Origin of the sequence: Duganella phyllosphaerae, assembly GCF_001758785.1 — a bacterium.
Lineage (GTDB): Bacteria > Pseudomonadota > Gammaproteobacteria > Burkholderiales > Burkholderiaceae_D > Rugamonas > Rugamonas phyllosphaerae.
In genome coordinates, this window is the sequence record NZ_LROM01000071.1 from 57,672 (window position 1) to 172,088 (window position 114,417).

96 protein-coding genes and 1 tRNA gene (1 of these 97 cut by a window edge) are annotated in these 114,417 nt (G+C 64.7%); 41 read left to right on the plus strand and 56 right to left on the minus strand.

Going from position 1 to position 114,417, the window contains the following annotated elements:
- From DUPY_RS08555 to DUPY_RS08580, 6 genes are all read right to left on the minus strand, one after another.
- Positions 1-589, minus strand: the 5' portion of a protein-coding gene (locus DUPY_RS08555) for an alpha/beta hydrolase (RefSeq protein ID WP_141749476.1). It extends 308 nt beyond the left edge of the window; 589 of the gene's 897 nt are visible here — the first part of the coding sequence; it begins with the start codon at positions 587-589; the stop codon falls past the left edge of the window.
- A gap of 91 nt (positions 590-680) precedes the next feature.
- Entirely contained in the window at positions 681-1,718 is a 1,038-nt protein-coding gene (locus tag DUPY_RS08560; RefSeq protein WP_070247406.1) for a GGDEF domain-containing protein, read from the minus strand.
- A gap of 34 nt (positions 1,719-1,752) precedes the next feature.
- Positions 1,753-4,800 carry an efflux RND transporter permease subunit gene (locus tag DUPY_RS08565; RefSeq protein WP_070247407.1) on the minus strand — a complete coding sequence of 1,016 codons (3,048 nt, stop codon included), beginning with the start codon at positions 4,798-4,800 and terminating at the stop codon, positions 1,753-1,755.
- Between the two features lie 13 nt (positions 4,801-4,813).
- Positions 4,814-5,965, minus strand: a complete 1,152-nt coding sequence (locus DUPY_RS08570) for an efflux RND transporter periplasmic adaptor subunit (RefSeq protein WP_070247408.1) — start codon at positions 5,963-5,965, stop codon at positions 4,814-4,816.
- A gap of 27 nt (positions 5,966-5,992) precedes the next feature.
- On the minus strand, positions 5,993-7,522 hold the full coding sequence (locus DUPY_RS08575; RefSeq protein ID WP_070247409.1) for an efflux transporter outer membrane subunit: 1,530 nt from the start codon (positions 7,520-7,522) through the stop codon (positions 5,993-5,995).
- Between the two features lie 187 nt (positions 7,523-7,709).
- Positions 7,710-8,342, minus strand: a complete 633-nt coding sequence (locus tag DUPY_RS08580) for a hypothetical protein (protein ID WP_070247410.1) — start codon at positions 8,340-8,342, stop codon at positions 7,710-7,712.
- Between the two features lie 242 nt (positions 8,343-8,584).
- Between DUPY_RS08580 and DUPY_RS08585 the strand changes: the two genes are divergently transcribed.
- Positions 8,585-10,267 (plus strand): alkaline phosphatase family protein, encoded by a 1,683-nt coding sequence (locus DUPY_RS08585; protein ID WP_070247411.1) that lies wholly within the window; start codon positions 8,585-8,587, stop codon positions 10,265-10,267.
- Position 10,268: 1 nt separating this feature from the next.
- Positions 10,269-11,441, plus strand: a complete 1,173-nt coding sequence (locus tag DUPY_RS08590) for an MFS transporter (RefSeq protein WP_070247412.1) — start codon at positions 10,269-10,271, stop codon at positions 11,439-11,441.
- Here the strand turns inward: DUPY_RS08590 and DUPY_RS08595 are convergent, their stop codons facing one another.
- A complete protein-coding gene (locus DUPY_RS08595; RefSeq protein ID WP_070247413.1) occupies positions 11,442-11,810 on the minus strand; it encodes a response regulator in 369 nt (122 codons plus the stop codon).
- Positions 11,811-11,964: 154 nt separating this feature from the next.
- Between DUPY_RS08595 and DUPY_RS08600 the strand changes: the two genes are divergently transcribed.
- The 3 genes from DUPY_RS08600 to DUPY_RS08610 all read left to right on the plus strand — a co-directional run bounded on the left by DUPY_RS08600 (position 11,965) and on the right by DUPY_RS08610 (position 16,571).
- A complete protein-coding gene (locus DUPY_RS08600) occupies positions 11,965-13,536 on the plus strand; it encodes a carboxylesterase/lipase family protein (RefSeq protein WP_070247414.1) in 1,572 nt (523 codons plus the stop codon).
- Positions 13,537-13,713: 177 nt separating this feature from the next.
- The gene (locus DUPY_RS08605) at positions 13,714-16,080 is read left to right on the plus strand and encodes a M1 family metallopeptidase (RefSeq protein WP_070247415.1); all 2,367 of its coding nucleotides are present in this window, start codon (positions 13,714-13,716) and stop codon (positions 16,078-16,080) included.
- Positions 16,080-16,571 (plus strand): DUF6702 family protein, encoded by a 492-nt coding sequence (locus DUPY_RS08610; protein ID WP_070247416.1) that lies wholly within the window; start codon positions 16,080-16,082, stop codon positions 16,569-16,571. The genes DUPY_RS08605 and DUPY_RS08610 overlap by 1 nt, the downstream gene beginning before the upstream one ends.
- Positions 16,572-16,593: 22 nt before the next feature.
- Here DUPY_RS08610 and DUPY_RS08615 read toward each other — a convergent pair whose 3' ends face one another.
- Both DUPY_RS08615 and DUPY_RS08620 read right to left on the minus strand, forming a co-directional pair.
- A complete protein-coding gene (locus tag DUPY_RS08615) occupies positions 16,594-17,259 on the minus strand; it encodes a hypothetical protein (protein ID WP_070247417.1) in 666 nt (221 codons plus the stop codon).
- 200 nt (positions 17,260-17,459) lie between these two features.
- On the minus strand, positions 17,460-18,431 hold the full coding sequence (locus tag DUPY_RS08620) for a gliding motility protein GldB-related protein (protein ID WP_070247418.1): 972 nt from the start codon (positions 18,429-18,431) through the stop codon (positions 17,460-17,462).
- Positions 18,432-18,660: 229 nt separating this feature from the next.
- Between DUPY_RS08620 and DUPY_RS28620 the strand changes: the two genes are divergently transcribed.
- A complete protein-coding gene (locus DUPY_RS28620) occupies positions 18,661-18,957 on the plus strand; it encodes a helix-turn-helix domain-containing transcriptional regulator (RefSeq protein WP_071651605.1) in 297 nt (98 codons plus the stop codon).
- Here DUPY_RS28620 and DUPY_RS08625 read toward each other — a convergent pair.
- From DUPY_RS08625 to DUPY_RS08635, 3 genes are all read right to left on the minus strand, one after another.
- Positions 18,926-20,590, minus strand: a complete 1,665-nt coding sequence (locus tag DUPY_RS08625; RefSeq protein ID WP_070247419.1) for a methyl-accepting chemotaxis protein — start codon at positions 20,588-20,590, stop codon at positions 18,926-18,928. The two genes, DUPY_RS28620 and DUPY_RS08625, sit on opposite strands and share 32 nt — an antisense overlap.
- A gap of 120 nt (positions 20,591-20,710) precedes the next feature.
- On the minus strand, positions 20,711-21,523 hold the full coding sequence (locus DUPY_RS08630) for a phosphate/phosphite/phosphonate ABC transporter substrate-binding protein (RefSeq protein ID WP_070247420.1): 813 nt from the start codon (positions 21,521-21,523) through the stop codon (positions 20,711-20,713).
- A complete protein-coding gene (locus DUPY_RS08635) occupies positions 21,492-22,502 on the minus strand; it encodes a fatty acid desaturase (protein ID WP_070247421.1) in 1,011 nt (336 codons plus the stop codon). Before DUPY_RS08635 ends, DUPY_RS08630 begins: the two co-directional genes overlap by 32 nt.
- Positions 22,503-22,666: 164 nt before the next feature.
- Between DUPY_RS08635 and DUPY_RS08640 the strand changes: the two genes are divergently transcribed.
- Complete coding sequence (locus DUPY_RS08640; RefSeq protein ID WP_070247422.1) at positions 22,667-22,867, plus strand: hypothetical protein; 201 nt, start codon at positions 22,667-22,669, stop codon at positions 22,865-22,867.
- A 3-nt stretch (positions 22,868-22,870) separates the two neighbouring features.
- Here DUPY_RS08640 and DUPY_RS08645 read toward each other — a convergent pair whose 3' ends face one another.
- Both DUPY_RS08645 and DUPY_RS08650 read right to left on the minus strand, forming a co-directional pair.
- Complete coding sequence (locus DUPY_RS08645; RefSeq protein ID WP_070247423.1) at positions 22,871-23,626, minus strand: Crp/Fnr family transcriptional regulator; 756 nt, start codon at positions 23,624-23,626, stop codon at positions 22,871-22,873.
- A 187-nt stretch (positions 23,627-23,813) separates the two neighbouring features.
- Positions 23,814-24,983, minus strand: a complete 1,170-nt coding sequence (locus DUPY_RS08650; RefSeq protein WP_070247424.1) for a 4-hydroxybenzoate 3-monooxygenase — start codon at positions 24,981-24,983, stop codon at positions 23,814-23,816.
- 124 nt (positions 24,984-25,107) lie between these two features.
- Here DUPY_RS08650 and DUPY_RS08655 point away from each other — a divergent pair, with 124 nt between their 5' ends.
- Entirely contained in the window at positions 25,108-26,019 is a 912-nt protein-coding gene (locus tag DUPY_RS08655) for a helix-turn-helix domain-containing protein (protein WP_070247505.1), read from the plus strand.
- Between the two features lie 5 nt (positions 26,020-26,024).
- On the opposite strand, the gene DUPY_RS08660 is transcribed toward DUPY_RS08655, so the two are convergent.
- Complete coding sequence (locus DUPY_RS08660; RefSeq protein ID WP_070247425.1) at positions 26,025-26,810, minus strand: IclR family transcriptional regulator domain-containing protein; 786 nt, start codon at positions 26,808-26,810, stop codon at positions 26,025-26,027.
- Positions 26,811-26,940: 130 nt separating this feature from the next.
- On the opposite strand from DUPY_RS08660, the gene pcaH reads away from it, so the two are divergent.
- The 4 genes from pcaH to pcaCD are packed head-to-tail and all read left to right on the plus strand — an operon-like array spanning position 26,941 to position 30,830.
- Positions 26,941-27,633, plus strand: coding sequence for a protocatechuate 3,4-dioxygenase subunit beta (pcaH, locus tag DUPY_RS08665; RefSeq protein WP_070247506.1), 693 nt, complete (start codon positions 26,941-26,943; stop codon positions 27,631-27,633).
- 22 nt (positions 27,634-27,655) lie between these two features.
- Positions 27,656-28,171 carry a peptidase associated/transthyretin-like domain-containing protein gene (locus tag DUPY_RS08670; RefSeq protein WP_070247426.1) on the plus strand — a complete coding sequence of 172 codons (516 nt, stop codon included), beginning with the start codon at positions 27,656-27,658 and terminating at the stop codon, positions 28,169-28,171.
- A 12-nt stretch (positions 28,172-28,183) separates the two neighbouring features.
- Positions 28,184-29,560: a lyase family protein gene (locus DUPY_RS08675; protein WP_070247427.1), complete on the plus strand. Its 1,377-nt coding sequence runs from the start codon at positions 28,184-28,186 to the stop codon at positions 29,558-29,560.
- 7 nt (positions 29,561-29,567) lie between these two features.
- Entirely contained in the window at positions 29,568-30,830 is a 1,263-nt protein-coding gene (gene pcaCD / locus DUPY_RS08680) for a bifunctional 4-carboxymuconolactone decarboxylase/3-oxoadipate enol-lactonase PcaCD (RefSeq protein WP_070247428.1), read from the plus strand.
- 128 nt (positions 30,831-30,958) lie between these two features.
- On the opposite strand, the gene DUPY_RS08685 is transcribed toward pcaCD, so the two are convergent.
- The 3 genes from DUPY_RS08685 to DUPY_RS08695 are packed head-to-tail and all read right to left on the minus strand — an operon-like array spanning position 30,959 to position 34,177.
- On the minus strand, positions 30,959-32,155 hold the full coding sequence (locus tag DUPY_RS08685; protein WP_070247429.1) for an ABC transporter substrate-binding protein: 1,197 nt from the start codon (positions 32,153-32,155) through the stop codon (positions 30,959-30,961).
- A gap of 19 nt (positions 32,156-32,174) precedes the next feature.
- Positions 32,175-33,137, minus strand: a complete 963-nt coding sequence (locus tag DUPY_RS08690; RefSeq protein ID WP_070247430.1) for a PDR/VanB family oxidoreductase — start codon at positions 33,135-33,137, stop codon at positions 32,175-32,177.
- On the minus strand, positions 33,134-34,177 hold the full coding sequence (locus DUPY_RS08695; RefSeq protein WP_070247431.1) for an aromatic ring-hydroxylating dioxygenase subunit alpha: 1,044 nt from the start codon (positions 34,175-34,177) through the stop codon (positions 33,134-33,136). The genes DUPY_RS08690 and DUPY_RS08695 overlap by 4 nt, the downstream gene beginning before the upstream one ends.
- A 233-nt stretch (positions 34,178-34,410) precedes the next feature.
- Between DUPY_RS08695 and DUPY_RS08700 the strand changes: the two genes are divergently transcribed.
- The gene (locus DUPY_RS08700; protein WP_070247432.1) at positions 34,411-34,896 is read left to right on the plus strand and encodes a MarR family winged helix-turn-helix transcriptional regulator; all 486 of its coding nucleotides are present in this window, start codon (positions 34,411-34,413) and stop codon (positions 34,894-34,896) included.
- 9 nt (positions 34,897-34,905) lie between these two features.
- Here DUPY_RS08700 and DUPY_RS08705 read toward each other — a convergent pair whose 3' ends face one another.
- From DUPY_RS08705 to DUPY_RS08735, 7 genes are all read right to left on the minus strand, one after another.
- Positions 34,906-35,607, minus strand: coding sequence for an ABC transporter ATP-binding protein (locus DUPY_RS08705; protein WP_070247433.1), 702 nt, complete (start codon positions 35,605-35,607; stop codon positions 34,906-34,908).
- Positions 35,600-36,355, minus strand: coding sequence for an ABC transporter ATP-binding protein (locus tag DUPY_RS08710; RefSeq protein WP_070247434.1), 756 nt, complete (start codon positions 36,353-36,355; stop codon positions 35,600-35,602). The genes DUPY_RS08705 and DUPY_RS08710 overlap by 8 nt, the downstream gene beginning before the upstream one ends.
- Positions 36,352-37,341, minus strand: a complete 990-nt coding sequence (locus DUPY_RS08715; RefSeq protein WP_443093056.1) for a branched-chain amino acid ABC transporter permease — start codon at positions 37,339-37,341, stop codon at positions 36,352-36,354. The genes DUPY_RS08710 and DUPY_RS08715 overlap by 4 nt, the downstream gene beginning before the upstream one ends.
- A gap of 44 nt (positions 37,342-37,385) precedes the next feature.
- The gene (locus tag DUPY_RS08720) at positions 37,386-38,252 is read right to left on the minus strand and encodes a branched-chain amino acid ABC transporter permease (protein ID WP_070247507.1); all 867 of its coding nucleotides are present in this window, start codon (positions 38,250-38,252) and stop codon (positions 37,386-37,388) included.
- 116 nt (positions 38,253-38,368) lie between these two features.
- Positions 38,369-39,571 (minus strand): 3-oxoadipyl-CoA thiolase, encoded by a 1,203-nt coding sequence (gene pcaF, locus DUPY_RS08725; RefSeq protein WP_070247508.1) that lies wholly within the window; start codon positions 39,569-39,571, stop codon positions 38,369-38,371.
- A gap of 11 nt (positions 39,572-39,582) precedes the next feature.
- Positions 39,583-40,230 (minus strand): CoA transferase subunit B, encoded by a 648-nt coding sequence (locus DUPY_RS08730; RefSeq protein ID WP_070247436.1) that lies wholly within the window; start codon positions 40,228-40,230, stop codon positions 39,583-39,585.
- Positions 40,227-40,892 carry a 3-oxoacid CoA-transferase subunit A gene (locus DUPY_RS08735; RefSeq protein WP_070247437.1) on the minus strand — a complete coding sequence of 222 codons (666 nt, stop codon included), beginning with the start codon at positions 40,890-40,892 and terminating at the stop codon, positions 40,227-40,229. Before DUPY_RS08735 ends, DUPY_RS08730 begins: the two co-directional genes overlap by 4 nt.
- 144 nt (positions 40,893-41,036) lie before the next feature.
- Here DUPY_RS08735 and DUPY_RS08740 point away from each other — a divergent pair, with 144 nt between their 5' ends.
- On the plus strand, positions 41,037-41,879 hold the full coding sequence (locus DUPY_RS08740) for an IclR family transcriptional regulator domain-containing protein (protein ID WP_070247438.1): 843 nt from the start codon (positions 41,037-41,039) through the stop codon (positions 41,877-41,879).
- A gap of 63 nt (positions 41,880-41,942) precedes the next feature.
- Here the strand turns inward: DUPY_RS08740 and DUPY_RS08745 are convergent, their stop codons facing one another.
- Entirely contained in the window at positions 41,943-43,034 is a 1,092-nt protein-coding gene (locus DUPY_RS08745) for a porin (RefSeq protein ID WP_070247439.1), read from the minus strand.
- Positions 43,035-43,230: 196 nt separating this feature from the next.
- Between DUPY_RS08745 and DUPY_RS08750 the strand changes: the two genes are divergently transcribed.
- Both DUPY_RS08750 and DUPY_RS08755 read left to right on the plus strand, forming a co-directional pair.
- Complete coding sequence (locus tag DUPY_RS08750) at positions 43,231-44,418, plus strand: ABC transporter substrate-binding protein (RefSeq protein WP_070247440.1); 1,188 nt, start codon at positions 43,231-43,233, stop codon at positions 44,416-44,418.
- Between the two features lie 138 nt (positions 44,419-44,556).
- Positions 44,557-44,739, plus strand: a complete 183-nt coding sequence (locus DUPY_RS08755) for a DUF3606 domain-containing protein (RefSeq protein ID WP_070247441.1) — start codon at positions 44,557-44,559, stop codon at positions 44,737-44,739.
- Here the strand turns inward: DUPY_RS08755 and DUPY_RS08760 are convergent.
- The 3 genes from DUPY_RS08760 to DUPY_RS08770 are packed head-to-tail and all read right to left on the minus strand — an operon-like array spanning position 44,709 to position 48,709.
- The gene (locus DUPY_RS08760; RefSeq protein ID WP_070247442.1) at positions 44,709-46,238 is read right to left on the minus strand and encodes a PepSY-associated TM helix domain-containing protein; all 1,530 of its coding nucleotides are present in this window, start codon (positions 46,236-46,238) and stop codon (positions 44,709-44,711) included. The two genes, DUPY_RS08755 and DUPY_RS08760, sit on opposite strands and share 31 nt — an antisense overlap.
- Position 46,239: 1 nt before the next feature.
- Positions 46,240-46,569: a hypothetical protein gene (locus DUPY_RS08765; protein ID WP_229255293.1), complete on the minus strand. Its 330-nt coding sequence runs from the start codon at positions 46,567-46,569 to the stop codon at positions 46,240-46,242.
- A 1-nt stretch (position 46,570) separates the two neighbouring features.
- Entirely contained in the window at positions 46,571-48,709 is a 2,139-nt protein-coding gene (locus tag DUPY_RS08770; RefSeq protein WP_229255294.1) for a TonB-dependent receptor, read from the minus strand.
- Between the two features lie 159 nt (positions 48,710-48,868).
- On the opposite strand from DUPY_RS08770, the gene DUPY_RS08775 reads away from it, so the two are divergent.
- Positions 48,869-49,051, plus strand: coding sequence for a DUF3606 domain-containing protein (locus DUPY_RS08775; RefSeq protein ID WP_070247443.1), 183 nt, complete (start codon positions 48,869-48,871; stop codon positions 49,049-49,051).
- Positions 49,052-49,155: 104 nt separating this feature from the next.
- Positions 49,156-49,488: a coiled-coil domain-containing protein gene (locus DUPY_RS08780; protein WP_070247444.1), complete on the plus strand. Its 333-nt coding sequence runs from the start codon at positions 49,156-49,158 to the stop codon at positions 49,486-49,488.
- Positions 49,489-49,524: 36 nt separating this feature from the next.
- Here the strand turns inward: DUPY_RS08780 and DUPY_RS08785 are convergent, their stop codons facing one another.
- The 5 genes from DUPY_RS08785 to DUPY_RS08805 form a co-directional block, all read right to left on the minus strand.
- Entirely contained in the window at positions 49,525-50,439 is a 915-nt protein-coding gene (locus DUPY_RS08785; protein ID WP_070247445.1) for an alpha/beta hydrolase, read from the minus strand.
- Positions 50,440-50,448: 9 nt separating this feature from the next.
- Positions 50,449-53,460 carry a TonB-dependent receptor plug domain-containing protein gene (locus tag DUPY_RS08790; protein WP_229255295.1) on the minus strand — a complete coding sequence of 1,004 codons (3,012 nt, stop codon included), beginning with the start codon at positions 53,458-53,460 and terminating at the stop codon, positions 50,449-50,451.
- Positions 53,461-53,551: 91 nt separating this feature from the next.
- Positions 53,552-54,049 carry a gluconokinase gene (locus tag DUPY_RS08795; RefSeq protein WP_070247447.1) on the minus strand — a complete coding sequence of 166 codons (498 nt, stop codon included), beginning with the start codon at positions 54,047-54,049 and terminating at the stop codon, positions 53,552-53,554.
- 299 nt (positions 54,050-54,348) lie between these two features.
- Entirely contained in the window at positions 54,349-54,594 is a 246-nt protein-coding gene (locus DUPY_RS08800) for a hypothetical protein (protein ID WP_070247448.1), read from the minus strand.
- A gap of 139 nt (positions 54,595-54,733) precedes the next feature.
- Positions 54,734-55,456 (minus strand): siderophore-interacting protein, encoded by a 723-nt coding sequence (locus tag DUPY_RS08805; protein ID WP_070247449.1) that lies wholly within the window; start codon positions 55,454-55,456, stop codon positions 54,734-54,736.
- Between the two features lie 86 nt (positions 55,457-55,542).
- Between DUPY_RS08805 and DUPY_RS08810 the strand changes: the two genes are divergently transcribed.
- Positions 55,543-55,992: a MarR family winged helix-turn-helix transcriptional regulator gene (locus tag DUPY_RS08810; protein WP_070247450.1), complete on the plus strand. Its 450-nt coding sequence runs from the start codon at positions 55,543-55,545 to the stop codon at positions 55,990-55,992.
- 17 nt (positions 55,993-56,009) lie between these two features.
- On the opposite strand, the gene DUPY_RS08815 is transcribed toward DUPY_RS08810, so the two are convergent.
- Positions 56,010-56,390 (minus strand): hypothetical protein, encoded by a 381-nt coding sequence (locus DUPY_RS08815; RefSeq protein WP_070247451.1) that lies wholly within the window; start codon positions 56,388-56,390, stop codon positions 56,010-56,012.
- Positions 56,391-56,597: 207 nt separating this feature from the next.
- Here DUPY_RS08815 and DUPY_RS08820 point away from each other — a divergent pair, with 207 nt between their 5' ends.
- On the plus strand, positions 56,598-57,638 hold the full coding sequence (locus DUPY_RS08820) for an SDR family oxidoreductase (protein ID WP_070247452.1): 1,041 nt from the start codon (positions 56,598-56,600) through the stop codon (positions 57,636-57,638).
- A gap of 9 nt (positions 57,639-57,647) precedes the next feature.
- On the plus strand, positions 57,648-58,361 hold the full coding sequence (locus tag DUPY_RS08825; protein ID WP_070247453.1) for a succinate dehydrogenase iron-sulfur subunit: 714 nt from the start codon (positions 57,648-57,650) through the stop codon (positions 58,359-58,361).
- Here DUPY_RS08825 and DUPY_RS08830 read toward each other — a convergent pair.
- Positions 58,345-60,114 (minus strand): putative bifunctional diguanylate cyclase/phosphodiesterase, encoded by a 1,770-nt coding sequence (locus DUPY_RS08830; RefSeq protein ID WP_229255296.1) that lies wholly within the window; start codon positions 60,112-60,114, stop codon positions 58,345-58,347. The genes DUPY_RS08825 and DUPY_RS08830 overlap by 17 nt on opposite strands.
- Positions 60,115-60,287: 173 nt before the next feature.
- Here DUPY_RS08830 and DUPY_RS08835 point away from each other — a divergent pair, with 173 nt between their 5' ends.
- Positions 60,288-61,010: a Crp/Fnr family transcriptional regulator gene (locus tag DUPY_RS08835; protein ID WP_070247454.1), complete on the plus strand. Its 723-nt coding sequence runs from the start codon at positions 60,288-60,290 to the stop codon at positions 61,008-61,010.
- A gap of 24 nt (positions 61,011-61,034) precedes the next feature.
- Here DUPY_RS08835 and DUPY_RS08840 read toward each other — a convergent pair whose 3' ends face one another.
- A complete protein-coding gene (locus tag DUPY_RS08840) occupies positions 61,035-63,032 on the minus strand; it encodes an ATP-binding protein (protein ID WP_167359053.1) in 1,998 nt (665 codons plus the stop codon).
- A 143-nt stretch (positions 63,033-63,175) separates the two neighbouring features.
- Between DUPY_RS08840 and DUPY_RS08845 the strand changes: the two genes are divergently transcribed.
- From DUPY_RS08845 to DUPY_RS08855, 3 genes are all read left to right on the plus strand, one after another.
- A complete protein-coding gene (locus DUPY_RS08845; protein WP_070247456.1) occupies positions 63,176-64,057 on the plus strand; it encodes a ZIP family metal transporter in 882 nt (293 codons plus the stop codon).
- Positions 64,058-64,202: 145 nt separating this feature from the next.
- A complete protein-coding gene (locus DUPY_RS08850) occupies positions 64,203-66,296 on the plus strand; it encodes a methyl-accepting chemotaxis protein (protein WP_071651606.1) in 2,094 nt (697 codons plus the stop codon).
- A 1-nt stretch (position 66,297) separates the two neighbouring features.
- Positions 66,298-67,770, plus strand: a complete 1,473-nt coding sequence (locus tag DUPY_RS08855; protein ID WP_070247457.1) for a chemotaxis protein CheW — start codon at positions 66,298-66,300, stop codon at positions 67,768-67,770.
- Between the two features lie 24 nt (positions 67,771-67,794).
- On the opposite strand, the gene DUPY_RS08860 is transcribed toward DUPY_RS08855, so the two are convergent.
- A complete protein-coding gene (locus DUPY_RS08860; RefSeq protein WP_070247458.1) occupies positions 67,795-68,814 on the minus strand; it encodes a glycoside hydrolase family 53 protein in 1,020 nt (339 codons plus the stop codon).
- Positions 68,815-69,128: 314 nt separating this feature from the next.
- On the opposite strand from DUPY_RS08860, the gene DUPY_RS08865 reads away from it, so the two are divergent.
- Entirely contained in the window at positions 69,129-70,580 is a 1,452-nt protein-coding gene (locus tag DUPY_RS08865) for a pectate lyase family protein (RefSeq protein ID WP_070247459.1), read from the plus strand.
- Between the two features lie 59 nt (positions 70,581-70,639).
- On the opposite strand, the gene DUPY_RS08870 is transcribed toward DUPY_RS08865, so the two are convergent.
- Positions 70,640-71,566 carry a Gfo/Idh/MocA family protein gene (locus DUPY_RS08870; protein WP_070247460.1) on the minus strand — a complete coding sequence of 309 codons (927 nt, stop codon included), beginning with the start codon at positions 71,564-71,566 and terminating at the stop codon, positions 70,640-70,642.
- Positions 71,567-71,833: 267 nt separating this feature from the next.
- Between DUPY_RS08870 and DUPY_RS08875 the strand changes: the two genes are divergently transcribed.
- From DUPY_RS08875 to DUPY_RS08905, 7 genes are all read left to right on the plus strand, one after another.
- Positions 71,834-73,996, plus strand: coding sequence for a TonB-dependent siderophore receptor (locus DUPY_RS08875; RefSeq protein ID WP_070247461.1), 2,163 nt, complete (start codon positions 71,834-71,836; stop codon positions 73,994-73,996).
- Positions 73,997-74,044: 48 nt separating this feature from the next.
- A tRNA-Gly gene (locus DUPY_RS08880) sits at positions 74,045-74,120 on the plus strand.
- Positions 74,121-74,304: 184 nt separating this feature from the next.
- The gene (locus DUPY_RS08885; protein ID WP_070247462.1) at positions 74,305-75,528 is read left to right on the plus strand and encodes an efflux RND transporter periplasmic adaptor subunit; all 1,224 of its coding nucleotides are present in this window, start codon (positions 74,305-74,307) and stop codon (positions 75,526-75,528) included.
- Between the two features lie 14 nt (positions 75,529-75,542).
- A complete protein-coding gene (locus tag DUPY_RS08890; RefSeq protein WP_070247463.1) occupies positions 75,543-78,698 on the plus strand; it encodes an efflux RND transporter permease subunit in 3,156 nt (1,051 codons plus the stop codon).
- Position 78,699: 1 nt separating this feature from the next.
- Positions 78,700-80,163 carry an efflux transporter outer membrane subunit gene (locus tag DUPY_RS08895; protein WP_070247464.1) on the plus strand — a complete coding sequence of 488 codons (1,464 nt, stop codon included), beginning with the start codon at positions 78,700-78,702 and terminating at the stop codon, positions 80,161-80,163.
- A 16-nt stretch (positions 80,164-80,179) separates the two neighbouring features.
- Entirely contained in the window at positions 80,180-80,860 is a 681-nt protein-coding gene (locus DUPY_RS08900; protein ID WP_070247465.1) for a response regulator transcription factor, read from the plus strand.
- A gap of 9 nt (positions 80,861-80,869) precedes the next feature.
- Positions 80,870-82,246, plus strand: coding sequence for a sensor histidine kinase (locus DUPY_RS08905; RefSeq protein ID WP_070247466.1), 1,377 nt, complete (start codon positions 80,870-80,872; stop codon positions 82,244-82,246).
- 128 nt (positions 82,247-82,374) lie between these two features.
- Here the strand turns inward: DUPY_RS08905 and DUPY_RS08910 are convergent, their stop codons facing one another.
- Positions 82,375-83,058: a TetR/AcrR family transcriptional regulator gene (locus DUPY_RS08910; protein ID WP_070247467.1), complete on the minus strand. Its 684-nt coding sequence runs from the start codon at positions 83,056-83,058 to the stop codon at positions 82,375-82,377.
- A gap of 64 nt (positions 83,059-83,122) precedes the next feature.
- Between DUPY_RS08910 and DUPY_RS08915 the strand changes: the two genes are divergently transcribed.
- Positions 83,123-84,277 (plus strand): FAD-dependent oxidoreductase, encoded by a 1,155-nt coding sequence (locus DUPY_RS08915; protein WP_070247468.1) that lies wholly within the window; start codon positions 83,123-83,125, stop codon positions 84,275-84,277.
- A 21-nt stretch (positions 84,278-84,298) separates the two neighbouring features.
- On the opposite strand, the gene DUPY_RS08920 is transcribed toward DUPY_RS08915, so the two are convergent.
- The 3 genes from DUPY_RS08920 to DUPY_RS08930 form a co-directional block, all read right to left on the minus strand.
- Positions 84,299-85,822, minus strand: coding sequence for a dienelactone hydrolase family protein (locus tag DUPY_RS08920; RefSeq protein ID WP_084640623.1), 1,524 nt, complete (start codon positions 85,820-85,822; stop codon positions 84,299-84,301).
- Between the two features lie 121 nt (positions 85,823-85,943).
- Positions 85,944-87,503: a hypothetical protein gene (locus DUPY_RS08925; RefSeq protein ID WP_084640624.1), complete on the minus strand. Its 1,560-nt coding sequence runs from the start codon at positions 87,501-87,503 to the stop codon at positions 85,944-85,946.
- Positions 87,500-88,240, minus strand: a complete 741-nt coding sequence (locus tag DUPY_RS08930) for an ABC transporter ATP-binding protein (protein ID WP_070247469.1) — start codon at positions 88,238-88,240, stop codon at positions 87,500-87,502. The genes DUPY_RS08925 and DUPY_RS08930 overlap by 4 nt, the downstream gene beginning before the upstream one ends.
- 280 nt (positions 88,241-88,520) lie before the next feature.
- Here DUPY_RS08930 and DUPY_RS08935 point away from each other — a divergent pair, with 280 nt between their 5' ends.
- The gene (locus DUPY_RS08935; protein ID WP_070247470.1) at positions 88,521-90,752 is read left to right on the plus strand and encodes an NADP-dependent isocitrate dehydrogenase; all 2,232 of its coding nucleotides are present in this window, start codon (positions 88,521-88,523) and stop codon (positions 90,750-90,752) included.
- 172 nt (positions 90,753-90,924) lie between these two features.
- Here DUPY_RS08935 and DUPY_RS08940 read toward each other — a convergent pair whose 3' ends face one another.
- The 8 genes from DUPY_RS08940 to DUPY_RS08975 form a co-directional block, all read right to left on the minus strand.
- Complete coding sequence (locus DUPY_RS08940; RefSeq protein WP_070247471.1) at positions 90,925-91,869, minus strand: AEC family transporter; 945 nt, start codon at positions 91,867-91,869, stop codon at positions 90,925-90,927.
- A 69-nt stretch (positions 91,870-91,938) separates the two neighbouring features.
- Positions 91,939-92,592 (minus strand): VTT domain-containing protein, encoded by a 654-nt coding sequence (locus tag DUPY_RS08945; protein WP_070247472.1) that lies wholly within the window; start codon positions 92,590-92,592, stop codon positions 91,939-91,941.
- A 101-nt stretch (positions 92,593-92,693) separates the two neighbouring features.
- Positions 92,694-94,184, minus strand: coding sequence for an alanine/glycine:cation symporter family protein (locus DUPY_RS08950; protein WP_070247473.1), 1,491 nt, complete (start codon positions 94,182-94,184; stop codon positions 92,694-92,696).
- A gap of 233 nt (positions 94,185-94,417) precedes the next feature.
- Positions 94,418-96,025, minus strand: a complete 1,608-nt coding sequence (gene treA, locus DUPY_RS08955; RefSeq protein WP_071651607.1) for an alpha,alpha-trehalase TreA — start codon at positions 96,023-96,025, stop codon at positions 94,418-94,420.
- A 102-nt stretch (positions 96,026-96,127) separates the two neighbouring features.
- Positions 96,128-97,861, minus strand: coding sequence for a glycoside hydrolase family 9 protein (locus tag DUPY_RS08960; protein ID WP_070247474.1), 1,734 nt, complete (start codon positions 97,859-97,861; stop codon positions 96,128-96,130).
- A gap of 20 nt (positions 97,862-97,881) precedes the next feature.
- A complete protein-coding gene (locus tag DUPY_RS08965) occupies positions 97,882-99,309 on the minus strand; it encodes a S41 family peptidase (RefSeq protein ID WP_167359054.1) in 1,428 nt (475 codons plus the stop codon).
- Between the two features lie 137 nt (positions 99,310-99,446).
- Positions 99,447-100,166 (minus strand): anti-sigma factor, encoded by a 720-nt coding sequence (locus DUPY_RS08970; protein ID WP_070247476.1) that lies wholly within the window; start codon positions 100,164-100,166, stop codon positions 99,447-99,449.
- Entirely contained in the window at positions 100,163-100,756 is a 594-nt protein-coding gene (locus DUPY_RS08975; protein ID WP_070247477.1) for a sigma-70 family RNA polymerase sigma factor, read from the minus strand. Before DUPY_RS08975 ends, DUPY_RS08970 begins: the two co-directional genes overlap by 4 nt.
- Before the next feature lie 177 nt (positions 100,757-100,933).
- Here DUPY_RS08975 and DUPY_RS08980 point away from each other — a divergent pair, with 177 nt between their 5' ends.
- From DUPY_RS08980 to DUPY_RS09005, 6 genes are all read left to right on the plus strand, one after another.
- A complete protein-coding gene (locus DUPY_RS08980) occupies positions 100,934-102,961 on the plus strand; it encodes a TonB-dependent receptor (RefSeq protein ID WP_070247478.1) in 2,028 nt (675 codons plus the stop codon).
- Positions 102,962-103,100: 139 nt separating this feature from the next.
- A complete protein-coding gene (locus DUPY_RS08985; protein ID WP_070247479.1) occupies positions 103,101-104,615 on the plus strand; it encodes a DUF4331 domain-containing protein in 1,515 nt (504 codons plus the stop codon).
- Positions 104,612-104,872: a hypothetical protein gene (locus DUPY_RS08990; protein ID WP_229255297.1), complete on the plus strand. Its 261-nt coding sequence runs from the start codon at positions 104,612-104,614 to the stop codon at positions 104,870-104,872. The genes DUPY_RS08985 and DUPY_RS08990 overlap by 4 nt, the downstream gene beginning before the upstream one ends.
- A 66-nt stretch (positions 104,873-104,938) precedes the next feature.
- Entirely contained in the window at positions 104,939-106,117 is a 1,179-nt protein-coding gene (locus tag DUPY_RS08995) for a tetratricopeptide repeat protein (RefSeq protein WP_070247480.1), read from the plus strand.
- On the plus strand, positions 106,114-107,244 hold the full coding sequence (locus tag DUPY_RS09000) for a HupE/UreJ family protein (RefSeq protein ID WP_070247481.1): 1,131 nt from the start codon (positions 106,114-106,116) through the stop codon (positions 107,242-107,244). Before DUPY_RS08995 ends, DUPY_RS09000 begins: the two co-directional genes overlap by 4 nt.
- 37 nt (positions 107,245-107,281) lie before the next feature.
- A complete protein-coding gene (locus DUPY_RS09005; RefSeq protein WP_070247482.1) occupies positions 107,282-108,040 on the plus strand; it encodes a YoaK family protein in 759 nt (252 codons plus the stop codon).
- Between the two features lie 15 nt (positions 108,041-108,055).
- Here the strand turns inward: DUPY_RS09005 and DUPY_RS09010 are convergent, their stop codons facing one another.
- The 5 genes from DUPY_RS09010 to DUPY_RS09030 all read right to left on the minus strand — a co-directional run bounded on the left by DUPY_RS09010 (position 108,056) and on the right by DUPY_RS09030 (position 114,328).
- Positions 108,056-110,044, minus strand: coding sequence for a rhamnogalacturonan lyase (locus tag DUPY_RS09010; protein WP_229255298.1), 1,989 nt, complete (start codon positions 110,042-110,044; stop codon positions 108,056-108,058).
- Positions 110,044-111,465 (minus strand): glycoside hydrolase family 88/105 protein, encoded by a 1,422-nt coding sequence (locus tag DUPY_RS09015; RefSeq protein WP_229255302.1) that lies wholly within the window; start codon positions 111,463-111,465, stop codon positions 110,044-110,046. Before DUPY_RS09015 ends, DUPY_RS09010 begins: the two co-directional genes overlap by 1 nt.
- 196 nt (positions 111,466-111,661) lie before the next feature.
- A complete protein-coding gene (locus tag DUPY_RS09020) occupies positions 111,662-112,366 on the minus strand; it encodes a TIGR00266 family protein (RefSeq protein WP_070247484.1) in 705 nt (234 codons plus the stop codon).
- A gap of 20 nt (positions 112,367-112,386) precedes the next feature.
- Complete coding sequence (locus tag DUPY_RS09025) at positions 112,387-113,718, minus strand: VWA domain-containing protein (protein WP_070247485.1); 1,332 nt, start codon at positions 113,716-113,718, stop codon at positions 112,387-112,389.
- 34 nt (positions 113,719-113,752) lie between these two features.
- On the minus strand, positions 113,753-114,328 hold the full coding sequence (locus tag DUPY_RS09030; protein WP_070247486.1) for a TerD family protein: 576 nt from the start codon (positions 114,326-114,328) through the stop codon (positions 113,753-113,755).
- Positions 114,329-114,417: the final 89 nt, after the last annotated feature.

Sequence of the window (114,417 nt, forward strand, 5' to 3'; positions counted from 1 at the left end):
ATTTGCTGAACATGCTCGGGCTGGTCAATACGATATGCGCGCCGAGCAAACCACCATACGAATGGCCGACGAACGTCGTGCGCGTCATGTCGGCCCGATAGCGTGCGGCGATCAGCGGCAAGACGTCGCTGGCAAGAAACCGCCGATAAGCTTCGGCTTCACCGAACAATACCGGTCGTCCCGGCATATCGGAACTCAAGCCATCAGTTGGCCGCAGCGTCGGCGTGTAGTCACGGCGGCGGCTGTATTCCGGCGTATCGCCCACTGCATACGACAATCCCACCAGGATGAACGGGGCGATCGATTTTTTGTCGCTGCCCACGCGGGCGGCGATGGCGCGCACCAGCGGGAAGGCGTAATCGGCATCGGTCACGAACACCACCGGCAAGGGCGGGCCGGTGTCGGCGTAACCGGCGGGCAGGCTGACGAACACCTGGTAATCGCGGTTCAACGACTTGGCGCGGATGGTGGTGACCGAGGTATTGCCCAGTTGGTAGGGTTGGCCGTCCCGCTGAACGACAGGCGCCGCCATCGATGACATCATGAGCGGTGCGAGAATGGCAACAATGGCGAAACGAAAAGTGGACACGCGGACTCCGGTTTGCGACAGGAAGAGTCATTATGCGACGTCTGTCGCATAAGAGCAAGTCACACCAGCAGCGTCAATATGGCCAGACGCCTCACTGACGCTCCTCCATCGCCCCCGCCAGGCGCACCATATTACGTCCGCCCTCCTTGGCAGCGTACAGCATCTTGTCCGCCTGCTCCAGCCATTCCGACGCCAGGCCGCCACGCGGCATCGGCGCCACGCCGATCGAGGCGGTGATCGGGTGGCCGTCGAGCAAGGGCGCGGTGGCCACCGCACTGCGCAGCGTTTCGGCCAGTTTGCCGGCGGCGCGCAGGCTGGCGCCGTTGGCGATGATGGCGAATTCCTCGCCGCCGTAGCGGAAAATTTCGTCGGTCACGCGGGTGTGGTGGCGCAGCACGTCGCACAGGCGGCGCAGCACCTGGTCGCCAGCCGGGTGGCCATGCTGGTCGTTGACCTGCTTGAAGTGGTCGAGGTCGAGCAGCAGCAGGCAGGCTTCCGGTTGCGGACGGCGCTCGGCCGCGTAGCTGATCAGCTTGCTGTCGAAGGCGCGGCGGTTGCCCGCGCCGGTGAGGAAGTCGCGCTCCGCCTCGATATGCAGCTCGCGGTTCTGCAGGCCGGTGCGGTACGAGAAAATGTAGGCGAACAGGTTGACCAGCGAAATGGTGACCACCACCGTAAGCAGGTTGAGCAATTCCATCTGCGGCAGCAGCATGGCCACCAGCACCAGCAGCGAGACACTGTTGATCCCCAGCGCCACCCTGGGCCGCAGCATGAAGAACGCGGCGATCATGGTGGGATAAGCCCAGTACACCAGCGGCATGCCGCGCAGGTAGATGGTCGCCAACATGCCGGCCGAGTAGAACAGCGTGACGCCCAGGCTGGCCAGCTTGTAGCGGCCCGTGTGCCACACGTGCACGATCACCAGCGACATGGCCAGCACCAGCGCCAGGTCCACCACCGCCGACAGCCAGGCGCCCTGCCATAGCCGGTACAGGCCGAACGGCAAAATACTGGGGATGCTCAGCGCGCACATGATCATCAGGATGATCTCTTCCTTGCTGCGCTGGCGGCGGTCCGACAGCCACGCAAACGGGCTGTCCTTGCTGTTTCTTGACTCTGGTATCGGCACTGCTTGTCTCTTTATTCTATTTACGGTCGCCGTGTTATGCCGGTGCGTGTTCAACGGTGCCTGCCGCCTTGTGCTCCCCGGCCAGGAACATATACATCGCCGGCACCACGAACAAGGTAAACAAGGTGCCGATCGACAGGCCGGTAAAGATCACCAGTCCCATCGCATGGCGCCCCGCCGCGCCGGCGCCGGAGGCGATCACCAAAGGCACCACGCCGAACACCATGGCCGCGGTGGTCATCAAAATAGGCCGCAACCTGGTGGCGGCGGCTTCCTCGATCGCCTCGCGCTTGGTCTTGCCGGCCTCGCGCAGGTGGTTAGCCACCTCCACGATCAGGATGCCGTGCTTGGAGATCAGTCCCATCAAGGTCACCAGCCCCACCTGGGTATAGATGTTGATCGAGGCGAAGCCGAGGAAGATGAACATCATCGCGCCGAACAGCGCCATCGGCACCGAGAACAATATCACGATCGGGTCGCGGAAGCTTTCGAACTGTGCGGCCAACGCCAGGAACACGATGATCACGGCAAAGCCCATGGTCAGACCGAAGCCGCCCGACTCGTTCATGAACTGGCGCGACGAACCGGCATAGTCGATGGTGTAGCCAGACGGCGCCACCTCGGCCACGGCATTGCGCAGGTACTCGAGGATCTCGCCCTGCGAGGCGCCGGACACGCCGGAAATGGTCGCGGAGTTCAGCTGCTGGAAGCGCGTGACAGATTCCGGCTGCACGCTGTAAGAGATGCTGGCCACGGTGCTGGCCGGGATCATCGCGCCCGATGGCGTCTTGATGTGGAAGTTGAGCACATCGGAAGGATTCAGGCGGTCCACCTGGCGCACCTGCGGAATCACCTTGTACGAGCGCCCGGCAATCGAAAAGTAGTTGACGTAGCCGCCGCCCAGCGCCGCCGCCATGGCGTTGCCGAAGTCCTGTTGCGTGAGGCCCAGCGTGGCCAGCTTGTCGCGGTCCACGTCCACCTTGGCCTGCGGCGAATCGATTTTCAGATCGACGTCGGCAAAATAGAATTTGCCTTCCTTGGTGGCCTTGTCGAGCACCGCCTGCGCCACCGTGTTGAGGTTCTCGAACGGCTCCGTGGTGGTGATCACGAACTGCACCGGCAGGCCCGAGCTGCCCGGCAGCGCCGGGAACTGGAACGCCGCCACCCGGCCGCCTGCGACGTTGCCCCAGCGCTGTTGCAGCTCCTGCTGGATCTCCTGCGCCGAGCGACTGCGCTTGTCCCACGGCTTGAACAGCACGCCGCCGATGCCGGCATTGGTGGTGGGCACACCGGTAATCTGGAACATCTGGTCGTACTCGGGCAGCGATTTGGAGATCTCGAAAATCTCTTTCGCATACGCCTGCATCTGGTCCGACGTGGCGGTGGGCGCCCCCACCACCTGCGCCAGCACGATGCCCTGGTCTTCCTCGGGCGCCAGTTCGGACTGCGACATGGCGAACATCACGCCCAGCAGGCCGGTGAGAATTACGCCCAGCACGATCAGCACCGCCCAGGTTTCCAGCAGGCGATGCAGCACGCGCAGGTAGCCGTCGTGTACCCTGGCGAAGGTGCGGTCGATGAACTTGACGAACTTGCCCTCGTCCTGGTGCTCGTTGAAGAACTTGGCGCACATCATGGGCGAGAGCGTGAGCGCGACGATGCCCGACACCGCCACCGCGCCGGCCAGGGTGAAGGCGAACTCGGTAAACAGCGCCCCGGTCAAGCCGCCCTGGAAGCCGATCGGCACGTACACCGCAATGAGCACCACGGTCATGGCCAGGATCGGGCTGCCGAGTTCGCGCGCGGCCTGGATCGCAGCGTCGTACGGCTTCATGCCCTCCTTCATGTGGCGGTCGACGTTTTCCACCACGATGATGGCGTCATCGACCACCAGTCCGATCGCCAGCACGATCGCCAGCAGCGTGAGCAGGTTGATCGAATAGCCGAACATCAGCATCACGAAGAAGGTGCCGATCAGGGACAGCGGCATGGCGATCACCGGCACGATCACCGCGCGCAGGCTGCCCAGGAACAGGTAAATCACCACCGTGACGATGATCAGCGCTTCGACCAGCGTATGGACCACCTCGACGATGGACGTGTTGATGAACTCGGTGGAGTCGTAGACGATTTCACCGGTAAGCCCGGCCGGCAGCTGCTCGCGGACGGACGGGAATACCTTGCGCACCCGCTCGGCCACGTCGAGGATGTTGGCGTCGGGCGCCACCTTGATGCCGACAAAGACCGAGCGCACGCCGCTGAAGGCGACATTGAAATCGTAGTTCTCGGACCCCAGCGTGACGTTGGCGATGTCTTCCAGGCGCACGATGGCGCCGCCGCTCTGGCGCACGGCCAGCGCCTTGAATTCCTCCACCGTGTGCAGGTCGGTGCCAGCGGTGAGCGGCACCGTCACCATCTGGCCCTTGGACGCGCCCAGCCCGGCCAGGTAGTTATTGGCCGCCAGCGCGGCACTGACCTCGGCGGCGGTGACGCCGTGGGCTGCCATCTTGTCGGCGTCGAGCCAGGCGCGCAGGGCGAACTGGCGCGCGCCCAGCAGCTCTGCGGTTTGCACGCCGTCGATCGAATCGAGCTTGGGTTTGACTACCCGCGCCAGGTAGTCGGTGACGTTATTGGTGGGCAGCGTGTCGCTGTAAAAGCCCATGTACATGGCGTCGGTGGTCTGCCCCATCTGCACGCTCATCACCGGCTGCTGCGCCTGCGCGGGCAGCTGGTTGCGCACCGAGTTGACCTGCGTGGTGATCTCGGTCAGCGCCCTGTTCGAGTCGTAGTTCAGCTGCAGCGTGGCCGTGATGGTCGAGACGCCGCTGTTGGACGACGACGACAGGTAGTCGATCCCCTGCGCCTGGGCGATGGCCGCTTCCAGCGGCTGGGTGATGAAGCCGGCGACCGTGGCCGCGTCCGCCCCGTAGTAGGTGGTGGAGATGGTGACCACCGCGTTCTGGGTTTTCGGATACTGGTTGACCGGGAGGCTGAACAACGAGCGCAGGCCCAGCACCACGATCAGCAGGCTGACCACGGTGGCCAGCACCGGCCGTTTGATGAAGATGTCGGTAAAGTTCATGGCGCGCGCGTCCTCACTGTTCCTGCGGCGTGGGGTTCGGGCTATTGGCCGGCTGCACGCGGTTGTTGATCACCGCCGGGGTGCCGTTCTTCAGTTTCAGCTGGCCGCTGGTGACCACGGTCTGGCCTTCCTTCACGCCCGTCAATACCGCCACCTGGTCGCCGCGCGTGGGACCGGTGGTCACGAACACCTGCTGGGCGATCAGCTGCGCATTGCCCTTGTCATCCCTGGGTGCGTCCTTGCCCGGGTCTTTAACAACCGCAGGCGCGAGCACGAACACCGTGGAGCCGTAAGGGTTGTAGGTAATTGCCGTCTGCGGCAGGGTCAGATATTTTTTCAGCGCGCCCTGCTCCAGGCTGACGTTGGCGAACATGCCCGGCAACAGCTGGCGTTTCTGGTTCGGCACCGTGGCCTGCACCTGCACGTTGCGCGTGGCTGCATCCACCTTCGGGCTGATGGCGGTCACCTTGGCGTCAAACGACACGCCCGGATAACCGTCGCTGGTGAGCTTGAGCTTCTGGCCCACCGACAGTTCGGCCACCTGCTTTTGCGGGACGTAGAAATCGACATAAACCGTATCGATGGTTTGCAGCGTGACCAGCGTGTCGCCGGGATTGAGGTACTGGCCTGGATTGACGGCGGTGATGCCGAGCTTGCCGGCAAACGGCGCGCGGATGGTTTTCTTGTTGACCAGCGCCTGCTGCTGGGCAGCCAGAGCCTGCCGGCTTTTCAGCTCGGCCTCGTCGTTGTCCACCTGCGCCTGGCTGATGGCCTGCGCCGCCAGCTGCAGCTTGTCGCGCTTGAGCGTGGTGGCGGCCAGGTCGGCCGCCGCCTGCAGCGAGCGCAGCTGCGCCAAGTCCGATTCGGCGTTGAGTTCGAACAGCACCTGGCCGGCCTTCACCTCGTCGCCGGACTTGAAGTTGACCTTGCGTACCAGGCCGGCGATCTCGGTGGTGACATCCACGCCGCGCACCGGCGCCAGCGTGCCCACCGCGCTGATCTGTGGCTGCCATTCTGACGCCGTGACCTTGATCGCGGTGACCGTTTGCGCACCGGGCTTGGGCGCGCTGGCGATCAGTTTTTGTATCTGCAGATATTTACCGAACGCCAGCGCGGCGACCAGCAAGATCACGCAGCCAACCATGATGAGCATACGCTTGGTCATGAAACTCTCTCCTGCAATAGAGGTGTACTAGGGATTCCGACTGATGGACTGCATGGTGGAGACAGGCGTGGCGGCCGGCACGCCATCGGCGCGGTTCCACCAGCCGCCGCCCAGCGCCTGGAACAGCGCCGCCGTATCGGCATAGCGGGCCGCCTGCGCCTGCACCAGGCTGATATGCGCCTGCTGGAACACGCGCTGGGCGTCGAGCAGCGACAGGTAGCTGATGGCGCCGAGCTTGTACTGCTCTTCGGACAGCGCCAGGGTTTCCGCCGCCAGCGCCTCGGACTCGGCTTGCGCGGTGAGCGCGGCGGCATCCGATTCAAGCGCGCGCAGGGTATCGGCCACGTTCTGGAACGCCGTGAGCAAGGTGGCGCGGTACTGCGCCGCCGCCACATCGTAGGCCGCTTCGGACGCGCGCTTGCGGGCGCGCAGCGCGCCGCCGTTGAAGATGGGCGCGGTAAGGCCGGCAGTGAGACTCCAGATGGCGTTGTCGCCCTCGAACAGCTTGCTGAAGGTGGGCGAGGCCGAACCATAACTGCCGTTCAGGGTGAACTGCGGGTACAGCGCGGCGGTGGCCACGCCGATGTCGGCGCTGGCCTGGCGCAGCAGCTCTTCGCTGGCGCGGATGTCGGGCCGCTGGCGCACCAGCGCCGATGGCAGCGACACCGGCAGTTGTTCCGGCAGCGTGAGCGACGCCAGCGTAAATTCGGGCATGCCGGTCTCCCCCGGCAGCCTGCCGGCCAGGGTGGACAGCAAATGCCGGGTTTGCGCCAGCGCTTTTTCCAGCGGCGCCACGGTGGCAGCCGTTTGCGCCACCAGGTTGCGCTGGCTGAGCACCTGGGTGCGCGCGATGGCGCCGTACTCGAACTGCTTTTCGATCACGCTCTGCTGGCGGGTGAGCGCCTCGAGCACGTCGCGCGTGGCCTGCAACTGCGCGCGCAGCGAGGCTTCCTGGATGGCGGCCGTGACCACGTTGGCCGACAGCGCCAGGTAGGTCGCTTCCACCTGGTAGCGCTGGTAGTCCACCGCTGCCCGCGCGCCTTCCAGCGTGCGCCGCGTAGTGCCGAACACGTCGGGCGTGTACGAGACGTTGACCGAGGCGTTGTACAGATTGAGCACGGTCGCCTGGCTGCCGGCGGGCGTGGCCACCTGGGTTTTCTGGCGCCCGGCGCCAAGCGCGCCGTTGACGGCCGGGTACACCAGCTGGCCCGCCTGGGCGTTGTAGTTTTCGCGCACCTGGCGCAGCGCCGCCTCGGCTGCGGCCATGTCGGGATTTTGCGCCAGCGCATTGCGCAGCAGCTGGTCGAGCGCGGGCGAGCGGAACACCGACCACCACTGCGCCGGAATATCCATGCCGGTGACAAAGCGCTGGGCGCCACCGGCAGCCCCGGGGCTCGATGCTGTCTGCGCCGGCAAGGGGTCGGGGGTATAAGTGGCGCTGTCCGCTGCCGGCGCGGCCGGGGTGTTGAAGTCGGGGCCGACCGCGCAACCGCCGAGGCCGGCAACCACGGCAAGCAGCGCAGCCTGCAGGCGCCAACGCACATACTTTGTATCCATTAACCGGCTCCCGTATTGCAGGGAACGGGAGAGGTCATGCTCCGCAGCCTGCTGTCTCGAAAAAGGTGAACATCAGATAACATATTCGCATTTTTTTCGTCGCCGGTGTTCAATTGTCACGACGGTCGGCGAAAAAAAAACGGGCTTTGCCGCGCAGGCAAAACCCGTTTTCACGAAACCAGGCCGATCAGGCGGCGGCAGCAGCGGCGGACACCACGCCATACGCGCGGTTGGCTTCCACCAGCGAGAACGCCGATGGGCCATCGGCCAGTGCATCGAGGCGGCCGGCGCCGGCAGCGATACGGTAAGTCAGCGGTTCCTGGTAGCGGCGCAGCTCTTCCTCGCTGACCTTGCCATCGTGGTCGGCGTCGGCCGACATGCTGTCGCGGCCCGGCATCCGCAGCAAGCCGTTCTCGTCCATTCCAGGCAGCGGCGCCGGTGGCGGCAGGCTGTCTTCAGCGAGCGGCTCGCTGCCGAACCTGGCGCGAAACACCTGGGTTTCGGGACGCTGCGACAGGCTTTTGAGGGCGTCGTCGAAATCCTTGAGCGCCTGTTTCAGACCATCGTCAGCCGAGTCCGATACGGCTTGCAGCGCGGCGGCCTGGCCGCCATCGGCTTGCGCGTCGGTGGAGGTGTCGTTGCTGGTCTCGACAGCACTGGCGGCATTAAACCCTGGCAGTGACAGGTAGGCAGCCATCGAGGCGCCGCCGTCATCATCCGAACGCGCCTGCGCCGGCGCGACCTGCTGGGTGCCCTGCGACTTCTCCACGGCCACTGCCGCCGACAAGGTACCGCCACCAATACTGTTTACCGTAATCATTTTTCCCGCTCCCGAAGAGAGATTCCTCACGACATCATTCTAGCAATAATTTTTCCAAGAGGCACGTAATTTAGCGGCTTTCAAGAGAGATTAGTGTACTTTTCCCAACGGTAACCTTGCCAATATGCCTAGCCTTCATGTCACGAGGCCGTCACATGAATCCCTTAATCTGTCGCCCGGCCCATGGTACGCTATCAGCCGTTGCACTTCGTTACCACCTTATCCACTTGAAAACCACCTCCATGCCGAAATCACTGTCCCTGTCCGCCCTCGTGATCGCCGCGTCCAGCTTCGCGCTGCACGCTTGCGCCCTCGCCGCTCCCGCCACTACCAACACCGCTGCGCCGCAACCGAAGCTGGTCGTCGTGCTGGTGGTGGACGGCTTGCCGAACGAGCAGGTGCAGCGCTACCGCGACCAGTTCGGCAAGGGCAAAACAGGTGGACTCGGACGCATGCTGGCCGAAGGCGCCGCCTTCAGCAACGCCCACCAGGCCCACGGCGTGACGGTGACCGCCATCGGCCACACGGCGGTGCTCACCGGCGCCTACCCGTACGTGCACGGCATCATCGGCAACAACTGGATCGATCCCGTCACCAAAAAATCGGTGTACTGCACTGAAGACACCAACTACACCTATATCGGCGAGCACACCGACCCGAGCGACGGCACCGCGCCGACCAAGCTGCGGGTGGACACGCTGGGCGACCAGTTGCGCTACGCCTCGGGCAACCGCAGCAAGGTGATCACGGTATCGGGCAAGGACCGGGGCGCGATTCTGCTGGCCGGTAAAACCGGTACGCCCTATATGTACATGGAAAAAACCGGCAACTTCGCCAGCAGCACCTTTTATATGCAGGCCCATCCGGCCTGGGTCATCCAGTACCTGGCCGGCAAGCCGCAAGACCGCTACTACGGCAAAACCTGGAGCGCGCTGCTGCCCGACGCTGCCTACGCCGGCGACGCCCGCGACGACCTCACCCCGGCCAAACCGGGCGGCCATAACCGCCTGCCGTACACCTATTACAGCGAGAGCGGCCAGATCGACGCGGCCTATTACAACAGCCTGAAAACCGGCCCGTACCTCGACCAGCTGACGCTCGACTTCGCGCGCGCGGCGGTGGAAGGCGAAAACCTGGGCCGCAACGACAGCGGCGTGCCGGACCTGCTGGGCGTGAGCCTGTCGGCGCACGACTACGTCAACCACGCCTATGGCCCGGAGAGCAAACTGTCGCACGACCACCTGCAGCGCGTGGACCGCATGCTCGGTGAATTCTTCAACTACCTCGACCAGCGCATCGGCATGGACAACGTGCTGGTCGTGCTCACCGCCGACCATGGCTTTGCCAACACCGCCGAGTTCTCGAACCAGCAGCGCAGCGAATCGAAGCGTATCAACGGCGACCAGCTGATGGAAGAGCTGGGTCAGCACCTGTCCGACAAATTCGGCGGCGCCAAGCTGCTCGCCGCCTGGTCGCTGCCGAACATCCACCTCGACTACGCAGCCGCCGACAAGGCCGGCCTGCGCCACGCCGACGTGGAAGACGCCGCTGCCCAGTTCCTGCTGCACCAGCCGGGCATCAGCGACACCTTCACCCGCACCCAGTTCGAAAGCGGCGCCGTCACCGGCACCCGCATCGCCACCCTGATGCGCCGCGCCTGGAACCGCGAAGCCTCGGGCGACCTGATGGTGATCACGCGCCCCTACTGGTACTTCGCCAGCGGATCCACCGGCACCACCCACGGCTCGCCGTATGCCTACGACACCAATGTGCCGTTGATGATCATGGGTAAGCGCTGGATCAAGCCGGGCTACTACGGCCAGTACGCTGAGGTGGTGGACATCGCGCCCACGCTGGCCAACATCCTGCGCGTGCGTCCGCCGGCAGGCTCAGAAGGCCGCGTGCTGGTGGAGACGCTGAAATAATATGGCCAATACCAGTCCCACCTGGCCGCTGCTGGCGCTGGCCGTCGGCGCCTTCGGCATCGGCACCACGGAGTTCGCTCCCATGGGCCTGCTGCCAGTGATCGCCGACGGCGTCCACGTCTCCATCCCCAGCGCCGGACTGCTCATCAGCGCCTACGCATTGGGCGTGATGATCGGCGCGCCGATCATGACCCTGCTGCTTGCGCGCCTGCGCGCCAAGCACGCGCTCCTCACGCTGATCTCGATTTTCGTCGTCGGTAACCTGCTCTCGGCCATGGCGCCCGGTTACTGGACGCTGCTCGCCTCGCGCCTGGTCACCAGCCTCAATCACGGCGCGTTCTTCGGCATCGGCTCGGTCGTCGCGGCCAACCTGGTGGCGCCCGAAAAGCGCGCAAGCGCGGTGGCCACCATGTTCATGGGCCTGACGATCGCCAATATCGGCGGGGTGCCGGCCGCTACCTGGATCGGCCAGCAAATCGGCTGGCGCATGGCCTTTGCCGGCACCGCCGGCCTGGGACTGCTGGCGATGGTGGCGCTGGTGCTGGCCCTGCCGCGCGGCGAAAAAGGCGCGATGCCAAACATCGGCAAGGAACTGCGGGTGCTGGCGCGCCCGGTGGTGTTGATGGCGATGGCCACCACCGTCATGGGTTCGGCGGCGATGTTTACGATGTACACCTACGTGGCGCCGGTGCTCACCACGCTCACGGGTGCTTCGCAGCTGTTCATCACGCTGGCGCTGGTGCTGATCGGCGTAGGTTTCACCATCGGTAACGGCATCGGCGGCAAGCTGGCAGACTGGTCGCTCGACGGCGCCACCAAGATTTTCCTGGCGTCGCTGGCCGCGATCATGCTGGCGCTGCCGCTGCTGCTGGGCAGCCACTGGGGGGCTTTGATCGGGTTGACATTATGGGGCGCGGCGGCGTTCGCGCTGGTGCCGCCGGTGCAGATCCGCGTGATGCACGCGGCAGCCGAGGCGCCGGGGCTGGCGTCGTCGGTCAACGTGGGAGCGTTCAACCTGGGCAACGCGCTGGGCGCGGCAGTGGGCAGCGCTGTGATTTCGGCAGGATTCGGTTATGCGGCGATTCCCGTGGCGGGCGCCGTGCTGGCGGCAGCCGGCCTGCTGCTGGTATTCGCAGGCACGGCCGGCAAGCGCCAGGCCGCGCCGCAGGTGTGATCAGTTGAGGGTATTGAGGTAGTGGTTCAGGTGGTCGAAGTTGAGCGGCTTCGAGAAGTGCTGGGTAAAGCCGGCAGCCACCGCTTTCTTGGCCGAGTCGCTGTCGGCCGAACCGGTAAGCGCAATGATCGGCAGCGCTTCGGCGCCCGGCATGCGGCGAATTGCGCGCACCGCGCCAAAGCCGTCCATCCAGGGCATGCCCAGGTCCATGATGATCGCGCGCGGCATCCCTTCGCGCACCCAGTCGCAGGCCTCGTAGCCGTTGTGGGCGGACGCGGTTTCGTAACCGTGGTGCTGCAGCATGGCCGACAGCATTTCCACCATTTCGACATTGTCGTCTACGACCAGGACTTGTTTTGCGCTTGCCATGATGGACCTCGTTATGATTGTTGTTGAATGATGTTGTTGATGAGCTGATCGTAGCAACCGGTGAGTGCCCTGTATGTTCGCCAGCGCACCCTGCCGCCACGCACCTGAAAGCGGGCAGGAGTATAGTTGTCGTTTTCCTCATCCACGATACGACATGAACCGACCCGCCCACCTCCTGTTCGCCGCCAGCGCCCTGGCGCTGGCGTCCCTGCCTGCCGCCGCCCAGACCTCACCTGCCAAGGCCCCGCGCGCCATCACCGCCAGCGGCGTGGTCGAAGGCGCGATGGAACCCAGTGGCGTGACCTCGTACAAGGGCATTCCGTACGCAGCGCCGCCGGTGGGCGACTTGCGCTGGAGGGCGCCGCAGCCGGCAGCAAAATGGCGCGGCGTACGCGCGGCCACGCAGTTCGGGCCGCGCCCGATGCAGTTGCCGCTGTTTGCCGACATGGTATTCCGCTCCGATACCAGCAGCGAAGACTCGCTGTATTTGAACGTGTGGACGCCGGTGCCGCCGCCCAAGGTGAAGGCATCGAAACTGCCGGTGCTCGTATATTTCTACGGCGGCGGCTTTGCCGCCGGCGACAGCTCGGAGCCGCGCTACGACGGCGCCGCCATGGCCGCCAAGGGCATCGTTACCGTCACCGTCAACTACCGCCTCAACGTGTTCGGCTTCCTGGCGCACCCGGAGCTGACAGCCGAATCGCCGCACAAGGCGTCGGGCAATTACGGCCTGATGGACCAGGCGGCAGCGCTGCAATGGGTGAACAAGAATATCGCGGCATTCGGCGGCGACCCGGCGCGCGTAACCATCGCCGGCGAATCGGCCGGTTCGTTCTCGGTCAGCGCGCAAATGATCTCGCCACTGGCCAAGGGGCTGATCGCCGGCGCCATCGGCGAGAGCGGTTCGCTGCTAGGCCTGTTCGCGCCACAGAAGCTGGCCGATGGCGAACGGGCCGGCGCCGCGTTTGCGGCAAAAATCGGTGCGCCCAACCTGGCGGCGCTGCGCGCCATGCCCGCCCAACAACTGCTCGATGCCATGTCCAACGCTCGCACCGGTTTCTTCGTGATCGAAGATGGCTACGTGCTGCCACGCGCGCCGGACCTGCTGTACGCAGCCGGGCAGCAAGCCAGGGTGCCGCTGCTGGCCGGCTGGAACTCGCACGAAGGGTCGGCCAAACAGGTGCTGGGCGAGAACGAGCCAACCGTCGAGAACTTCACGTCCGCGCTGCAAAAACTCTACGGCGACCAGGCCGACACCGCACGTCAGGCTTACCTGGGCGATGGCGCGTCGGCCAACGACGTGACTGCGGCCGCCGTCAACCTGGCCAGCGACCGCTTCATCTCGTACGGCACCTGGAACTGGATTGACAGCCACGCGCGCAACAGCGGCAAACCGGTCTGGCGCTACCTCTACACGCGCGCGCGGCCGGGCGACCCGGGCGCGTCCCATTCGGCGGAAATCGAATACGCGCTCGGCAACCTCGACGGCAACAAGACCTATGCGTGGACGCTCGACGACCGGGTGCTGTCGCAGCAGATGCAGGGCTACTTCGCCAACTTCATCAAGACCGGCAATCCGAATGGCGCCGGCCTGCCGAACTGGCAAAAGGCGCAGCCGGGCGCTGGCTCGCCGGTGATGCTGCTGGACGTGGCGCCGCATACCATCGCCGCGCCGGACGACGCCCGGTTCCAGTTCCAGGACGCGGTGGCAGGCAAAAAACGCTGATCGGGCCTGGGCAAAAATGGTGCGTCCCGAGCCAGGATGCGCCATTTTTGCACCGCACAGGTGCCTAACCAGGTAAACCGTATGTTGGTTTGTATATTATTGTATCTGCGGGAAATAGTTCAGATGGTTGCGATACACTAGCTCCTTTTCTTCGGGCAAAGAGCAGGAATCCAAACTATGCGTACAACCTTCGGCCTGATGGCCTTATGCCTGACCGTGTCCGCCTTTGCGGCCGAACCTTTCGACGACAAGTTCCGTCAACTGGATGAAGTTCTCCCTACCGCCAATACCTATCGCACGGCCTCCGGCGCCCCCGGCGCGGCCTACTGGCAGCAGCGCGCCGACTACACCATCCGCGCCACGCTGGACGAGTCGAAGCGCGCCATCACCGGCACGGAGCAGATCCGCTATCACAACAATTCGCCCGACACCCTCACCTACCTGTGGGTGCAGCTCGACCAGAACATCTACAAGAAGGATTCCGACGCCCGCATGATGCTCACGCAGCCATCGCGTGAAGCGTGGACCAAGCCGCGCGGCGCCGAAGACGGCTTCAAGTTCGAAGGCCTGCGCGGCGTGCTGGCCGGCCGCGACTTCGACGGCGGCTTCAAGATCAGCGCCGTCACCGCCGGCGGCCAGCCGCTCAGGCACGTCATCAACCGCACCATGATGCGCATCGACCTGCCAGCGCCATTGAAGCCGGGCCAGACCTACAGCTTCAATATCGACTGGTCGTACAACATCAACGAGCAGCTGGTGCTGGGCGGCCGCTCCGGCTACGAGCATTTTGAAGCGGACAAGAACGACCTGTTCGAGATCGCCCAGTGGTTCCCGCGCATGGCCGCCTACTACGACGTCACGGGCTGGCAGCACAAGCAGTTCCTGGGCGCTGGCGAATTCACGCTGGAATTCGGCGACTATGATGTGAAACTGACGGTGCCGGCCGACCACGTGGTCGCTTCCACCGGCGAACTGCAAAACCCCGGCGACGTCTTGACCGCAGCGCAGCGCGACCGCCTGGCCAAGGCCAAGACGTCGGACAAGCCGGTGGTCATCGTCACCCAGGCCGAAGCCGAGCAGGCCGAAAAATCGGTGAGCACCGCCGCGAAAACCTGGCACTTCAAGGCCGCCAACGTGCGCGACTTCGCCTGGGCGTCGAGCCGCAAGTTCGTCTGGGATGCACAGGGCTACAAGAAGGGCGGCACCAATGTGCTGGCCATGTCCTACTATCCGAAGGAAGGCAACCCGCTGTGGGAGAAGTACAGCACCCAGGCGATCATCCACACCATCGAGCAGTACAACAAGTTCAGCTTCGACTACCCGTATCCGACCGCGATCTCGGTCAACGGCCCGGTGGGCGGCATGGAGTATCCGATGATCTCGTTCAACGGTCCGCGTCCGACCAAGGACAAGAAGACCGGCGAAATCTCGTACTCGCAGCAGACCAAGTATGGCCTGATCGGCGTGATCATCCACGAAGTGGGCCACAACTACTACCCGATGATCGTCAACTCCGACGAGCGCCAGTGGACCTGGATGGATGAAGGCCTCAACACCTTCGTGCAGTACCTGGCAGAACAGGCCTGGGAAGACAATTATCCGTCACGGCGTGGCGAGCCGCGCAACATCGTCGACTACATGCGCAGCCAGAACCAGGTGCCGATCATGACCAACTCGGAGTCGTTGCTGCAGTTCGGGAACAACGCCTACGCCAAGCCGGCCACCGCACTGAACATCCTGCGCGAGACCATCCTGGGCCGCGAGCTGTTCGACTACGCGTTCAAGGAATACGCCCAGCGCTGGAAGTTCAAGCGCCCCACCCCGGCCGATTTCTTCCGCACCATGGAAGACGCATCGGGCACGGACCTCGACTGGTTCTGGCGTGGCTGGTTCTACACCACCGACCCGGTCGACATCAGCGTCGATGGCATCAGCGAGTACGGCGTCAACACGCAAGACCCGGAAAAGGAAAAGGCATGGCGCCGCGCGCAGAAGGAAGCGCAGCCAGTGTCGATTTCGCAGCAGTTGAACAAGTCGATTCCGAAGCGCACCGACGCCCACCCGGAACTGAAGGACTTCTACAACGAGCATGACGAGTTCACGGTGACCAACAAGGACCGCAACACGTATGCCGAATCGGTGGGCAAACTCGAACCGTGGGAAAAGCAGCTGCTCGACCAGGGCAAGCACCTGTATTTGGTGGACTTCTCCAACGTGGGCGGGCTGGTGATGCCGCTCATCCTCGAGATTGAACTCAAGAGCGGCAAGAAATACATTGAGCGCGTGCCTGCCGAAGTATGGCGCTACTCGCCGAAGAAGATCACCAAGCTGATCGTCACCGACGAGCCGATGGTGGGCCTGACCCAGGACCCGTACTGGGAAACCGCCGATATCGACACCAGCAACAACGCCTGGCCGCGCAAACCGACCCAGTCGCGCCTGGAGCTGTTCAAGACCGAGCGTGACAAGGTCAACCTGATGCGCGACTACAATACCCCCCTGAAAGCCAAGGACGACAAGTCCAAGGCCGAAGCGGGCAACTGATGCTGCGCAGCGTTATCCGCTGCGCCGCCGCCGTGCTGGCGTTCTCCAGCGCGGCGGCAAGCGCCCATAACTACCACATGGGCATCGCCGACATCAGCTACAACGAGCGCACCGGCAGCACCGAGATCGTCCATACCTACACTGCGCACGACGTGGCCACGCTGCTCACCAGGCAGGCCGGCCGCGTGGTGGACCTCGGCCAGCCGGGCAGCGAAGCGCTGCTGCGCAAGTACGCCGAACAGCAGTTCACCGTGTCGGGCCGCAAGGGCGAACGCCTGCCGCTCACCTGGATCGGCATGAAGGCCGATGCGGACAGCGTGGTGATCTTCCAGGAGATTGCCCGCACACGTTTGGCTGCCGGATCGCGTATCCATAACGCGGTGCTGACGGACCTGATTCCAACGCAGAAGAACACCGTCAATGTGCAGGTGGACGGGCCGGTCAAGACCCTGATCTTCGACCAGGGCAATCTGGATCAGCTCATTCCTTAGTCACTTCCTGGTCACTTCCTGGTCACTTCTTGATGACCGTGCCAAGCGCCACTGGCTGCCCGGCTGGCAGCGTTTCCACGTAATCCCTGCCACGGAACACATGCCAGCCTTGGACATCGGTGTTCGGGTCGATTTCTTTTGCGGCCGGCGCGTAACCGAGGCGCCCTTGCCAGCTTTCCTTGCCATCGGCTTCCATCGAATAGGTGATGTTCAGACCTTCGCGCTTGATGGTGCCTGTTACTGTCGGTCCATCCTCGCCCTTTGCGTGTTCCAGACCCGGGATATCGGTTTCGTCGAAGTCGATGCCGGCGCCATCGGCCAATGCGCACGGGCTTTTCATCCTGGGCCAGTCTCCGCGCGTCATGGGAGGCGCAAGCAGCATGGAGATTTCGGAAAACACGGCGGGATTGGGTTTGTCCGGGCCGGAAGTCAGGCGGATGGTATCGCTTGAATTGCTGGGCAATATGGTGATGATCGCCGCTTGTTTGCCGTCGACATCCAGATGTGCCACCGAGGCATTCGTGTAGTTCTCGACCTTGGCTTTCCACACGCGGCCCTTTTTTGCGGTGGTGCGCTCGACGTCAGTGGCGTCTGTCCATTTCAGCGTGGCGGGACAGGTAGCCTGGGCGTACGAGAACGACGGCGACGAGATTGCCAGGGCAAGCAGCAGTGATGGGCCAAGCTTCATGGTTTTCCTGATGGATGAGAGACGTGTCATTGCGCAGTGTGGGCAAAGGTTGCAATTAAAGCAAATCACTCTTCTCAACATAACGCTTGTTCCTGGTTCGCGCCAAGGTGGCTAACTCCGGCCATGTCGACACCGCCTCGGCAAGGCTGTGCAGCGCCCACCTGAACCATTCCGAATCGCGTGCGATCGCCTCTCGTTGTTCACGGTGCATAGCCGCTGGCTTTCAGGATGGCCGCCGGATCACGCAACGCGAGCAGCTCGCCGATGGCGGCGCGCGGATCCGGCGAGTGTGCCACGTAGGCTTCCGCGATGCGCATGCCGATCCAGTAGCCGGCTTCGTGAGGCCACCCTGCTGGCGCCGATCCGTAATTGGTGAACCAGCGCCGGAAGCGACTGTCAGCCATCGGGTTGGCCAGGCTGGCGCTGTCTTTTTGCATGGCCAGGCGATCGCGCTGGAACTCCTGCCACAGCCATGGCTCACGCTCTCGGGCCCACCCATCGCGCTGCCGATCCGGCACTTCGCCCGTGACCAGGCTCGCCAGGTAATCGGCGACACCCTCGAGCAACGCCTGGTTCAGCAGGGGATCGGCTGCGGCTTGCGGCGTGTCGTCACGCTGCCAGGTGTGCACCGTCTCGTGGGCGAAGAACGCGCGCATCCTGGTGCGGAACTGTTCGGGAGTGGTGCCCGGCAAGCAGGTCACTTCCAGGCCGATCACTTGCGCGTCCCGGCTGGCAGTGCCGCCCGAGTTACCAGCGCCGAAGACCACGTGAATCGCCGGCAACGGACGTTCCGGCAGCAAACCGGCGAAAGCGAGGTAGATCGCCCGCAGGTCGCTGCGCAGTGCTGGCAACTGCGGCAGGCACTCCCTGATCGCGTAGCGATAATTGTCGGTCCTGGCGGCCACCGCGCGCGCCAGGCGCCTGGCGTCGACGATGCGCATGGGCGTGAAGATGCCGACGCCAGCTCCAGCGCCGTCAAGGTAGTCGCGCTGCAGCATCTCTGCGGTGGGTACGGCGCCGTCCTTCAGCAAGAGGGCGAAGCGCTGCGCATCGCGCGCGTCGATGTCGGCTGCCAACGGATCGACGCCGCCGCGCGGGTGGGCAACTGGTTGCGCCAGGGCCTGGCTTGCGACCACGGTGAAGACCAACAGTGCTGCAAGCTTTTTTATCATTGTGGTGGGGTCATCGTTTGGGGCCTGGTTAGGCGAACTAATCGAACTTTAACCCATCCAATAACTTGGGCGACAGTTAAATGGGAACAATCAGGCTGTGAATGTAAAGTCTGGCTGATCGACAGGCCCGCGCGCGGATACTGGTCAGACTGCAACGCATGATTGCCGGAAGTTTTGGCGACTGCAAACCGTTGACCGACTGGAAAGACTGGAACAGGAGAAATGCAATATGAGTAATTCGTCCCGCCCGCACGACGATGCAGTCGTGGAACTGCTGCGAGAGGATCCAGCACTGGTCGATGAATACCTCGCAGCAGCCCTGGAAGATGCAGACAAAGAAGGCGGTCGTCAGGGACTGCTGGCGGCGTTACGCCATGTTGCCGAAGCGCAGGGCATGGCGAACGTTGCCGAGCGCTGCTGGCGGTACTCGATGCGGCCGGACCCAAGCTTGGCGTGCATCGCGCACTGCCAGCCTGATAGTCCAAAGCCGACGGTTAAAACGCTTCCCACTCATCGGCAGCGGTAGCCGGCGCTTTCAGCTTCGGTTGCGCCTTGGCCGCAACGCGCGCGACCGGTTTCACCGGCGCCGGCTTCATCACCGTCTTGGCGCCCTGCCCGGCCGCGATGGTAAACGCAGCCACCGTCTGCTCCAGCATGTCGGCCTGCTCGCGCAAGGTCTCGGCGGCGGCAGCGGTTTCTTCCACCAGCGCGGAGTTCTGTTGCGTGGTGCCGTCCATCTCGGTGATGGCCTTGTGGATCTGGGCGATGCCGTCGTTCTGCTCTTGCGTGGCGGCGCTGATTTCGCCCACGATGTCGGTCACCTGGCGGATGCTCGAGACCACGTCATGCATGGTGGTGCCGGCCTGCTCCACCAGCCTGGTGCCCGAGCCTACCTTTTCCACCGAGTCGTCGATCAGGGTCTTGATCTCTTTCGCGGCGGCCGCCGAGCGCTGCGCCAGGTTGCGCACTTCGCTCGCTACCACGGCAAAGCCACGGCCCTGCTCACCGGCGCGCGCCGCTTCCACGGCCGCGTTCAGGGCCAGGATATTGGTCTGGAAAGCGATGCCGTCGATGACCGAGATGATGTCCACGATCTTGCGCGACGATTCGTTGATCGACCCCATGGTCACCACCACCTGCTCCACCACCGCGCCGCCCTCGGAGGCCACCTGCGAGGCCGAAAGCGCCAGCTGGTTGGCCTGGCGCGCATTGTCGGCGTTCTGGCCGACGGTGGACGTCAGCTGGTGCATGCTGGCGGACGTCTGTTCCAGCGCTGCCGCCTGGGTGGCGGTGCGCTGCGCCAGGTCGCCGGTGCCGGCTGCGATCTGGTTCGAGGCCGAACCGACCGCGCTGGTGGATGCGCGCACGGTGTCGATCACGCGGCCGATCTGCGTCAGCAGCTGGTTGAAAGCCACCGCGGTCTGGCCGATTTCGTCCATGCGCGCGACCGGGATCTTGCGCGTCAGGTCCAGCGTTTCGCTCACGTGCACCAGCGTGCTGCGGATCGATTCCAGGCTGCCCTTGATCAGCTTATACAGCTGCCAGGCCAGCGCGCCAGTCACCAGCAGCGCCAGCGCCACCACGCTTACCAAGAGCGTAAACGCAAAATCGTAGGCGGCCACGCTCTCGTCGCGCACATTGGCAATGAGCTTGTTGTTATAGGCGATGTGGTCATCGAAACCCTTGGTCAGCGCAGCGGCGGTGAGCGCCAGCGGCGTGCCGGGCATCAGCGTGGCGCGCACGGCGTCCATGTCGCCGGCGTGGGCGCCCGCGATGAATGGCACCAACGCCTGGCGGTAGGCTGCCATGTTCTGCTTGTCCTGCTCCAGCATCTTGCGGTCGGTGTCGTCGAAGATGCGGTTTTTCTCGTAGTTGGCCAGCACCTCGTCGAACCTGGCGTGGGCGTCGTTGTAGGCCTTGTCCAGGTCCGTCTTGTCTGCCAGGTTGGAGAAGACCGACAGGCGATAACCGGCCAGGCGGGTGGCGGCGGCAAAGCTCTTGGCGGAATTGAGTCCTTCGATGCTCGGGATCAAACGGGTTTGCACCATGTCGAGGCGATGGTGGGCGTTGGACAGCTGGGACAGGCCAGTGACGCCAACGAAAATCAGGGCCAGCAAGGCCACCGACAAGGTCAAGATCAAGCGCTTGGTGATACTCATAGACTTTTCCATGGAAAGTGAGGGGTGGCGGTCATCTTGACGCGACCTGCCGGCACTATACTCTAAATGTTTCCGATGGGCAATTATACTAACGTATTATCTACACAGTTGTTGCCTGAATCACGTGACAACCGGGGATGCCGTCGCGGATGGGCCAGTTACCATCGTTCTGGCAGGGACGGCGGCCATGACGTTGATGCAGTCGTACGCCGCATCGTCGAGATAATCGAACGACTCGATGCGCAGCGCATCCATGGCCGTGCGCAGCCGCGCACCGGGCCACAGCAACGCTTGCCGTAAGCGCTCCACCAGCACCAGGGGCACCTGCCCGCCCGCGATGAACGGCAAACCCGGAGCGGTCGCCGAATAGTCCAGCACCGAGATGTCGCGCAGCCGCTCCGGGTACTCCAGCGCGATATAACCATACGTGACGCAGTCGATGGCGGCGATGTCCGCCACGCCGGCAGCCACCAGCGCCAGGCTGGCCGCATGGCTGCCCGACCATTTCACGTCCCGGAAGAACTCTGCGCCGTTAGAAAACGGCGCCACTGCATGGCGCAACGCGTTCATGCCGCTATTGGAGTGGGCGTCGTTGATTGCAGCGACGCGACCACGCGCCTGTGCCAGGCCGGCAATGCCGCTGCCGGTGCGGGTGACGATCACGCTCGAATAGTCGCAGTGGTCGCAGCCGGGGAAATCGTAGGCGGGCGTGGCCAGCAGCTGCACCTGGCCGCGCAACTGCGTGACATACGGGTGGCCGCAGGTCTGGCTCACCAGCAGGTCGGGCTGGCGCCAGAAGTCGATCAGCGTGCCAGGCTGCTCCAGCGTGGCGTGCACCCCCACCTGCTCGATCAGCTCCGCGAGCAGGGTTTCGTAACCCTGCGTCAAGCGGGGCGAGACGTTATACATGGGCAGCGCGGTTTTCCAGTGCATGATCGTTCGAAGGGTGCTGGGGCATGAGGGGATGGACCGGCGCGTCGATGGCGGTAAAGCCGTAACGGCGCACCAACTCACCGTAACCGTCCACGTGGAAGCCGCCACTGCGCGCGTTATAGGTCTCGCGCCGGGCGCGGTACACGCGCGGCAGCAGATACCACGGCAGCGACGGCAGGTCGTGGTGCACCAGGTGCAGATTGTTATTCAAAAACAGCAGGCGGAAAAACCAGCCGGCCTCGTTGAGCACGATGCGCTGCTTGTGGTCCTGGGCCGGGCGGTGCTCGTGGTAGGAGCGTACCATGGCCAGCGACTGCGCCGGATACGCTATCGCCAGCAGGTACCACCACGCCTGCACGCTCAACGCCGACGAGATCCACCACAGCAGCGCCGCCACCATGGCGATGTGCGCAAGCCACATCGGCACGTAGCGCCAGTCGCCGCGCAGCGGCTGGCGCACCGCCTCGAACAGCGTGCTGCCGATCGCCAGCGCGGGCCCCACCAGCACCCGGCCCCAGAACGTCTTGTTGAACCAGTACACCAGGCGCACCGGCCGGCTCATGCCCGCCCACTCCTGCGGACAGAGGTACTGGCTCTCGGTATCGAGCGCCGGCATGGTCAGGTGGGAATCGACGTGGTGCGCCAGGTGGCCGTCGCGGTACAGGCGGTACGGGTACCAGATCGCCAGCGGCGCATAGCCGAACAGCCGGTTCACCGATGGCCACCGCGTGGGATGGCCATGTATCAGCTCGTGCTGGAGCGACATATACCAGGCGCTCCACCAGATCATCAGCAAAGTGGCCGGAACTGCGCCCAGCACGCGCCAGTTGGCCAATGTGAGCAGCCAGCCGCCGTAGATCGCCACGATCAGCAGCCAGGTCGGCCACTCGGCGCGCCACAGTGGGCGGGCGCGCTCGAACGCCACTTCCGCGTGCTGGTGCGCATCGATGTATTCCGACCCTGTGTAGTGTTGACCCATGTTTGATCCCCGCCGAATGGCACGTGGATCAAGTATAGGGAGGGTCGTTAGATGGTAAAACGAATGAAAACACGCATCGTTATGTGTTTTTCGATGGGTCGTGAAGGCGGCACTAGGTGTGGCAACGTACAGCCGCGAGCGCGGCGGGGAGGCAGAATGAAGCCATGGATACCTCGCTCAACATCGCCAAAAAACCACCACCTGCGGCCTACGCTCTGCATCGGCAGATGATGGCCGTGCAGCGGACCATGTCCGCTGCTACGGTGGAAGAATCGGTGAGGGCTTCGCGTTGGGCCAACGCCTGGTACCAGCTGGTGCAGCGCAAGCTGGACCAGCTCCAGCAAGCGCCGCGCTATTTACATTGAGGATTATGCAGGGGTGTAGCAACCACCGGCGCGGCGTTCCATGCCGGCGCGGTCGATCACGGTCACGGTGCCGCGACGATAAACGATCAGGCCTTCTTCCTGCAGCTTGCCCGCCGAGCAGGTGATGCTCTCGCGGCGCACGCCCAGCATGTTGGCGATCATTTCCTGGGTCACTTTGAGTTCGTTCGACAGCGAGCGGTCCAGGCGTTCGAGCAACCAGCGGCACAGGCGTTGCTCGATGCTGCCGTGACGCACACCGGCGACGGTTTGCGCCAGTTGCGCGAACAAGGCGCTGGTGTGGCGCATCAGTTGCTGGGCCAGGGCGCCGCCGCTGAAGAAGGCGTTGCGCAGTACCGCAGCGCGCACGCGGTAGCCGTAACCGGAGGTTTGCACCACGGCCGAGCAATTGGCGCGTTCGGTTTCGTACATCGACACACCGACTACACCTTCGCGGCCGACCACGGCGATCTCGGTGGCGCCGCCCTCTTCGGTCACGTATTGCAGCGAGACGATGGCGTTGGTCGGAAAGAAGGCATATTCCATTTTGTCGCCGATATCGAACAGGTGCTTGCCAGCTTCCAGCGGCACCAGTTCCAGGTCGGCGAACATGGCCACCAGTTCGTCACGCGACAGGGCGCGCAGCAGTTCGTTCTGTTGGGCGCCGGTCAGGCTCACAGTCGGTGAGGCATCCGCCGCGATGGTGCGACCTACGTTGCCGATGGTGTTGGCGGAGACGGAAGTTGGAGTAGCGTGGAACATGGCGGGCCTCTTCGAATAGTGTTGTTGTCTGCTGCCGGCGCCTATTTACAAGTGCCGGCTGATGAACAACACTATATCCCCGCTATGTTCGCTACCTTATAGGACCACCTACACGGCTAATGTAGGTTAGGAACATAACACAGCGTAAGACCAGTCCTACTCAAACCACGCCGCTTGAAATGCGCGACTAGAAGTCACCAACATAGTTCTCGGCCAGCGCGGTGGCCATCGCCCGCGACGACACGATATTGGCCAGTTCCGCGCGTTGCATCTCGCGTTCGAACGGCGTGGCGCCTTCGAAGGTATGCAGCAGCCGCGTCATGGTCCACGAGAAGTACTCGGCGCGCCAGATGCGCTTGAGCGCATGTTCGGTATAACCGGCCAGCAGCCCGTCCTTGCCCTGCTTGTAGTACTGCTCGAAGCCGCGCGCCAGCAGCTTGACGTCGCCCACGGCCAGGTTCATACCCTTGGCGCCGGTCGGCGGCACGATGTGCGCCGAATCGCCCGCCAGGAACAGCCGCCCCGCCTGCATCGGCGTGGAGACGAAGCTGCGCATGGCGATAATCCCCTTCTGGAAGATGCGGCCTTCGTTGACCTTCCAGCCATCGTTGTTTTCCAGGCGCGCGTGCAGCTCCGACCAGATGCGGTCGTCGGACCAGTTATCGACATGGTCTTTCGGGTCGCACTGGAAGTATAGCCGTTGTACGGTAGGCGACCGTGTGCTGACCAACGCAAAACCGCGATCGTGCTGCGCATAGATCAATTCGTCGGACGACGGGCTCGACTCGACCAGGATGCCGAACCAGCCGAACGGATAGATGCGCTGGAAGTCGCGGCGCTGGTCCTGCCCCGGCATCGACGCGCGCGACACGCCATGGTAGCCGTCCGCACCAATAATGAAATCGGCGTCGATCCGCGCTTCTTCGCCGCGATGGGTGAACGTGACCGAGGGCTGGTCGGTCTCCACGCCGTGCAGCGCCACATCGGACACCTCGACCAGGATCTGGCCCTGTGCCGCCAGCCGCGCGGCCACCAGGTCCTTGATCACCTCGTGCTGCGGATAGACGGTAATCGCCTTGCCGGTCAGATCCAGCAGGTCGATGCGGTGGCGCTTGCCGTCGAACGACAGCTCCACGCCGTGGTGCAGCGCGCCGATGGTGCGCATGCGCTCACCGACGCCCGATTCGTTGAGGATGTCCATCGTGCCCTGCTCCAGCACGCCGGCGCGGATGGTCGCCTCGATGTCGGCGCGTGAGCGGGTTTCGATGACGACCGATTCGATGCCCTGCAGGTGCAGCAGGTGGGATAACAGCAGGCCGGCAGGGCCGGCGCCGACGATGGCTACCTGGGTTTTCATGATGTGTCTCCGGTTTGTTGTGGCAGATGTTATGGCTGCATCGTAGCGCCGCGCGGGCAGAAAAAACATGGAGGAAAGCGCATAAAACTTGTACTATTTCGACAGACCTTCCACCTCGCCCATCATGCCCAAGACTGCGACCTTGCTAGATAACGCCAACGCCGGCATTCCCCGCTTCGCCCTGTACGGCGAGCAAACAAGGGCGGAAAACGCTGAATTCGTCCACATCGAACTGATCGAAACCCGCAGCCGCGTGTACGACTGGCATATCGACCGGCATACGCACCCGGGCATGTTTCAGGTACTTTTTCTGTTCGGTGGCGATGTGCGCGCGGGGGTGGAAGACCAGTTATGGAAGTGCCGGGGACCGACTGTCATCACCATCAATCCCGCCGTGGCGCACGGCTTCGACTTCGCGCCCGGGGCGCATGGCTACGTGCTGACGGTGGACCAGAACGTGGTGTATTCGGCCGCCGAAAACCAGGCCGACCTGTACGCCTCGCTGTTCATGGCGCCGCTGGCGATCGACCTGGCGGCGCTGCCCGAGATGTGCACGCGCCTCGAAGCCCTGCTGCAGCAGCTGCTGGCCGAGGCCACCTGGCCGCAGCACGGCCATACACTGATGCTCGACTGGCTGGCGCGCTGCGTGTTGCTGCTGCTGGTGCGCGTACACGCCGAACACCGCATCGCCGACCAGTCGGGCCGCAGCGACTTCGAGCTGTTTTCGCGCTTTCGCGCCGAGGTGGAGCAGCACTACAAGGACCAGTGGCAGGTGGCCGACTACGCCGGCGCGCTGCGCGCCACGCCCACCCGCCTCAATCGCCTGTGCCTCAAGCTGGCTGGCAAATCGGCGTTCGACATCGCCCAGGACCGGCTGATGCTCGAAGCGTGTCGCAAGCTCACTTACGTCCCGGCCAGCATCGCCAGCATCGCCTACGAGCTGGGGTTCCAGGACCCGGCGTACTTCAGCCGCCTGTTCAAGAAGCGCGTGGGCGCGACGCCCAAGGCGTTCCGGCTCAAGGTAACGTCACAGTAGGGTGCTCACAGCAAGGCGTTCAGTTCCACCTGGATCTTGATCAGCGCCGGCAGGCAGCGCTCCACCATCTCGCCTGGCGGCATGCGCCCGGCATGGACGCTGATGTTCATCGCCGCCACCACCTCGTTGCGGAAGTTTCGCAGCGGGACCGAGAGCGTACGCAAGCCCAGCTCCAGTTCCTGGTCCACCAGCGCATAACCATGGGCACGGGCGCGGGTGATCTCCAGGGCCAGGCGCTCCTTGCCGGTGATGGTGTGCTCGGTGATCGGCTCCGGTTGCAACCGCTCGAGGTATGCATCCAGCTGCGCCGGCGGCAGGCTGGCGAGCAGCATGCGGCCGTTGGCGGTACACCAGGCAGGCACGCGGGTACCCGGTTGCAGCGTGCTTGACACCATCTGGCCCGCGCTCACCGCCGCCACGCACACCAGCTGATCGTGATCGAGGATGCCCACCGACGCCGCCTCGCCCAGCGAGTAGGCGAGCCGGTACAACAGCGGCTGCGCCAGCCGTGGCAAGCGCGCCGAATGCAGGTACGACTGCCCCAGTCGCAGCACCATCGGCGTCAACGAAAACAGCTTGTTCTCGTGGCGCATATAGCCGAGGTGCGTGAGCGTGATCAGGTAGCGCCGCGCCGCCGCACGCGTCAGTCCCGTGTGCGCGGCGACCTCCGCGATACTGAGGCGACTGCGTTCCTGGTCGAAGGCCTGTATGACTTGCAGCCCTTTTTCCAGGCCGCCCACGAAGTCGCGCGGGCTGGGAATGTCGTCGGTATCGGTGGTATCGGTGATCATGGAAGATAAATCGAGATTTGGGCGCTATGCGCACAAAACGTGCGCATAGCGAATATAGCATGCACTGCCCGGCTTGTGGCCTGGCTGCGCTTTGCCTACTATCGACCGCACCAACAACAAGGAGACCGCTGTGAAATTCGACACCATCGCCGCCGGCGTCTACCCGGAACTCGTCTATCCGCCGTATAAATCCACGCTCAAGCGCGGCCCGTTGCAGCCCTTGCTGCGCATCGCCGCACCGGTGCCGGTGAGCGACAATATCGCGCCCTCCCCGCGCATCCTGCTGCCCCACGACACCGACCTGACTGCGCAAGGCGACGGCGCGCCGCTGGGCGAGAAAATCGTCGTCACCGGCCGCGTGCTCGACGAGGACGGCAAGCCGGTGCGCAACTCGCTGGTCGAAGTCTGGCAATGCAACGCGGCCGGCCGCTACCGCCACAAGAAGGACCAGCACGACGCACCGCTCGACCCCAACTTCAATGGCTGGGGCAAAATGATGACCGACGACGAAGGTCGCTACCGCTTCGTTACCATCAAGCCCGGCCCTTACCCGTGGGGCAACCACCACAAGGCCTGGCGCCCGGCCCATATCCATTTTTCCCTGTTCGGCAACGTGTATGCGCAGCGCCTGGTCACGCAAATGTACTTCCCCAGCGACCCGCTGTTCGATTACGACCCGATCTTCCAGAGTATTCCCGACCTGGCGGCGCGCCAGCGCCTGGTCTCGCGCTTTTCACTCGACGAGACCGTGAGCGACCAGATGCTCGGCTATGAATTCGACATCGTCCTGCGCGGACGCGACGCCACGCCCATGGGTATTTGAGAGCACAACCGGAGCACCAGACATGACAACAGCTATCACCACATCGCAAACCATCGGCCCGTTCTCGCACGAGGCCTGGCAATGGGCCATGGACCTGGGCACTGCCGCCAGCGCGGCCGCCGCCGGCATCACGTTTGACGGCACCATTTATGACGGCGACGGTACCCCGATCAACGACGCCCAGATCGAGGTATGGCAACCGGGCGCTGAACACGCGGAGGCCGCGCTCGATGTTCCCGCCTTCCGCCGCATTCCCAGCGACGACCAGGGCGGCTTTACCTTTACGCTGGCCGATATTGGCGCGCAGCCGGGCCAGCCGGTGGCCTATGTGACCGTGTTCGCGCGTGGCCTGGTCAAGCACCAGTTCACCGCCGTGTTCCTGGCCGACGACCCGGCGCTGGCAACATCTGCGATACTGGAACAGGTGCCCGCCGCGCGCCGCCCCACCCTGCTCGCCGCAAAAACCTCGGACGGCAAGTATCGCTGGGACATCCGCATGCAAGGCGACATGGAAACCGCCTTCTTCGACTACGTTTAGCCTGGAGCCGCAGTGAGTGTATCGATCTTCGACAGTTTTTTGACCACCACCGACATGATCGCCGTGTTCGACGACGCGGCCATCGTGCAAGGCATGTTCCGCTTCGAGCAGGCGCTGTCGCAGGCGCAGGCCGAGGAAGGCCTGCTGCCGCAGTCGGCCGCACGGGCAATTGCCGGCGTGTGCAACGCCCAGCTGTACGACATCCCCGCCCTGATCACGGCCGGCCGCCGCGCCGGCAGCCTGGCCATTCCGCTGGTAAAGGAACTGACCAGGACCGTGGCCCTGTACGACCAGGAAGCAGCGAGCAAGGTCCACTGGGGCAGCACCAGCCAGGACGTGATCGACACCGCGATGGTGCTGGCCACGCGCGACGCCCTGCAACTGCTCGACGACGGCCTGCACGACCTCACCGGCCGCCTGTTGCTGCTGGCCGGCGAACACCTGGCCACGCCGGTGCTGGCGCGCACCCTGATGCAGCCGGCCCAGGTGACCAGCTTCGGCTTCAAGCTGGCCGGCTGGCTGGCGCCGCTGGTGCGGTCGCGCGCGCGCCTGCGCGAGTGCGCCGAACGCGCCTTGCAGCTGCAACTGGGCGGCGCGGTGGGCACGCTGGCGGTGATGGGCGAACAAGGCCCGGCGGTGGCCACCCGCATGGCCAGCGCGCTCGAGCTGCGCGTGGCCGATGCGGCATGGCACACGCAGCGCGACGAGTGGGTGCGCCTGGGCCTGGAAGTGGCGGTGCTCACGGGCAGCCTGGGCAAGCTGGCCACGGACCTGAGCCTGATGGCGCAGGGAGAAATCGCCGAACTGGCCGAACCGTTCGGCAACGGCCGCGGCGGCTCGTCGGCCATGCCGCACAAGCGCAACCCGGTGTCGGCGATGATCGCGCTGGCCGCCGCCACCCGCACGCCGCAACATGCGGCCGCGCTATTGGCCGCCATGGGCCAGCAGCACGAACGTGGCCTGGGCAACTGGCAGGCCGAACTGGCCGAGTGGCCCGGCCTGTTCCTCAGTGCGCACGGCGCCTTGCAGGCGCTGGACGAAGCATTCGCCGGACTGCACGTGGACACCGCCCGCATGCGCCGCAATATCGACGCCTTGCAGGGGCTGGTGTTCGCGGAAGCGGCGGCTAGCTACCTGGCAGCGACCATCGGCAAATCGGCCGCCCACGCGCTGCTGGAAAAAATGACCGGCGAAGCCCTGTCCACTGGCGGCCACCTCGCCGACGTGCTGGCAGCGGCGATTGCGCTTGATCCGCCATTGCAGGCCGCCGTTGACCTGGCGCACCTGCGCACGCTGTTCGATCCGGTGGCCGCCACCGCGCCGGCGCAGCGACTGGCGCAGGAACAATTGCGCCGCCTGCGCGACGACATCAACCAATTCCCCAAGTGAGCACCGCATGAGTTTCGATCCGATCGACCACGACTTCGAGCGTGGACTGGGCAACCGCCGCACCATCCTCGGCGACGCGTGGGTCGAGCGTTCGCTCGGCAACGCCAACAATTTCAATGCCGACTTCCAGAACCTGATCACGCGCTTTGCCTGGAACGAGATCTGGGGCCGGCCCGGCCTGGAACAAAGGACCCGCCGCGCCATCGTCCTGTCGATCACCATTGCGCTGGGCCGCTGGGAAGAATTCGACCTGCACGTGCGCGCCGCCCTGCTGGGCGACGACAACAACCGCCTCACGCCTGACGAACTGAAGGAAGTACTGATCCAGTCGGCCATCTATGCCGGCGTTCCGGCCGCGAATACCGCTTTCACCCACGCCATGGTCATCCTGCGCGAAGTGGGCCCGCAGATCGGCTACGAGCTCGAACCTTCGGCGCCGCTGGCCGCCAGCCACCCGGGCGTGGGCCGCGAGGGACGCAGCAGCGGCAGGCCCGCCCTGCACTACACGGTGCGTGAACCGCGCAGCGGCAAGGCGCCGCGCCACACGGTGGTGCTCAGTCATGCGCTGGGCTGCGACCTGACCATGTGGGACCGGCTGGCCAACGAACTGGCTTTGGACAGCCGCGTCATTTGCTACGACCATCGCGGCCACGGCAGCTCGGAGTCGCCGCCTGGCGCCTACGCCATGGCCGAACTGGCCGACGACGCAGCCGCGCTGCTGCGCGAACTCGATACCGGGCCAGTGGTGTGGATAGGCTTGTCGATGGGCGGCATGGTCGGTCAGGAACTGGCGCTGCGCCACCCGTCGCTGGTGCGCGCACTGGTACTGGCCAACACCACGTCGGGCTACCCGGCGCCGGTGCAGGAAGTCTGGCGCCAGCGCATCGCCACGGTGCAGGCCCAGGGCATCGAACCGATCGCCGACGCCGTAATGGCCCGCTACTTCCACGACGCCTTCCGCTCCACCCATCCGGGCACGGTGGCGCGCTTCCGGCGCCGGGTGGTGGCAACCGATAACGTCGGCTATGCGGGCTGCTGCCACGCGGTGGGCACGGTCGAGACCACGGCGCGACTGGGACAGATCAAGGCGCGGACCCTGGTGATTGCGGGGGAACTGGACCAGGGCACGCCAGTGGCGATGGCGCAGGTGCTGGCCGACGGCATCGACGGTGCGCGGCTGGAGGTGTTGCAGGAGGCTTCGCATTTGAGCTATATCGAACAACCGGAGATGTTCAGCAGCGCGGTGCACAGCTTCATTGGGACTCTTTAAGCTGCCGTTAAATCCGTCATCCCCGCGCAGGCGGAGATCCATACCGAGCGTGAAATATACCGCGGCACAAACGCTCCATGGATCCCCGCATTCGCGAGGATGACGATTTTTAAGGTTGGCGGCTACCGTTAAACACCGGGATCGCGCACTTTATCCACCTGGTCGAACTCCACGTTGTAGTACCCCCCACCCACCTGCTCCGCCTTGCGGATATAAACCGTCTGCACGATATCGCGCGTGGCCGCATCGATGCTGACCGGGCCACGCACGCTGGTCCATGCCATGCCCTTCATGGCCGCCAGCAGCTTGTCGCCATTGCTGTCGCCACCGGTCTTTTTCAGGGCCTGGTACAGCAAATGCATGCCATCGTGCGCGCCCACCGAGTGGAAGTTCGGGCGCATTCCCTTGTTCGCTTTCTGGAACGCGTCCACGTAGGCCTTGTTCTCGGCCGACGGATGCGCCGCCGAGTAGTGGTGGCTGCTCACCACGCCGGCTGCCGCAGGGCCAATGCTCGCCATCAAATCGTCGTCGAGCACATCGCCGGTGCAGATCAGGCGCACGCCGGCTGCCGCCAGTCCGCGCTCGGTGAACTGCTTGAGCACCGCCGCGCCTTCGCCCGATGGCACGAACACGAACAAGGCGTCCGGTTTCAGGTCGCGCACCTTGGCCAGGAAAGGCGCGTAGTCGGGGTTGCGCAGCGGCGCACGGATGGTTTCCACGACCTTGCCGCCGCCTTCCGTAAAGCCCTTGACGAACACTTTTTCGGCATCCAGCCCGGGACCGTAATCGCTCACCAGCGTCACCACCGTGCGAATCTTGTTCTTGGCCGCCCACTGGGCCATGGGCGCTGTCACCTGCGCCAAGGTGAAGCCGGTGCGCACGATGTAAGGCGAGCGTTGCGGAATCACGGACGTGGCGGCCGCCATCACGATCATCGGCACCTTGGCCTGCGTGGCCACCGGCGCCGCCGCAAACGCCAGCGGTGTAAGGCCGAAGCCGGCCAGCACCTGCACCTTGTCGCGTGAGACCAGCTCCTGCGCCAGGCGCTTGGTCACATCGGGCGAGACGCCGCCGTCGTCCTTGACGATGATTTGCACCGGCCTTCCCGCGACCGTGGCGCCGTTCTGGGCGATATACAGTTTGACGGCCGCTTCGATCTGCTTGCCGGTGGAGGCGAACGGCCCGGACATCGGCAGGATCAGGCCCACCTTGAGCGGGTCGGCGGCAAACGCGGACAGCGGCAGCAGGCCGGTAGTGAGCGCGGCAGACAATGAAGCTGTAACCCGCAGGATGCGGCGGCGGGGCTGATTGGCAGGGTTGGTCATGGTGTCTCCTTGGGTATTTTTATAGGTCGAGCAGCAGCGTGGGGGTCTTGGAACGGGAACAGCACGGCGTGAACTGGTCGTTGGCGGCCTGCTCCTCCTCGGTCAGGTACTGGTCGCGGTGATCGGGCACGCCTTCCAGTACGCGCGTGAGGCACGTGCCGCATACGCCCTGCTCGCACGATGCCGGCACGAATACGCCGGCGTCCTGCAGCACTTTCATGACGGTCACGCCGACCGGGATGGTGTAGGCGGCGCCGGTCGATTTGAGTTGCACCTCGAACGGCTGGTCGCCTGCTGCTTCCTCGACGACAGCGCCGAAGTACTCGAGGTGCAGCTGGGCGGCCGGCCATTGCTGTTGCGCGGCGCATGTCTTCACATGCTCGATGAAGCCGACGGGTCCGCAAAAATAGATATGGGTGCTGCGGTCCAGGCCCGCCAGCAGTGCCGGCAAGTCCAGCTTTCGGGCGCGGTCGCCAGTGTCGAAGTACAGGTGCGAGACGGCGGCAAAACTCGATGCTGCGATGCGGTCGCGGAACGCCATGCGCTCGGGCGAGCGCGCACAGTAGTGGAGCTCGAACTGCGCACCCTGTGCGGACAATGCCTCGGCCATCGCCAGGATCGGCGTGACGCCGATGCCGCCGGCCAGCAGCAGGCTGCGCGGCGCGTCGGTCAGCGCGAACAGGTTGCGCGGAGCGCTGATGTGCAGCGTGGCGCCGGCCGCGATGGCATCATGCATGGCCTGCGAGCCGCCGCGCGAGGCCGGATCCCGCAACACGCCGATCAGGTAGCGATGGCGCTCGTGCGGCGGATTACACAGCGAGTACTGGCGCACCAGGCCGGGCGCCACGTGGACGTCGATATGCGCACCGGCAGCAAACGGCGGCAGGTCGCTGCCGTCTGCGCTCACCAGTTCATAGCTGCATATATCGTCCGCCTCGCTGGTCCGGCGCTCCACCCGGACGCTCAGCAGGCCGGCGCTCATGCCGGCTGCTCCGGCGTATTTTCCTTGACCATCCATTGTTCCAGCACGCGGCGCGACTGCATGCCGCCGGCGTCGATGTTCAGCGCCAGCAGCTTGCGCTCGGGATGGCGCAGCAGGTTGGCCTGCTGCAGTTCCAGCATCTCGCGGTCTTCGTTGAATATCTTGCCCTGCCCTTCGCGGATGGTGGCGGTCAGTTCCTTGTCCTCGGGCTTGAAGTTGCGCGCCATGCCCCAGAAGTACCAGTGCGAGGTTTCGGTTTCCGGCGTGATGAAGTCCACCACGATGCTCGATGCCTTGTACTGCGGCGCGGCGTCGTAACCGCCGTTGCCGGCGTGGGCCACACCGACTTCGATCATCACGTGGCTCGGCGGCGTGAAGCGGCATACCTGCCAGCGGTCGACCGGCACGTCGTCGGCCAGGCCGTTGCCGCGCAGGGCCGCGCGCCAGAACGGCGGCGCCATGATGTTTTCCATGTAGCGGCTGGTGATCACTTCCTCGCCATTGACGCGCGTGGTCACCGGCGCCTCGTCGATCTCCTTCTGGCCGATGCTCGACGCGTGGACGTACGTCTCGTGGGTGAGGTCCATCAGGTTGTCGATCATCAGGCGGTATTCACAGTTGATGTGATAGAGGCCGCCGCCGTACGCCCATTCCGGGCTCTCGGCCCATTCCAGGTAAGGGATCTGCGCGGGGTCGGCCAGCGCCTGGTCGCCGGGCCACACCCAGATGAAGCCGTGGCGCTCTTCCACCGCGTAGCTGCCGATGCACGGGAAGCCGCGCGTGCGCTGGCCCGGCATGCTGACCACCTTGCCGTCGCAGCCCATTTCCAGGCCGTGATAGCCGCAGACCAGGTTGCCGTCGCGGACAAAGCCGAGCGACAGCGGCGCGCCGCGATGCGGACAGAAATCCTCCACCGCCGCCACCTTGCCCCCGGCGCCGCGGTAGAAAACGATCTTTTCGCCGCAGATCTGGCGTCCAAGCGGCTTGCCATCGATCTCGTCGGGTGTACAAGCCACGTACCAGGTATTTTTTGGGTACATCTTTGTCTCCTAAGTGAATTGAGCGCCGACCAAAGCCTCCAGAACGGCGTTGCAGTTCCTCGCCGTACATTCGTACTGTCTGCGTCGCTGCGCCTTGTTCTGACGGTTTTGTCAGGCGCTCATAAATATTCAGTACACTGAATGTCGTAAAGTATAGTCCTGAAAACGCGGAAGTAAACCTCCGCCTCCAACTCTTTTCATATTGCGCCGCACCAGCGACGCCGGGAAACGCCATGCCAGAAACCGAGAGCACCTTGAACGACCTGTACGAACACCCGGGCCACTTGCTGCGGCGCGCGCAGCAGATCTCGGTGTCGATTTTTTACGATGAAATGGGCAGCGAACTGACGCCGATCCAGTACGCGGTGCTGCGCAACCTGGCCGCCCATCCGGGCACCGACCAGGTGTCGCTGGCGGCGCTGACCGGCATCGACACCTCGACCGGCGCCACCGTGTGTGCGCGGCTCGAGGAAAAGGGACTGCTCGAGCGCAAGGTGATCCCGACCAACCGCCGCCAGCGCGCGCTCACCATCACCGGCGCCGGTGAGCAGCAGCTTGAAGACATGATCCCCGGCGCCCAGCGCCTGCGGCGCCGCTTGCTGGCGCCGCTGACAGGGCCGGAGCAGTTGCAGTTCATGGCGCTGCTGACCAAGCTGGTGCAGGAAAACAATGAACAGAGCCGGGCGCCGCTCACGCCCTCACCGAACAGCAGCAGGTAAAACAGGAGGTCAGGCCACTGCCACCAGCCGATCGAGCTTGTCGCCATCTGCCAGCAAGCTGGCGCTGTCCGAATCGTGCACGATGCGGCCGCGATCGAGCACGATGGCGCGCCTGGTCAGCGACAGCGCCAGGCGCGCGTGCTGCTCCACCACGATCACCGACATGCCCTCCTCTTCCACCAGCTTGCGGATCACCCGCACCAGGTCCTGCACGATGATCGGCGCCAGGCCTTCCATCGGTTCGTCCAGCAGCAGGATGCGCGGATTGGTCATCAAAGCGCGGGCGATCGCCACCATCTGCTGCTCGCCGCCCGAGAGCTGGTTGCCCATGTTGGTGCGGCGCTCGAACAGGCGCGGGAAGATCTGGTAGATCTTTTGCAGGTTCCACGGCCCCGGGCGCGCCACCACGGTCAGGTGTTCCTCGACCGTGAGCGACGGGAACATATGGCGCTCTTGCGGCACCCAGCCCAGGCCGGCGCGGGCGCGCTTGTGGGTGGTCATGCGGCCGATATCGGCGCCATCCCAGTGGATACAGCCGCCGTGCAGGCGCGTGAGTCCCATCAAGGTCACCAGCAGGCTGGTTTTGCCGACGCCATTGCGGCCCAGCAGCGCCAGACTGTCGCCTTCGTTCATGGTAAACGAGACGTCTTCCAGGACGATCGATTCGCCGTAGCCGGCCGTGACTCTATCAAGCTTGAGTAGTTCACGCATGTTCCGCCTCCCCCAGGTACACTTCCTTGACGCGCGGATCGGCCGCGATTTCTTCCGGCGTGCCTTCGGTCAGCACCTTGCCGCCCACCATGACCGTGATGCGGTCAGCGAAGCGGAACACCAGTCCCATATCGTGTTCGATGAACAGCACCGTGACGTCGCGCGGCAGGTTGGCCAGCACTTCGAACAATTCGCGGCTCTCGGCCGACGGAATACCGGCGGCAGGTTCATCGAGCAGCAGGATGCGCGGCTTGGTGGCCAGCGCCAGCGCAATCTCCACCAGCCGCTGTTTACCGTAAGCCATGCTGCGCGTGATGCTGTTGGCCTGGTCGGTCAGTTTCAAAGTGGCCAGCAGTTCCATCGACTCGGCGATCACGTCCGGGTGGTTGGCCACGGTCTTGTACCACACCGACTGCAGGCCGCGCCGCTCGGAGATCGCCAGCGCTACCGACTCCAATACCGTCATGCCGGCAAACAGGGTGTTGAGCTGGAACGTGCGCGTCATGCCGCGATGGACGCGTTCATGCTGCGGCAGCTGGGTGATGTCTTCGCCGCCGAAAAACACCTTGCCGCTGCTGGGCATGAAGCTGCCCGTCAGCAGGTTGATGAACGTGGTCTTGCCGGCGCCATTGGGGCCGATCAGCGCATGGCGCGCGCCGGGCTGGAAGGTCAGGCTCACATCGCTGTTGGCCAGGAACGCGCCCCAGCGCTTGGACAGCCCTTCGGTACGCAAGGTGATATCGCTCATGCCGCCCCCTTCTTCGATTTGAAACCGCCAGCCAGTTTTTCCAGGCCACCGAGGATGCCGCCGCGCGCGAACAGCACGATCAGCACCAGCAGCAGGCCGATATAGAACTGCCAGTACGCGGGATTGAGACCCGAGATGTAATCCTGCGCCACCATGAACACGGCCGCGCCAATGAGCGCACCGTACAGGCGGCCGGTGCCGCCCAGCACCAGCATGATCAGCAGTTCGGCCGAACGCGGGAAACCGAGCGAATCGAGGCCGACGAACTGCGTGGTCTGCGCCAGCAGCCCGCCAGCGATACCGGCAATCACGGCCGACACAGTGTAGATGGCGATCAGGCGGCGGTTGACGTTGACGCCGAGCGAGGGCATGCGGCGCACGCCTTCGCGGATGCCGATCAGGCTCAGGCCGAACGGCGATTTGACCAGCCGGCGCAGCACCACGAACAGGATGAACAGCACCGCAAAGCTGTACCAGTAAGCCACCGTGCCATTGAGGTCGAATTCGAACTTGCCGAACAGGTTACCGACCATCATGCCCGACAGGCCATCGACGCCGCCGGTCAGCCACGATGCCTTGTTGGCCGCTTCGTGCAGCATCAGGCAGATGCCCAGCGTGACCATCAGACGGGTCAGATCCTGGCCGCGCACTACCAGGAAAGAGACGATGAAGCCGAAAATGCCGGCCACCACGGCGGCGGCCAGCAAGCCGCTGATCGGCTCACCCCACCCATGCACGGCCAGCAGGCCGGCGGTGTAAGCGCCGAGGCCGAAGAAGGCGGCATGCCCGAGCGAGACGATGCCGGCGTAACCGAGGATCAGGTCGAGCGACAGCGCGAACAGGCCGACGATCATGATCTGGCTGATCAGGACCAGGTAGCCTGGGAAGGCAAAGTAGGCGGCAATCGGCAGCAGCCAGAACACGATTTCCAGCGGCTTCCAGCGGTCGTTGGGCAGGTTCAGGTGCGCGGTCGGGATAGGCGTCATGGCGGTCTTCGCAACGTCAGGTTTCAAGGTGTCGGTCATGGCGTTCATGCCTTCCTCCGGATCAGGCCAGCGGGGAACACGATCAGCAGCACTACCATCAGCGCGTAGATCACGAAGGCGCCAATTTCCGGCACATAGTATTTACCGGCCACGTCGAACACGCCGAGAATGAGCGCCGCCACCAGCGGGCCCTTGATGGTGCCGGCGCCACCCACGGCCACCACCAGCAGGAAGTAAACCATGTACTTGACCGGGAAGCTGGGGTCGAGCCCCAGCACGTCGATACCGAGGCCGCCACCGAGGCCGGCCAGGCCGGAACCGAGCGCAAAGGTCAGGCTGAACACCAGGCTCACATTGATACCGAGGCCGGCCGATGCGGTCTGGTTATCGACGGACGCGCGGATCTGCGCGCCGAAGCGGGTACGCTCGATCAGCAGACCCAGGGCAATCGTCACCAGCACCACCACGCCGATCAGGAACACGCGGTAGGCGCCCACGTCCAGGCCGAGGATATGCACCTGGCCGCGCAGCCATTCCGGCAGCGTGACCGGCTGCTGGGTAGGTCCGAAGAAGTAGGTGGCGGCTGCCACCGACATGAAGGTGAGGCCAATCGAAAACAGCACCTGGTCGAGGTGGCTGGCCTTGTACAGGCGCCGGTACAGCAACCGTTCGAGCACCAGGCCCACCACCGCCGAGGCGATGAACGCCAGCGGCAGCGTGGCCAGGAACGGCACGCCCAACGCGGACAATAAAGTCACGCTGACGTACCCGCCCAGCATGGCAAAGGCGCCGTGAGCCAGGTTAATGAAGTTCATCATGCCCATCGTGACCGACAGGCCCACGCTGATCAGGAACAGCAGGCTGCCATAAGCGATGCCGTCGAACAGCACGCCAGCGAAATTGCCTAGCATGGCTGCCCCCATTTCATTTCCAGGCGCTCTGCGGCGCTGTATTGGTAGTGTTGGTTCATTTTGTCTCCTGCCATTCTCAGTCTTACATTCTCGGTCTTACATCAGATCACATCGTTTCAGACCTTTTCGATGATGATCGCGATGCCCTGCCCCACGCCGATGCACATGGTGCACAGCGCGTAACGCCCGCTGTGGTTCTGCAACTGCCAGGTGGCCGTGGTCACCAGGCGTGCGCCGCTCATGCCCAGCGGGTGGCCAAGCGCGATGGCGCCGCCGTTGGGATTGACGCGTGGGTCAAGGTCGGACAGTCCCAGCTCGCGCAGCACGGCCAGGCCCTGCGACGCGAACGCCTCGTTCAACTCGATCCAGTCCATCTGCTCGAGCGTGAGGCCGGTTTGGCGCAGCAGCTTGCGTACCGCCGGTACCGGACCGACACCCATCACGCGCGGCGCCACGCCAGCGGTGGCCATGCCGACGATGCGCGCCAGCGGTGTCAAACCGTGTTGCTGCGCGGCTTCGGCGCTGGCGATCAACAGCGCGCAGGCGCCGTCGTTGATGCCGGACGCATTGCCGGCGGTGACGCTGCCGTCGGTCCGCACCACGCCCTTGAGTTTTGCCAGCGCCTCGATGGTCGTGGCGCGCGGGTGTTCATCCTGGGCGAAGACCACCGGGTCGCCCTTCTTCTGCGGGATGGTCACTGGCACGATCTCGCGCGCAAATACGCCTGCGGCAATCGCGGCGGCGGCCTTGTTCTGGCTGGCCAGCGCGAAGGCATCCTGATCGACACGGCTCACATTGAAATCCGTGGCGACGTTCTCCGCCGTCTCGGGCATGGTATCCACGCCATAGGCATCTTTTAACGCCTTGTTGATGAAGCGCCAGCCCATGGTGGTGTCCTGCAGCGAGGCATTGCGCGAGAAGGCGCTGTCGGCCTTGCCCATCACGAACGGCGCGCGCGTCATCGACTCCACGCCGCCGGCGATGATCAGGCTGGCGTCGCCGGCCTGGATGGCGCGCGCCGCCGTGCCCACGGCATCCATGCCGGAGCCACACAGGCGGTTGATGGTGGTGCCAGGCACTTCGACCGGCAGGCCGGCCAGTAATGACGACATGCGCGCCACGTTGCGGTTGTCTTCGCCGGCCTGGTTGGCGCAGCCGTAGAACACGTCGTCCACCTGGTCCCACTGCACGCCGGGATTGCGTTCGATAAGGGCGCGCAGCGGCACCGCGCCCAGGTCGTCGGCACGAACATCTTTCAGGGCGCCGCCGTAGCGGCCGATCGGGGTGCGGATCGCATCGCAGATATAAGCATCGGTCATCATCAATCCTTTCATGGCAAGAGCGTGGCGCCGGTGGCCGCCTGCAGTTCTTCAAACGTCAGGCCCGGCGCCATTTCCAGCACCGTCAAGCCCTTCGGGGTGACATCGAGTACCGCCATGTCGGTGTAGATGCGATTGACGCAGGCAACGCCGGTGAGCGGATAGGTACACGCCTCGACGATCTTGCTGTCACCCGTCTTGGTCACGTGGTCCATCATCACGAACACCTGCTTGGCGCCGATGGCCAGGTCCATGGCGCCGCCCACGGCGGGAATCGCATCGGGCGCGCCGGTGTGCCAGTTGGCCAGGTCGCCATGTTCGGAGACCTGGAACGCGCCCAGCACGCACACGTCGAGGTGGCCGCCACGCATCATCGCGAACGAATCGGCATGGTGGAAGTACGCGCCGCCGGTGAGCAGCGTGACCGGCTGCTTGCCGGCGTTGATCAGGTCTTCGTCCTCGTCTTCCGGCGCCGGCGCGGGGCCCATGCCCAGCAGGCCGTTCTCGCTGTGCAGGAACACTTCGCGTTCGGCCGGCAGGTAGTTGGCCACCTTGGTCGGCAGGCCGATGCCGAGGTTGACGTAAGCGCCTTCAGGAATGTCCTGCGCCACGCGCGCGGCGATCTGGTCGCGGGTGAAACGTTTATTGGAATCGGTCATGCTGCCTCCTTGACTACCCGCTGTACAAATATACCAGGCGTGACGATCGCTTCGGGATCGAGTTCGCCCAGCGCCACCACGTCGCGCACCTGGGCGATGGCCACCTTGGCCGCCATCGCCATGATCGGGCCGAAGTTACGGGCGGTCTTGCGGTACACCAGGTTGCCCCAGCGGTCGCCGCGCAGCGCCTTGATCAGCGCGAAGTCGGCGTGGATCGGCGACTCGAGCACGTAGTGGCGGCCGTCGATCAAACGCGTCTCCTTGCCTTCGGCCAGCAGCGTGCCGTAGCCGGTGGGGGTAAAGAAGCCGCCGATGCCGGCGCCGGCAGCGCGGATGCGCTCGGCCAGGTTGCCTTGCGGCGTGAGTTCGAGTTCGATTTCGCCGGCGCGGTACAGCGCATCGAAATGCTGCGAGTCGGCCTGGCGCGGAAACGAGCAGATGATCTTGCGCACCCGCTTGGCCTTCAACAGCGCGGCCAGGCCGGTATCGCCATTGCCGGCGTTGTTGTTGACGATGGTGAGTTCGCGCGCGCCCTGCGCGATCAGCGCGTCGATCAGCGCCGACGGCATGCCGGCGTTGCCGAAGCCCCCGATCATGACGGTGGCGCCGTCGTGAATGTCGGCCACCGCGCGCTCCAGTGATTCAAAAGTTTTGTCAATCATCGTGTGCTTTCGTGATTCTTCTTGTGTCGGTTTGTGCGATAATCGAACTAATGATTGATTACCGCACAAACAGTGTATGACTTGCTCCGGCGGTGGTCAAGAAAAACCGTCTATCGAATCGATCGCCTGGATTAAAATCACGCCATGTCAAAAGCCAAACCAACCGAAACCGCCGCTGCCGTTGCCATTGACGAGGACCGCGAGCCCACCATCGCCGAGCAGATCGACGCCATGACCGATCCCAGCTTCATGACGTCGCTCGCGCGCGGCCTGGCCGTGGTGCAGGCGTTCAGCGATTCGCGCAAGCCGCAAACGATTGCCAACATCAGCCAGAAGACCGGCATCCCGCGCGCCGCCGTGCGCCGCTGCCTGCACACGCTGCGCGAGCTCGGTTACGTGGACGCGGAGCTCAACAACTTCTCGCTGCGGCCCAAGGTACTCACGCTCGGCTACTCGTACCTGTCCTCGACGCCGCTCACGGTCTCGGCCCAGCCTTACCTGAACAACATCAGCCGCACGCTCAACGAATCGAGCTCGCTGGCGGTGCTCGATGATGGCGAGGTGCTGTACGTGGCCCGCGCCGCCACGTCGCGCGTGATGTCGGTGGCGCTGAACACCGGCAGCCGCCTGCCCGCCTACTGCACCTCGCTGGGCCGGGTGATGCTGGCCCATCTGCCGCCCGCAGAACTGGACCAGTACCTGGCCAGCACCAAGCTGCGCGCCATGACCAAGAACACGGTCGTCAGCCAGAAAGGCCTGCGCGAGATCTTGGCCGGCGTGCGCGAGCAGGGTTATGCGATCAACGACGAGGAACTGGAACTGGGCTTGCGGTCGATCGCGGTGCCGGTTCGCGGCGCCTCGGGCACGGTGCTGGCCGCCCTCAACGTGGGCGCCCAGGCAGCCCGCGTGAGTGTCAGGCAGCTCGAGAAAGAGTTCCTGCCGGTGCTGCTGAAAGGGGCGCAGGAACTCTCCATCTTGCTGCCGTAGGCCATTTAACCGGGGCCATCGCGTCGTTGCAGCTCCTCGCCCTGCCCCCGCTTAAATGACCTTTTAGAATGAATGGCGCAGGCCGGCCATAACGCCATTCTGGGTTTTACCCACGCCGACGCTGCCGCCGGCGTCGAGCGCAATCGCCGACAGGCCGCTGTTCTTCATGCGGCCGATGCCGACGTAGCTGGCGGTGCGCTTGGAGAGGTAGTAGGTCAGGCGGGCCACCAGCATGGTGGCGTCGGCATTGCTGTTCTTCAGGTCGCGCCGCGCCACCTGGGTGTCGAGCGTGGTCAGCGGCGTAACCGGATAGCTCAGGCCCAGGTAATACAGGTCCGATTCCGACAGCCCGGTCACCGCGCGCGTGGTGCGGTCGACGACTCCGGCGCCGATCTTGCCCTCGCCCACCTTGACATAGCCGTTGACGGTCACGCGCTTGTCGCTGTTGTCGCTGCTGGTCAAACCGCCGGCCGCGCCGACGTTGCCGTACATGATGTCGTAGGACGTGTTCAGTCCCCAGGCCGGCGTCTCGTAGCCGAACAGGCCGGTGATCTGGCGGCAGGCCTTGGCGTTACCGGCCACTTCGCCGGGGCATCCAGTCGCTGCCGGGCCGCCGGCGGCCGATACATCGCGCCCGGTGCTGTAGGTGGCGCCGATCACGACGTTGTTGAAGTTGCCCAGGTAGCCGATGGCGTTGTCGCTGCGGGCGTTCGGCAGGTAGGGGTCGATGCTGCCGATGGCGAACAGGTTGGGGCCCATCACGTCCGACTTCATGCCGGCGATATAGGTCATGTTGATTTGCCGGCCGAGGGTAACAGTGCCAAAGGCGCCTTTCAGTCCTACCGACGCCTGGCGGCCGAACAGGCGGTTGCCCTGCCCCATCGCGCCGCTGTCCATGGTCAGTCCCGCTTCGAGCGTGAACACCAGTTGCAGGCCGTCGCCGAGGTCCTCGGCGCCGCGGAAACCGATCCGCGACGGGAAGGAGCCGGTCAGCGATGGCATCTTGGTGACCGAGTCGCCGGCGGCGTTGGCGTTGGTGGTATGGACCACGCCGGTGTCGAGCAGTCCATACACCGTTACGCTCGATTGGGCCATCGCTGCGGACGCACCTACGCATGCCATCAGCGCCACCGCGCCACGGATACTGTTTTTCATTGCTGTCTCCTGTTGGTTTTATTGTCTCTTTATGAGCATGTGCGATTATCGAACAACTGGTTGTTAATCGCACATAAATTCGATACTATGATTGTCGCGCGATGATGTCAAGCTGCCTGATATCATGACCGGGCGACGATGCAACGTTATGAACCGCGCCACGCCACGTATTTCATAGACAAAAACAGGAGACGGCATGAACAGGAAAAATTTTGTAAAGACTGGCCTGACCACGATCGCGCTGGCCGCGCTGACGCTGACCATCGGCCCCAACGCCTATGCGCAGGACACCATCAAGATCGGCGTGATCGCGGCGTTCTCCGGTCCCTTTGCCGACTACGGCAAGCAGATCGAGGGTGGCATCAAGGCCTATATGGCACAGCACGGGGCCATCGTGGCCGGTAAAAAAATCGAGATCATCGTCAAGGACACCACCGGCCCGGCGCCGGAAATCGCCAAGCGCCTGGCGCAGGAGCTGGTGGTGCGCGACAAGGTCGATTTCCTGGCCGGCTTCGGTTTGACGCCCGAGGCGCTGGCGGTGGCGCCGATCGCCCAGCAGGCCAAAAAGCCGATGATCATCATGAACGCGGCCACGTCGTCGATCACCACCAAATCCGACTACATCGCACGGTTTTCGATGACACTGCCGCAGGTCTCGGCGCCGATGGCCACGTGGGCTGCCAAAAACAATATCAGGAAAGTGGTGACCCTGGTGGCCGACTACGGTCCCGGCATCGATGCGGAAGCCGCCTTCAAGGCGGAACTGGTCAAAGGCGGCGGCACCGTCACCGAGGCTATCCGCGTGCCGCTGCGTAACCCGGAGTTTGCGCCGTACATCCAGCGCATCAAGGACGCCAAGCCCGACGCCGTGTTCATCTTCGTGCCGGCCGGCGAACAAAGCATCGCCTTCATGAAGGGCTACCGCGAGCGCGGCCTGGCCGCAGCCGGCATCAAGGTCATTGCCACCGGCGACCTGACCGACGACCACGTGCTGCCGGCCATGGGCGACGCCACGCTGGGCGTGATCACCACGTTCCACTATTCCGCCGCCCACAAGTCGGCGGAAAACGCCGCCTTCCTGAAAAGCTTTGCGGCCACCAATCCGGGCGGCGGCCGGCCCAACTTCATGGCGGTGGCCGCCTACGACGGCATGGCCGCGATTTACGAGGTGGCACGCAAATTGAACGGCAAAATTGATGGCGACCAGGCCATGGCAGTGCTCAAGACGATCAAGCTGGCCAGCCCGCGCGGCCCGATCGCGATCGACCCGGCCACCCGCGACATCGTCCAGACGGTTTACGTGCGCAAAGTGGAAAAGGTTGGCAACGAGGTCTACAACATCGAGTTCGACCAGTTCCCGAACATGAAGGATCCGGGCAAATAAGCAACACTTGTCTGATGGCTCTGCCGGTGTCAACCGCCGGCGCACTTCGTGCGTTAAGGGTATGTCTCGACACCGAATGCCAGCAGTGGCACAGTAGTACGGCTGAGACACCCTTACGCAGAATGGAGCTGGACGATCATGCAAGCATATTCAAATACCAATGCCACCGTAGCGACCCGCCAGGGTTTCATCAATCCCAACCACGTGCAGGAAGTGCGCTACTGGGCCGAGGAATTTCATATTCCGCCCGCGCGCCTGATCGCAGTCGTGCGCGAAGTGGGCCGCAACCTCTACGAAGTGCGCAAACGCCTGGCAATGTAAGCGGCGCCCAGCGCCACGCACAGCAACATAGTATCGACTCCCGCGACGCCCACGACCCCGGCGCCGCCAGGCTGGCCCTGCACCAGGGCTGTCAACAAATGACCGCCGGTCGTGGCCCAATTGAGCGCCACCGACAGTACCGCCAGCACCCCGATGACCATCGCCTGTTCGCGCCAAGCGGCGCGGCCGCGCCACCACGCGTGCGCGAACGTGACGACCCACGCGCCGTAGAACGCCTGCACTTCGTGCAGGGCGCTGGCCGCCGCATTGTCACCCAATATCGGCAGTAATCGGTTGACCACCATGAACACCAGCGTGGCCAGCACGATGCCGGCGACGCTGCCGATGGCCAGTCCCTCCACCACGCGCACGCCGGCCAGTCCCTTCTTCGCGTGCTGCGCGCGCCGCCCTTCGATCCAGAACAGGAAGCCGGTGCAGATCAATACGCACCCGGCCAGGCCGCCAGCAAAGTACAGCCAGCGCAGCAGCGCGTGGTCGAAGCGGATGAAGTGCATGCCGGAGATGAAGCGCTGCGCCGTCATCACCGGCCCCGCCTCGAAGCGCGCCAGCACGCGGCCCGTTTGCGCGTCGAAGTAAATCTGGTCCAGGTTCATGGTGACGTCGCCGGCGTACGACCGGCGCAGCTCGACGTAGCTGTTGGCGTCTCCCGGATGAAACACGCGCACGAAGTACGGCGCACCGCCGCCCCAGGTTTTTTCCGCGGTCGCGCGCATGGCGTCGATGGAGCCCAGCTGGCCCGGCGCCCTGGCCGGCTTGCGCGTGTACTTGCCGTAGGCCTCGGCCATGAACGTGGCCTTGGCCTTGGCGCCCTCGCCGTAGGCGCCCGCGTGCAGTTGCGGGAAGTAGATGGTGATGAAGATGATCAGGCCCGTGAGCGTGATCATGAAGTGAAACGGCAGCGCCACCACCCCGGTCAGATTGTGCAAATCGAGCGCGCTGCGCTGCAGGCGCTTGTGCGGCCGGAACGTGAAAAACTGTTTGAAGATTTTCTTGTGGATCACCACCCCGGAGACCAGCAGCGCCAGCATGCTCATGGCGGCCAGGCCAACCAGCCATTTACCCAGGTCCAGCCACTTGATGTGCAGCGAATAGTGGAACGGCACCAGGAAACCGGTGGCCGCATCGGACTGCTGCGGCGCCAGCAAGGTGTGGCGATTCGGGTCGATCAAGCGGCCATGCTCGGCGCCGTCGCCACCGCGCCAGGTCAGCTCGGCCACCGGGCTGCGGCTGGTGGGCAGGTCGATACGCCATTGTTTGGCGCCGGCCGGGATTTCGGCCGCTGCCGTTGCCGCCAGCCGGTCCAGCGACAGCGGCGCGGTCGCAACTGCGATGCGGGTTTGCGGCAGCATCCAGCGATCGATCTCGCTGCCGAACACGCTGAGGGTGCCGAACCAGAAGATGGCGAACAGCAGGCTGCCGATGATCACGCCCGCCCACGTGTGCAGCAGCGCCATCGACTTGGTAAACGTGCCGCCCATGTCAGGCCACCGCCCACCAGAGCAACGCCAGCAGCGCCGCGCCAGCGGCCAGCGCCAGCCACAGGCGGACCACGCTGCGCACCGCAAAAGCCCACAGCGCCAGTACTAGGTACACCACGAAGCCCAGCATGGCGCACAAGGCTACCGCCTCGGACCGCGCCATGCCGGCGTGCGCGAGCGCGGCGCTGCACGCCGCTACGGCCAGGGCAGTCACTGCATAGCCGCCGGCAATGGCGCCGACAATACGCAATGCCATGGACGGCCATGCCGGCAATTGCGTCGCGCCAGGCGAGCCGGCGCGGGCGGCGGGGTTGGCGCCGGGCTGCGTCACGTCAGAACCGCAGCGCGTAGCCGAGGCTCAGCGTGCGGCCACGGCCCGCAAAATAGCGCTTCGGTTCGATCAGCGCGCTTTGCGAGTAATAGGTGATGTAGTCCTTGTCGAACAGGTTGGCCACCGACAGGCGCAGTTCACCGTTGCCTTTACCAAGCTTGTAGCTGGTGGTGGCATCGACCAGCGAATAGCCGCTGAACTCCTTGGCGGCCTCGTCGAACGACTGGCTGAACGCGTGCTGCGCCTGCACGAAGGTGGACCAGCGGTCGTTCCAGTCGGCGTTCCAGGTGGCGATCACGCGGTTGGGCGCCACGTTGAGGCCATCGAGCTTGCCGTCGAGCGATCCATCGGCGTTGGTGTCGTAGCGGCCCTTGGTGTACGCGTACGACACCTTGGCCCGGTGCGCGGCGTTGATGCGGTAGGCCGCGCCCAGGTCCAGGCCCTCGGTACGGGTTTTCTCGCGCGCCATCATGAAGGCGCCGTTGACGGCGATCACGCGGGTGCCGAAGTCGGAGTTGGCGCGGAAGTAAGCGGCGTCCAGGTCCCACGCGCCCTTGTGGTAACGCCCGCCCAGTTCCACGTTGCGGGTCAGGATAGGCGCTAGGTCGCGCATGTTCGCGACGCTCTGCCCTGGCGTGTTAATCGAGCGCAGCACGCGGCCGATGTCGGGCATGCCGAAGCCTTCCGAGTAGCTGGTAAACAGCGTCAGGCCCGCAGCCGGATTCCATACCAGGCCGGCGTTGTACAGTTCTTCGCTGAAATCGAGCTTGCCGCCCTGGACCAGCACGCGGCGGTACTGGGCCAGGGTGCGGTAGGTGTCCACCGTGAGGTCGGCCTTTTCCTTGCGCGCGCCGGCGTGCATGGTCAGGTTGTCGAGCAGCTTGTACTCGCCCTGGGCGAACAGCGAGTAATTGCGGTATTCGGAGTTGGGCACGTAGGTGCGTCCGGTCAGGTACAGGTCCTGCTTGCCCTTGTCGAACAGGGTGTCGAAACCGACGGTGAGCTTCAGGCGGCCATTCAGCAAATCATCACGGCCCAGGCCCACCTTGCTGCCGTATTTCGACGCCACCGAGCGCGACTGGTCGTACAGGGTGCCGGTGGGCGCGATCAGCGGGTCCTGGAAGGTGGCCGAGATGTCGGCGCCGAACAGGCCTTCGAACTCCTGGTTGAAGATCATCGCGGTCAGTTCCATGCCGGCCAGGTTGGCGTGGCGGTAGCTCAGGCTCGACGTCCACACGTCGTTCCACGGCGGCGTGCCTTCCGGCGTGATCTTGACCGAGGTGCTGGGGATGCCCAGCGTGCGGTCGCCCGCCACCACCTGGTAGTTGGCCTTGGACTTGATCTTGTAGCGGTTGACCGACAGCTGCAGGCGCTGGTTGTCGTCGAACCAGTAGCCCAGTTTGACCAGCGCGTCGTAGCTGCGCGAGTCCATCAGGTCGCCCTGGGTGGTGTCGGCGCCGATCGAGCGGCCACGGCCGTCGAGGTACAGTCCCTGGTCCTCATAGCTGAGGCCGAACAGGTATTCGAACTTGTCGTTGCGGCCGCTGACGTTGTACGAGGTCTTGTAGTTGGCGGTATCACTGCCGACGTCGGTGGTGGGCAGCGTGGTCTGCACCTCGAACGACTGGTTGACGGTACCCTTTTGCGGGCGCTTGGTGATGATGTTGATGGTGCCGCCGGTGGCGCCCAGGCCGTTGATGGCGTTGGCGCCCTGGACGATCTCGATCCGCTCGACCATCGAAAAATCGATGGTGTGCGCTTCGCGGCCGGTGGGACGCATCGGGTTCGATTGCGGCACGCCGTCCACCAGGATCAGCGGCGTGCGGCCGCGCAGCGTCTCGCCCGAGCCGTTCATCTTGCCCCGGCTGGGCGTATACGACGGCAGGATACTCGACAACACGTCGGATGAATTGCCGGAAATGGCCAATTGCTTCTCGATGTCTTCCTGCTTGATGATGACCACCGTTTGCGGCGCCTGGTTGGCAGCGATGTTGGAGCGCGAAGCGGCGACGATCACGGTGTTGGCGTCGCTTGCATCCTGGGCCTGGGCTTGGGCGGCAGGCGCAGCCCAGGCGGTCAGTGCGGTAGCAACGAGCACGGCAAACGCGCGGGGGTTGGGCGCGGAAAACGTAGATTTCACAGCAAGGCCTGATGGTAATTGAGAATGATTGCTATTATCGTGATAGCTTGGCCTTGCGTCAAGAAAACATCCGCTATATTCAGTTATGTGAGCAACTGCACGGAGTGCTGCATAATAAACTGACATCATGATCGCCCCAGGAATTATCGGACAGACATCATGAACACCCAACAACACAACAATACCGGAGACTTCCGCCACCAGGCCTACATCAACCCGAACCTTGCCCAGGCGGTGGCATATTGGGCGCAGGAATTTCGCGTCACGCCATCGAAGCTGATCGCCGTGGTGCGCGAAGTGGGACGCAATGTCGGCGAGGTGCGGCGCCAGTTGTCGCGATAAGGTGTCGCGCCGGGAAGGCGCAGACACCAGTTTTAAGCGGTGATATGATTGGGGTCAAGGCATATGCGATGCAGCCAGGTCAGCATTGTCGATTGGAGGATCCCATGACCACGATACCGTTCGACACCCTGAAAATGATGGAGCGCCTGGAAAGCGCCGGTTTTACCAGTGCGCAGGCCAAAGTCCAGGCTGAAGTTCTTGCCGAAGTCATCGGCAAGGAATGCGCCAATGTGGCCGAGCGCTATTCGAGCAAGCAGGACGTTGCGCAGGAACTGAGTGGCGTCAAGGCCTCGATTGAGTCGCTGGGTACGACCCTCAACCTGAAAATCGACCGCAGTGCTGCCGAGGTCAAGAGCGAGTTAATCCGCTGGGTGGTCTCGGTGGGCGTGCTGCAAATGGCACTGATCGCCGCCTTGATACTCAAGCTCACACGCTAAATACCTGCCATCCCGCACTTGCCGGGATGGCCGCCGTTACTTCACCACCGCCGGCGACGGCACGCCCGCCTTGCCCCCACCCGGCACCAGCCAGCCCCCATCAGCGAGCCAGTCGGCCAAGCGGTCCGGCCAATGCACATCGGACAACCGTTCCGAACGCTGCCCCATATTGAATGCATGGTCGGTATCGGCATACAGGTGCAACTCGGCCGACACGCCGGCCGCGATCAGCTGTTGATACAGCGCGATCGACGGCGGCGCGCAGCACTTGTCGTTGGAGCCAGCCACGATGAATGCCGGCGGCGCGGCGGTGGCGGCCGTCGCCGGCACGCCCAACGGCCCCGGATACACGAGCACCTGGAAGTCCGGTCGGGCGCTATACCGATCCACCGCATCGGGCTTGCCGGCAGGCGCCGGTGCGGCGTGGTCGGCCACCAGCGTGGCCAGTTCGCCGCCGGCCGAAAAGCCCATCACGCCCACCCGCTGCGGATCGATCTTGTATTCTGCCGCATGCGCCCTCACCCAGCGCACCGCGCGCCGCATATCGGCTGCCGCGTCGCGCTCGATCGAATACGTGGAACCTTCGTCGCGCGCCAAACGGTACTTCAGCACGAAGGCGGTCACGCCCACCCGGTTCAGGGCCCGCGCCGCCACCATGCCCTCGTTCATCCACACCAGCATGCGATGGCCGCCGCCGGGAGCGATGACCACTGCCGCGCCGTTGGCGTGACGCGGATCGGCCGCCACCACCGTGACCGACGGATCGTGGATGTTGGAGACGTAGGTATCGCGCACGGTCTCCGGTTCGCCGTGGCGGCGCTCGGCGCCAGGCGCGCCGTCGGGCCACAACAGGTGCACGGGACCGGCAGCCGGCTGGGCAGCGGCCACCGCGCACCACGTCGCGCACCACAGCGACGCCGCCAGCCAACCGAGCTTCAATGCGAGCCGCATGCCGTCCCCTTAGAAGTTGTAGCGCATACCGGCGCGGTACACGCGGCCCAGCACATCGTACAGCTGCGGGTTGATGCCGAAGCTCAGGTTGGTCTGTGGCGCCGGCGCCGGATTGACATCGCCGATATTGTCGATCTTGAAGAAGCCGGTCAGCTTGTCGCTGAACTTGTAGCTGCCGCCCAGGTCCACGTAGAACGCGCCCTTCATCTTGTTGTCGGCAATGGTCGGGTGGATAATGGTGGAAACCGGGCAATCGGTCTGGCACTCGATGTACTCGTTGCTGTACACACCCTTGCTGATCCAGCGCTGGGACAACGTCAGGCTGTACTTGTCGGTATCCCACGACTGCGAGGCCAGGCCCTTCCAGCGTGGCGTGGTGCCGAGGTTGGCGCCAGCGCCTTCCGATGGAATGGTGCCCACCACGCCCGGATCGGTCAGGAAACTGATGTTGCGGGTGACCAGTGCACGCAGCGTCAGGCGGCCCGGCAGGCCCCAGTCCTTCAGGTTCATGCGGTAAGAGCCTTCCAGGTCGTAGCCCTTGCTGCGCAGCGAAGCGAGGTTGAATGCCTGCACCGTGACGAAGTTATTGGTGGCTACCGGATTGTTCAGCGAGACGGCGCCGCAGATTTCCTGGTTGCCGGCCGCGCACAGATCGACTTCCTGCTGCGCGGTCAGGGCCGAGATCACGCCATCGACCTTGATGTCGAAGTAATCGATCGAGGCCGAGAAGCCCGGCGCCCACGACGGCTGCGACAGCACGATGCCGACGATGGTGTTGCGGGCGATTTCCGGACGCAGGCGGGTGTTGCCCACAGTGCGCTGCTGGATCGCCACCGTGTTGCCCTGGCTCTGCACGATGTTGTTGACGACCACCTGCGCCGCATACAGCTCGCTCAGGTTGGGCGCGCGCACGTCCTTGGACGTGACCGCGCGCAGGCGCCAGCCGTCGAGGCCGGTTTTCCAGCTGGCGCCCAGCTTCCAGCTCTCCACGTTGCCCGAGGTGCTGTACTTGGTGTGGCGGTCGGCCAGGTTGACGTTGGCCTCACCCCAGGTGGCCGATTTGAGCACCGGCACATTCAGCTCCACGTACGCTTCCTTGACGTTATACGTGCCCTGGGCGTTGTGGTAGTTGCCGGCGTACCAGTTGTTGCCCACAGTGTTATTGAGCAGCGGGTCGGCCGGGTAGTCGGCGGTGTTGGGGCTGTCGGCAAAGATGCCGTTGCCGTAAGGGTCGCCGGTCACCTTGTAGTGCTCGCGACGGTACTCGGCGCCGGTGGCGATCGCGATCGGGCCGGCCCACGACGAAAACGCTTCGCCGTTGAAGTTGATGCTGGCCACGTCCTGGGTCTGGCGGGTGTGCTGCTGCGGGCCGTTTTCCGGCGCGATGTAGCGCCAGGCGGCCTGGTCCACCGGCACGTCGCCGATGATGTTGAACGGCCGGCAGCCGGCAGCGGCGGCCACCGCATTGCGGCAGACGATGCTGCCGTCCGGCGCGCGCACGGCGTCGATGGCGGCGTTATAGCGCGCATTGAGCGTCATGTCGTGGACGATGATGTCGGTGCGGTTGACGCCGTGTTCGGCATACGTGTCGTACGACCATTCCTTGCCGCCCAGCTGGAACTTGCCGTTGGCGCCCACCACCACCCGCTTCATTTCACGCGTCGGATGGACGTTGATGTTTTGCGGGAACACAGCGTTGGCGGTGCCGTACTGGAAGCTGGTGATGTTGTTGGCAGCGCAGGCGGCAGCGATGGATGCCGGCAAATAGGGGTTGTCGCACTGGATAGTCAGGTTGGCGTTCTTGGCCGCGCCGGGATTGGGCGAAAACTCCGATTTCACCTTGCCGTAATTGGCAGTGAAATAGATTTCGTGGTCGGGGCTGAGATCGAAGCCCACGCGGGTGTAAGCCACCTGGCGCGTGAGGTCCATGGCCAGGTTGGTGCCGGCGCCCACGCTGCCGCTCAGGTCACCGCCCACGCAGAACGGGTTGACGCAGTTGGTGACCGCACCAGTGCCGGTCGGCACGCCATTGGAACCGTAATTGAACTTGTACGGCTGGCCATTGGCGCCGAACGCCGTGCCTTGCAGCGGGCCGCTGGTGATCAGGCCGAATTTCGAATACTGGTATTGCTGCGCGTGTTCGATCGCCGTGTACTGCGGCTTGCCGTCGTTGGTCTGGCTCAATGGCCGCACCTGGAAGGCCGGGTTCTTGTACCAGTTGCGGCCGTTCGGACCCACTTCACCGAAGCCCGGCGATTCGATGCCCTTCTCGCGGCCGTATTCCGCGCTGGCCGTCACGTGCAGGCGATCGTCCAGGAAGGCCTTGCCCCAGGCCGCTTGCAGCGAACCGTTCTTGTCGTCGTGGTACTTGGTCATGCCGCCTTCGACATTGGCCTTGAAGCCCTCGAATTTTTTGTCGGTGATGAAGTTGACCACGCCGCCGATGGCGTCCGAACCGTACGAGGCCGAGGCGCCGCCGGTCACCACGTCCACCCGCTTGATCAGCAGTTGCGGGAACTGGCTGACGTCGGTCACGCCGGTGACGTTGGCGCCCACCACGCGCTGGCCGTCGAGCAGGGTCAGGGTGCGGATCGCACCGAGGCCGCGCAGGCTCAGCGAACTCAAACCCTGCACGCCGCTGCTGGTGCTGTTGGTGCTGGTGGTGCGGCCGGTGCTGCCTTGCAGGGCCGGCAATTCGGCAATCGCATTGAACAAATTGGGCTTGGCGGTCTTGGCCAGGTCGTCGGCGCCGAGCGACGTGGTGGGCGTCGGTTGCGTGAAGCCGCGTGCGGCGATGCGCGAACCGGAGACGGTCACCACGTTTTCCTGCGCCACTTCGGCAGCCGGTCCCGGGGCCGGGGCCGGGGTCGGAGTTGGGACCGGTGTCGCTTCGGCAGGTGCTGCTTGCGGCTCGGCGGCGGCTTGCTGCGCCTGGGCCGACAGGGCGAAACAGGCACAGGCGCTGGCCACGGCCAGGCGCATGATGGTTTGACGGGTTGGGGTTGGGGTTGGATGTTGCATGGTGTCTCCGATCTTCTTTTGTTTGTGTGCGTTGTCCGCGCGGTACTATTGACGGTCCGCTGCTGTGGTTATGTTTTGATGCCTGTTACAGTTATTCGTCGCCCAGGATGCGCGCCACCAGCTGCTCCGGCGCCACCGTGATCGAGAGCGTCACTCCCGCCTCGTCGGCCTGCAGCGGCTCCAGGTCGCGGAACTGGCTGTCGAGCAGCGACGGCGGCATATAGTGGTCATGGCGCGCCTGCATGCGGGCCGCGATCAATTCGCGCGGGCCGTCGAGGTGGGCGAAACGCAGCGCCGGGTCGCCAGCACGCAGCAGGTCGCGGTAGCGGCGCTTGAGCGACGAGCACGACACGACCAGCCCCACGCCCTCTTCGGCCGCCCGCCGCAATTCCGCCTGCAGGGCCAGCAGCCAGCCGGCGCGGTCGTCGTCGTCCAGCGGCAGGCCCGCCGACATCTTGGCCACGTTGGCCGGCGGGTGAAACTGGTCACCTTCGACAAACGCTACTTGCAGGCGCGTCGCCAGCGCCTGGCCCACGGTGCTCTTGCCGCAACCACTCACGCCCATCACCACCCAGCGCACCACGCTCATACTCGCCACCAAGTTAGCGCTAACATTTCCATTCTCAAAACCGATGATTGCATGTGCTTGACTCTGTTCATTATTGGGAAAGATGGTAGATGACGCCGGTAGATCAAAAGTTAGCGTTATCATTGCTGACTGAACTTTAACGGAATGGCGGATTTTGTAAAGATTTATCCGTATTGCGTCGCAACATACGAGGGATCAGAAAATGCCGGGAACCATGGCCGCCACCCGCGCAGGATGGGGAAACGCCACGGCGCCGTCCACCTGCCTGGGTGGCCGCCGTCCGTGGCAAAGCAACAACATCACAACATGAATTTATAACGCGACGCTTCTTCGGCCAGCGCGTGTTCATCCTTGCCACGCAGGCGCCCCATGTTGCGGCGCTGCGCCGGCTCCGACAGCACGCGGTTGATGACCGGTTCCAGCACGCCGCGCCCGCTCAGATAGGCGGCGGCACTGGCCGGTCCGTTCTTGTCCGCCAGCTCGATGCCGGTCTGGACGATTTCCGACGATACCAGGTCGGGACGATAGGTATGGCTGCTCGACATCGTGAATCTCCTTGAAGAAGGCCTCGATTGTCGCACTACCCACACCGCGCACAAGCGCGCAATCTAACGTTTCGGCAATAATGCAACGACTTTATTTTGCTCCTTGTTATTGCCCGGTTTTTGGACGTGTCCGCCTGTTCTACTCCAGATTCTCGTGGTGGCCCAGGGCGCCTTCTTTCCAGTACGCCGAAATGCGCGCCGCCTGGCGCGGAAAGGCTTTCTCCACGAACACAATGTCGCGCACCTGCTTGGCAACTGCCGCTTCGCCGGCAAACCAGACGAAGCCGTCACCCTCAGGCAAGGACAGGTCGCGCAGGGCTCGCACCAGTGCTGCGGCATCGGCCACGATGCGCAATTCCACCGTGGCGGCGCTGGTAAAATCGAGCTGCTCGGCCGCTTGCCCCGTCACCAGCACCTGCACTTTGACGCCGGCCGGCAATTCTTCCAGGCGGCGGCGAATCGCCGGCAAGGCGGTGTCGTCGCCGGCCAGTAATTGCCATTCGTAATCCATCGGGATGATCATCGAGCCGCGCGGGCCGGCGATGATGGCCGGCTGGCCCACGGCCACGCCGCGGGCCCAGTCGGAAGCGGCGCCCTGCGCATGCAGCGCGAACTCGATGGTCAGCTGGCGCGCGGCGCGGTGGTAGCGGCGCGGCGTGTAGTCGCGCATCACGCGTTCGCCAGCCACTTCCTGCACGAACTTGACATGGTCGTCATAGGAGGACGAGACGAAATCGGCCAGGCTCTCGCCCTCGAATGTTACGCTAACGAAATCCGGCGCCAGTTGCTCCACCTTCGCCACCGTCACCTCGCGCATCCGGGTTTCGTGACGCACGCGTTGTATGCGATTATTCTCACTCATGATGTTCACCTTAGTTGACAATGTCCCCCAATTTACCTAAAACAGTTGATCTTGTCAACCAATCGCAAGACAAGCCAGCGGATGCCGTGTTCGACGCCGTCCACAATGTGATGCACCTGTACCGGTCGATGCAGTTGCGCGGACTGCGCGACACGCAGTGCAACGCTGCACACGAGTTGACCCACATGGAATACAAGGTGCTGGGATTTTTTGCCCGCCATCAGGGCGCCAGCCAGCGCGAGCTGGTGGCCCATTCGGGGCGCGACAAGGCGCAACTGGCACGCTTGATCAAGGGCCTGCGCGACCGCCATTTGCTCGACGCCCAGGTGGATGAAAGCGACCGCCGCAGCACGCGCCTGCGCCTCTCGCCGCTCGGCCACCAAGTGATTGACAGCCTGCAAGGCATGGGTGCGCAGGTGTCGAACCTGGCGGTGCAAGGCATGAGCGCCGCAGAATGCACGCAGCTGCTGGCGCTGCTCATGCGCATCAAGGGCAACCTGGAAGCCGAGGCGGGAGCCGCCCCGGCTGCCGATTGATACTTAGGTATTGATACTTAGCCTTTGGCTGCCTTGGCAGGCTGGTCCGACTTGCCCTTGCCGGTGCACGAGGTATTGTGCTTGCCGGTGGCGGTCAGGTTTTCGCCGCCGCTGGCATCGACGCCGCCCTGCGAACGCTGGCAGTCTTCCTTGGCGCCCTTGGGTGGCTTGTTGTCGAAGCCGGGCTTGGCCGGCTGCTGCATGCCCGCGTTACCAGCCTGGTCGGTAGTGGACGTGGTATTGGCGTTGGCCTCAGCCTTGCCCTGCCCGGCAGGATGGAAGGCGGTCGCGCCGGTGGTGCCGGTCGGTTGCACCGGCGTTGTGTTCTGGGCATGCGACAGTGCTGCCAGGCACAAGGCAGCGACGCCGAAGACGGTGGCGAAAGTACATTTGGACATGATGACTCCTTGCTAGCGCTAAAACGCTTATTGTTCCACTGATGGGCGGGTTCGCTTGTAGGACCATGACCAGTGTGGAGGTCGGATTCGCGCTGGAAAGATTTTGATTTATACGCCGGCAATCCGACTCGCCTCTGCGGCCTCGTCCTACACATGACGACTGCCTGCCTTGCAACAATCATCGCTAACTCACTATGGGAGCAAGCGATGAAAGTGTCATTAAAAAAACTACGGAAACAAGTGATGGTGATCACCGGCGCCACCAGCGGCATCGGCCTGACCACCGCGCGCATGGCGGCTGCCGAAGGTGTCGCGCTGGTACTGGCTGCGCGTGACGGCGATGCCCTGGCGCAACTGGCCACCGAGCTGGAAGCGGGCGGCGCGCAGGTACTCACCGTGCCTACCGACGTGGGCGTGCGCGCCGAGGTCGAGCAGCTGGGCCAGGCTGCCATCGGCCGCTTTGGCTGCATCGATACCTGGGTCAACAATGCCGGCGTGTCGATTTTCGGGCGCCACGAACAGGTGGCCGAAGAAGACTGGCACCGCCTGTTCCAGACCAATTTCTGGGGCGTGGTGCATGGCTCGCTCGAGGCGCTCAAACACCTGCGCGCCGGTGGCGGCGCGCTGATCAACCTGGGCAGCGAACTGTCCGACTGCACGGTGCCGCTGCAGGGCATGTATGCGGCGTCCAAGCACGCGGTAAAAGGGTTTACCGATTCGCTGCGCATGGAGATCGAAAAGGACAAGGTGCCCATGTCCGTCACCCTGATCAAGCCGGCCGCGATCGACACCATGTTTACCGTGCACGCAAAAAACTACCTGCCGCACGAGCCGCAACTGCCGCCGCCGCTGTACGCGCCGGAGTTGGTGGCGCAGGCGATCCTGCACGCGGCGTGCCATCCGCAGCGCGACATCTACGTAGGCGGCGCGTCGAAGCTGATGTCGGTTGGCAGCTTCCACATGCCGCGCCTGTTCGACCGCTATGCGGAGGCCACCATGTTCCGCCAGCAGCAGTCCGACCGCCCTGCCCCAGCCGACCGCCAGGATGCGCTGTACGCACCGCATCACGCCCCCAACGGCAGCGCCTTGCAGCAGCGCAGCTGCCTGCAACCGTATCCGGTGTGGGAAAGTTCGCCGTACACGGCTTTATCTCTGCGCGTCGGGTCGGCCAAAAAGGCGCTGCTGTGGGGCGGCGCCGCATACGCCATGTACAAGTTGCTGGCGCGGCCCGCGTCGGCGCGGAACTAGGAGCGCACCATGCCCGCCAACGCACCGGTCAAACTCTCGATCTACCGCTACGATCCCGACACCGACAGCCGCCCCGCCATGCGCGACTACGTGGTGGAAGGCTATCGCGGCACCATGGTGCTCGACCTGATCAACCATATCAAGGACCATCTCGACGACAGCCTGTCGTTTCGCCGCTCGTGCCGCGAAGGCGTGTGCGGGTCCGACGCGATGAACATCAACGGCAAGAACCGGCTGGCCTGCGTGACCACCATCGCCGAGCTGGCGCAGCCCATCGTGCTGCGTCCGCTGCCGGGCGTGCCGGTGGTGCGCGACCTGATCGTCGACCTCAGCGAATTCTGGCTGCAGTACCACTCGATCAAGCCCTACCTGGTCAACGACGACCCGCCGCCCGAGCGCGAGCGCCTGCAAAGCCCGGAGCAACGCGACCAGCTCAATGGCCTGTACGAGTGCATCCTGTGCGCGTGCTGCTCCACCGCCTGCCCCACGTTCTGGTGGAACCCGGACCGCTTCGTGGGCCCGGCCGGCCTGTTGCAGGCCTACCGTTTCATCACCGACTCGCGCGACCTGGACACCAACAAGCGGCTCGACGATCTCAACGACGCCTACCGGCTGTTCCGCTGCCGTACCATCATGAACTGCGCCGATGTCTGCCCCAAGGGCCTCAACCCGGCCCTGGCGATCAGCGAAATCCGCAACCTGCTGGTCAAGCGCGCGGTGTAGCCGACGGTGGACCCAACACCAGCTGCTCGAAGTCGGCCACCGCCACCGGCCGGCCGTACAGGTAGCCCTGGTAGTGGAAGCAGCCGAGCTTTTGCAGCAGTGCGCGCTGCTCGGGCGTTTCCACTCCTTCGGCAATCACGTCCAGTCCCAGGCTGCGCGCCATGGCGATGATGGTGGTGACGATGGCCTGGTCGCTGCGGTCGTTGACCAGGTCGCGGATAAAGGACTGGTCGATTTTCAATTGGCTCAGCGGCAGGCGCTTCAGGTATTGCAGCGACGAATAGCCGGTGCCGAAATCGTCGAGCGAAATACGCACGCCCATGGCGCGCAGCGCGGCCATGCTCTGCACCGCGACTTCCACGTTTTTCAGCACGATGCCCTCGGTCAGCTCCAGCTTGAGCAGGCGCGGATCGATCGCATGGCGCGCCACGGCACCGCGCACCTGCTCGCAAAACCCGGGCTGGTGGAATTGTGCTGCGCTCACGTTCACTGCCAGGGTCAAGGCGCGCAGGCCGGGATCTTCCTGCCAGGCGCGCAGGCGCGCACACGCTTCCTCCAGCACCCAGCTACCCAGTTGCAGGATCAGGCCGGTCTCCTCGGCCAGCGGCACGAACTGCGCCGGCGACATCATCTTGCCATCGGCGCGCCAGCGCACCAGCGCCTCGGCGCCGCGCGCGCGGCCGTGCTGGTCCACCTGGATCTGGTAGTGCAATTCGAATTGGTGCAGGTCGATGGCGATGCGCAGCGCACGTTCCATGTCGGCGCGCGCGTTGATATGGTCCTGCATGCCCTGGTCGAAGAAACGCATGCCGTTGCGCCCGCCCTGCTTGGCCTGGTACATGGCGATATCGGCCTGCATCAACAGTTCGTCGGGCTGCGGCGGATGGCCGTTGTGGAACAGGGTCACGCCGATCGACGGCGTGCTGTGGCAGGTGTGGCTACCCAGCAGATAAGGCAGGTTGAGCGCGTTGCGAATGGCCGTGGCCAGCATCTCTGTGTGGGCGGCCGCCTCGTCCTGGTCGCTGCTCAAGCCTTCGAGCAGCACCACGAACTCGTCGCCGCCCAGGCGCGCCACCGTGTCGCCGTGGCGCAGCGCCGCCTGCAGGCGCCCGGCCACCTGCTGCAGCAACAGGTCGCCCACGTTGTGCCCGAGCGTGTCGTTGAGGGTCTTGAAATTATCGAGATCGATGAACATCAGCGCGCCGTAGCGGTCGTGCAGGCGGCTGGCGTTGAGTATCTGGCGTAGCCGCTCGAGCAGCAGGCGGCGGTTGGGCAGGCGCGTGAGCGGATCGTAAAAGGCCAGCATCTCGATCTCCTCGCTGGCCGCCTTGCGCTGGGTGATGTCGGTAAGCACCGCCACGTAATTGGTCAGATCACCGCCCTGGTCACGCACGGCGGTAATGCTCAGGTGCTGCGGATAGTGCTGGCCGTCCTTGCGGCGGTTCCAGATTTCGCCTTCCCAGCGGTCGTCGCGGCGGATCGTGTCCCACATCTTGCGGTAGAAAGCGGCATCGTGTTTGCCCGAGCTGAGCATGGCAGGCCGCTGGCCCACCGCTTCCCGGGCGGCGTAGCCGGTGATGCGGCTAAAGCCCTGGTTCACGCGCAGGATGATGCCGTGGGCATCGGTCACGAGCATGCCTTCCGCTGTCTCGAACGCGGCGGTGGCCACGCGCAGTTCCGCTTCGAGCGCGGCAATGCGTCGGTTCAGGGCGTCGATGGCGCCCGTGCTGACGACAGGCAGCGCAGTTCTCATTAATTTTCCTCGGCGATAAATCGGAAAGGCAAAGGATAATGATTTTCATCAACATTAAAATTGATCCAAGTCAAATTTGACTGTTACCGCTGACCTTGAAAAACTTGACGTGGATCAAATATTTTTCGGTTAAGAGTTGATAGTCTCGGCCCATCGTGACTTGGGCCACAGCCATGCAATCAACTTCAACCCACCGGCCGCCCCGCTGCCTCGACTGCGACACGCGCCGCCACTGCCTGGCCGCCGGCCTCGACGCCACCGGGCTGGACGCCTTCGAGCACCAGGTGGTGCTGCGGCGCCACGTGCTCAAGCGCCACCAGCGCCTGGTCGCGCGCGGCGCGCCGTTCGACACCTTGTACTCGGTCCAGCAGGGTCAGCTGAAAACCGAGCGCGCCATGCCGGACGGCAGCCGCCGCCAGGTGATCGGCTTCCATCAACCGGGCCGCTTGCTCGGCCTGGAATCGCTGGGCGCCAACAGCCATCGCTGCGACGCCCTGGCCCTGTGCGACAGCACCGTCTGCGCTATCTCGTACCCGAGCCTGACGCGCATGATGAAGCAATACACGGCGCTGACGCGGCGTTTTCACCAGCTGGTCGGCACCGAACTCGACCGCCAACAAACCAGCATGCTGATGCTGGGCACGGCCAAGACGCCACAGCGGCTGGCGGCCCTGCTGCTCGACCTGGCCGATGGTGGCGGGGACGATGGCTGCCCGGCCGACACGGTGACACTGCGCATGTCGCGCGACGACATCGCCTCGTACCTGGGCCTGGCGCTGGAAAGCGTGAGCCGGCAACTGTCGCAGTTTCGTGTGGCCGGCTTGCTGGCGGTGCACAACCGGCGTATCGACTTGCTGGACCGGGAACGGTTGCGGGGGATTGCCATGGCCGGGTAGATCGTCCGCGCCGGCACCTGGGCGCTAATCGAGCAGGCGCGCCAGCGCCGAGAAATCGACCGGCTTGACCAGGTAGCGGTCAAACGGCGAGTCGGCTTCCTCCGGGTTGGCGTAGCCGGTGACGGCAATCAGGCGCGCGCCGGCCGTATGCGCCTGCGCACGCAGGCGGCGCGCCAGTTCGCGCCCGTCCATCTCGGGCATGCCGATATCGAGCAGGAACACGTCGGGCGTGTGTTCGGGCGCCAGCGCCAACGCGGCCTTGGGGTTGTTGATCTCGATAACGTCGTGGCCGATGGCGCGCAGGCAGGTGGCCAGGGTCCAGGCGGCATCGACATTGTCGTCCACCACCACGATCTTCAACGGCTGCGTGGCGTCGTAGCGGTGGCCGCCGGCAGGAGCTGCTGCCAGCGGCGCGGCCATGTGGCGCGGCAGCCACACCATAAACGTGGCGCCCATGCCCTCGCCCGGACTGGTGGCGGCCACCCGGCCACCATGCAGCTCGACCATGCTGCGCACCAGCGCCAGCCCCAGTCCCAGGCCGCCCTGGGCGCGGTCGGGCGTGCGCGCGCCTTGCACGAACAAATCGAAGATGCGCGGCACCAGCTCCTGGTCCAGTCCCACCCCGTTGTCCGCCACCGACACCACTACGTCGTCGCCGTCCACCCGCAGCGCCACGTCGATGCTGCCGTTGACCGGCGTGTAGCGCGCGGCGTTGCCCAGCAGGTTGGCCAGCACCTGCACCAGGCGCTTCTCGTCGCCGTGCACCAGCGCGCCCTCGTGGGTAATCTGCGTGCGCACGCGGTGGCCGCGCTGCGCAATCAGCGGCGCCACCTGCTCCAGCGCGGCCGCCACCACTTGCTTGCTGTCGACCACCGTGCGCTCGAGCTCCACCATGCCGCGCGTGACGCGCGAAACATCGAGCAGGTCGTCGAGCATTCCCGACATGTGGCGCGCCTGGCGCGACAGCACCTCGCTCATGCGGGCGATGCGGGCCGGTTCGAGCGGCGCCAGCGCCAGCAGGTCGGCAGCAGCGCTGATCGGCGCCAGCGGGTTGCGCAGCTCGTGCGCCAGCATGGCGAGAAAATCGTCCTTCTGGCGGTTGCTGCGCGAGAGCTCGGCCTCCACCTGCTTTTGCCGGCTGATGTCGAGCGTGATGCCGTCGAAACGGGTGGGCGCGCCGCTGGCGTCGAAATAAGTGCGGCCCTTGGCGCGCAGCCAGCGTTCACGCCCATCGGGCGCCAGGGCGCGGTACTCGACGTCGTACATTTGCTTGTCGCGCACGCTCGCCTCCACGGCGGCCCGGGTGTGGGCGCGGTCGTCAGGATGGATCAGCTGGTAGAACAGGTCGAACGTGACCTCGGTATCGAGCGGCACGAAAAAATGTTCCTTGCACTTGTCATTCCAGTAGATTTTACCCATTGGCATCGGGCAGTAGAAGGTACCGAGCTCCCCGGCCTGCACCGCCAGGTCGAGCCGCTCGCCGGCCTCGGTGGCGCGGGCCTCGGCCGCGCTGCGGCGCCGTTCGCCTTCCTTGACGACCTCGATCACGCGCTTGAGGTCGTCGAACGAACGCTTGACGTACTCCGACGGATCGCCGGCCGGCAAGGCGTTCTCGCCATTCGAACCCTGCACCAGCGACGTCATGTCGTACACGCGGTGGACGATGGCCTTGACCTGGCCGTCCGCACCCAGCACCGGCAAATTGGTGGGCAGCCAGTATTTGACGATGAAGCCATCGCCCTTGCGGTTGGGCACGTCGTAGCGTTGCAAGTCCATGGTGTGCATGCGCCCGGTGCGCAGCACTTCGTTCAGCGAGACGCGCAGGCGGTCAGGACCGTCCGCTTCGCCGGATGAGGCCGGAAAGGCGTCGAACAGCGGCCGGCCGATGACGTCGGCGCGGGACGTCATGGTGGCGGCCAGGTATTCGTCGGAGCCATGCAGGATGAAAAACTCGGGCGACGCATCGAGCACGAGGATGGCGAACGGCAAGGCCTGGACTACGAGGGAGGTTTCAACGGTCATCGCGCTCTGTGGAAATGGTTTTTGCAATTTTAACATCCGTGCGGTAGCGCACGATTGTCAGACAGTTGGTCGATGAAAGCGATGCGCCGTGCACACCATGGAGCATGTACACTGTGTGTACCAACGAACAACTTTAATCTTTCATGCCCAGATCCATTTCCTTCACGCCGGGCCGCTTGCTGACCGCCGCCCTGATCGCCGGCCTGTGCGCGCTGGTGGCCATGCGCAGCCCGGACCTGTTGGCTGCCATGCCGCCGCCGGTGTACCACGCGCTGATCGGCGGCCTGTGGGCCGCTGCCGCCACGGCGGTCGGCACCTTGCCGGTCTTGCTGTCGCAAAGTTTTTCGCCCCGCACCTATGATGCCGCGCTGGGCCTCGGCGGCGGCATCATGCTGGCCGCCACCTCGTTCTCGCTGGTGCTGCCGGCGATTGCCGCCAGCAAGGGCGCCGGCAACACGCCGATGGCCGCCAGCCTGATGGTGGGTGGCGGCATCCTGCTCGGCATGCTGGTGGTGATGCTGCTCGAACGCCTGGTCCGCTCCGACAATGTGCTCGACAACAGCAAGTCCGACCAAGCCAATACCCTGGTGCGGGCCTGGCTGTTCGTCGGCGCAGTCGCCATCCACAATATTCCCGAAGGCATGGCCATCGGCGTCGGCTACGCCGGGGTGGACCTGAGCAAGGCCAACGCCCTCACCACCGGCATCGCCATCCAGGACATTCCCGAAGGCATGGTGGTGGCGATGGCGCTGCGCGTGGCCGGTTACGGGCGCTTGTTTTCGGCCGCGCTGGGCACCCTGTCCGGCGTGGTGGAGCCGATCGGCGCGGTCATCGGCGCGTTGCTGATCGAGGCCTCGGCCGCCCTGCTGCCATGGGGCCTGGCGGGTGCGGCAGGCGCCATGTTGTACGTGATCTGCCACGACGTGGTGCCAGAGGCCCAGCGTCGCGGCAATTACGGCACGGCGTCATTTTCGCTGGTGGTCGGCTTCATCATCATGATGGTGCTCGATACGGCGATGGGCTAATGACTTCGAGTTGGGTAGTTAATGCTCTGATGCAATAACACAACGGGCGCAGCAGATTTCTGTTGTTGCCCTGTCAGCTTTGTTCTCACAGGTGAAGGCGCGGCGCTACACTGGTTGCGCCCGTTTTACCTATGAGAGACTTGCGATGAAGAATTCGACTGAAGAGCTGACCTGCCTGGACCAGGAAACCCGGCTGGCTACCGCCATGTCGGTGCTGGACGCGATCAACCGCGTGCAGGCGGTGATCGAATTCCAGCTCGACGGCACCATCCTGCACGCCAACGCCAACTTCCTGGCCGCGGTCGGCTACACGCTCGAGGAAATCGTAGGCAAGCACCACCGCATCTTTTGCGAAGCCGACTACGCCGCCTCGGCCGAATACCAGGAATTCTGGCAGCACCTCGGCGACGGCGAATTTCACTCCGGCGAATTCAAGCGCCGCGCCAAGGGCGGCAAGGATATCTGGATTGCCGCCTCGTACAACCCGGTGCTGGGACCGGACGGCAAGCCGGTCAAGGTGATCAAGTTTGCCACCGACATCACCGCGCAGAAGTTCGCGGCTGCCGAATTCCAGGGCAAGCGCGACGCCGTCAACCGCGCCCAGGCCGTGATCGAATTCGACCTGACCGGCAAGATCCTCCACGCCAACAACAATTTTTTGAACGCGCTCGGCTACACGCTCGATGAAGTGGTTGGCCAGCAGCACGCCATGTTCTGCGAGCCGGCCTTCAGCCGCTCGGCCGAATACCGCGCCTTCTGGCAGCACCTGGCTTCGGGCGAACTGCACGCCGGCGAATTCAAGCGCATGTCCAAGACCGGCCGCACGGTATGGATACAGGCCACCTACAACCCGATTTTCGACGCCAACGGCAAGCCTTTCAAGGTCGTCAAGTTTGCCACCGACATTACCGACGCAAAAACCCGCAACGCCGACTTCGAAGGCAAGAACCTGGCTGTGAACCGGGTGCAGGCCGTGATCGAATTCGACTTGCAGGGCAAGGTCCTCACCGCCAACGATAACTTCCTCAACATCATGGGCTACGGCCTCGACGAAGTGCGTGGCCAGCACCATCGCATGTTCTGCGACACCGCCTTCGTGCACTCGCCCGAGTACCTGGCGTTCTGGGAGCGCCTGGGACGCGGCGAGTTCAACGCCGGCGAATACCGGCGCGTGACCAAGAGCGGCAAGGACGTGTGGATACTGGCCTCGTACAACCCGATTTTCGACGCCGAGGGCAAGCCGATGAAGGTGGTCAAATTTGCCACCGACATCACCGAGCAGAAGAAACTCAGTGGCGAGTCGCGCGGCAAGCTCGAAGCGCTGGGCCGCTCGCAGGCCGTGATCGAATTCGACATGCGCGGCCACGTGCTGTCGGTCAACCACAACTTCCTGCGCACCATGGGTTACACCGAGGACGAAGTGGTGGGCGCGCACCACAGCCTGTTCTGCGACGAGGACCTGGTCAAGAGCGCCGAGTACCGCAATTTCTGGGCGGCGCTGGGCCAGGGAGAATTCCAGTCCGGGCTGTTCAAGCGGCGCGGCAAGCACAACGCCGACATCTGGATCCTCGCCACCTACAACCCCATCCTCGACATCAACGGCAAGGCCTACAAGGTGGTCAAGTTCGCCATGGACGTGACCGACCAGGTGCAGCGCGAAATGCTGGTCAGCGAAAAGGTGCAGGCCATCTCCAGCGTGCTGTCCAAGCTCACCCAGTCGATCGGCGAGATTGCCGACGGCTCGCAGCAGACCGCCGGCATGGCCGGCCAGACCCAGGTGGAAGCGGCCGACGGCAGCGAGCTGCTGACGCGCTCGAAGGAGGCCATCGTGGCGATCCAGAAGTCGTCGGGCGATGTGCACGAGATCATCGACACCATCAGCGACATCGCCAGCCAGACCCACCTGCTGGCCTTCAACGCCGCCATCGAGGCGGCGCGCGCCGGCGAACATGGTTACGGTTTTTCGGTGGTGGCCAACGAGGTGCGCAAGCTGGCCGAAAAGTCGGCCGTGGCCACCCGCGAAATCGCCAAGCTGATCAACGAAACCGTCAACCGCGTGGACGAAGGCACGCGCCTGTCGGGCGAGGTGGAGGCGGCGTTCGAGCGCATCGTGCGGTCGGTGGCCCGCACCAGCGAGTCGATCGGCCAGATCCATGCATCGACCTCGGCGCAGGCCAGCGCCACGCACGATGCCTCGGCGCTGCTGACCGAGCTTGAAACCATCACGCCCAAGCACTGACATGGCAGCCGTACGCGAAACGGCGATTGCCACGGTCCGGCTGGCGATCGCCACGGTCGGAACGGTGACGGTGGGGGTGCCGGTGGCGGCAGTGCTGCAGGCGCTGCCGCTGGCCGGCGCCCTGCACCCGCTGCCGCGCCGCCAGGGCGCGCTGTGCGGTGTGGCCGAACACGCGGGGGCGCTGGTGCCGGTGGTGGACCTGGCGCGCTGGGTCGATGTTGGCGAGGTTCTCAATAGTGCGCCAGCGCGTGACAAGACCGCGCGCATCCTGGTGCTCGGCGATGGCCGGCGCAGCATCGGCCTGCGGGTGGACGCCGTGGTGGGCATGACCGACGTGCCGGCACCCACCCGGGTGCTGCACGACCAGGATCCCGACGAAGTCTTCGACAGCGTGGTCAAATCGGACGAACTGGGGCGCGTGGTCAGCGTGCTCGATGTGGCACGGATGATTGCGCTGGCGGGGGCGTGGCATGGCGGTGACGACAGTGACAGCACTGCTGGCGGTGCAGACGATGCCGGACGTCAGGGCGGTGGCGACAGCGGTGCCGATGGCGCCGCCGCGCTGCTGGCGCAAGGCGCGGGTGTCACGGCGAACACCGCCACCCTCTACGCACTGCTGGCGGTCGGCGACACCCGTGTTGCGATCCGTGCGACAGAACTGGCGCAGGTGGTCAGGATGCCGGCGCTGCGGCCCATCGGTCCCGCCGGCGGCAGCAGCAGCTATTGCAGCTGGGGCGAGCGCAACGTGGCCGTGATCGATACTGCCAGGTTGCTGGGCCTGCCCGCCGCGCCGCCGCCTGCCCTGCTGGCCATCGTCGAGCACGGCGATCTGGCGCTGGGCCTGATGGTGCGCGCGGCGCTCGAGTTGCGCATGCTGGCGGCGCCAGTCACCCCTGCAGGCGCGGCGGTCGCCACCACCGTGATCGGCGAAGATGGCGCCGCCATCGAGGTGATCGACACGGCAGCGCTGCTGGTGCGGGTACCGGAAGCGAGCATCAGCCGCGCCGCCGCACCCGCAGGTGGTGCGGCCACCGCGCAGCGCCTCAACAGCCACGCCTACATCGTGTTCCAGACCGACCAGCACCACGCCACGGCGATCGACGCGATCGAGGAAATCCTGGCGCTGGCAGCGGTCCACGTGGACGCCCACGAGCAGCTGCTGCCCACCATTGCCTGGCGCGGCCAGCCCTTGCCGCTGACAGACCTGCGCCCGCCGGGCACGCCTACCCCGCCCGGCTGCGGCGCACGCATCATCGTCGCGCGCAGCCCCGATGGCGCTGACGCTGGCTGCACCGGTTACGTGGTCAAACAGGTGGTGCTGCTGATTCCGCCCAATACCGGCAAGCTGTACCGCATGGCGCTGGCCGGCGTGGGACTGGTGGAATTCATCACCACCGGCGCGGCCACCGAGCAGGCCAGCTACCGCACCATGGACCTGGCGCGGCGCACCACGACCGCACGACTGTCGGGGTAACGCACGCCACCGGCATGGTGTGCTTTATTTTTCCATGAACGCGTCAAGCATCGGCGTCGGCTTGCCCTGGTGGTCGAACGCGCCCATCGGGTAGCCCTTCCAGTCGTAGGCTTGCGGTTCCCAGTAGAACGCGCCCACGCCCATGCCGTTGTTGACTGCACGCACCTTGGCCAGCAGGTCGGCGATGATGGCCTTGCCGTCCGGGTGGTCCCACGGCGCGCCCACTTCGGCCAGCATCACCGGCTTGTGGTAGCGGGCGGTGACGTCGTTCATGGTGTTCAGGCAGGCGGCGGTGGCCGCTTGCCAGCTGATGTTCTTGGCCGTGGTCGGATACGACGAAGCGCCGATGATGTCGAACTTGCCGCCGTTCTCGACCAGGCCGTCGAAGTTCCAGCGGAACTGCGCGCCATCGTGGCAGTTATCGACGTGGACGATCACCAGCGCCTGCGGGAACACCTGCTTGACGGCGTCGTAGCCGGCGGTGACAAAGCGCGCATAGTTCTTCATGTTCTTGCTGGCCTCCCCTTCGGGCCACAGCATGCCGTTGGTGGTCTCGTTACCGACCTGCACCCACTCTGGCGTGATGCCGGCCTCGCGCAGCGCGGTGAGCGTGCTGCGGGTGTGGTCGGCCACGGCGGTGGCCAGTTGATCGACGCTGTAGTCCTTCCAGGCGACCGGCTTGAACTGCTTGGCCGGATCGGCCCAGTCGTCGCTGTAATGAAAGTCGATCATCAGGCGCATGCCGGCAGCCTTGACGCGCCTGGCTTTCACCAGCGTATCGCGCAGGTTGTTGTAGCCGTCCACCGGATTGACCCACACGCGCAGGCGCACCGCATCCATGCCCTGCTCCTGCAACGTGGTGAGCAGGTTCTGGCGCTTGCCGTCGCGGTTGCGCATGATGCGGCGCGCGTCTTCCATCTCGGTGATCCAGCTGATGTCGGCGCCTTTGGCAAAGGCGCCCGGCGTGGCGGCGCTGGCGGGCTGCATGCCGGCCAGCAGTGCGCTGGCCAGGGTGGCGATGGCGGCGCCAAGGATGTTTTTCATATTGTCTCTCGTGATGGTGGTCTGTTAAAAACTAGCGATATGCTACTGACGAGCACGTCGGCGGACCAATCATTTTTCCGTGAAAAAGTATACATAAATCGCATGACGCCGATCCAACATTGTCGGTTGCGTATTTTATTTCCGAGGACTACTATTCATCGGTCGTCGCCACCTGACCGACCTCGGCTTCCCCCAAGCCCTCGTCGTAAAGGCCGCAGGTACGCAAGGTGCCTGCTTCAGTACCCGTGTTCCCCCGTCAGCATCGCGGTCCCGGAAACGGTCCATATCATTTATAAAAAATAGTGGAGACAACCATGAAATTCGCTTTGACGATCCTTGCTGCCGCAGGGTGGCTTGCTGCCGCCAACGCCAACGCCGTCATCGACGCCGCCACCCTCACCGGCGCCAGCACGCCGCTGCAAACCGCCCAGTACGGGGTGCGCAACTACTCTGCGCCGGTGACCATCGACGGCCTGCATTCGCCCGCCAACTACATGGCCGCGCCGGCGCTGCCGGTGTGGCGCTTCGCGCAGGCCGATCCGACCGGCGGCGTGCTCACCTTCGAGCGCCAGCCGGCGCCCCCGAACGGCTGGCATGCCTGGTCGCGCAAGGGCGCGGTGCTGGTGACCGGTGGCGGCAATGCGCGCGCCGACCGCGTGTACACCGTGTACAACGGCCAGCAGCTGATCGCCGCCATCAACCAGGCCGGCAACGAGCCGAAAATCATCCGCGTGATCGGCCACATCGACCTGCGCTGGAGCCAGAACAACACCGTGTTCCGCGAATACACGAGCTACCGCGACCAGAAATTCGGCGGCTCGATCAGCCTGCCGTCGAACACCACGCTGGTCGGCATCAACGACGCCCAGGGCCGTCCGGCGCGGATGACCGGCACCTCGATCCTGATCGGCGGCGAACTGGCCTTGAGCGCCACCGGCGACGAGCAGTCCGACTTCAAGAAGTGGATCGCCGATGGCAAGGATGGCGACGACTACCCGACCTGGACCCGCAACGTCATCGTGCGCAATATCGCCTTCGATACGCCGTGGGATGTCAATCCCGAAGACTCGGCCAATGCGTACGCGGATGGCATCACGCTCTCGCGCGCGCAGAACGTCTACATCTCGCACCTGTCGATCAGTGACGGCGACACGCCCGATTCGCTGGCCGGCTCCACCAACAAGACCCGCCACGACGGCGCGCTCGACGTGGTGCGCGGCAGCGACTACGTGACCATCGCCAGCAACGTCTTCAACAAGCACGCCAAGACCACGCTGGTGGGCAATGGCGACGCCGGCCGCGCCTGGAGCGACGAAGGCCGCATGCACGTGACCTTCTCGGGCAACTGGTACGACGGCGCCAACACGCGCCTGCCGCTCAACCGGTACGGCCAGGTCCACATGTTCAACAACCTGATTGCCGGCAGCACCAGCACCAAGGTCGCCGACGTCAAGTTCGAGGGCGGCACCGATGCCCGCTACCGCTCCAACATGCTGCTGGAAAATCACTACTACAACTTCACGGGCCTGAAAGTGACGGAAGTGTGCGGCAAGGCAATCAAGGGCAAGGACTTCATCGGCTTCCGCTCGTCGGGCCACATCTTCACCAGCGACAAGTCTGGTACCAGCGCCATCGACGGCCAGTGCGGCTACGCGCCCCCGACCGGCAACAACGTGTGGACGCCGCCGTATGCGTACGCGCTGCAAACGGCAGCGGCCGTGCTGACCGCGGTGCCGGCCAGTGCGGGGGCGGGCAAGCTGCCTTGATGTAAAAACGGCCCGCGTGATGAGCGCGGGCCGTTTTTTATTGATGGCGAAAGTACTACTTAATCGTGGAAGGCATCTACTACTTTGCGCTTACCGAGCATGAACGCATCGGCCACGTGGCGCAGTGGCGCTACATCGACATCCGACTTGCCGGCCTTGACCAGGTCTGCGAACACGCGGTACAGCGACGGGTATTCGGCTTCTTTTTCCAGCGGCTGTTCGACGCCGTCGATCCACAGGCGCGAGCCGCCGTCGGACAGCTTGACTTGCCCCTTGGCCGTTTCCACCAGCACGTCCCAGCTTTGCTTGCCGGTCTGGCGCCAGTCGAATTCGGCGTGCACGCGCAGTGCGCCCGCGCTCTGGAAGTGCAGGTCGGCGGCGATCGGCGCTTCGCGGTTGTCGGGGAACTCCAGGCTGGCGCCGGACAGGAAAATGCGCTCGGGCAGGATCTCGGTGACGATCGACAGCGCATTGATGCCAGGATCGAACACGCCGAGACCACCGGCTTGCCAGATCCAGTCCTGATTCGGGTGCCAGTGGCGCACGTCCTCTTTCCAGATCACGTGCATGCTCGCCGGCGCGTTGGCGGCCAGGAAGGCCTTGGCAGGCTGCACGCCCGGCGCGTAGCGCGAATGCCAGCTGGTAAACAGGGTCAAGCCTTTGGACGCGGCCAGCGCTTCGAGGTCGGCCACTTCCGACAAGGTGGCGCCGGGCGGCTTCTCAAGGAACACGTGCTTGCCGGCGGTGAGCGCGGCGTGGGCGGCGCTGTAGCGGTATTGCGGCGGCATGCACAGCGAGACAGCTTCGATTTCCGGCATCTGCGCCAGCATCTCTTCGATCGATTTGAAGCCAGGGATGCCGTCCACGGTGTGGTTGCGGCTGGCCGAGGCGATCAACTGGTAATCTGGATTGGCGGCGATCGCAGGCAGGTGCTGGTCGTGCACGATCTTGCCGACGCCGACGATGGCGAGTTTGATAGCGGACATGGTGTCTCTTTCTTGATGTGAGTGAGGCGCAGTAATGCAAGCTACCGCTATGCTAAGGGACGCCGCGATGCCGGACCAATGACTTTTGCACAGTTATACATAACCAAATCGATATGCCTGCATGACTGTTGAACATTTGATATGGAAGCTGCTATTATATTCGTCCGAACCCAGTCTCGCCCAGCACGGCGCCCCTCCCAGCCCCGCATGACTTCGGTGAAATGCTCGCAGCACACGCTGCCCTACCGAACCTGACCTGACAACATCATGCACAATTATCGTCACCTGCCGCGCAGCGGCTTGCGCGCGGGCGTACTCGCCCTGCTGGGCGCCCTCTCCGCTCTTACCACCTTGGCTGGCGCACAAACCGTCGCCGCCGACCAGCCCATTGCCACGCTGCCGCAAATTTCCGCCACCGCCCAACAAGAGGAAGCCGCCGGGCCGGTGATAGGCTACGTGGCCAGCCGCAGCGCCACCGGCACCAAGACCGACACCGCACTGCTGGAAACGCCGCAGTCGGTTACCGTGATCGGCGCGGAGCAGATCGAAATCCTGCGCGCGCAAAGCATCACCGACGCTGTCGCCTATTCGATCGGCGCGCTGCGTCCGCCCTACACCGAACGCACCGGCGACGAAATACTGCTGCGCGGTTTTTCCATCCCCACCACCCTGCGCGACGGCATGCGCTACCAGGCCAACCGCTTCGACGGCCAGCAGGAGCCATATGGCCTCGAACGCATCGAAGTGCTCAAGGGTGCATCGTCGATCCTGTACGGTTCGGCCGAACCGGGCGGCGTGCTCAATACCGTGAGCAAGCGGCCCAGCGTGGACACCATGCGCGAACTGAACGTGGAACTCGGTTCGTTCGACCGCAAGCAGGTCTCGGGCGACTTCACCGGTGCGCTCACCGACGACGGCCAATGGTCGTACCGGCTCACGGGACTGAAACGCGACAGCGACACCTCTATCGACTACGTCACCGACAACCGCCTGTTCATCGCCCCGGCGCTGACCTGGCGGCCCAATGCCCGCACCAGCCTCACGCTGCTGACCGAATACCAGCGCGACCGCAGCATGTACGGCAGCGATGGCCTGCCGCTGTCCGGCACGGCCTCCCCCAACCCGAACGGCCGCATTGCGCGCGAGCGCTTCGTCGGCGAGCCTGGCTACGACCGTTACCACGTCAACCGCTACTCGGCAGGCTACCTGTTCGAGCAGGCGCTGTCGGACCAGCTGACGCTGCGCCACGGCCTGCGCCGCTACCGGTCGGACCAGCAGTGGTCGGCCATCAACGTGGGCCTCGAACTGGCAGCGGACGGTCGCACCACGCTCGACCGCTCCGGCCAGGACCGGCTGGAAGACAACTCCCAGCTCACCTCCGACACGTCGCTGCAATATCAGTGGCGCAGCGGCGCGGTCAGCCACACCACGCTGGCCGGCTTCGACTATGTGCGCGAAAAAGTGAACACCGGCCGCTACGACCGCGAGGTGAGCCAGCTGGACCTGTATGCGCCGGTCTATGGCAGCGCCATCGGTCCGGCCACGCCGGGCGGTGGCTGGCGCGGCGACAGCCGCCGGCGGGGCCTGTACCTGCAAGACCAGATGAAACTGGCCGAGCGCTGGGTGCTGCTGCTGGGCGGGCGCCAGGACTGGGTGCGGCAATCGCTGTGCAGCTATCACAACCCGGCGCTGTGCAGTGCGCGCAACGAAGCGACCAAGGCCTTCAGCGGCCGCGCGGGCGTGGTGTACCTGGCGCCGAACGGCCTGGCGCCATTCGCCAGCTTCAGCCAGTCGTTCACGCCGACCAACGGCGCGGACTTCGGCAACAACCGCTTCAAGCCCACGCGCGGGGAACAGATCGAAGCGGGAGTGCGCTACCAGCCGACCGGCAGGCAGCTGATGCTGGCGGCCGCCGTGTACCAGCTCACCCAGAGCAATGTGCTGAGCGACGACCCGCGCAACCGTGGCTTCCAGTCGCAACAGGGTGAAGTGCGCTCGCGCGGCGTGGAGCTCGAAGCACGCGGCAAGCTGGGACGCAACACCCAGGTACTGGGCGCCTACACCTACACCGACGCCCGCACCACGGCAGCCAGCCCGCTTTACCCGGAGCTGGTGGGCAAACGCACCGCCGGCATCCCGTACAACCAGTTCTCGCTATGGTTCGATCACACCCTGAACGACTTGGGCGCGCCGGGCCTGAAAGCTGGCGCCGGCCTGCGCTACGTGGGTGAAACCGCCAGCCAGTGGCACGACGTGCCGGCGCCCGACTACACGGTGTTCGACGCCATGGCCAGCTACAGCGCAGGCCCCTGGCGCCTGTCGGTCAACATCAGCAACCTGGCCGACAAGAACTACATCGCCGCCTGCCCGTACCGCTGCTTCTTCGGCGAGCCGCGCAAGGTGATCGGGGCGGTGACGTATCGCTGGTAAAATTTGCTCTGGCAACTTTTAAAAAACGTTGTTACAATAGCGCCCCATGCGGGAGTAGCTCAGTTGGTAGAGCGCAACCTTGCCAAGGTTGAGGTCGAGAGTTCGAGACTCTTCTCCCGCTCCAGTCTCCCCCCCCACTCGTTTTAAGTGTCATCTGTCGCCATTGGGTGATGTGTTTTTGCGACTGTCGCAGGTACATTAACGATATTTAATGAATCGCACACGCCCATTTAAGCCGCCACCCGGCATAGTACGGTGCGACCAGAAATACTTCGACCGCCACGACCCAATTCCAACTGGACCGACCAATGCCCCTGACCACCCTTGCGCGCCGCTGCGTGCTCGCTGCCGCCGTTACCACCGTCACGCTCACCCTCGCCGCCTGCGGTGAAGACAAAAAACCCGCGCCGCCGCCCGTTCCCGAAGTGACGGTCATGGCGGTCAGGCACGACAGCGTACCGCTCAAGGTGGAACTGCCCGGCCGCACCGCGCCGTTCCTGCTGGCCGAGGTGCGCGCGCGCGTCGATGGCATCGTCCAGGAGCGCCGCTTCGTGGAAGGCGCCGACGTCAAACAGGGACAACCGCTGTACATGATCGACCCCGCGCCGTACCGCGCTGCCGTCGCCAGCGCCGAAGCGACCTTGCAGCGCGCCCAGGCCAACCTGGCCTCGAGCAGCGCGCAACTGGACCGCTACAAGGTGCTGGTCGGCGGCAATGCCGTCAGCAAGCAGGCGTTCGACAATGCCGAAGCGACGCAGTTGCAGGCCGCCGCCGACGTGGCAGCGGCCAAAGCCACGCTCACCACCGCCAAGATCAACCTCGGCTACACCAGCGTGACGGCGCCCATCAGTGGCCGCAGCAGCGTCTCGCAAGTGACGCAAGGCGCCTACGTGCAGGGCGGCTCGGCCACCCTGCTCACCACCATCGTGCAGATCGACCCGATGTACGTCGATTTGCAGCAGTCGAGCGTGGAAGGATTGGCGCTGCGCCGCGATATCGCCGCCGGCGCGCTCAAGCTCGATGGCGCCAACCACGCCACCGTCACCCTCAAGCTCGAAGACGGCACCACTTATAAGAGCACTGGCTCGCTGGAATTCTCGGGTGTGAGCGTCGATCCGGCCACCGGCTCGGTGACGTTGCGCGCCAAGTTCCCCAATCCCGACCACCTGCTGTTGCCCGGCATGTACGTGCGCGCATCGGTCAGCCAGGGCGTGCGGCCGGACGTGATGCGCGTGCCGGCGCCGGCGGTCACCCGCAACGCCCAGGGCGAAGCGACCGTGATGCTGGTCGGCGCCGACAACAAGCTGGTGGTACGCACCATCGAGACCGGCGCGCTGGTCGATGGCCACTGGCTGGTCGAAAAAGGCTTGCAGGATAACGAGCGGATCGTCACCAGCGGCATCCAGAAACTGCGTCCCGGCGCCGTGGTCAAGGTGAAGGCTGCCGCACCTGCTACCACGGCTGCCCCGGCTGCCACTGCCGTCGCCGGCGCCGGCGCCACCGGCACTGCCGCCCCTGCCGCTGCGCGCTGAGGGACGAACCGACAATGCCAAAATTTTTCATCCAGCGTCCGATCTTCGCGATCGTCATCGCCCTCCTGATCATGCTCGTCGGCGTCATCTCGCTGATGAAGCTGCCGGTCGAGCAGTACCCGCCGGTCTCGCCGCCCACCGTGCAGATCCAGGCCACCTATTCCGGCGCCTCCGCCGAGACCATGCAGAACACCGTGGTGCAGGTGATCGAACAGCAAATGACCGCGATCGACAACCTGCTCTACATGACGTCCACCAGCGACGACACCGGCCAGTCCACCACCACCATGACGTTCGCTGCCGGCACCGATCCCGACATCGCCCAGGTGCAGGTGCAGAACAAGCTGCAATCGGCCGTGCCGCGCCTGCCCAACGATGTCCAGCAATCGGGCCTGCGGGTATCGAAATCGACGTCGGACTTCCTGATGGTGGCGGCGTTCGTCTCCGACGACAACAGCATGACCAAGTTCGACATCGCCAACTACGTGGCCTCGAACATCCAGGATCCGCTCTCGCGCATTCCCGGTGTGGGCAGCATGAACTTGTTCGGCACCCAGTACGCGATGCGTATCTGGCTCGACCCGGTGAAACTGCGCAGCTATGCGCTCACGCCGCTCGACGTCAACGCGGCCATCGTCGCGCAAAACGTGCAAATTTCCGGCGGCCAGCTGGGCGGCTCGCCCGCCGTGCCGGGCCAGACCCTGAGCGCGACCATCAGCGAAGCGAGCCTGATGCGCACGCCGGAACAGTTCAAGCGCATCCTGCTCAAGGTGCAGCCCGACGGCGCGGCCGTGCGCATCGGCGACGTGGCGCGCGTGGCGCTCGGTCCAGAAAATTACAACGTCGACGTGCGCATCAGCGGCAAGCCCGCTTCGGGTCTGGGTATTTCGCTGGCGCCCGGCTCCAACGCGCTGTCTACGGCGGAAGCCGTGCGCGCACGCCTGGAAGACTTGAAAGCCTATTTCCCGCACGGCCTGCGCGTGGTATACCCGAACGACATCACGCCGTTCATCAAGGTGTCGATCCACGAAGTGGTGAAAACCCTGATCGAAGGCATCGTGCTGGTGTTCCTGGTGATGTACCTGTTCCTGCAAAATATCCGCGCCACCCTGATCCCGTCGATCACGGTGCCGGTGGTACTGCTGGGGACCTTCGGCATCATGTCGGCGCTCGGCTTTACCGTCAACACGCTGTCGATGTTCGGCCTGGTGCTGGCCATTGGCCTCTTGGTCGATGACGCCATCGTGGTGGTGGAAAACGTCGAACGGGTCATGCACGAGGATGGCCTGGGGCCCTACGAAGCTACCGAAAAGGCCATGGGCCAGATCACCAGCGCGCTGATCGGCGTGGCGCTGGTACTGTCCGCCGTGTTCGTGCCGGTGGCGTTTTCCAGCGGCACGGTCGGCGCGATCTACCGCGAGTTCTCGCTGACGGTGGTGGCGTCGATGCTGCTGTCCGTGTTCGTGGCGTTGACCCTGACGCCGGCGCTGTGCGCGATGCTGCTCAAGCGCCCCGACCCCGACCACCACGAGAAGAAAGGCTTCTTCGGCTGGTTCAACCGCAGCTTCGACAAAACCCGCGACCGCTACCTGGGCAGCGTGGGCGCCATCATCCGCCGCCGTGGCCTGTGGATGACCTTGTACGTGGTGATGATCGCCGCAGTACTGTTCCTGTTCCTGCGCCTGCCAGGCGGCTTCCTGCCCAAGGAAGACCAGGGCTATATGTTCGTGCAGGTGCAAACTCCCGCCGGCAGCACGCTGGAAACCACCGGCAAGGTGCTCGACGAGATCAGCAACTACCTGCTCACCGACGAAAAGGCCATGGTCGAATCGACCTTCCTGACCAACGGCGCCAGCCAGCCGCAGCGTGGCCAGAACCAGGGCCGCCTGTTCGTGCGCCTCAAACCGTGGGACGAGCGTGAAGACGACAAGCTCAGTGTGACCGCGCTGAGTGAACGCATCTCGGCGCGCTACGCCAGCTTCCAGGGCGCCCAGATCACGGCGGTGGAGCCGCCGGCGATTCGCGGCCTGGGCTCGGCTTCCGGCTTCTCTCTGCAGTTGCAGGATCGCGGCAATGCCGGCCACGAAGCTTTGGCCCGCGCCCGCGACCAGCTGCTGGAACTGACCAAAAAAGAACCTTCGCTGGGCCGCGTGCGCTACACGGGCCAGGCCGACAACGCGACCTATAAAATCAATATCGACCGCGAAAAGGCGGCGGCGCTGGGCGTCAGTCTCACCGACGTCGATCAGACCTTCTCCACCGCCTGGGGTTCGCGTTACGTCAACAATTTTTTTGACACCGACAACCGCATCAAGCGCGTGTACGTGCAGGCCGACGCCCAGTTCCGCATGAACCCGGACGACATCAAGCTGCTTTACGTGCGCAACAAGGCGGGCGACATGGTGCCGTTCTCCGCGTTCGCCAGCGCCCAGTGGTCGTGGGGGGCGCCGGCCATGGCGCGCTACAACGGCATCGAGTCGGCCGAGATCCTGGGCCAGCCGGCGCCGGGCCACAGTACCGGCGAGGCGATGAAGATCATGGAGCGCCTGGTCGCCCAGCTGCCCGAAGGTTTCGGCTACGAGTGGAGCGGCATCTCGCTGCAGGAGTCGCAGGCCGGTGCGCAGGCGCCGCTGCTGTACGCGCTGTCGATCCTTGTGGTATTCCTGAGCCTGGCCGCGCTGTATGAAAGCTGGTCGATCCCGGTTTCGGTGATCATGGTGGTGCCGGTGGGCGTGCTGGGTGCGCTCGGTGCGGCCACCATGTTCGGGCTGGAAAACGACGTGTTCTTCCAGGTGGGCTTGCTGACCACGATCGGTCTCTCGGCCAAGAATGCCATCCTGATCGTGGAGTTCGCGCGTGAGCTGCAAATCCAGGGCTACACCATTCTCGATGCAGCGATGGAATCGGCCAAGCTGCGCCTGCGCCCGATCATCATGACGTCGATGGCGTTCGTGCTGGGCGTGCTGCCGCTGGCGATTGCCAGTGGCGCCGGCGCGGCCAGCCAGAACGCGCTCGGTATCGGCGTGATCGGCGGCATGCTGACCGCCACCTTCCTGGCGACCTTCCTGATCCCGCTGTTCTTCGTGCTCATCGCCGGCAAGATCAAGCAGCGCAAGCCGTCGGGCGATGGTCCGCCAACTGCCGTCGCCGCCACACCGGAGGCGCACTGACATGAATAAAATTTTTATACTCGCTCTCGGTGCGGCGCTGGTTTCCGGCTGCTCGCTGCAGCCCACTTACCAGCAGCCCGCGACCAACGCCACGACCGCCACGCCGGCCTACCCTGCCGGCCCGGCGTACACCGCGCCGACCACGACGAACGCGACCGCCGCCGCCGACACCGGCTGGCAGAACTTCCTGGTCGACGAGCGCCTGCACACGCTGGTGCGCATCGCGCTCGAGAACAACCAGGACTTGCGCGTGGCCCTGCTGCGCGTGAGCCAGGCCCAGGCCGCGTTGCAGTTGCAGCGCGCAGCTGCCTTGCCGACCCTGAACGCGGAAGCTTCAGGTGGACGCTCCTCGACCACCAGCAATGCCGCCAACACCCGCAACACCACGCAAACCAATTCGGTCATGCTGAACACCGCGTGGGAGATCGACGTCTTCGGGCGCCTGCAAAGCCTGAGCGACTCCGCGCGCGAGCAGTACCTGGCCAGCGCCTACGGGCGCCAGGCCGCGCACATCCTGCTGGTGTCGCAGGTGGCCGAGCAGTATCTGACCATGCTGGCGTACGACGAGCAGCTCAAGGTGACCGACGAAACGCTGGCCGCCGCGCGCGAGTCGTACCGTATCGTCAAGCTGCAATACGACACCGGCACCACGTCGGAACTGGACGAATCGCTGGCGCAGGTGACCTTGCAGCAGGCCGAGGCCAACCACGCGGCGCAGGTGCGCCTGCGCGCGCAAGCCGAGAATGCGCTGGTGCTGCTGCTGGGCCAACCGCTGCCTGACAACCTGCCGGCGGCGGTGCCGCTGGCGCAGCAAAGCATGCTGGCCGATATCCCGGCCGGACTGCCGTCGGACCTGCTGCTGCGCCGTCCCGACGTGCAGCAAGCCGAGGCGCTGCTGCGCGCCGAATACGCCAACATCGGCGCGGCCCGCGCGGCGTTCTTCCCGCGCATCAGTCTCACCGCCGCTGCCGGCACGGCCAGCAATTCGCTGGGCGGCCTGTTCAAGGCCGGCTCCGGCGCCTGGTCATTCGCGCCCGAACTGCTGCTGCCGATTTTTGATGGCGGCGCGCGCCAGGCCAACCTCGACACCGCCCGCATCAGCCGCGACATCGGCGTGGCCGAATATCGCAAGAGCGTGCAGACGGCGTTCCGCGAAGTGGCCGACGGCCTGGCCGCGCGCGGCACCTATGACACCGAGCTCGCTGCACGCCAGCGCAACGTCGATGCCCAGCAGCGCCGCGTGACCCTGGCCGAGATGTTGTACAACAACGGCATCAACGACTACCTGAGCGTACTGACCGCCAAGACCGACCTGTATAACGCCCAGATCAACCTGATCACGGCGCGCCAAAATCGGCTTAGTGCGTTAGTCGGCCTGTACCGCGCATTGGGCGGCGGCTGGATCGAGCACACCGGCGACGCTCCCGCAGCGGCCGACAGCGGCGCCGCGATTCCTTCATCGTGACGGGCGGAGAACAGCAGTGAAGCTCTTACTTGTCGAAGACAATGAACGCGTGGGCCGCTTCGTCAAGAAGGGCCTCACCGAGGCCGGGCACACGGTGGACCACGCCGACAATGGCAAGGATGGCATGTACCACGCGGTCAGCGCGTCGTACGACGCCATCATCATGGACCGCATGCTGCCGGGAGGGATCGACGGTCTGTCGATCATCGAAGCGCTGCGCATGCATGGCAACCAGGTGCCGATCCTGATCCTGTCCGCGCTCGACGGCGTGGACGACCGCATTCGCGGGCTGAAAAGCGGCGGCGACGATTACCTGATCAAGCCCTTCGCCTTTGGCGAGCTGCTGGCCCGCCTGGACGCGCTGATGCGGCGCTCGCAAAGCGTGTCGGTGGAGACCACGCTGACACTGGGCGATTTGTCGATGGACCTGCTGGCGCACAAGGTGGTCCGGGCCGGCAAGCCGGTAGCTTTGCAGCCGCGCGAATTCAAGCTGCTCGAGTACCTGCTGCGCCACGCCAACCAGGTGGTCACGCGCACCATGTTGCTGGAAAACGTGTGGGACTACCACTTCGATCCGCAGACCAATGTGATCGATGTCCACATCAGCAAGCTGCGCCAGAAAATCGACGCCGGCTTTCCGACGCCGTTGCTGCGCACCGTGCGCAACGCCGGCTACATGCTGACCGACCGCGAGTAACCAGGCCCCATGCTGAAACTGCCCGGCTTTTCCGCCCGCACCATCGCCATCGGCTACGCCGTCATCAGCCTGCTGGTGCTGGCCATGTTTGCCGGGCCGCTGTGGTGGGCGTGGAATACCAATATCGAGCAGGTGCGCACCGACCTGCTGCAAGCCGATTCGCGCCGCATGTGCAACCTGTTTGCCCGCAACGGCCCGTTCGCGCTGGCCGCCGCCATCGACAGCCAGGTCATGGGCACCAACGACGGCGTGCGCAAGATCATCCTGTTTACAGCGCCGAACGGCGTCAAGCTGGCCGGCAACCTGCCCGGCTGGCCGGCCGACCTGCCCCACGTGGACGGCAGCAGTTCGGCCACCATCGACGTCGATGGCATGCCGCGCCGGATCGAGATGGTGCAGGTCACCATGGCCAAGGGCTACCGGCTGCTGGTAGCCAGCAACCTCAATCGCTTCGACGTGCTCGAACGCCTGTTCATCTACGGCTTGCTGGGCTGCGCCGTCGCGGTACTGCTCGTGGCCGCACTGGGTGGCGTGATGATACGGCGCGCCCTGCTCGCGCGCGTGCAGAACATCAGCCAGACCACGTCGGCCATCATCGAAGGCCAGCTCTCGCGCCGCCTGGCAGAACCGGGCGACGGCGACGAGCTGCAGCTGCTCACGCAAACCGTCAACCGCATGCTCGACCAGATCGAGCACCTGGTGACCGGCGTGCAGGACGTCTCCAACGCCATCGCCCACGACCTGCGCACGCCGCTCTCCGAGCTGCGCGCGCGGCTGGAGGAACTGTCGGTGGCCCGCCCGTCCGACGAGGAAACCTATGCCGAAATCGACGCTGCCATCAACGACGTCGACCGCGTGATGAGTATCTTCAACGCCCTGCTGCGGCTGGCCGAAATCGACAGCGGCAGCCGCCGCGGCGGTTTCGTGGACGTGGACCTGGCGCGCCTGGGCGCCGAGGTGGCCGAGTTTTATCTACCGGTGGCGGAACTGAAGGACATCGCGCTCAGCTTCGTCCCTACCGGTAATTTGACGACCGTGGGCGACCCGGTATTGCTGGCGCAGGCGCTGGGCAACCTGGTGGAAAACGCCCTGAAGTACGCGCCCGAGCATGGCGTGATCGCGATCACCGCTTGCCGTCTGGCCGGCGCCCCCAACAATACGCTCGAACTGGTGGTGGCCGACAACGGGCCTGGCGTGGCGGAAAATGAACGGCCAAAAGTTGTGGAACGCTTTTACCGCGGAGACGCCAGCCGCGGTACGCCGGGCGTGGGGCTGGGGCTGTCGGTGGTGTCGGCCGTGGCGCGGCTGCATGGCGGCGGCCTCACGCTGGCGGACAATGCGCCGGGGTTGCGGGCGACGTTGCAGGTGGCGGTTCAGCGGGCGTGATGCCACGCGTGGCCGAGCGGTAGCGTCTGCTCCCGCTCGACGGCACGTGGACCCGAAACGCCAGCGACGCGGCGCGCCTGCCAAGCTCGAAAGTGAAGTGGAAGTTGAATCCCATGCCAGCGCGCCAGTTACGAAATCTGCGCCTGCGAGACCAGGCCAGCGAGCAGCAAGTCCACCCCTGCCAGAAAATCCTCGCGGTCATCGTGCCCCCGTAACTGCCCCGCCACGCTGCGTGTAAACGGGTACTGCGCCGGATCGAGCCGGCTCCACGCAATCGCTACTTCCGCTAAAAATGTATCCCGGTCGGCCTTCTGCGAGCGCGCGAGTTGTGCATTGGCGGCGTTTTGTCCGCTCACGCCGAGGATGTAGTTGACCACCGCGCTGGCGCCGGCCCAATGCGCCGCCTGCGGCACGCCCAGGGCGCTGATCTGCTGCCCCACGCGTTCGAGGATGCGCACCACCGGCATTTGTCCGCCTGCCTGGATCAGGGTGGCGCCCGCCCAGGGGTGATCGTCCATGGCGTCGAAGAGCGCCAGCGCCAGCGCCCGGATCGCTGCCTGCGGCGTGGCGTCGTCGCTCGGCGAGGCGACGGCGCGCGCCACGATGGCGTCGCAGGCGGCGGTCAGCAAGTCGGCCTTGTTGGCGATGTGGCCGTAAATCGCGCCGGGGCCGGTGGCCAGTTGCGCCGACAGCGCCTGGAAGGTCAGCCCGCGCTCGCCTTCACGGTCGAGCAGGTCGATGGCGGCGTCGATGATGCGTTCGCGCGAGAGCATGTCGTCGCGCCGCGCCCTGGGTGCGGTTTTCTTGTTCATGCCGCATCTTGACACAGATGGAATAACATTCCAATATAATGGAATGTCATTCCAAAGGATTTTTATGCAACCACGGATCACCATCATCGGCGCCGGCCTGGGCGGGTTGATGCTCGCACGCGTGCTGCACGTGCACGGCATCGCCGCCACCATCTATGAAGCGGAAGCTGGTCCCGACGCCCGGGTGCAAGGCGGCCTGCTCGACATCCACGAATACAACGGCCAGGTCGCGCTCAAGGCTGCCGGGCTGCATGCGCACTTCCTCGGCATCGTGATTGCCGGCGCGGACGCCAAGCGGCTGGTGGACAAGAACGGGAGCATCCTGCTCGACCGGCCCGACCTGGCCCACGGCGACCGGCCCGAGGTGGACCGGGGCGCGCTGCGGCGCCTGCTGCTCGATGCGTTGCCGCCGGCGAGCATCCGCTGGGGCCACAGGGTCGTCACTTTACGCGCCACCGGTGAAGGTCGCCACGAGGTGACGTTCGCCAACGGCGCCACTGTCGTCAGCACGCTGCTGGTCGGCGCCGACGGCGCCTGGTCGCGCGTGCGGCCGCTGGTGTCTGCGGACGTGCCCACCTACAGCGGCACGTCGTTCGTCGAGATCACGATGGCAGACGCCGAACACCGCCATCGGGCCAGCGCCAGCCTGGCCGGCAACGGCACCATGATTGCCACCGCACCGGGCCAGGGCATCTTCACGCACCGGCACGGCGACGGCAGTTTGCATTCCTATGTCGCCCTCAATCGTTCGCAGGAGTGGCTGGCCGCCATCGATTTTTCCAACCCGGCGCAGGCAACCGCCCTGCTCGCGCGCGAGTTCGAAGGCTGGGCGCCGGCACTCACCGCCTTGATCACCGGCGGCGACAGCCCGCCGCTGCTACGCCCCATCCACGCGTTGCCGGTCGGACACCGCTGGCAGCGCGTACCGGGCGTCACGCTGCTCGGTGACGCCGCCCACCTGATGTCGCCGTTCGCCGGCGAAGGCGCCAACCTGGCGCTGCTCGATGGCGCCGAGCTGGGGCTGGCAATCGCAGCGTGGCCCCAGGACCTTGAGGCGGCGCTGGCCAGCTACGAGACAGCGATGTTTGCTCGCAGCGAACCGTGCGCGCGCGAATCGGCGCAGAATATGGCGATGTTTTTTGATGCGCAGGCCCCGCGCGGGGTGCTGGAGTTGTTTGGCAGCTTTGCGCAGGACGATGTGCATGAGTTGTCTACATAGCCGCCTGACCACGGAATCGAGCTACTTCCTTTCACCAGCCCGCAGTGCGTTGATTCGCGTCAGCGCATTGACCTGCCCCTTATCCACCGCCACCGCCTTTTCATAAGCCACAATCGCCGCCGCAGTGTCCCCCAGCGCTTCGTACGCCTCGCCCTCGCTGTCGAAAGCATTGCCGAAAGCCGGATCGATGTAGGTCGCCAGTTTGAACAACTGCACCGCGCCGCGCGCGTTGTCGGCGCGCAGCAGCTGGTAGCCGAGATTGTTCAAGTTGAGGGGGCTGAGCTTGAAGTCGGGTGCGCGGGTGCGCATGTCGGCGTAGAGCACCTGGGCATTGAAATACCCGCCCTTGGCAAACGCACGCAGGAAGTCGCCCTCGCCCAGCAGCACGGCGCTGGCTGGCCGGCTTTCCAGCGTCAGCACTTGCGGCCCGATGCCGTGGCGTGCCGGCGATTGCTGCAGAAAGGCCAGCGCTGACGCATCCTGTTTCAGATAAGCGTCCAGGAAGCGCCGCGCGTAGAGCGCCACGCTGCGATACGCTTGCAGCACCTCGGTGCGCTGGTAGTCGCCGAAGTCGCTGTCCGGTACAAACCGCAGGTGCAAGCCGCTGAAGTCGCCGTGGTGCATCGGTGGCGCCGTGGTCACGTACACGTCCGAATATTTCATGGTGTTGAGGTAGCTCGCGCCCAGCTTGTCATCGCGCTCCATGGATTCGGCCGTCGGCATGCGTGCGCCCAGGAAAAGCATCGGCACCGCAGTGTTTTGCGCACGCACGGACGTGGCCGCTCCCCAGATCTTCGGATGGTAGCGGATCGAACCATCGAGACTCACCAGCGCCTTGATGCGGTTTGACCGCGCAGCCGCGAATACGTTGGCCATGCCGCCCCAACTGAATCCTGCCGCAGCGATCTTGGTGATATCGGCCTGCGGCAGCGTTTGCGCGTAGTTGACCAGGAAGGAGATATCGGCTGCCTGCGCTTCCACCCCCGCCACATCTTCGGTCATCATGACCTCACGCGCACCCAGGCTGCGGCTGGCGATCACCACGTAGCCATGGCTGGCCAGGTATTCGCACAGGTCGAAGTTTTCGGTGGCCGGAGCGGCGAAGCTGGGGGCGTAGATCACCACCGGGAAGCGGCCTGCTACCGGCGCGGCGTCGCGCACGGCCAAGGTGACGGCGCCATATTGCGCTTTTCTTGGCCCGGCCAGCCAGGCGCCGCGCTGTTTGGCGGCATCTTGCGCAGGCAAAGAAAAATCGACGTCGGCCAGGTCGGCCTGAAGATAGTCCGCCACCATCATGGGCGCGGCGCGAGTGGCCTTGGCCGGATACCATACCAGGGTCTGGATCGGCCGCCCGGGGCCTACCGCACCGGCCTTGCCAAACGCGTCGACCGGCGCTTCCAGCTGACGGCTGTAATCGTATTGCTGGACGATGCGCAGCCCCACCGCGTGCTGGCCGAATTCAGGCGCCATGTCGGCGGGGCCGGTTGCCGCCGATGCGGCCTGGCTGGTGATGATAAGTAAAACCAGCAACGAACGACGGATCATGATATTTATTCCGGGATTAAAAACTCAACCATAATCGTTTGGCTCGGCCATGTTCGCGGCTGTGCGACAAACGGTCGCAAAACCGGGATCAACCGCATGATCCTTGCCTTGGTCCACTTCGTCAGACGGCCTTGGCCCGGACGGCCAGCGGCACCTGCTTCCACCGCCCCACCCGCTTGCCGTGAATAACCCACGCGACCAGCAACGCCGCCAGCGCCACGCCCAGCGCCAGGGCAAACCATTTAAGCCCGGTGCCGTACTCCAGGCCGATGAGCAGCATCCAGGCCGCGCCGGCCCAGGCGATACCGCTCACGCCTTGCAGGGTGGCGCTCACACCGCTGGCGCTGCGCTGGAAATCGGCGCGGGCGCCGGGGCGGCCGCTCCACATGACGATGACGGCGCTGGCCAGCGACGACGACACCAGCGCGATCACGGTGACCACGCCCATCAAGGGCCGGTGCACTGCCAGCCACAGCGCCGGCAACAGCACCAGGGCCAGCGGCGGCGTCACCGCTGCCGCCAGCTTGGCGCGGCGCATCAGGCTGGCGCTGCGCGGCGCGCTGGCCAGCAGGTCCGGCGCATCTTCGGCCGCCATGATGATCCACGCCAGCGAACCGGCCAGCGAGGCGCAGACGAACACCAGCGAGGCGCCGGCCGCCAGGTTGACGGTTTCCGAGTTCTTGAAGATCAGGAAGCCGAGCGGCACCATGTACAGCAGGCGCAGCAGCACTTGCGTGAGCAGGCGCGTATCGCGTGCGATCAGGCGCCATTCCTTGACCATGGTGGCCCACACCAGGCCGCGCCGGAAATTGAAGCGCGGCCCACCCGGAGGGGCCGCAGCCGCCCTGCCCGATCCGGCCGCCTGCTGCACGCCGCTGACGAAAAAGCTGCGCGTGGTGCGGGTGGTGAAAAAGAATAGCGCCACGCCGGCGACCAGCAAACCGGCCAGCGGCGCCGGCTGGCCCAGCGCGGCGCGGCCAAGCCACAGCACGCCGGACCAGTCGCCATGCAGCGCTCCCTGCAGCCAGGCGCCCATTTCGCTGCGGCTATTGGCTGCTTGCGAAAGCAGGAATACCAGCGCGCCGGCCACGGCGCTGAGCACCTGCACCAGCACCTTGGTGCGGCGCGCACCGATCAGGCGCACCAGCGCCAACGTGAGCAGCATCGAGCAGGACGACACCAGCAGCGCCAGCGCAACCACCACCACGTACAGCGCCAGCCACTCCGGGTGGCCGGTCAGCAGCCCCATATTGGCCAGCGGCGCCAGGAAGAACAGGAACATGGCGGCCACGCTGACCACGATGCCCAGCAGGCGCGCGAAGAAAATGCTGTGGGCCGGCAACGGCGACGACAGCAGCAAGTCCAGGTCACCCCGCTCGAACAGGGCGTCCACGCTGCCGCGCAAGGCCGCTGCCAGCATCAAGGTCACACCCACCAGCAGCACGCCGGTCGCAAGCGTTGCGGCCAGCGCCGGCGTCGGGCCATGCTGATGGATGACAGGAATGACCAGGTACGCACCCCAGTGCAAGGCCAACTGCAACACCACGCTCAGGCCCGGACCGAGCCAGTTGGCCCTGATCTTGCCGTTGGCGCGCAGCTTGCGCATGGTGGTGAAATACATGCGCACTTCGTGGCGCAGCAGCCACCAGGTGCCGCCCGGTGCGCCTTTCAAATCGATCATGCCGGCACTCCGGTCAGCTGCAGGAACACGTCTTCCAGCGTGCCGTCGGCACCCAGGCCAGCCAGCGCGCGCAGTTCATCGAGCGTGCCTTCGGCGATCAGGCGGCCGGCGCGGATCACGCCGATGCGTTCGGCCAGCCGCTCGGCCACTTCCAGGATGTGGGTGGTCAGCACCACGGTGCCGCCATCGGCCACGTGCTGTTGCAGCAGATCTTTCACCTGGCGCGCGGCGGCGGCATCCAGGCCTGTGAGCGGTTCGTCGAGGATCAGCAACTGCGGCGCGTGGATCAGGGCGCCGGCCAGCGCCAGCTTTTGCTTCATGCCGCGCGAAAAACCCTCGGTCAGCTCGTTAGCGTGCTGGCTCAGGTCGAGCCAGTCGAGCAACTGGCGCGCGCGCGGCTCCGCTTCCTCGGCACTGATACCCCACAGGCCGGCGACGAATTCCAGGTACTCGGTCGGCTTGAGCTTGGCATAGACCATCGGCTCGTCCGGCAGGTAGGCCAGGTGGCGCTTGGCGGCGGCCGGGTCTTGCAGCATGTCCACGCCCAGCACTTCCACGCTGCCGCTGTCGGGCGCCAGCAGGCCGGTGGCCATGCGCAAGGTGGTGGTCTTGCCGGCGCCGTTGGGGCCCAGCAGGGCGTAAAACTCGCCGCGGCGCACCGCCAGGTCGAGCTGGTCGACAGCCGGGCGGCCGAACGACTTGGACAGGGACTGCAAGCGAAGGGCGTGGTCGCGCATGGGAACATCCGGTACCGAATTGATAACGAGCGATCTTGACCCACGCCGCAAATGATGTCCAGTGGAAAATTAGTCAATCTGCAAGTTGACCGTGTTTACATGGCGGCCCGATCCGGGTTTTTACTTACAGGATGATTAATTTGGCATCATTAGCCCCCTGATGAGTACGGAATTTGCACAAACCGCGCGCGGACAGTCTAAAATATTCGTTTGGGTTAGTTGACCGCTAACACTCCTGCCGTCTGGCACCGATCCAACTGGTAAAACCGAGGGAATCAACATGGCAACAGAAAAATCTAAAATCATTTATACCCTGACCGACGAAGCGCCGCTGCTGGCGACTTATTCCCTGCTCCCGATCATCCAGAAGTTCACCGCGCCGGCCGGCGTCGACGTTGTCGCCAGCGACATTTCCGTTGCCGCCCGCGTGATCGCCGAATTCCCCGAGTTCCTGACCGAAGCGCAGCGCCTGCCTAACACGCTGGCCGAACTGGGCGCACTGACCCAGAACCCCGACACCAACATCATCAAGCTGCCGAACATCAGCGCGTCCGTCTCGCAGCTGCAAGCGGCCATCCGCGAACTGCAAGGCAAGGGCTACGCCCTCCCGGACTACCCGGAAGATGCAAAAACCGACGAAGAAAAAGCCCTGAAAGCACGCTACGGCAAGTGCATCGGCTCGGCCGTCAACCCGGTCCTGCGCGAAGGTAACTCCGATCGCCGCGCACCGAAAGCGGTAAAAGAATACGCGCGCAAGCACCCGCACTCGATGGGCGAATGGAGCCAGGCTTCGCGCACCCACGTGTCGCACATGCACGCCGGCGACTTCTACCACGGCGAAAAATCAATGACCATCGACAAGCCGCGCGACGTCAAGATGGAACTGATCACCGCTTCGGGCAAAACCATCGTGCTCAAACCGAAAGTCTCGCTGCAAGCCGGTGAAATCATCGACAGCATGTTCATGAGCAAAAAAGCGCTGCTGGACTTCTACGAGAAGGAAATCGACGACGCGTACAAGACCGGCGTGATGTTCTCGCTGCACGTCAAGGCCACCATGATGAAGGTGTCGCACCCGATCGTGTTCGGTCACTGCGTGCGCATCTTCTACAAGGAAGCGTTCGAAAAGCACGCCAAGGTCTTCGATGAACTGGGCGTCAACGTCAACAACGGCATGTCCAACCTGCTGGAAAAAATCGAAAAACTGCCAGCGTCGCAGAAAGACGAAATCCTCAAGGACCTGCACGCGTGCCTGGAGCACCGTCCGAAGCTGGCCATGGTCGATTCGGCCAAGGGCATCACCAACTTCCATTCGCCGAACGACGTGATCGTCGATGCGTCGATGCCGGCCATGATCCGCATCGGCGGCAAAATGTGGGGCGCCGATGGCCGCACTGCCGACGTCAAGGCCGTGATGCCGGAGTCGACCTTTGCCCGTATTTACCAGGAGATGATCAACTTCTGCAAATGGCACGGCAACTTCGACCCGACCACCATGGGCACCGTGCCGAACGTGGGCCTGATGGCGCAACAAGCCGAAGAATACGGCTCGCACGACAAGACGTTTGAGGTGACCGAAGGCGGCATCGCCAACATCACCGACCTGGCCACCGGCGAAGTGCTGCTGACCCAGACCGTGGAAGAAGGCGATATCTGGCGCATGTGCCAGGTCAAGGACGCACCGATCCGCGACTGGGTCAAGCTGGCTGTTACCCGCGCGCGCAACTCGGGCATGCCTGCCATCTTCTGGCTCGACCCGTATCGCCCGCACGAAAACGAAGTGATCAAGAAGGTCCAGCTGTACCTGAAAGACCACGACACCAGCGGCCTGCACATCGAGATCATGTCGCAAGTGCGCGCCATGCGCTATACGCTGGAACGCGTTTCGCGCGGCCTGGACACCATCTCGGTGACCGGCAACATCCTGCGCGACTACCTGACCGACCTGTTCCCGATCCTGGAACTGGGCACCTCGGCCAAGATGCTGTCGATCGTGCCATTGATGGCCGGTGGCGGCATGTACGAGACCGGCGCCGGCGGTTCGGCACCGAAACACGTGAAACAACTGGTGGAAGAAAACCACCTGCGCTGGGATTCGCTGGGCGAGTTCCTGGCGCTGGCCGTGTCGCTGGAAGAACTGGGCATCAAGCAAGGCAACAACAAGGCCAAGATCCTGGCCAAGACGCTCGATGCAGCCACCGGCAAACTGCTGGACAACAGCAAGTCGCCATCGACCCGCACCGGCGAGCTCGACAACCGTGGCAGCCACTTCTACCTGTCGCTGTACTGGGCGCAAGCCCTGGCCGCGCAGACCGAAGACGCGGAACTGCAAGCCCACTTCGCGCCGCTGGCCAAGGCCCTGTCGGAAAACGAAACCAAGGTCGTCGATGAACTGGCCAAGGTGCAGGGACAGGCAGTCGATATCGGCGGCTACTACCAGCCTGATCCGGTGAAAACGGCAGCTGCGATGCGCCCTAGCGCCAGCTTCAACGCTGCGCTCGATACCATCTAAGATGTGAAAAGGGGCGAACGCCCCTTCTGGATCGATGTAATAAAGCCCTGCCAACCTCACGGTGCGCAGGGCTTTTTTTAACCCGCACAGCCACGGCCGGGGTCGGACCCCGTACGGGGTCCGACCCCAAACGCAAACGGTCAGGCAGCCGTATCGCACCGGCTTTGCGGGGTTAGCGCAGCATCCACATCCATGCACTGAGCGTGAAGAACGACGCCACCATGCACAGCAACAAAGTCGTCGCGCTACGGTCGGCCTCGCCGTACGCCTGCCCCAAAATCGGATAGATGCTGAGCATCGGCATGGCAGCCATCAGCAGCGCCGCTGCCCGCAGTTGCGGCTCCATCGGCGCCACGCCCAAAGCCGTGACCACCGTGAGCACCAGCAGCACCGCCAGCGGATGCCCCACCAGCTTGCCCAGCACCACCGGCACCACCCTCTGCCAGCCCGCGCGCAACGGCAGCCCCACCAGCATGCCGCCGATGGCAAACAGCGACAGGCCGCCACTGGCTTGCGCAAACAGGTTCACCGTGCGCAGCACCGGTTGCGGCAAGTCCACCTGCGCCAGGCTGATGGCGAGACCCGCAGACACCGCCAGCACCAGCGGATTGCGCGCCAGCCGCAGCAGCGATTGGCGCAGTACTTGCTGCCAGGTGCCACCATTGCCGCGCGCGCTCTCGGCCAGCGCGAGCAGCAGCGGCAACATGAGCAGGTTTTCGATGAGGACATTGAGTGCCAGCGCCACGCCGGCCACGGGGGCTACCATCAGCAACAGGATCGGGTAGCCGATGAAGCTGCTGTTCGAGCACGACACCCCCATGCCGAGAAAGGTGCTGCGAGTACGGTCCCAGCCGCACAGGCGGCGCCCGACCAGGTAGGCGGTGGTCATGGCCAGCAAGGAGCCGCCCAGGTAGGCCAGCAGGTAGGTGGGGTGCAACACGTCGGAGATGTGGCGCTGCGCCAGCGCATTGAAGATCAGCGCCGGCAGCGCCAGGTTCAGCACGAACTTGCCGAAAATGGCCATGTCGGCGCGAAGGAACACGCCGGACCGCGTGGCCAGGTAACCAGCCAGCACCACTAAATAGATGGGGCTGGTGATTGCCAGGATCTCTAGCATGAGGGAACCTCAAAAAACCTACTGCGCGACCCGCTACGGTTTTTCGAGGTCCCCATAAATCAACCAGTATCAGGCCTTGCTGGACCGGTTGCCCAGCGAACGCAACCAGGCGATGATGCCCGGCAGGATGGACAGGAACACGATGCCCAGCACGACGATGGTGAGGTTGTTGCTCACCCACGGGATGTTACCGAACAGGTAGCCCGCCAACAGCAAACTGCCTACCCACACCAGGCCGCCGACGACGTTGTACATGAAGAACACGCGGGCCGGCATCGAACCGAGGGCCGCGACGAACGGCGCGAGCGTGCGCACGATCGGCACGAAGCGGGCCAGGATGATGGTCTTGCCGCCATGACGCTCGAAGAACTGTTGCGTCAGCGCGATGTGCTCGGCTTTCAGGAACGGGATGCGCGATGTATCGACTGCCTTGCGCCGCACGTAGGTGCCGATGGCGAAGTTGAGCGCATCGCCGGTGATGGCGGCAGTCAGCAGCAGGAAGAACAGTATCCACGGATCGAACAAGCCCTTGGCGGCCAGTGCGCCGGCAATGAACAGCAGCGAATCGCCGGGCAGGAAAGGCATGATGACCACGCCGGTTTCGATGAAGATCACAGCGAACAGCAACAGGTAAATCCAGTGGCCGTATGATGCGACCAGTTCGGCCAGATGCACGTCGAGGTGCAGGAACCAGGCGCTCAGCAGGGTCAGAAATTCATGCATTGGTTGTTTCTTTCAGGGCAAGATAAATGGGCAGCCGCCATTCTAATATAGCCCGGGCAATGATAGGGTTTTGTTAAGCCCGGGCATACTTTGTTATCTCCCTATTTGCGCTTGGCCGCGCGCTGCTCCCAGAAAGTGGCGTTCTTGATGCCCAGCTTGACCGGATCGAAGGTGATCGGGCCGCCAGCCTTGAGCTGCTTCTCGTAATCACGCAGGCAGACGATGGTCGGGCGCGAGATGAAAAAGATGATCAGGATGCCGATGATGTTGATCCACGCCATCATGCCCACGCCGATATCGCCGAGGTTCCAGATATAGCCGGCGCTGTTGATGGTGCCAAACACCACCATCGCCATGATCAGCAGCTTGACCACCACCAGCGGCACGCTGCGCTTGAAGTACTGGTTCAGGTAAGCGACATTGGTCTCGGCGATGTAGTAGTACGCAACGATAGTGGTAAAGGCGAAGAAGAACAGCGCCAGCGCCACGAACACCGGGCCGAAACTGCCGAACGTGCTTTGCAGCGCCATTTGCGTGAACGCCGCCGAACCGATCTCGGTATTGGCCGGCAGGTGCTGGACCAGGAACTGGCCGTCGGGCAGCGTGCCCTGGACGTTGTACTGGTTAGTGATCAAGATCATCAGCGCGGTGGCGGTGCAGACCAGCAAGGTATCGACATAGATCGAGAATGCCTGCACCAGGCCCTGTTGCGACGGGTGCTCGGTTTCGGCAGCAGCTGCCGCGTGGGTGCCGGTACCCTGCCCCGCTTCGTTCGAGTACACGCCGCGCTTGACGCCCCAGCCAATTGCTGCGCCCATGCCGGCCTGGGCCGAGAATGCATCCGAGAAGATCAGCTGGAAAATGCCTGGCAGCTTGTCGATATTCATGCCGATGACAATCAGCGCCAGCACGATGTAACCGAAGGCCATGAACGGCACCACGTACTCGGCAAACTGGGCAATGCGCTTGATGCCGCCGAAAATGATCACGCCCAGCACCAGCAGGATCACCGCCAGGCCGGCCAGCTTGTGGGTGCCAACGCTGCCCATGAAGGTGTTGACCATGGTGCCGTCGCCGAAGATCTGGGTGACCGCGTTACCGACCGCGTTGGCTTGCACGCCGGGCAGGAAGATGCCGCAGGAAATCACGGCCGAGACGGCAAACAGCGCACCGAGCCACGGCCAGCCGAGGCAGCGCGTGAAGAAGTAGGCGGAGCCGCCACGGTACTGGCCGTTTTCTTCGACCTTGTAGAGCTGGCCCAGCGTCGATTCGGCATAGGCCGTGCTGGCGCCGAGGAAGGCGACCGCCCACATCCAGAACACCGCGCCAGGACCGCCGAAACCGATGGCGGCGGCCACGCCGGCGATATTGCCCACGCCTACCCGGCCGGACAACGACACGGCCAGGGCCTGGAACGACGAGATGCCGGAATCGTTGTCACGCTTCTTGAACAGCAGGCGCAGCATTTCGGTAAACAGGCGCACCTGCACGAAACGGGTCTGGATCGAATAGAACAGGCCGGCGCCAAGGCACAGGTAAATCAGCGCGGGACTCCAGATCACGCCATTCAAACTACTGATAAAAGCTTCCATCGATTTTTTCCTTGCATCGGTACGGGGTCTGGATAAGTGCGCGCGTCCTGGGTAAGGATGCGGCTACAAGCCGGGGCATTGTGCGGCAGGCAGCACCAGATTGCAACGTTGACGGGCTAATAAATCGGCAGGATAAATCCGGAAACAACAGTGCTCACCAGCAAGGTGCGGCGATGCGCGCCCACGGTGCGGCGCCGTGTGCGCCGCACCATTTTTGACAGCGCCGGCGCCGGTCAGTGCGCCAGGTCCGGGTAGCGCTCGAGCAGCGCGCTGGTCACGCCGTTGGTCCAGCCGAAGCCGTCCTGGGTCGGATACTCGCCCCCGCCGCCGCTCTTGCGTTCCTCGACGTCGTACTTTTCCAGCAGCTTGCCGGTCTGCACCCAGGTGCGGTGCACGGTGGCCACCCAGCGCTTGGCGATTTCGCGCGCCAGCGGTTCATGGCCGTAGCGCGCCAGGCCATCGATGGCAATCCATTGCAGCGGCGCCCAGCCGTTGGGGGCATCCCACTGCTGGCCGGTGCGCAGCAAGGTGGTACGCAGGCCGCCTTCGGCCAGCAGTTGCTGCTGCGTGGTCTCGGCTACCGCTGCTGCTTGCGCCGGCGTGGCGATGCCGACCCACAGCGGATAATAGGTGGCCGCGCTCAATACCCTGGTGGGCCGCTGCTGGCGCAGGTCGTAGTCGGCATAGCGTTTTTCGGCGGCCACCCAGAACAGCTTCTGGATGGCTGCTGCGCGCGTGGCCTTGACCTGGTTGAACTGTTTGGCGCAGGCCAAATCACGCGCAGCTTCGCAGCGGCGCGCCACTTCGCCTTCCAGCTGGTACAGCAGGCTGTTGAGGTCCACCGGCGCAATCGACGTGGTGTGCACGGTGGCCAGGCGCTGCGGATCGTCCTGCCAGCGCGACGAAAAGTCCCAGCCGCTTTCGGCCGCCGCGCGCAGGTCGCGGAACAGCGCCGGCTTGGCACGATCAGTATCGCGGGCGGTGTCGAGATCGGGCTGGGTGGCCTCGTCGCGCGGCGTGTCTTTCGCATCCCAATAGCGGTTGAGGATGGTGCCGTCGGCCAGGCGCACCACGTGTTCGCAGGCGCCCTGCCCGGCTTTGGGCAGGCACGCCGCGCCGCGCATCCAGTAATCGTGTTCGCGCTTGAGCGCGGCCAGCAGGCGCGCATCGGCCTTGGCGTCAGACTTGCTCACCCCGAGCGGTTTCAATTGCGCCATCGCCGCAAAAAACGGCGGCTGCGAGCGGCTCAGGTAATAGCTGCGGGTGCCGTTGGGGATGTGGCCGTAACGTTCGACCAGGCTCTGAAAACCGACGATCATCGAATCGACCAGGTCGCTGCGATGGTCGGCTTGCAGGCCCAGCATGGTGAAGTACGAGTCCCAATAATAAATCTCGCGGAAGCGCCCTCCCGGCACCACGTAGTTGGCCGGCAGCGGCAAGGCCGACGACCACTTGGGTGGGTCGAGCGGCGGCCGCGTGAGCACCGGCCACAGCGAGGCGATGTGCTGGCGCAGCGTGATCGTCGCTGGCGCCGGCAGGTCGAAATGACGTTCGACGAACGCTTGCAGCGCGGCCTTGTCCTGCGGCTGCTCTTTCTGATATTGCGCCAGGATCTGTTGCGGATCGGACTTGGGCACGGCGTCGGCAAAGGTCTTGGCATCCGGGTAGATATGGGCGGTTTGCACGGCCTGGTACAGGGGGCCGAACAGCTGCTGCGGGGTGGGCACATCCTGCGCCGCGGTGGGCGCCGGCTGCAGCTGCGCCGTGGCGGGGGTGGCGGCCGCCAGCATCAATATGCCGGCCAACAGCAGTGCGCCATTTGGTCGCTCGATTGCTCTCATCGTGTCTCCTGTCGTGGCGCGCAACAGGTGGCGCGCTTGCGGACTCGATAGTACCGCAAGCGGAAAATCCGCCTTGCACCAATGGCGGCGACGAGGCAGCGACTACTGCCCCGGCGCCGGCGTCAACGCCTGCAACGCCGCCGACACGTACACCAGCGGCGCGTTCCAGTTGATGGCGACTTCGTTGCTGGCGTAGGAGCATTCGTCGTCGAGGTAGGCGCGGGCCGGCAGTGCCGATGGATATTGCGCTTTGCAGTTTTTTTGATCTTCGCGGCCCGGCTGCGGGCCGCCCACCACGAAGCCCGGCACTGGTGCGGCAATGCCGTCCGCTTCCGACGGCCGGTGGTGCGGGTGCTGCGCCGAGCGGGCGCCGAAGCCGGTGACGAACGAGATATCGACCGCGTTGCGGCCCATGATGGCATCGAAGTTGGCCTGCGCCACGTCGAGGTAGGCACGCTTGCCGGTGAGGCGATAGGCGCTGGCCAGCACCATGGCCTGGTTCAGCACCACCGCGTTGCTGCCCCAGACGTAGTCGGAAGTCTGCATGGCATAGCCATACGCGGAGCGCTGCCGGGCGGCGGCCAGCTGACCAGCCAGGGTGTCTATGCGGCTGGCGATCAGGGCCTGGTCGGCCACCGCATTCAAGTGCTGGCGGTGGCGCGCCAGCGACAGCCAGGCCAGGCCACCGACCTCGCCCCACGAAGGCACGGTGGCGTTCAGGGAAGGCGCCTGCATGGCCTGGTAATAGGCGGGGTCGCCGGTGGTGATGAACAGTTCGGCGGCGGCCCAGCCGAATTCGTCACGCAGATCCTTGTCGCCATACTCGCCGGTCTTGATGTCGTCCGGCTGCTGGTAGTACGCGGCGGGGTTGGCATTGGCCCAGCGCCACGCCTGTTCGGCAGCGGTGCGCATGCGCGCGGCCATGCCGGGCAGCTGCTTGTCGAACGGCGCCAGCACCCGGCTGGCGGTGGCCATCGTGGCGGCAAAGTCGAGCGCGGCGGCGGTGGTCTTTTGCACCACGTAGCGCTGCTGGCGGGCGTCGGCCGGCATCACGGCGCCGTCGAATTTTTTATCGGTGAGCTTGTGATACACGCCGCCGTCATTGGGGTCCTGCATGGTGAGCATCCAGGCCAGGTTCCACAGCGTTTCGTTGAGGATGTCGGGAATGCCGTTGCCGCTCTCGGGAATGTTCAGCGCCTGCGACTGGAAGAACGCCGGGAAGTCTTCCCACGCCGCCAGCAAGGTGGAGGTGGCGATGCCCGAGTTGACGATGTACTTGTTGTAGTCGCCGGCATCGTACCAGCCCTTCGGGCTGGCGATGATGGTGCCGGCCGGGCGCGCGGTGGACGCGGCCGAGGCATGCACCATCACGTTGGTATCGGGATGGCCGGCCGCGCGCGCGTAGGCGCCCGCGTGCTTTGCATCGAGCGCGATGCCGGCGCGATTGTAGTAATAGGCGCGCAGCGCGCCCACGTTCAGCGCCTGGTACGCGCCGCGGGCAATCTCGAACGGCAGCGAATCGGGCAAGCCCGCCACGCGCAGCTGGTAGCGGCCCGGCGTGGTCAAGCTAGAAAAGTCGGCCAGCCGCACCGTGTCGCCGGAGTCGGGCGACGCCTTGGCCGCACCGAGCGCGCCTTGCTGCACCACGGCGCCGCTGCCAGCGCGGATCACGCTAAAGGCGGTGGCGCCTGCCGTTGTCCCTGCTGCGGGCACCACGGCCACCTTGGCTGCGCCGGGCAGAAAACCCATTTGATTAAGCTTGATGTCGGCGGCTAGCACGCTGCCAGCGCCCAGGCAGGCGATGGCCGCGGCGAGGTATTTGAGGGAATTTGGCATGAAGTGTCTCCTTGTCGCTGTTATTGTGATGGTAGTGTCTGATGCAGCCAGTCCCGCGCTGCGGCCAGTGCCTGGTCAGGAGCGCTGGCGCCGGCAGGCGCCTGGTCGACGGTCACGTCGGGCAGCACCCTGGGGGCAATGCGCTGGCCTCGGCGGTCCGCCGAGTAGCCGGACGCGATGCCGAGGAAATTGCCGTAGCGGTCGCGCCGGCCGCTGACGATGGTGGTGAAGCCGCCGGACGGCAGGCCGAAACTGCGGGTGCGCGGGCGCCCGTGGAAGGCGATGGCCAGCATTTCGCCGGTGCTCATCGTGCCGGGTCCGAACAGGACCGCCACTGCTTGCCCGGCGCCGTCGAACCACGGCGACTGCGCCGTGAAATAGGTATCCGTCACGCTGGCCGGCAGGTTGATGTCGCCCCACATCCAGCCATCTTGGCGCTGGCCGGCCGCGTCGACAACGTAACCGACCGGGCCCTGGCCCAGCAAGGGACGCAGTGCCGCCACCGCCGGCGCAAGCGTGCCACCCAAGTGGCTGCGCAGGTCGATGATCCACTGGCGAGCGCCCTGCCCGTGCAGCATCACGATGGCGGCGCGCAGGCCGGTCGCATGAGCGGTGCCGGCCGCCATGTCGGCCTCCAGGAAAGTGCGCAGGCGGACCAGGCCTACCTGGCCGTCCAGCAGCGCTGTCTCGAACGGCGGTGGGCCAGCTTGCGCAGTTGCCGGATCGGCCGCTGCCGCCACGGCGGCGTATTCGGCGCTGGTCTGGTACTGCCCGTGCGCCATCACGCCTGCAGCCATGCTGGCCTCCGCCAGCCGGCGCGCCAGCTCTTTCATGGTGCCATCCATGTCACCGACGGCGGCTGCGCCGGTGGCGGCAGTACGCAGCGCGTTCTCCATCTCGCCGAGTTGCAGGCGGTCGGCAAACAGGAACTGGTGGCGCACGCGATCCAGCGCCTCGTCCAGATAGGTCCGGCACTGCTCGCACATCTGGCCCGGTTCAAAGGCGCTATCGCTCACGCGCGCCTGGACGTCGCGGATGGTGACCGACCGCTGCCCTTGCGGCAAATGCGGACTTGAGACGATCAGGTAGGCGCTGGCCGCCTCGCGCGGCACGTACACGCTTGTCTCGAGCCGCTGCTGACCAACCTGGAACGAGGCACCGATGTGCGAGACCGGCTGGCCGCTGGCGGTGAAAGTCGACAGCGTGAACGGGAATGGCATCCCGCCTTCCTGCCCAGGCACGAGCTCGAAGCTCACGTACAACCGCCGGCCGGCCAATGCCGAGGTGTCGGTAAACGCTGCCATCAAGCGAGTGCCGGGGCACCAGGACAGCGAGCGCTGGCTGTAGTCTGACAGCGCCTCATTCTTGCGCGCGCCGCATTCGGTCTCAAGTACCAGGTTGATCGGCACGGACCTGGAGGCCGGCTGGGCAAGGGCAGTTATCGGCATTAGCGCCACAGAAATGAGTGCTACCAACAAGCAATGACGCGACCTAGCAAGCATGGCGACCGATAATGAAAACGATTTCACGATCATCGCTTATTTGCCGGACACAGTCAACAAACTCCCTGGGCGGCAGCTGGACCTCACATGGAACGCACCCAGTTACCCTTGTACAGTATCGGACCGGTAGGCCCGTTCGGATCGCGCGAACCGCCTTTCGGCTCGAGCGACACGGCCAGCAGCGCCACGTCGTCACCGAGTGCGCGTCCCGGCGCGCCCAGCGCCAGCGTGACCTGGCCGGCCGGATCGACCAGACCGAGCGAGCGTGGGTTGCCGGCCTTGGGCACGGCCCACAGTTGCAGCGATTTGTCGCTTGGCACCGGCGCCGCATGCACCACGCGCACCGTCAGTTGCTGCTTGCGGTTGTCGGCGGCCAGCACCAGCACCGGTTGCGCGTGCTCGTCGATCAGCGTGGCCATGTAGTCTACTTGCGGCGCCTGCAGGCTCTGGGTGGCCAGCAGCGCCGCCAGCACCAGCGCCACTGCCGTGGAGGCCAGCGCCAGCGGGCGCCAATTGTAGGCGTGACTCCATGCATCGCTGCGCCAGAACTGCCATGCAGGCGCCGCCGGGCGCAGGCCCAGGCGGCGCTCGATGCCGGTCCAGACCTGCTTGCGCGGCGCCTGGGCGCCGGCAAATTCGGCCAGCGGCGCCAACCGGTCCTGCCACTCGGCAGTGGTGCGGCGCAGCGCGGCGTCGTTGTGCAGATAGCCTTCGAAGCGGCGGCGCGCCCCGCCCTTCAAGGTGCCGAGCGCATATTCGGCAGCGAGTTTTTCGCGCAGCGGCAGGTTGTCGCGCAGGTTCATGTGCGCTCCCCGTTCTCTCTGGCCAGGCAGGCCCTGAGTTTTTCCAGGCTGCGGCGGATCCAGGTCTTGACGGTGCCGATCGGCAGCGCCATCTGCGCCGCCACCTCGCTGTGCGACAGGTCGTGGAAGAATGCCAGCCCCACCACCTGCCGGTGCAGGCCCTCCAGCGCCGACATGCAATAGGCCAGCGCGCGGGCGTCGCGGCTCAGTTGCAACGCTTCGATCGGCGTGGCGCCGGGGTCGTGAAGCGCAGCCATGACATCGGCGGCAAACGGGTCGCCATCGATTTCGGTGTCGTGGTCGGCGCGGCGCAGCAGGTCGAACGCCTTGTTGCGCACGATGGTGGTCATCCACGTCATCGGCGCGGCCAGGTGGCTTTGATAGTGTCCTGCATTATTCCAGATCGCCACAAAGCTCTCCTGTAAGACATCCTCGGCCAGTTCCCGCTTGTTCAATATACGCAGCGCGAAGCCGAACAGTTTCGGCGCCGTGGCGTCGTACAAGGCGCGGAATGCATCGGCATCGCGGCGGGCGGCGCCGGCGAGCCAGAGCCGCAGTTGCTGGGGGTCGGAATGAATGGTGTCTGGCACGATGGGCTTGTCTGTGTGGTGGGGACGAAGTGGATTGAATGTTTGAAGCGACATGAAAATACCACACTGTCCAAAAATACCGCACGAAAGATGAATCCGCTTTCACGAGTGCTGCGTAGAATCGTTTGCACAAAGCAAATAAAGCAGCCGACTTCAGGGGACAGGATGAGATTCAACATGGTAGTGGGTTGGCTGGGTGGGCTGCTGGCCGCGGTGTTTGCGCCGGCCGCCGTCGCCAGCAATGCGGCTGCGACGATTGCGGAAGAGGAACCAGCGCCGCCGCGCGTGACCGTGATGGGCAATTACGACAACGCCGTCGGTACGTCCGATGCGGCCAGCGAAGGCACGGTCACCGCCAGCCTGATCGCCAACCGCCCCGCCCTGCGCACCGGCGAACTGCTCGAATTCGTGCCCGGCATGATCGTCACCCAGCACAGCGGCGACGGCAAGGCCAACCAGTATTTCCTGCGCGGTTTCAACCTCGATCACGGCACCGACTTCGCCACCTATGTCGATGCCATGCCGGTCAATATGCGCAGCAACGCCCACGGCCAGGGCTACTCCGATCTCAACTTCATCATTCCGGAACTGGTGCAGCGCATCGACTACCGCAAGGGTCCCTACTTTGCCGACGAAGGCGACTTCTCGTCGGCCGGTGCGGCGCGACTGGGCCTGGTCGATACGCTGCCGCAGGGCCTGGCCAGCGTCACCCTGGGCAGCTACGGCTACCAGCGCGCGGTGCTGGCCGATTCCTTCAACACCGGCAGCGGCAGGCTGCTGTACGGGGTCGATGCCGGCCGCAACGACGGCCCGTGGGACACGCCGGAAAACGTGCGCAAGGCCAGCGCCCTGCTGCGCTACAGCAGCGGCGACGCCCAGCAGGGCTACAACGTCACGGCCATGGCCTACCGCAACCGCTGGAACGCGACCGACCAGGTGCCGCAGCGCGCGGTGGCGCAAGGCCTGATCGACCGCTATGGCGTAATCGACGCCAGCGACGGCGGCAAGACCGACCGCGCCAGCCTGTCCTGGAATATGCACAGCAAGAGCGCCGATCGCGTGACCGAAGCGGCCGCGTACATCGTCCGTTCGCGCCTGGACCTGTTCAGCAACTTCACCTATTTTTTGAACGATCCGGTCAACGGCGACCAGTTCCAGCAAAGCGAGCGGCGCACCATGACCGGCGCCAACGCCAGCACCGCGTGGCTGGCCAACTGGGGCGGCATCGATGTGCGCAACAAGGTCGGCGTGCAGACGCGCTACGACCATATCTCGCCACTGGGCCTGTACGCCACGGTGGCGCGCGCACGCATAGCCACCGTGCGCGAAGACCGTGTAAACGAAGGCAGCGCCGGCTTCTATGTCGAGAACACCGCCTATTGGCAGCCTACGCTGCGCACCGTGCTCGGTGTACGCCACGATGTCTACCGCTTCGATGTGAACAGCGATAAAGTCACGGCGCACCGCACCTCGCCCAAGCTGGCGGTGATCCTGGGCCCGTGGGCCAGCACCGAGTATTTCATCAACTACGGCGGCGGCTTTCACAGCAACGACGCGCGCGGCGTGGTGCAGGCGGTCGATCCGGCCACGCCGCTGGTGGCCACGCGCGGCGCGGAACTCGGGGTGCGCAGCGAATGGCTGCCCGGCCTGCAAACCTCGCTCTCGCTATGGACCCTGGACATTGACTCGGAACTGGTATTTGCCGGCGACAGCGGGCAGACCGAAGCGAGCCGCCCGAGCCGGCGCCGTGGCGTGGAATGGACCAGCCATTACATCGCCGCGCCATGGCTGCTGTTCGATCTCGACCTGTCGGCCTCGCGTGCGCGCTACCGCCAGGACGACCCGGCCGGCAATTACGTGCCCGAGTCGATCAACAAGGTGGCCTCGTTCGGCGTCACGGTAAAAGACCTGGGCCGCTGGCAGGGCGCGCTGGAAGTGCGCTACTTCGGCCAGCGTCCGCTCTTGGAGGACAACAGCGTGCGCTCGCGCTCCACCACGCTGATGTACGGCCGCATCGGCTACCAGCTCACACCAAGCACCCGCGTCACGCTCGACGGCTTCAATCTTTTGAACCGCAAGGCCAGCGACATCGATTACTACTACGCCTCGCGTCTGCCGGGCGAGCCTGCCGACGGCGTGGACGATAGCCACTTTCACCCGGTGGAGCAGCGCACCGCGCGCCTCACCCTGAACCACCGTTTTTAAAACTATGCAAAAAATAATCATTGAATCTGAATCCGGCGTCTATCGTGCGCCGTATAGGTGTGGGCAGCAACCGCAGTTGTGCAGTTGGTGATGCAGGTAAGCGAAGTTAAATCAAAGGGGATATACAATGCAAACGTTTATGAAACATGCGCTCGGCATGGCAGTACTGGGTACCCTGGCTGGCGCGCTGGCGCCGGCGGCGTTGGCCTCGAGCCACCGCGAAGCACCGTTCGTCACGCAAATGCCGAAAGTGGACGGCGCCGACTTTTACATGTTCCGCAGCTACGAGACGGGCCGCGCCGGCTTCGTCACCCTGATCGCCGACTACGTGCCGCTGCAGGACGCCTATGGCGGCCCGAACTACTTCGCCATGGACCCGAACGCGCTGTACGAAATCCATATCGATAACAACGGCGACGCCAAGGAAGACCTCACCTTCCAGTTCCGCTTCACCAATACCAACAAGGACACCAAGCTGACCATCGGCGGCAAGTCGGTCTCGATCCCGCTGGTGGTCAACGGCGGCGCGATCGCCGGGGCCAACGCTCCCGGCGCCAACGTGCGCGAAACCTACAGCATCAATGTGGTGCGCGGCGACCGCCGCACCGGCACCAAGGCTGCGGTGACCAACACCGCCGGCGCCACCAGCTTCGACAAACCGCTCGACAATATCGGCAACAAGTCGATTCCCGACTACGCCGCGTACGCCGCCGCCCACGTCTACAGCGTCAACATCCCCGGCTGCGCCACCCCGGCGCGCGTGTTCGTCGGCCAGCGCAAGGATCCGTTCGTGGTCAACCTGGGCGAGACCTTCGACCTGGTCAACATCAAGGCCCCGGCAGTGGAATTTGCCGCCAACGCCGAACGCGCCGCCAAGGACGACCTGGCGCAAAAGAACGTGACCTCGATCGAGATGGAAGTGGCCAGCAGCTGCCTGACCGCCGCCAACAGCACCGATCCCGTGATCGGCGGCTGGACCACGGCCAGCGTGCGCCAGGCGCGCGTGCTGAATCCGACCCCGAACAGTGGCACCCCGTCGAAGGAAGGCGGCGCCTGGACCCAGGTGTCGCGCCTGGGCGCACCGCTGGTCAACGAAGTGGTGATCGGCCTGAAGGACAAGGACACCTTCAACGCCAGCAAGCCATCGGGCGACGGCCAGTTTGCCGACTACGTCACCAACCCGACCTTGCCGGCGCTGATCGAAATCCTGTACGGAAGCGCCGGCGCCAAGGCGCCGACCAACTTCCCGCGTAACGACCTGGTGGCCGCTTTCCTCACCGGCGTCAAGGGCCTGAACCAGCCAGCCACCGTCACCGCGTCCGAGATGCTGCGCCTGAACACCTCCACGCCCGCCGTGGCGATGGGCGCGCAGAACCGCCTGGGCGTGATTGGCGGCGACAATGCCGGCTTCCCGAACGGCCGCCGTCCCGGCGACGACGTGGTCGATATCGCCCTGCGTGTTGTGATGGGCAAGCTGTGCACCATCAACCTCGGTTGTCCGCCAGCCGATGCCCCGGCCGGCGCGCTGCGCTTCACCGATGGCGCTTACATCGATGACAGCTTCTTCAACGCCAGCTTCCCGTACCTGAAAACCCCGATCGCCGGTTCGCCACAATCTGCAGCGACCACCACGGCTGCCAGGAGCGCACCATGAAAAAATTGATGGCAGTAATTGGCGCCGCTGCGCTGCTGGCACTGGCCGGCTGCGGCAGCAGCGATGACCGGGCGATCAGCAACACCGGCGGCGGTACCGGGGGCGGCACCACCCCGCCGGTGAGCATGGTCGACAGCTTCTATGCTGCCGTGCTGGCACTGATCGGCGACGGCGCCGAGACCACGACCGAGCCGGTGGCTACCGCCAGCATCGTGGCTACCGCGCCGGAAGACACCGAACCGGTCGCAGTCAAATAAACCGTCGTACTCCAACCGGCGCCAGTCCTGACAGACTGGCGCCGGTTGTCATTGCAGGATGCATCGATGACCCGAATTCAGAATCTGCTGTCTCTCATTGCGCTGCTGGGCGCGGCCCTGTGCGCGCAGGCTGCGCCCTACCTGCCCGCCAGCGGCGCCCAGGTGATCGAAACCCTGCCGCGCCGGGGCGACCCGGTGCAGCAGGAACTGCGCCGCCTGCGCGCCCAGTTGAACGCGCAACCGAACGACGTGGCGCTGGCCGCCACGCTGGCGCGCCGCTATATCGCACTGGGCCGCAGCGAGACCGATCCGCGCTACCTCGGCTACGCCCAGGCCGCGCTGGCGCCGTGGTGGCGGCAGCCCGCGCCCCCGCCCGAGGTGCGCCTGCTGCGCGCCACCCTGCTGCAAAGCACCCACCAGTTTCCCGCCGCGCTGGCCGACCTGCAAGGCGTGCTGGCGCAGGAACCGAAAAATGCCCAGGCCTGGCTCACGCTGGCCACCGTGCAAACCGTGCAGGGCGACTACGCCAGCGCCACCAGCAGCTGCGCGCGGCTGTCGGCGCTGGCCAATGAACTCATTACCGTCACCTGCGTGGCCCAGGTGGGCGCAGTGACCGGCCGCGCGGCGCCCAGCGAAAAGCTGCTGGCACTGACGCTCGAGCGCAGCGGAGCCACCAAGCCGGAATTGCAGGTATGGGTATTGACGCTGCTGGCCGAGATGGCGCAGCGGCGCGACGCCGCCACCGTGGCCGAAGCCCGCTTCCAGCGCGCGCTGGCGCTCGATCCGCACGACAGCTACCTGCTCGGCGCTTACAGCGACTTCCTGCTCGAACAAAAGCGGCCATCGCGGGTGGAAGCACTGCTGGCCGACCAGACCCGCATCGACGCGCTGCTGCTGCGCCGCGCGCTGGCGCTGCAGCAGCAAGGCAAGACCGCGCCGCTGGCGGCCGACGTGGCCGAACTGGCCGCGCGCTTCGACGCCGCCATGCTGCGCGGCGACACCGTGCACCAACGCGAACAGGCCCGCTTCGAGCTGCTGCGGCGCGACGCCACCAAGGCGCTCGCGCTGGCGCGCAAGAACTGGGCGATTCAGAAGGAGCCGGCCGACATGCGCATCTACCTGGAAGCGGCCGTGCAGGCGCGCGACCGTGAGGCCGCGCAACCGGTGCTCGACTGGATCGCCAAACACAAGACCGAGGACGCAGCCGCCGCCAGGCTGGTGCGCCAGCTCGGAGAATCGGCATGATGGGCTTTTGGTTGGTTCGGCTGGTTCGGCTGCTTTGCCTGCTGTGTTTGAGCGGCGTGGCGCTGCCGGCGCTGGCCCACAAGCCCAGCGACAGCTACCTGGCGCTCGACGTCAAGGGCGCGCAGGTCAGCGGCCAGTGGGACATCGCGCTGCGCGACCTCGATTTCGCCATTGGCCTCGACCAGGACGGCGACGGCAAGCTGACCTGGGATGAAATCCGCGCGCGCCATGCGGCCATTGCCGCCTACGCGCTCGAGCGGCTGGCGCTATCGACCGAGCAAGGCCCGTGCGTAGCCAAGGCCAATGAACAACTGATCGACAACCACACCGACGGCGCCTACAGCGTGCTGCGGTTCACCGCCACCTGCGCGGCGCCCGTCAAGTCGCTCGATGTCCATTACAGCCTGTTCGCCGACGTCGATCCGCAGCACAAAGGCTTGCTGCGCCTGACCCACGATGGCGAAACCTCGACCGCCATCTTCGATCCGCAGCATGCGCACCAGGCGCTGGCCGTGGCCGCACCCGACCGCTGGCGCCAGTTCGCCACCTACGTCAAGGAAGGCGTGTGGCATATCTGGATCGGCTACGACCACATCCTGTTCCTGCTGTCGCTGCTGCTGCCGGCGGTGCTGCTGGCGCCACCGGCCAACAACCTGCGCGGCGCCTTCATCGACGTGCTCAAAGTGGTCACCGCCTTTACGCTGGCGCATTCGATCACGCTCACCCTGGCCAGCCTGTCGCTGATCTCGTTACCGTCGCGGCTGGTGGAGTCGGCGATTGCTGCCTCGGTGGTGCTGGCGGCGGTGAACAATATCTACCCGCTGTTCCGCACGCGGCGGCCGGTGGCGGCGTTCGCGTTCGGGCTGCTGCACGGCTTCGGTTTTGCCAGTGTGCTGGGCGACCTGGGACTGCCGCAAGGCGCGCTGGTCACCAGCCTGCTCGGTTTTAACGTGGGCGTGGAGATCGGCCAGCTGTGTATCGTGGCGGTGTTCCTGCCGTTGGCCTGGCTGCTGCGCGACACGCGCTTCTACCGCCTGCTGCTGACCGGCGGCTCGGCGCTGATCGCCTTGCTGGCGCTGGTGTGGTTCGTCGAGCGGGCTTTCGACATGCCGTTGCTCGGCAGTTGATCTATACTCGGGCATGGTCTTTTGCAGGCGGTGCCCGATGCCACTCAATTATTCGCTCAACTACTCGCGGCGGCTCACTGGCCGCACCCGCACCCAGCCGGCCAACCGCCAGCTGGGCTGCATGCTGGCCTTTATCGCCGGTGCGGTCAACGCGGGGGGCTTTCTGGCGGTGCAGCACTACACGTCGCACATGACCGGCATTGTCTCGGCCATGGCCGACCAGCTGGCGCTGGGCATGTACAGCCTGGTGGCAGTGGGTTTGAGTGCACTGGTGTCGTTCCTGCTGGGCGCGACCCTGTCGACCATGATGGTGCGCCACTCGCGCCAGCGCAACCTGCACAGCGAGTACGCGCTGCCGCTGCTGGTGGAAGCGGGCCTGCTGCTGTGCTTTGGCCTGCTGGGCAGCCAGATCAGCGGTTTCAACGGCTACTATGTATCGGCCACGGTGATGCTGCTCAGCTTTATCATGGGCCTGCAAAACGCCGTCATCACCAAGCTGTCCAACGCTGAAATCCGCACCACTCACATTACCGGCGTGATCACCGACATCGGCATCGAAATGGGCAAGCTGCTGTGCCCCGGTACAGGCGCCAAAGCGCCGGACCGCTCCCGCCTGCGCCTGCTGGCCATGCTGGCGCTGTGCTTTTTCATCGGCGGCGTGAGCGGCGCGCTCGGCTTCAAGCATCTCGGCTACGCGGCCACGGTGCCGCTGGCCGTCACCCTGATGGCGCTGTCGATCATTCCGATCGCCGACGACCTGCTCGACTACCTGCGCCAGCGCGGCCGGCGCCGGTAGTCGAGCAGACAACCCTTACTGCGGTTTGCGCACCATCACGTTGGACGCTGGCGGCGTCGCCATGCCGTCGCCGATGAAGAAGCTCGGGTACGGCGGCTGGTTGTAGGCGGTGTTTTGCCAGGCCACGGCCACGCGGTACTGCGGGTCGTGCATCAGGGTGACCAGGCGCCGTGCGGTCGGATGCGGCGTGGTGTACACGCGCAGGAATTTCTCGTCGGGCGTGTGCCAGATCACCTCTTCGCGCCAGTCGCCCAGCAGGTCGGCCGACACCACCGGGACGTTCTTGGTGCCGTTCGACGCCACCACGCCGTTCGCCTCGAGCAGCGTGTGCGATTTGCCAGCCTTCCAGTCCCACTTGTTGATGCGATTCTTGTCGAACAGTTCGCGCAGTTCGTCACCGTCCCACCACACCACGAAGCTCGCTTCCACCGGCCGACGGACGCCGTCGATCGGTTTGCCCTGCGCCGTGTACAACGTGGTGCTGTTGGTGGCCCACGCTTCGGTGCCGGGGAAGCGCGGGTCGATGTCGGCGGCCACCGCGCGGCCGGTGTCCTTCTCGGCCGGGGTGCTCCACAGGATCTGCCCGGTCCTGGCGTCGAGCATGGCCGAGCCGATCTGGCCGTTGCCGCGCACGTCTTCGTGGGCGCCGAATTTTTCCAGGCCAGGGCGGGTGGGATCGAGGTCGCTCACGGCCATGGCGTCGCCGTGGCCCAGGCGCGAACTCCACAGCCCTTTGCCGTTGTCGTCGAGCGCCATGGCGCCGTAGACGATTTCGTCACGACCGTCGCCATCGACGTCGGCCACGCTGAACTGGTGGTTGCCCTGGCCGCCGAAGGCTTCGTTGCCGGGCGTGGAGCTGTCGAAAGTCCAGCGCTGGGTGAGCTTGCCGTCGCGCCAGTCCCAGGCGGCCACCGTGGTGCGCGCGTAGTAGCCGCGCGCCATCACGATGCTGGGGCGCTGGCCGTCCAGGTACGCGGTGCCGGCCAGGAAGCGGTCGGAGCGATTGGCATAGCCATCGCCCCAGGTCTCTTTCATTTGCGCGGTGGTCGGCGCATCGGTACGCGGATCGCGGGCCGGCCAGTATGGCGCACTGGCCAGCGCACGGCCGGTCAAGCCATCGAAGATCGTCAGGAATTCCGGGCCTTTCAGGATGCGGCCCTGCAGCGGCGCCACCATGGTGCCGTCGGCCTTGACCACGCCGCCGGTGCGGTCGGTCGAGCCCACTTCGCCCCCCTTCTCGCGCCAGTCGGCATGCGGGTCGCCCAGCACCTTGCCGGCGCCGTCGATGGTGCCGTCGCTGGTGCGCACGGCCAATTCGGCGCGGCCGTCGCCGTCGTAGTCGTACACCTGGAACTGGGTGTAATGGGCGCCGGCGCGGATGTTTTTACCGAGGTCGATACGCCACAGGCGCTTGCCTTCGAGCGTGTACGCGTCCAGCATCACCGGTCCGGTGTAACCGTCGAAGGCATTGTCCTTGGCGTTGGTCGGGTCCCACTTGAGGATGATTTCGTAGCGGCCGTCGCCATCGAGGTCGGCCACGCTGGCTTCCTGCGCGGTGTAAGTGTAGGCCTGGCCGGTGGGCGTGACGCCGCCCGCCGGCTGGTCGATGGCGATGCCGAGGAAGCCGTCGGCCCAGACGCCCACTGGCTTGCTCGCGGCGACTTGCTTGCCCGCGACCAGCGTGCGCACCGTGTAGGTCGATGTGGCCTTGCCGGCTTTATCGACCAGGTTGGTGGCGCCCGCCAGCGGCTGGTCGTTGAGTTTCTGGCCGTCGCGGTAGACGTCGAAGGCGGTGTCGGACGCGTCGTTGGCCAGCAGGCGCCAGCTGACCAGGTTGCCCGCTTCGACCGCCGGCACGGCCACCACGCCACGGTCCAGCGCTTCCACCCAACGTGCGGCCGGGCCGCTGGCTGGCGTCACCGCGCTTGCCGTGCTGGCAGCGCCCAGCACCAGGGTTGCCGCCACCAGCGCCACGCTGCGGCGTAATGCGAATACTGTTTTCATTAACGCAGGCCCTGGTACATCAAGCCGCTGTCATTGAGGCCGAACTTGAACTTCTTGTTCATCTCGATGATCTCGGCGCCAGCCAGCAGCGCCGGGCCGTAGCCATGGGCCGCCTTCACGCTGGTCGGGCGATACGAGTAGAACGCCGGATCGAACGCCATGCCGGTGCCCACGCAGATGCCTTCGATCTGGCCGTTGGCCAGCACCTTGGAGGCGGTGGCATTCCAGGCCAGGTTGGCCATCGGGCCGTAGGCCTGCGCTTCGACGTAGCCGCGATTGACGGCGCGCGCGATGGCGTAGGTGTAAATGGCGGTGGCCGAGGTTTCCTGGTAGGTGTCGGGACGGTCGATCAGCTGGTGCCAGAAACCGTCGCGGGTCTGGTACGTGGACAGGCCCTTGATGTGGGCGCGCAGCTGCTTGACGATGGCGTCGCGCATCTTGTGATTTTTCGGCAGCACTTCCAGCACTTCCACCATCGACATCACGGCCCAGCCATTGGCGCGGGCCCAGTGCATCTCCGGATGGTCGGCCTGGCCTTCCACGTAGCCGTGCATATAGATGCCCAGCTGCGGGTTGAACATGCGCTTGGAGAATTGCAGCACCTGCCTGGCGGCGTCGTCGAAATGCTTGCTGTCGCCGTTGACGGCGCCCAGGTAGGCAATCGTCGGCACGCCCATGAACATGTCGTCGAGCCACACGGTGTTTTTCAGCGGACGGGCCTTGAAGCCGCCGTTGCCATCGGCGCCGCCACGGGCAAACGTGCCGTCCGGCAGGCGGTACTCTTTCTTGGTGACGAAGTTGCCGCAAATGCCGATCATCTGGGTGTAATCGACCTTGGAGCCGCCGAGCTTGGCCTTGAGGAAGCTGTGGCACAGCGCGCCCGCGTCATCGAGTGCATGCGGGTTCAGGAAGCTCTTGTGCGGCGCGTGCGAATTTTTCAGGTCGGCCTGCACCACCGGGTTATACAGTTTGGTCAGGTCGGCCAGCAGCTGGTGGCGCTTGATGGTGTAGTCGGTGTAACGCGCATCGCCCGTGGCGGCGCCGGCAGCGAGCATGCCCAGGTAGGTCACGCCCCACTCGTAGCTGGTCAGGCGGAAGTCGCCCGGCTTGAAGACGGCGTCGGGATCGGCGGTGGTCAGGTTGGTGATCGGCGTGCCGTCGGACTTGTGGATCAGTTCAGCCGGCGTGGTGCGTTCGAGGTAGGTGTACACGCGGTCGAGGACAGTCTTGACTTCTTCCGCGCTCATGGCACGGTAAGGCGTGGGATACTCGACCGTCAGCGCGTGCAGCATGGCGTCGGCGGCGGCCGGGCCCTTCTCTTGCGCGGCCGGGGCTTCCTGCGCCACAGCGTTGAACACCACCGGGAACAAACCGGCAACGAGTGCGCCCGTCAGGCAGCGGCGCAGCGTCGAGGAATTCATCAAGTACGTCTCCTTCATTTGAGTTGTTTTGAACCGGCCGGGATCACCAGGTAGGGTCCGGTCGCAACTGGGAGTGTACCCGCCTGCAACAACTCGAATGCGTCAAGCTGATGATTGTTGTGCGCAACTATGAGCAATAATTTACTCAAATGCTCAACCTGTCACCGGCGCGATCAGAAACGAAACTATATGTACTCTACGCCGGCTTTTGCACCCACTGCAGGAAGCCGGTGCGGTTGCGCGAGCAAATGTGGATTTTGCCGGTGCCGCTAAAGCGCAGCACCACGCCCTCGCCGCTGGTCTGGCTGTTGATCATGTTGCCGATCATGCCGCCGATACCGCCGCCGGTGCTGCCGGTGGTCACGCTGATCTCGTAGCGCAGCGTGCTGTCCCAGCAGACCACGTGCGAGTTGTCGATGATGACGTCCTTGCCCGGCACCACGTCGAGCTGGAACATCGAGCCAAAGCCCGACACCACCACCTGGCCACGGCCGGTCGCTTCCATCACGAAGAAACCGCCCGATTGCGCGAACAACGCATTACCCAGGCTCTGGGTGCGGGTTTTCAGTTCAACGCCGTCGGACGCGGCCACAAAAGCGCCGTCGTTGAGGGTGTAGGTGGCGGGGCCGATATCGACCACCTGCATGGCGCCGGGCAGCGTGGGCGAGAGCAGGCAGTCGCCGTCGCCGCGCACGGCTTCGATATGCTGCTGGAAGAACGATTCGCCGTTGGCCATGCGCCGCATGATCGAGCCCATGATGCCGCCGGTCATGCGGCCCTTGAGGTCGAGATTGGTTTCCATCATGACCATCGCGTCGGATTCGCAATAGATTTTTTCGCCACGGCGCAGGGCAACGTGGAGGAAGGGATCGACGTCCCCGGTGACGGTAAAGGTAGGCATGGTGATTTTTCTTGGGTGGGTTAAGCGATCAGGCCGGCGCCGCGGGCGGCCTTGAGCCAGTCCGGGTATTCGGCCATCAGTAAATCGTACAGTTCGGCGTCGGTATATTCGTCGGGCGAGGCGACCGAGAAGTAATTGGCGTTATCGACCAGGCGGCCCGGCAATTCGTCCAGGCTTTCCAGGAACGGGAAGTCGGAGTCGGCAAAGCTGGCAAGCTTGCGGTTCTTCGACTTGCGCCCCTTGCCGATGCCCATGAACTGCCAGAAAATCGCCTCGTGGCTGGACCAGCGCACCTGGCGCTCGGCCAGGCCCTGGTCGGAGGTGCCGCCGTCGGTGACGAACATCACGTACACGGGCAGGTCGGCGCGCTGCGGCTTGTTGCGCTCGCCACCGGCGCCGTCGGGGAAATAGAAACGGCGCACGGCTTCGAGCGCGGCGCCGTAGCGGGTGTCGCCTTCGAGCGGATGGCGGTCGATGGTTTTTTGCACGAAGCCGGCAAAGTTGCTGATGCCCATGGGATCGACGTGGTGGACATTGCGGCCGAACAGGAACACGTCGATCTCGCCGTCATCGTCGAACTTGCAACCGAGCGCGAGGATGCGCTCGGCAAACTGCTGCACCAGGCCGCGCTTGTACAACATGCCCATCGAGCCTGAAATATCGAGCACCAGGCACACGCGGGCGCGGTGGCTTTGCAGCCCCACTTTTTGCAGCGAGACGCTGGCCGACTTGACCAGGCTGACCAGTTGCGGCGCCTGCTGTTGCAAGCGTTTTTCCAGGTCGACGCCGGATTTGACGGAAGCAGGTGCCGGCGCAGATGCAGGCGCTGGCCCATCATCGACGGCGCCGCCGAAGTGGCGCACCAGCACGTCGAGACCGCCATCGAAACCCTGGCCCGAGGCCATGAAGCGCCATTCGCCGTTGCGGCGATAAATCTCGCCGACCATCAGCGCCCGTTCGGACGCGAAATCGGCGCCGGTGAAGGCGAAGCGGACGAGCTCCTCGTCGCCGGCCAGCAGCCGCAGGTAACCGGATTGAAGTTGCGACATCACGCCGGGGCCGTCGATGCTGGCGGTGATTACCACCCGCTCGACCGTGGCCGGCAGGCGCGCCAGGTGAAAGGTAAAGCGCTGTGCGCCGGCCAGTCCGTTACCAATGAACACCCCACCACACGGCGTGGCAGGCTGGTTGAAGAACGTCATGTAAGGCTCGCCGACGAGTTTGCCGTTGGCGTCCAGCGCAAAGCTGGCGACGTCGAGCGCCAGTCCCTGCGCCGCAAACTCGGCATGAAAGGCCCGGTCGGTGATGGCGGGCGCCAAGGTAACGCGTCCCCCTTTGGAAATCTGTTCCATGGCGCTCCTGCCCGGTGAGCTTATTTAAGCGTCGTTACGCGTTGACGCCGAACGAACGCGCGAGGGGACCGAGGCCGCCCTTGAAGCCCTGGCCGATGGCGCGGAATTTCCAGTCGCTGCCATGGCGATACAGTTCGCCGAAGATCATCGCGGTTTCGGTGGAGCCGTCTTCGGACAGGTCGTAACGGGCCAGCTCGCCGCTGTTGGCGGCGTTCAGGCAGCGGATGTAGGCCTTGCCCACCATGCCGAAGTTCTGGCGGCGCGCATCGGCTTCGTGGATGGTGACGCAGAACGCCACGCGATCGATATCGGCCGGAATGGCGGACAGGTCGATGTTGAGGGTCTCGTCGTCGCCGTCGCCCTGGCCGGTCGTGTTGTCGCCGGTGTGGACGACCGAGCCATCGGTGGATTTGAGGTTGTTGTAGAAAATGAAGTCGGAGTCGCCACGCACTTTACCGTCGGTCTTGAGCAGGAAAGCGCTACCATCGAGGTCGAAAGCGGAGCCGTCGGACGAGCGCGGATCCCAGCCCAGGCCGATGACAACCTTGGTCAGGCCCGGTGCTTCCTTGCTCAGGTTGACGTTACCGCCTTTTTGCAAACTAATAGCCATATTCGTTTCCTTTCAATACAGGTTGTTGGGACAGTGCGCTGTTGATATAAATGCTGTTGATATCAATTTCATCAGCCTTGAATCATCAT

What these genes read in the sequence shown, in the direction of transcription:
- DUPY_RS08855 (WP_070247457.1), top strand. Translation starts at nt 66,298, where the DNA reads ATGGCAGCCGTACGCGAAACGGCGATTGCCACGGTCCGGCTGGCGATC.
- DUPY_RS08815 (WP_070247451.1), bottom strand. Translation starts at nt 56,390, where the DNA reads ATGTCCAAATGTACTTTCGCCACCGTCTTCGGCGTCGCTGCCTTGTGC.
- DUPY_RS08980 (WP_070247478.1), top strand. Translation starts at nt 100,934, where the DNA reads ATGGTAGTGGGTTGGCTGGGTGGGCTGCTGGCCGCGGTGTTTGCGCCG.
- DUPY_RS08995 (WP_070247480.1), top strand. Translation starts at nt 104,939, where the DNA reads ATGACCCGAATTCAGAATCTGCTGTCTCTCATTGCGCTGCTGGGCGCG.
- DUPY_RS08920 (WP_084640623.1), bottom strand. Translation starts at nt 85,822, where the DNA reads ATGATCCGTCGTTCGTTGCTGGTTTTACTTATCATCACCAGCCAGGCC.
- DUPY_RS08800 (WP_070247448.1), bottom strand. Translation starts at nt 54,594, where the DNA reads ATGTCGAGCAGCCATACCTATCGTCCCGACCTGGTATCGTCGGAAATC.
- DUPY_RS08965 (WP_167359054.1), bottom strand. Translation starts at nt 99,309, where the DNA reads ATGCCGATAACTGCCCTTGCCCAGCCGGCCTCCAGGTCCGTGCCGATC.
- DUPY_RS08620 (WP_070247418.1), bottom strand. Translation starts at nt 18,431, where the DNA reads ATGATAAAAAAGCTTGCAGCACTGTTGGTCTTCACCGTGGTCGCAAGC.
- DUPY_RS09010 (WP_229255298.1), bottom strand. Translation starts at nt 110,044, where the DNA reads ATGAAAACAGTATTCGCATTACGCCGCAGCGTGGCGCTGGTGGCGGCA.
- DUPY_RS08825 (WP_070247453.1), top strand. Translation starts at nt 57,648, where the DNA reads ATGCCCGCCAACGCACCGGTCAAACTCTCGATCTACCGCTACGATCCC.
- DUPY_RS08805 (WP_070247449.1), bottom strand. Translation starts at nt 55,456, where the DNA reads ATGAGTGAGAATAATCGCATACAACGCGTGCGTCACGAAACCCGGATG.
- DUPY_RS08625 (WP_070247419.1), bottom strand. Translation starts at nt 20,590, where the DNA reads ATGAGTATCACCAAGCGCTTGATCTTGACCTTGTCGGTGGCCTTGCTG.
- DUPY_RS09025 (WP_070247485.1), bottom strand. Translation starts at nt 113,718, where the DNA reads ATGGAACAGATTTCCAAAGGGGGACGCGTTACCTTGGCGCCCGCCATC.
- DUPY_RS08660 (WP_070247425.1), bottom strand. Translation starts at nt 26,810, where the DNA reads ATGATCACCGATACCACCGATACCGACGACATTCCCAGCCCGCGCGAC.
- DUPY_RS08875 (WP_070247461.1), top strand. Translation starts at nt 71,834, where the DNA reads ATGCACAATTATCGTCACCTGCCGCGCAGCGGCTTGCGCGCGGGCGTA.
- DUPY_RS08885 (WP_070247462.1), top strand. Translation starts at nt 74,305, where the DNA reads ATGCCCCTGACCACCCTTGCGCGCCGCTGCGTGCTCGCTGCCGCCGTT.
- DUPY_RS08970 (WP_070247476.1), bottom strand. Translation starts at nt 100,166, where the DNA reads ATGAACCTGCGCGACAACCTGCCGCTGCGCGAAAAACTCGCTGCCGAA.
- DUPY_RS08940 (WP_070247471.1), bottom strand. Translation starts at nt 91,869, where the DNA reads ATGCTAGAGATCCTGGCAATCACCAGCCCCATCTATTTAGTGGTGCTG.
- DUPY_RS08690 (WP_070247430.1), bottom strand. Translation starts at nt 33,137, where the DNA reads ATGAGCGCCGGCCTGCTGAGCGTCCGGGTGGAGCGCCGGACCAGCGAG.
- DUPY_RS08615 (WP_070247417.1), bottom strand. Translation starts at nt 17,259, where the DNA reads ATGAAGCTTGGCCCATCACTGCTGCTTGCCCTGGCAATCTCGTCGCCG.
- DUPY_RS08905 (WP_070247466.1), top strand. Translation starts at nt 80,870, where the DNA reads ATGCTGAAACTGCCCGGCTTTTCCGCCCGCACCATCGCCATCGGCTAC.
- DUPY_RS08740 (WP_070247438.1), top strand. Translation starts at nt 41,037, where the DNA reads ATGTCAAAAGCCAAACCAACCGAAACCGCCGCTGCCGTTGCCATTGAC.
- DUPY_RS08930 (WP_070247469.1), bottom strand. Translation starts at nt 88,240, where the DNA reads ATGCGCGACCACGCCCTTCGCTTGCAGTCCCTGTCCAAGTCGTTCGGC.
- DUPY_RS08700 (WP_070247432.1), top strand. Translation starts at nt 34,411, where the DNA reads ATGCCAGAAACCGAGAGCACCTTGAACGACCTGTACGAACACCCGGGC.
- DUPY_RS08910 (WP_070247467.1), bottom strand. Translation starts at nt 83,058, where the DNA reads ATGAACAAGAAAACCGCACCCAGGGCGCGGCGCGACGACATGCTCTCG.
- DUPY_RS09000 (WP_070247481.1), top strand. Translation starts at nt 106,114, where the DNA reads ATGATGGGCTTTTGGTTGGTTCGGCTGGTTCGGCTGCTTTGCCTGCTG.
- DUPY_RS08870 (WP_070247460.1), bottom strand. Translation starts at nt 71,566, where the DNA reads ATGTCCGCTATCAAACTCGCCATCGTCGGCGTCGGCAAGATCGTGCAC.
- DUPY_RS08685 (WP_070247429.1), bottom strand. Translation starts at nt 32,155, where the DNA reads ATGACCAACCCTGCCAATCAGCCCCGCCGCCGCATCCTGCGGGTTACA.
- DUPY_RS08600 (WP_070247414.1), top strand. Translation starts at nt 11,965, where the DNA reads ATGAACCGACCCGCCCACCTCCTGTTCGCCGCCAGCGCCCTGGCGCTG.
- DUPY_RS08720 (WP_070247507.1), bottom strand. Translation starts at nt 38,252, where the DNA reads ATGCTAGGCAATTTCGCTGGCGTGCTGTTCGACGGCATCGCTTATGGC.
- DUPY_RS08785 (WP_070247445.1), bottom strand. Translation starts at nt 50,439, where the DNA reads ATGCGGCTCGCATTGAAGCTCGGTTGGCTGGCGGCGTCGCTGTGGTGC.
- DUPY_RS08565 (WP_070247407.1), bottom strand. Translation starts at nt 4,800, where the DNA reads ATGAACTTTACCGACATCTTCATCAAACGGCCGGTGCTGGCCACCGTG.
- DUPY_RS09005 (WP_070247482.1), top strand. Translation starts at nt 107,282, where the DNA reads ATGCCACTCAATTATTCGCTCAACTACTCGCGGCGGCTCACTGGCCGC.
- DUPY_RS08630 (WP_070247420.1), bottom strand. Translation starts at nt 21,523, where the DNA reads ATGCACTGGAAAACCGCGCTGCCCATGTATAACGTCTCGCCCCGCTTG.
- DUPY_RS08610 (WP_070247416.1), top strand. Translation starts at nt 16,080, where the DNA reads ATGCTGCGCAGCGTTATCCGCTGCGCCGCCGCCGTGCTGGCGTTCTCC.
- DUPY_RS08835 (WP_070247454.1), top strand. Translation starts at nt 60,288, where the DNA reads ATGCAATCAACTTCAACCCACCGGCCGCCCCGCTGCCTCGACTGCGAC.
- DUPY_RS08580 (WP_070247410.1), bottom strand. Translation starts at nt 8,342, where the DNA reads ATGATTACGGTAAACAGTATTGGTGGCGGTACCTTGTCGGCGGCAGTG.
- DUPY_RS08670 (WP_070247426.1), top strand. Translation starts at nt 27,656, where the DNA reads ATGACAACAGCTATCACCACATCGCAAACCATCGGCCCGTTCTCGCAC.
- DUPY_RS08935 (WP_070247470.1), top strand. Translation starts at nt 88,521, where the DNA reads ATGGCAACAGAAAAATCTAAAATCATTTATACCCTGACCGACGAAGCG.
- DUPY_RS08830 (WP_229255296.1), bottom strand. Translation starts at nt 60,114, where the DNA reads ATGAGAACTGCGCTGCCTGTCGTCAGCACGGGCGCCATCGACGCCCTG.
- DUPY_RS08915 (WP_070247468.1), top strand. Translation starts at nt 83,123, where the DNA reads ATGCAACCACGGATCACCATCATCGGCGCCGGCCTGGGCGGGTTGATG.
- pcaCD (WP_070247428.1), top strand. Translation starts at nt 29,568, where the DNA reads ATGAGTTTCGATCCGATCGACCACGACTTCGAGCGTGGACTGGGCAAC.
- DUPY_RS08710 (WP_070247434.1), bottom strand. Translation starts at nt 36,355, where the DNA reads ATGAGCGATATCACCTTGCGTACCGAAGGGCTGTCCAAGCGCTGGGGC.
- DUPY_RS08645 (WP_070247423.1), bottom strand. Translation starts at nt 23,626, where the DNA reads ATGTTCCACGCTACTCCAACTTCCGTCTCCGCCAACACCATCGGCAAC.
- DUPY_RS08575 (WP_070247409.1), bottom strand. Translation starts at nt 7,522, where the DNA reads ATGGATACAAAGTATGTGCGTTGGCGCCTGCAGGCTGCGCTGCTTGCC.
- DUPY_RS08775 (WP_070247443.1), top strand. Translation starts at nt 48,869, where the DNA reads ATGAACACCCAACAACACAACAATACCGGAGACTTCCGCCACCAGGCC.
- pcaF (WP_070247508.1), bottom strand. Translation starts at nt 39,571, where the DNA reads ATGACCGATGCTTATATCTGCGATGCGATCCGCACCCCGATCGGCCGC.
- DUPY_RS08890 (WP_070247463.1), top strand. Translation starts at nt 75,543, where the DNA reads ATGCCAAAATTTTTCATCCAGCGTCCGATCTTCGCGATCGTCATCGCC.
- DUPY_RS08655 (WP_070247505.1), top strand. Translation starts at nt 25,108, where the DNA reads ATGCCCAAGACTGCGACCTTGCTAGATAACGCCAACGCCGGCATTCCC.
- DUPY_RS08950 (WP_070247473.1), bottom strand. Translation starts at nt 94,184, where the DNA reads ATGGAAGCTTTTATCAGTAGTTTGAATGGCGTGATCTGGAGTCCCGCG.
- DUPY_RS08750 (WP_070247440.1), top strand. Translation starts at nt 43,231, where the DNA reads ATGAACAGGAAAAATTTTGTAAAGACTGGCCTGACCACGATCGCGCTG.
- DUPY_RS08705 (WP_070247433.1), bottom strand. Translation starts at nt 35,607, where the DNA reads ATGCGTGAACTACTCAAGCTTGATAGAGTCACGGCCGGCTACGGCGAA.
- DUPY_RS08795 (WP_070247447.1), bottom strand. Translation starts at nt 54,049, where the DNA reads ATGAGCGTGGTGCGCTGGGTGGTGATGGGCGTGAGTGGTTGCGGCAAG.
- DUPY_RS08850 (WP_071651606.1), top strand. Translation starts at nt 64,203, where the DNA reads ATGAAGAATTCGACTGAAGAGCTGACCTGCCTGGACCAGGAAACCCGG.
- treA (WP_071651607.1), bottom strand. Translation starts at nt 96,025, where the DNA reads ATGAGAGCAATCGAGCGACCAAATGGCGCACTGCTGTTGGCCGGCATA.
- DUPY_RS08820 (WP_070247452.1), top strand. Translation starts at nt 56,598, where the DNA reads ATGAAAGTGTCATTAAAAAAACTACGGAAACAAGTGATGGTGATCACC.
- DUPY_RS08650 (WP_070247424.1), bottom strand. Translation starts at nt 24,983, where the DNA reads ATGAAAACCCAGGTAGCCATCGTCGGCGCCGGCCCTGCCGGCCTGCTG.
- DUPY_RS08730 (WP_070247436.1), bottom strand. Translation starts at nt 40,230, where the DNA reads ATGACCGATTCCAATAAACGTTTCACCCGCGACCAGATCGCCGCGCGC.
- DUPY_RS28620 (WP_071651605.1), top strand. Translation starts at nt 18,661, where the DNA reads ATGAGTAATTCGTCCCGCCCGCACGACGATGCAGTCGTGGAACTGCTG.
- DUPY_RS08865 (WP_070247459.1), top strand. Translation starts at nt 69,129, where the DNA reads ATGAAATTCGCTTTGACGATCCTTGCTGCCGCAGGGTGGCTTGCTGCC.
- DUPY_RS08635 (WP_070247421.1), bottom strand. Translation starts at nt 22,502, where the DNA reads ATGGGTCAACACTACACAGGGTCGGAATACATCGATGCGCACCAGCAC.
- DUPY_RS08755 (WP_070247441.1), top strand. Translation starts at nt 44,557, where the DNA reads ATGCAAGCATATTCAAATACCAATGCCACCGTAGCGACCCGCCAGGGT.
- DUPY_RS09030 (WP_070247486.1), bottom strand. Translation starts at nt 114,328, where the DNA reads ATGGCTATTAGTTTGCAAAAAGGCGGTAACGTCAACCTGAGCAAGGAA.
- DUPY_RS08860 (WP_070247458.1), bottom strand. Translation starts at nt 68,814, where the DNA reads ATGAAAAACATCCTTGGCGCCGCCATCGCCACCCTGGCCAGCGCACTG.
- DUPY_RS08780 (WP_070247444.1), top strand. Translation starts at nt 49,156, where the DNA reads ATGACCACGATACCGTTCGACACCCTGAAAATGATGGAGCGCCTGGAA.
- DUPY_RS09015 (WP_229255302.1), bottom strand. Translation starts at nt 111,465, where the DNA reads ATGAATTCCTCGACGCTGCGCCGCTGCCTGACGGGCGCACTCGTTGCC.
- DUPY_RS09020 (WP_070247484.1), bottom strand. Translation starts at nt 112,366, where the DNA reads ATGCCTACCTTTACCGTCACCGGGGACGTCGATCCCTTCCTCCACGTT.
- DUPY_RS08760 (WP_070247442.1), bottom strand. Translation starts at nt 46,238, where the DNA reads ATGGGCGGCACGTTTACCAAGTCGATGGCGCTGCTGCACACGTGGGCG.
- DUPY_RS08585 (WP_070247411.1), top strand. Translation starts at nt 8,585, where the DNA reads ATGCCGAAATCACTGTCCCTGTCCGCCCTCGTGATCGCCGCGTCCAGC.
- DUPY_RS08590 (WP_070247412.1), top strand. Translation starts at nt 10,269, where the DNA reads ATGGCCAATACCAGTCCCACCTGGCCGCTGCTGGCGCTGGCCGTCGGC.
- DUPY_RS08925 (WP_084640624.1), bottom strand. Translation starts at nt 87,503, where the DNA reads ATGATCGATTTGAAAGGCGCACCGGGCGGCACCTGGTGGCTGCTGCGC.
- DUPY_RS08745 (WP_070247439.1), bottom strand. Translation starts at nt 43,034, where the DNA reads ATGAAAAACAGTATCCGTGGCGCGGTGGCGCTGATGGCATGCGTAGGT.
- DUPY_RS08605 (WP_070247415.1), top strand. Translation starts at nt 13,714, where the DNA reads ATGCGTACAACCTTCGGCCTGATGGCCTTATGCCTGACCGTGTCCGCC.
- DUPY_RS08960 (WP_070247474.1), bottom strand. Translation starts at nt 97,861, where the DNA reads ATGCCAAATTCCCTCAAATACCTCGCCGCGGCCATCGCCTGCCTGGGC.
- DUPY_RS08840 (WP_167359053.1), bottom strand. Translation starts at nt 63,032, where the DNA reads ATGACCGTTGAAACCTCCCTCGTAGTCCAGGCCTTGCCGTTCGCCATC.
- DUPY_RS08640 (WP_070247422.1), top strand. Translation starts at nt 22,667, where the DNA reads ATGGATACCTCGCTCAACATCGCCAAAAAACCACCACCTGCGGCCTAC.
- DUPY_RS08570 (WP_070247408.1), bottom strand. Translation starts at nt 5,965, where the DNA reads ATGACCAAGCGTATGCTCATCATGGTTGGCTGCGTGATCTTGCTGGTC.
- DUPY_RS08695 (WP_070247431.1), bottom strand. Translation starts at nt 34,177, where the DNA reads ATGTACCCAAAAAATACCTGGTACGTGGCTTGTACACCCGACGAGATC.
- DUPY_RS08790 (WP_229255295.1), bottom strand. Translation starts at nt 53,460, where the DNA reads ATGCAACATCCAACCCCAACCCCAACCCGTCAAACCATCATGCGCCTG.
- DUPY_RS08715 (WP_443093056.1), bottom strand. Translation starts at nt 37,341, where the DNA reads ATGACGCCTATCCCGACCGCGCACCTGAACCTGCCCAACGACCGCTGG.
- DUPY_RS08985 (WP_070247479.1), top strand. Translation starts at nt 103,101, where the DNA reads ATGAAACATGCGCTCGGCATGGCAGTACTGGGTACCCTGGCTGGCGCG.
- DUPY_RS08595 (WP_070247413.1), bottom strand. Translation starts at nt 11,810, where the DNA reads ATGGCAAGCGCAAAACAAGTCCTGGTCGTAGACGACAATGTCGAAATG.
- DUPY_RS08990 (WP_229255297.1), top strand. Translation starts at nt 104,612, where the DNA reads ATGAAAAAATTGATGGCAGTAATTGGCGCCGCTGCGCTGCTGGCACTG.
- DUPY_RS08945 (WP_070247472.1), bottom strand. Translation starts at nt 92,592, where the DNA reads ATGCATGAATTTCTGACCCTGCTGAGCGCCTGGTTCCTGCACCTCGAC.
- DUPY_RS08895 (WP_070247464.1), top strand. Translation starts at nt 78,700, where the DNA reads ATGAATAAAATTTTTATACTCGCTCTCGGTGCGGCGCTGGTTTCCGGC.
- DUPY_RS08735 (WP_070247437.1), bottom strand. Translation starts at nt 40,892, where the DNA reads ATGATTGACAAAACTTTTGAATCACTGGAGCGCGCGGTGGCCGACATT.
- DUPY_RS08845 (WP_070247456.1), top strand. Translation starts at nt 63,176, where the DNA reads ATGCCCAGATCCATTTCCTTCACGCCGGGCCGCTTGCTGACCGCCGCC.